The organism is Microbacterium gorillae (genome assembly GCF_050990725.1).
GTDB classification, from domain to species: Bacteria; Actinomycetota; Actinomycetes; order Actinomycetales; family Microbacteriaceae; genus Microbacterium; species Microbacterium gorillae_A.
Map to the genome: position 1 here is coordinate 1 of NZ_CP158844.1, position 113,913 is coordinate 113,913.

At 66.5% G+C, this 113,913-nt stretch carries 103 protein-coding genes, 3 tRNA genes and 1 pseudogene (1 of these 107 only partly in view); 62 read left to right on the plus strand and 45 right to left on the minus strand.

What is annotated here, in order from left to right:
• From dnaA to ABTV68_RS00035, 7 genes are all read left to right on the plus strand, one after another.
• Positions 1-1,404 carry a chromosomal replication initiator protein DnaA gene (gene dnaA / locus ABTV68_RS00005; RefSeq protein WP_433675559.1) on the plus strand — a complete coding sequence of 468 codons (1,404 nt, stop codon included), beginning with the start codon at positions 1-3 and terminating at the stop codon, positions 1,402-1,404.
• Between the two features lie 648 nt (positions 1,405-2,052).
• A complete protein-coding gene (gene dnaN, locus ABTV68_RS00010; RefSeq protein WP_433675560.1) occupies positions 2,053-3,195 on the plus strand; it encodes a DNA polymerase III subunit beta in 1,143 nt (380 codons plus the stop codon).
• Positions 3,196-3,279: 84 nt separating this feature from the next.
• Entirely contained in the window at positions 3,280-4,455 is a 1,176-nt protein-coding gene (gene recF, locus ABTV68_RS00015) for a DNA replication/repair protein RecF (RefSeq protein WP_433675561.1), read from the plus strand.
• Positions 4,448-4,930, plus strand: a complete 483-nt coding sequence (locus ABTV68_RS00020) for a DUF721 domain-containing protein (protein WP_433675562.1) — start codon at positions 4,448-4,450, stop codon at positions 4,928-4,930. Before recF ends, ABTV68_RS00020 begins: the two co-directional genes overlap by 8 nt.
• A gap of 119 nt (positions 4,931-5,049) precedes the next feature.
• Positions 5,050-7,101: a DNA topoisomerase (ATP-hydrolyzing) subunit B gene (gene gyrB, locus ABTV68_RS00025; RefSeq protein WP_433675563.1), complete on the plus strand. Its 2,052-nt coding sequence runs from the start codon at positions 5,050-5,052 to the stop codon at positions 7,099-7,101.
• 56 nt (positions 7,102-7,157) lie between these two features.
• Positions 7,158-9,698, plus strand: coding sequence for a DNA gyrase subunit A (gyrA, locus tag ABTV68_RS00030; protein WP_433675564.1), 2,541 nt, complete (start codon positions 7,158-7,160; stop codon positions 9,696-9,698).
• Positions 9,695-10,096, plus strand: a complete 402-nt coding sequence (locus ABTV68_RS00035; protein WP_433675566.1) for a DUF3566 domain-containing protein — start codon at positions 9,695-9,697, stop codon at positions 10,094-10,096. The genes gyrA and ABTV68_RS00035 overlap by 4 nt, the downstream gene beginning before the upstream one ends.
• A gap of 65 nt (positions 10,097-10,161) precedes the next feature.
• Here the strand turns inward: ABTV68_RS00035 and ABTV68_RS00040 are convergent, their stop codons facing one another.
• Positions 10,162-10,881 carry a VIT1/CCC1 transporter family protein gene (locus ABTV68_RS00040; RefSeq protein WP_433675567.1) on the minus strand — a complete coding sequence of 240 codons (720 nt, stop codon included), beginning with the start codon at positions 10,879-10,881 and terminating at the stop codon, positions 10,162-10,164.
• A gap of 118 nt (positions 10,882-10,999) precedes the next feature.
• Here ABTV68_RS00040 and ABTV68_RS00045 point away from each other — a divergent pair.
• The 6 genes from ABTV68_RS00045 to ABTV68_RS00070 all read left to right on the plus strand — a co-directional run bounded on the left by ABTV68_RS00045 (position 11,000) and on the right by ABTV68_RS00070 (position 13,595).
• Positions 11,000-11,073 (plus strand) — tRNA-Ile (locus tag ABTV68_RS00045).
• Positions 11,074-11,085: 12 nt separating this feature from the next.
• Positions 11,086-11,158: transfer RNA gene (locus ABTV68_RS00050), tRNA-Ala, on the plus strand.
• A 136-nt stretch (positions 11,159-11,294) separates the two neighbouring features.
• Positions 11,295-11,966, plus strand: a complete 672-nt coding sequence (locus ABTV68_RS00055; protein WP_433675568.1) for a HEAT repeat domain-containing protein — start codon at positions 11,295-11,297, stop codon at positions 11,964-11,966.
• Between the two features lie 4 nt (positions 11,967-11,970).
• Positions 11,971-12,960, plus strand: coding sequence for a MerR family transcriptional regulator (locus ABTV68_RS00060; protein ID WP_433675569.1), 990 nt, complete (start codon positions 11,971-11,973; stop codon positions 12,958-12,960).
• Positions 12,961-13,035: 75 nt separating this feature from the next.
• Positions 13,036-13,230, plus strand: a complete 195-nt coding sequence (locus ABTV68_RS00065; protein WP_433675570.1) for a type II toxin-antitoxin system VapB family antitoxin — start codon at positions 13,036-13,038, stop codon at positions 13,228-13,230.
• Positions 13,227-13,595 carry a type II toxin-antitoxin system VapC family toxin gene (locus ABTV68_RS00070; RefSeq protein WP_433675572.1) on the plus strand — a complete coding sequence of 123 codons (369 nt, stop codon included), beginning with the start codon at positions 13,227-13,229 and terminating at the stop codon, positions 13,593-13,595. Before ABTV68_RS00065 ends, ABTV68_RS00070 begins: the two co-directional genes overlap by 4 nt.
• 1 nt (position 13,596) lies before the next feature.
• Here the strand turns inward: ABTV68_RS00070 and ABTV68_RS00075 are convergent, their stop codons facing one another.
• A complete protein-coding gene (locus tag ABTV68_RS00075; protein WP_433675573.1) occupies positions 13,597-14,079 on the minus strand; it encodes an aminoacyl-tRNA deacylase in 483 nt (160 codons plus the stop codon).
• Positions 14,076-14,600 carry a DNA helicase gene (locus ABTV68_RS00080; protein WP_433675575.1) on the minus strand — a complete coding sequence of 175 codons (525 nt, stop codon included), beginning with the start codon at positions 14,598-14,600 and terminating at the stop codon, positions 14,076-14,078. The genes ABTV68_RS00075 and ABTV68_RS00080 overlap by 4 nt, the downstream gene beginning before the upstream one ends.
• Before the next feature lie 114 nt (positions 14,601-14,714).
• Here ABTV68_RS00080 and ABTV68_RS00085 point away from each other — a divergent pair, with 114 nt between their 5' ends.
• The 8 genes from ABTV68_RS00085 to ABTV68_RS00120 all read left to right on the plus strand — a co-directional run bounded on the left by ABTV68_RS00085 (position 14,715) and on the right by ABTV68_RS00120 (position 22,408).
• Entirely contained in the window at positions 14,715-15,272 is a 558-nt protein-coding gene (locus tag ABTV68_RS00085; protein ID WP_231091295.1) for a peptidylprolyl isomerase, read from the plus strand.
• A gap of 5 nt (positions 15,273-15,277) precedes the next feature.
• Positions 15,278-16,180, plus strand: coding sequence for a rhomboid family intramembrane serine protease (locus tag ABTV68_RS00090; RefSeq protein WP_433675576.1), 903 nt, complete (start codon positions 15,278-15,280; stop codon positions 16,178-16,180).
• A gap of 160 nt (positions 16,181-16,340) precedes the next feature.
• Positions 16,341-16,574, plus strand: a complete 234-nt coding sequence (locus ABTV68_RS00095) for a cell division protein CrgA (protein WP_231091293.1) — start codon at positions 16,341-16,343, stop codon at positions 16,572-16,574.
• A 48-nt stretch (positions 16,575-16,622) separates the two neighbouring features.
• Positions 16,623-17,405, plus strand: coding sequence for a class E sortase (locus ABTV68_RS00100; protein ID WP_433675579.1), 783 nt, complete (start codon positions 16,623-16,625; stop codon positions 17,403-17,405).
• On the plus strand, positions 17,405-17,569 hold the full coding sequence (locus ABTV68_RS00105; RefSeq protein ID WP_433675581.1) for a hypothetical protein: 165 nt from the start codon (positions 17,405-17,407) through the stop codon (positions 17,567-17,569). Before ABTV68_RS00100 ends, ABTV68_RS00105 begins: the two co-directional genes overlap by 1 nt.
• Positions 17,547-18,203: an anthranilate synthase component II gene (locus ABTV68_RS00110; protein ID WP_433675583.1), complete on the plus strand. Its 657-nt coding sequence runs from the start codon at positions 17,547-17,549 to the stop codon at positions 18,201-18,203. The genes ABTV68_RS00105 and ABTV68_RS00110 overlap by 23 nt, the downstream gene beginning before the upstream one ends.
• A gap of 63 nt (positions 18,204-18,266) precedes the next feature.
• Positions 18,267-19,544: an MFS transporter gene (locus ABTV68_RS00115; protein WP_433675585.1), complete on the plus strand. Its 1,278-nt coding sequence runs from the start codon at positions 18,267-18,269 to the stop codon at positions 19,542-19,544.
• Entirely contained in the window at positions 19,541-22,408 is a 2,868-nt protein-coding gene (locus tag ABTV68_RS00120) for a family 78 glycoside hydrolase catalytic domain (protein ID WP_433675587.1), read from the plus strand. The genes ABTV68_RS00115 and ABTV68_RS00120 overlap by 4 nt, the downstream gene beginning before the upstream one ends.
• On the opposite strand, the gene ABTV68_RS00125 is transcribed toward ABTV68_RS00120, so the two are convergent.
• The 8 genes from ABTV68_RS00125 to ABTV68_RS00160 form a co-directional block, all read right to left on the minus strand.
• Positions 22,309-22,911 carry a MarR family winged helix-turn-helix transcriptional regulator gene (locus ABTV68_RS00125; RefSeq protein ID WP_433675588.1) on the minus strand — a complete coding sequence of 201 codons (603 nt, stop codon included), beginning with the start codon at positions 22,909-22,911 and terminating at the stop codon, positions 22,309-22,311. The genes ABTV68_RS00120 and ABTV68_RS00125 overlap by 100 nt on opposite strands.
• A 34-nt stretch (positions 22,912-22,945) precedes the next feature.
• A complete protein-coding gene (gene pknB / locus ABTV68_RS00130) occupies positions 22,946-24,547 on the minus strand; it encodes a Stk1 family PASTA domain-containing Ser/Thr kinase (RefSeq protein ID WP_433677663.1) in 1,602 nt (533 codons plus the stop codon).
• A 99-nt stretch (positions 24,548-24,646) separates the two neighbouring features.
• Complete coding sequence (locus ABTV68_RS00135; RefSeq protein WP_433675589.1) at positions 24,647-26,446, minus strand: serine/threonine protein kinase; 1,800 nt, start codon at positions 26,444-26,446, stop codon at positions 24,647-24,649.
• Complete coding sequence (locus ABTV68_RS00140) at positions 26,443-27,897, minus strand: peptidoglycan D,D-transpeptidase FtsI family protein (RefSeq protein WP_433675591.1); 1,455 nt, start codon at positions 27,895-27,897, stop codon at positions 26,443-26,445. Before ABTV68_RS00140 ends, ABTV68_RS00135 begins: the two co-directional genes overlap by 4 nt.
• The gene (locus ABTV68_RS00145; protein ID WP_433675592.1) at positions 27,894-29,309 is read right to left on the minus strand and encodes an FtsW/RodA/SpoVE family cell cycle protein; all 1,416 of its coding nucleotides are present in this window, start codon (positions 29,307-29,309) and stop codon (positions 27,894-27,896) included. The genes ABTV68_RS00140 and ABTV68_RS00145 overlap by 4 nt, the downstream gene beginning before the upstream one ends.
• Entirely contained in the window at positions 29,309-30,544 is a 1,236-nt protein-coding gene (locus ABTV68_RS00150) for a Stp1/IreP family PP2C-type Ser/Thr phosphatase (RefSeq protein ID WP_433675593.1), read from the minus strand. The genes ABTV68_RS00145 and ABTV68_RS00150 overlap by 1 nt, the downstream gene beginning before the upstream one ends.
• A 5-nt stretch (positions 30,545-30,549) precedes the next feature.
• Complete coding sequence (locus tag ABTV68_RS00155) at positions 30,550-31,113, minus strand: FHA domain-containing protein FhaB/FipA (RefSeq protein ID WP_433675594.1); 564 nt, start codon at positions 31,111-31,113, stop codon at positions 30,550-30,552.
• Positions 31,113-31,847, minus strand: a complete 735-nt coding sequence (locus ABTV68_RS00160) for an FhaA domain-containing protein (protein ID WP_433675595.1) — start codon at positions 31,845-31,847, stop codon at positions 31,113-31,115. Before ABTV68_RS00160 ends, ABTV68_RS00155 begins: the two co-directional genes overlap by 1 nt.
• Before the next feature lie 152 nt (positions 31,848-31,999).
• On the opposite strand from ABTV68_RS00160, the gene ABTV68_RS00165 reads away from it, so the two are divergent.
• A tRNA-Leu gene (locus tag ABTV68_RS00165) sits at positions 32,000-32,083 on the plus strand.
• A 160-nt stretch (positions 32,084-32,243) separates the two neighbouring features.
• The gene (locus ABTV68_RS00170; protein ID WP_433675596.1) at positions 32,244-33,098 is read left to right on the plus strand and encodes a hypothetical protein; all 855 of its coding nucleotides are present in this window, start codon (positions 32,244-32,246) and stop codon (positions 33,096-33,098) included.
• Between the two features lie 123 nt (positions 33,099-33,221).
• Here ABTV68_RS00170 and ABTV68_RS00175 read toward each other — a convergent pair whose 3' ends face one another.
• The gene (locus tag ABTV68_RS00175) at positions 33,222-33,803 is read right to left on the minus strand and encodes a hypothetical protein (RefSeq protein ID WP_433675597.1); all 582 of its coding nucleotides are present in this window, start codon (positions 33,801-33,803) and stop codon (positions 33,222-33,224) included.
• A gap of 510 nt (positions 33,804-34,313) precedes the next feature.
• The gene (locus ABTV68_RS00180; protein ID WP_433675598.1) at positions 34,314-35,126 is read right to left on the minus strand and encodes a lipopolysaccharide kinase InaA family protein; all 813 of its coding nucleotides are present in this window, start codon (positions 35,124-35,126) and stop codon (positions 34,314-34,316) included.
• A 268-nt stretch (positions 35,127-35,394) separates the two neighbouring features.
• On the opposite strand from ABTV68_RS00180, the gene ABTV68_RS00185 reads away from it, so the two are divergent.
• The 3 genes from ABTV68_RS00185 (at position 35,395) to ABTV68_RS00195 (ending at position 37,901) form a co-directional block, all read left to right on the plus strand.
• Positions 35,395-35,760 carry a VOC family protein gene (locus tag ABTV68_RS00185; RefSeq protein ID WP_433675599.1) on the plus strand — a complete coding sequence of 122 codons (366 nt, stop codon included), beginning with the start codon at positions 35,395-35,397 and terminating at the stop codon, positions 35,758-35,760.
• 994 nt (positions 35,761-36,754) lie between these two features.
• Positions 36,755-37,294, plus strand: a complete 540-nt coding sequence (locus ABTV68_RS00190; RefSeq protein WP_433675600.1) for a hypothetical protein — start codon at positions 36,755-36,757, stop codon at positions 37,292-37,294.
• A gap of 4 nt (positions 37,295-37,298) precedes the next feature.
• Positions 37,299-37,901 (plus strand): TetR/AcrR family transcriptional regulator, encoded by a 603-nt coding sequence (locus ABTV68_RS00195; RefSeq protein ID WP_433675601.1) that lies wholly within the window; start codon positions 37,299-37,301, stop codon positions 37,899-37,901.
• Positions 37,902-37,943: 42 nt separating this feature from the next.
• On the opposite strand, the gene ABTV68_RS00200 is transcribed toward ABTV68_RS00195, so the two are convergent.
• Positions 37,944-39,185: a ferrochelatase gene (locus ABTV68_RS00200; RefSeq protein WP_433675602.1), complete on the minus strand. Its 1,242-nt coding sequence runs from the start codon at positions 39,183-39,185 to the stop codon at positions 37,944-37,946.
• A 102-nt stretch (positions 39,186-39,287) separates the two neighbouring features.
• Between ABTV68_RS00200 and ABTV68_RS00205 the strand changes: the two genes are divergently transcribed.
• Positions 39,288-40,271 (plus strand): GlxA family transcriptional regulator, encoded by a 984-nt coding sequence (locus tag ABTV68_RS00205; protein WP_433675603.1) that lies wholly within the window; start codon positions 39,288-39,290, stop codon positions 40,269-40,271.
• 86 nt (positions 40,272-40,357) lie between these two features.
• Positions 40,358-41,356, plus strand: coding sequence for a type I glyceraldehyde-3-phosphate dehydrogenase (gap, locus tag ABTV68_RS00210; RefSeq protein WP_433675604.1), 999 nt, complete (start codon positions 40,358-40,360; stop codon positions 41,354-41,356).
• Between the two features lie 45 nt (positions 41,357-41,401).
• On the opposite strand, the gene ABTV68_RS00215 is transcribed toward gap, so the two are convergent.
• The 5 genes from ABTV68_RS00215 to ABTV68_RS00235 all read right to left on the minus strand — a co-directional run bounded on the left by ABTV68_RS00215 (position 41,402) and on the right by ABTV68_RS00235 (position 46,511).
• Positions 41,402-42,247, minus strand: coding sequence for a transglutaminase family protein (locus tag ABTV68_RS00215; protein WP_433675606.1), 846 nt, complete (start codon positions 42,245-42,247; stop codon positions 41,402-41,404).
• A complete protein-coding gene (locus ABTV68_RS00220; protein WP_433675607.1) occupies positions 42,244-43,173 on the minus strand; it encodes an alpha-E domain-containing protein in 930 nt (309 codons plus the stop codon). The genes ABTV68_RS00215 and ABTV68_RS00220 overlap by 4 nt, the downstream gene beginning before the upstream one ends.
• Positions 43,167-44,810 (minus strand): circularly permuted type 2 ATP-grasp protein, encoded by a 1,644-nt coding sequence (locus ABTV68_RS00225; RefSeq protein ID WP_433675608.1) that lies wholly within the window; start codon positions 44,808-44,810, stop codon positions 43,167-43,169. The genes ABTV68_RS00220 and ABTV68_RS00225 overlap by 7 nt, the downstream gene beginning before the upstream one ends.
• Before the next feature lie 90 nt (positions 44,811-44,900).
• The gene (locus ABTV68_RS00230; RefSeq protein WP_433675609.1) at positions 44,901-45,413 is read right to left on the minus strand and encodes a hypothetical protein; all 513 of its coding nucleotides are present in this window, start codon (positions 45,411-45,413) and stop codon (positions 44,901-44,903) included.
• A 129-nt stretch (positions 45,414-45,542) separates the two neighbouring features.
• On the minus strand, positions 45,543-46,511 hold the full coding sequence (locus ABTV68_RS00235; protein ID WP_433675610.1) for a helix-turn-helix transcriptional regulator: 969 nt from the start codon (positions 46,509-46,511) through the stop codon (positions 45,543-45,545).
• Between the two features lie 101 nt (positions 46,512-46,612).
• Between ABTV68_RS00235 and ABTV68_RS00240 the strand changes: the two genes are divergently transcribed.
• Positions 46,613-47,065, plus strand: a complete 453-nt coding sequence (locus ABTV68_RS00240; RefSeq protein ID WP_433675611.1) for a VOC family protein — start codon at positions 46,613-46,615, stop codon at positions 47,063-47,065.
• 135 nt (positions 47,066-47,200) lie between these two features.
• Here ABTV68_RS00240 and ABTV68_RS00245 read toward each other — a convergent pair whose 3' ends face one another.
• A complete protein-coding gene (locus tag ABTV68_RS00245; RefSeq protein WP_433675612.1) occupies positions 47,201-47,767 on the minus strand; it encodes a hypothetical protein in 567 nt (188 codons plus the stop codon).
• Between the two features lie 1,261 nt (positions 47,768-49,028).
• Here ABTV68_RS00245 and ABTV68_RS00250 point away from each other — a divergent pair.
• Positions 49,029-49,394, plus strand: coding sequence for a cupin domain-containing protein (locus tag ABTV68_RS00250; protein WP_433677664.1), 366 nt, complete (start codon positions 49,029-49,031; stop codon positions 49,392-49,394).
• A 2-nt stretch (positions 49,395-49,396) separates the two neighbouring features.
• Here the strand turns inward: ABTV68_RS00250 and ABTV68_RS00255 are convergent, their stop codons facing one another.
• Positions 49,397-50,482, minus strand: a complete 1,086-nt coding sequence (locus tag ABTV68_RS00255; protein ID WP_433675613.1) for a hypothetical protein — start codon at positions 50,480-50,482, stop codon at positions 49,397-49,399.
• Positions 50,482-51,744 (minus strand): ATP-binding protein, encoded by a 1,263-nt coding sequence (locus tag ABTV68_RS00260; RefSeq protein WP_433675614.1) that lies wholly within the window; start codon positions 51,742-51,744, stop codon positions 50,482-50,484. The genes ABTV68_RS00255 and ABTV68_RS00260 overlap by 1 nt, the downstream gene beginning before the upstream one ends.
• A 226-nt stretch (positions 51,745-51,970) precedes the next feature.
• On the opposite strand from ABTV68_RS00260, the gene ABTV68_RS00265 reads away from it, so the two are divergent.
• The 4 genes from ABTV68_RS00265 to ABTV68_RS00280 are packed head-to-tail and all read left to right on the plus strand — an operon-like array spanning position 51,971 to position 54,276.
• Positions 51,971-52,303, plus strand: a complete 333-nt coding sequence (locus ABTV68_RS00265) for a hypothetical protein (protein WP_433675615.1) — start codon at positions 51,971-51,973, stop codon at positions 52,301-52,303.
• A gap of 50 nt (positions 52,304-52,353) precedes the next feature.
• Positions 52,354-53,643 (plus strand): threonine/serine exporter family protein, encoded by a 1,290-nt coding sequence (locus ABTV68_RS00270; RefSeq protein ID WP_433675616.1) that lies wholly within the window; start codon positions 52,354-52,356, stop codon positions 53,641-53,643.
• A 29-nt stretch (positions 53,644-53,672) separates the two neighbouring features.
• Entirely contained in the window at positions 53,673-53,879 is a 207-nt protein-coding gene (locus ABTV68_RS00275; RefSeq protein WP_433675617.1) for a ribbon-helix-helix protein, CopG family, read from the plus strand.
• 25 nt (positions 53,880-53,904) lie between these two features.
• Positions 53,905-54,276, plus strand: coding sequence for a type II toxin-antitoxin system death-on-curing family toxin (locus ABTV68_RS00280; RefSeq protein WP_433675618.1), 372 nt, complete (start codon positions 53,905-53,907; stop codon positions 54,274-54,276).
• Positions 54,277-54,368: 92 nt separating this feature from the next.
• Here the strand turns inward: ABTV68_RS00280 and ABTV68_RS00285 are convergent, their stop codons facing one another.
• The 6 genes from ABTV68_RS00285 to ABTV68_RS00310 are packed head-to-tail and all read right to left on the minus strand — an operon-like array spanning position 54,369 to position 61,441.
• The gene (locus ABTV68_RS00285; protein WP_433675619.1) at positions 54,369-56,390 is read right to left on the minus strand and encodes a hypothetical protein; all 2,022 of its coding nucleotides are present in this window, start codon (positions 56,388-56,390) and stop codon (positions 54,369-54,371) included.
• A 4-nt stretch (positions 56,391-56,394) separates the two neighbouring features.
• Positions 56,395-57,381: a glycoside hydrolase family 130 protein gene (locus ABTV68_RS00290; protein WP_433675620.1), complete on the minus strand. Its 987-nt coding sequence runs from the start codon at positions 57,379-57,381 to the stop codon at positions 56,395-56,397.
• 14 nt (positions 57,382-57,395) lie between these two features.
• Entirely contained in the window at positions 57,396-58,238 is an 843-nt protein-coding gene (locus ABTV68_RS00295) for a carbohydrate ABC transporter permease (protein ID WP_433675621.1), read from the minus strand.
• Positions 58,238-59,134, minus strand: coding sequence for a carbohydrate ABC transporter permease (locus tag ABTV68_RS00300; RefSeq protein WP_433675622.1), 897 nt, complete (start codon positions 59,132-59,134; stop codon positions 58,238-58,240). The genes ABTV68_RS00295 and ABTV68_RS00300 overlap by 1 nt, the downstream gene beginning before the upstream one ends.
• A 4-nt stretch (positions 59,135-59,138) precedes the next feature.
• Positions 59,139-60,410 (minus strand): sugar ABC transporter substrate-binding protein, encoded by a 1,272-nt coding sequence (locus ABTV68_RS00305; protein WP_433675623.1) that lies wholly within the window; start codon positions 60,408-60,410, stop codon positions 59,139-59,141.
• A complete protein-coding gene (locus tag ABTV68_RS00310; protein ID WP_433675624.1) occupies positions 60,407-61,441 on the minus strand; it encodes a LacI family DNA-binding transcriptional regulator in 1,035 nt (344 codons plus the stop codon). Before ABTV68_RS00310 ends, ABTV68_RS00305 begins: the two co-directional genes overlap by 4 nt.
• A 106-nt stretch (positions 61,442-61,547) precedes the next feature.
• Here ABTV68_RS00310 and ABTV68_RS00315 point away from each other — a divergent pair, with 106 nt between their 5' ends.
• From ABTV68_RS00315 to ABTV68_RS00330, 4 genes are all read left to right on the plus strand, one after another.
• A complete protein-coding gene (locus ABTV68_RS00315; protein WP_433675625.1) occupies positions 61,548-62,576 on the plus strand; it encodes a Gfo/Idh/MocA family protein in 1,029 nt (342 codons plus the stop codon).
• Between the two features lie 20 nt (positions 62,577-62,596).
• Entirely contained in the window at positions 62,597-63,787 is a 1,191-nt protein-coding gene (locus tag ABTV68_RS00320; RefSeq protein ID WP_433675626.1) for a hypothetical protein, read from the plus strand.
• A gap of 345 nt (positions 63,788-64,132) precedes the next feature.
• The gene (locus ABTV68_RS00325) at positions 64,133-65,761 is read left to right on the plus strand and encodes an Eco57I restriction-modification methylase domain-containing protein (RefSeq protein WP_433675627.1); all 1,629 of its coding nucleotides are present in this window, start codon (positions 64,133-64,135) and stop codon (positions 65,759-65,761) included.
• Positions 65,730-66,650, plus strand: coding sequence for a XamI family restriction endonuclease (locus ABTV68_RS00330; protein ID WP_433675628.1), 921 nt, complete (start codon positions 65,730-65,732; stop codon positions 66,648-66,650). The genes ABTV68_RS00325 and ABTV68_RS00330 overlap by 32 nt, the downstream gene beginning before the upstream one ends.
• 198 nt (positions 66,651-66,848) lie before the next feature.
• On the opposite strand, the gene ABTV68_RS00335 is transcribed toward ABTV68_RS00330, so the two are convergent.
• Positions 66,849-67,013, minus strand: coding sequence for a hypothetical protein (locus ABTV68_RS00335; RefSeq protein WP_433675629.1), 165 nt, complete (start codon positions 67,011-67,013; stop codon positions 66,849-66,851).
• Between the two features lie 576 nt (positions 67,014-67,589).
• Here ABTV68_RS00335 and ABTV68_RS00340 point away from each other — a divergent pair.
• The gene (locus tag ABTV68_RS00340) at positions 67,590-68,465 is read left to right on the plus strand and encodes a Fic family protein (protein WP_433675630.1); all 876 of its coding nucleotides are present in this window, start codon (positions 67,590-67,592) and stop codon (positions 68,463-68,465) included.
• 31 nt (positions 68,466-68,496) lie between these two features.
• Here ABTV68_RS00340 and ABTV68_RS00345 read toward each other — a convergent pair whose 3' ends face one another.
• The 5 genes from ABTV68_RS00345 to ABTV68_RS00365 all read right to left on the minus strand — a co-directional run bounded on the left by ABTV68_RS00345 (position 68,497) and on the right by ABTV68_RS00365 (position 73,918).
• Positions 68,497-68,988: a hypothetical protein gene (locus ABTV68_RS00345; protein WP_433675631.1), complete on the minus strand. Its 492-nt coding sequence runs from the start codon at positions 68,986-68,988 to the stop codon at positions 68,497-68,499.
• A 114-nt stretch (positions 68,989-69,102) separates the two neighbouring features.
• Positions 69,103-70,746: a glycoside hydrolase family 13 protein gene (locus tag ABTV68_RS00350; protein WP_433675632.1), complete on the minus strand. Its 1,644-nt coding sequence runs from the start codon at positions 70,744-70,746 to the stop codon at positions 69,103-69,105.
• Between the two features lie 87 nt (positions 70,747-70,833).
• Positions 70,834-71,655 (minus strand): carbohydrate ABC transporter permease, encoded by an 822-nt coding sequence (locus tag ABTV68_RS00355; RefSeq protein WP_433677665.1) that lies wholly within the window; start codon positions 71,653-71,655, stop codon positions 70,834-70,836.
• 80 nt (positions 71,656-71,735) lie between these two features.
• Complete coding sequence (locus ABTV68_RS00360; protein WP_231091197.1) at positions 71,736-72,647, minus strand: carbohydrate ABC transporter permease; 912 nt, start codon at positions 72,645-72,647, stop codon at positions 71,736-71,738.
• Complete coding sequence (locus ABTV68_RS00365) at positions 72,644-73,918, minus strand: ABC transporter substrate-binding protein (protein ID WP_433675633.1); 1,275 nt, start codon at positions 73,916-73,918, stop codon at positions 72,644-72,646. Before ABTV68_RS00365 ends, ABTV68_RS00360 begins: the two co-directional genes overlap by 4 nt.
• Positions 73,919-74,062: 144 nt before the next feature.
• Between ABTV68_RS00365 and ABTV68_RS00370 the strand changes: the two genes are divergently transcribed.
• The 4 genes from ABTV68_RS00370 (at position 74,063) to ABTV68_RS00385 (ending at position 79,381) form a co-directional block, all read left to right on the plus strand.
• Positions 74,063-75,271 carry an ROK family protein gene (locus tag ABTV68_RS00370; protein ID WP_433675634.1) on the plus strand — a complete coding sequence of 403 codons (1,209 nt, stop codon included), beginning with the start codon at positions 74,063-74,065 and terminating at the stop codon, positions 75,269-75,271.
• A gap of 661 nt (positions 75,272-75,932) precedes the next feature.
• Positions 75,933-77,195 (plus strand): MFS transporter, encoded by a 1,263-nt coding sequence (locus ABTV68_RS00375; protein ID WP_433675635.1) that lies wholly within the window; start codon positions 75,933-75,935, stop codon positions 77,193-77,195.
• A gap of 372 nt (positions 77,196-77,567) precedes the next feature.
• A complete protein-coding gene (locus tag ABTV68_RS00380) occupies positions 77,568-78,638 on the plus strand; it encodes a Gfo/Idh/MocA family protein (protein ID WP_433675636.1) in 1,071 nt (356 codons plus the stop codon).
• Positions 78,635-79,381 (plus strand): ThuA domain-containing protein, encoded by a 747-nt coding sequence (locus ABTV68_RS00385; RefSeq protein ID WP_433675637.1) that lies wholly within the window; start codon positions 78,635-78,637, stop codon positions 79,379-79,381. Before ABTV68_RS00380 ends, ABTV68_RS00385 begins: the two co-directional genes overlap by 4 nt.
• A gap of 111 nt (positions 79,382-79,492) precedes the next feature.
• Here ABTV68_RS00385 and ABTV68_RS00390 read toward each other — a convergent pair.
• A pseudogene (locus ABTV68_RS00390) lies at positions 79,493-80,640 on the minus strand (SLC13 family permease).
• A 136-nt stretch (positions 80,641-80,776) separates the two neighbouring features.
• The gene (locus ABTV68_RS00395; RefSeq protein ID WP_433675638.1) at positions 80,777-81,562 is read right to left on the minus strand and encodes a TSUP family transporter; all 786 of its coding nucleotides are present in this window, start codon (positions 81,560-81,562) and stop codon (positions 80,777-80,779) included.
• A gap of 87 nt (positions 81,563-81,649) precedes the next feature.
• Here ABTV68_RS00395 and ABTV68_RS00400 point away from each other — a divergent pair, with 87 nt between their 5' ends.
• A complete protein-coding gene (locus tag ABTV68_RS00400; protein WP_433675639.1) occupies positions 81,650-82,417 on the plus strand; it encodes an AraC family transcriptional regulator in 768 nt (255 codons plus the stop codon).
• A gap of 21 nt (positions 82,418-82,438) precedes the next feature.
• On the opposite strand, the gene ABTV68_RS00405 is transcribed toward ABTV68_RS00400, so the two are convergent.
• A complete protein-coding gene (locus ABTV68_RS00405) occupies positions 82,439-84,772 on the minus strand; it encodes a beta-glucosidase family protein (RefSeq protein ID WP_433675640.1) in 2,334 nt (777 codons plus the stop codon).
• A gap of 262 nt (positions 84,773-85,034) precedes the next feature.
• Here ABTV68_RS00405 and ABTV68_RS00410 point away from each other — a divergent pair, with 262 nt between their 5' ends.
• From ABTV68_RS00410 to ABTV68_RS00430, 5 genes are all read left to right on the plus strand, one after another.
• On the plus strand, positions 85,035-85,934 hold the full coding sequence (locus ABTV68_RS00410; RefSeq protein ID WP_433675641.1) for a carbohydrate ABC transporter permease: 900 nt from the start codon (positions 85,035-85,037) through the stop codon (positions 85,932-85,934).
• Positions 85,931-86,824 (plus strand): carbohydrate ABC transporter permease, encoded by an 894-nt coding sequence (locus ABTV68_RS00415; protein WP_433675642.1) that lies wholly within the window; start codon positions 85,931-85,933, stop codon positions 86,822-86,824. The genes ABTV68_RS00410 and ABTV68_RS00415 overlap by 4 nt, the downstream gene beginning before the upstream one ends.
• Positions 86,825-86,888: 64 nt before the next feature.
• Complete coding sequence (locus tag ABTV68_RS00420) at positions 86,889-88,232, plus strand: ABC transporter substrate-binding protein (RefSeq protein WP_433675643.1); 1,344 nt, start codon at positions 86,889-86,891, stop codon at positions 88,230-88,232.
• An 82-nt stretch (positions 88,233-88,314) separates the two neighbouring features.
• A complete protein-coding gene (locus tag ABTV68_RS00425; protein ID WP_433675644.1) occupies positions 88,315-89,832 on the plus strand; it encodes an alpha-N-arabinofuranosidase in 1,518 nt (505 codons plus the stop codon).
• A gap of 119 nt (positions 89,833-89,951) precedes the next feature.
• Positions 89,952-90,971 carry a LacI family DNA-binding transcriptional regulator gene (locus tag ABTV68_RS00430; protein ID WP_433675645.1) on the plus strand — a complete coding sequence of 340 codons (1,020 nt, stop codon included), beginning with the start codon at positions 89,952-89,954 and terminating at the stop codon, positions 90,969-90,971.
• On the opposite strand, the gene ABTV68_RS00435 is transcribed toward ABTV68_RS00430, so the two are convergent.
• Both ABTV68_RS00435 and ABTV68_RS00440 read right to left on the minus strand, forming a co-directional pair.
• On the minus strand, positions 90,968-92,044 hold the full coding sequence (locus ABTV68_RS00435) for a COG1470 family protein (RefSeq protein WP_433675646.1): 1,077 nt from the start codon (positions 92,042-92,044) through the stop codon (positions 90,968-90,970). The genes ABTV68_RS00430 and ABTV68_RS00435 overlap by 4 nt on opposite strands.
• Before the next feature lie 63 nt (positions 92,045-92,107).
• Positions 92,108-94,822, minus strand: a complete 2,715-nt coding sequence (locus tag ABTV68_RS00440) for an alpha/beta hydrolase (RefSeq protein WP_433675647.1) — start codon at positions 94,820-94,822, stop codon at positions 92,108-92,110.
• 151 nt (positions 94,823-94,973) lie between these two features.
• Here ABTV68_RS00440 and ABTV68_RS00445 point away from each other — a divergent pair, with 151 nt between their 5' ends.
• Together ABTV68_RS00445 and ABTV68_RS00450 are read left to right on the plus strand one after the other, a co-directional pair.
• Positions 94,974-95,627 carry a hypothetical protein gene (locus ABTV68_RS00445; RefSeq protein ID WP_433675648.1) on the plus strand — a complete coding sequence of 218 codons (654 nt, stop codon included), beginning with the start codon at positions 94,974-94,976 and terminating at the stop codon, positions 95,625-95,627.
• On the plus strand, positions 95,624-96,610 hold the full coding sequence (locus tag ABTV68_RS00450; protein ID WP_433675649.1) for a hypothetical protein: 987 nt from the start codon (positions 95,624-95,626) through the stop codon (positions 96,608-96,610). Before ABTV68_RS00445 ends, ABTV68_RS00450 begins: the two co-directional genes overlap by 4 nt.
• Positions 96,611-96,841: 231 nt before the next feature.
• On the opposite strand, the gene ABTV68_RS00455 is transcribed toward ABTV68_RS00450, so the two are convergent.
• On the minus strand, positions 96,842-97,750 hold the full coding sequence (locus ABTV68_RS00455) for an SDR family oxidoreductase (protein ID WP_433675650.1): 909 nt from the start codon (positions 97,748-97,750) through the stop codon (positions 96,842-96,844).
• 161 nt (positions 97,751-97,911) lie between these two features.
• Between ABTV68_RS00455 and ABTV68_RS00460 the strand changes: the two genes are divergently transcribed.
• Positions 97,912-98,394 carry a hypothetical protein gene (locus tag ABTV68_RS00460; RefSeq protein WP_433675651.1) on the plus strand — a complete coding sequence of 161 codons (483 nt, stop codon included), beginning with the start codon at positions 97,912-97,914 and terminating at the stop codon, positions 98,392-98,394.
• Positions 98,395-98,437: 43 nt separating this feature from the next.
• Here ABTV68_RS00460 and ABTV68_RS00465 read toward each other — a convergent pair whose 3' ends face one another.
• Entirely contained in the window at positions 98,438-98,620 is a 183-nt protein-coding gene (locus ABTV68_RS00465) for a hypothetical protein (RefSeq protein WP_433675652.1), read from the minus strand.
• A 174-nt stretch (positions 98,621-98,794) separates the two neighbouring features.
• Between ABTV68_RS00465 and ABTV68_RS00470 the strand changes: the two genes are divergently transcribed.
• On the plus strand, positions 98,795-99,277 hold the full coding sequence (locus tag ABTV68_RS00470) for a hypothetical protein (protein ID WP_433675653.1): 483 nt from the start codon (positions 98,795-98,797) through the stop codon (positions 99,275-99,277).
• A 1,691-nt stretch (positions 99,278-100,968) separates the two neighbouring features.
• Complete coding sequence (locus ABTV68_RS00475) at positions 100,969-102,474, plus strand: RHS repeat domain-containing protein (protein ID WP_433675654.1); 1,506 nt, start codon at positions 100,969-100,971, stop codon at positions 102,472-102,474.
• Between the two features lie 718 nt (positions 102,475-103,192).
• Here ABTV68_RS00475 and ABTV68_RS00480 read toward each other — a convergent pair.
• On the minus strand, positions 103,193-103,768 hold the full coding sequence (locus tag ABTV68_RS00480; protein WP_433675655.1) for a TetR/AcrR family transcriptional regulator: 576 nt from the start codon (positions 103,766-103,768) through the stop codon (positions 103,193-103,195).
• 97 nt (positions 103,769-103,865) lie between these two features.
• Between ABTV68_RS00480 and pdhA the strand changes: the two genes are divergently transcribed.
• From pdhA to ABTV68_RS00495, 3 genes are read left to right on the plus strand one after another with little or no spacing between them, the layout of a single operon-like run.
• Positions 103,866-104,945, plus strand: a complete 1,080-nt coding sequence (gene pdhA, locus ABTV68_RS00485) for a pyruvate dehydrogenase (acetyl-transferring) E1 component subunit alpha (protein WP_433675656.1) — start codon at positions 103,866-103,868, stop codon at positions 104,943-104,945.
• Entirely contained in the window at positions 104,942-105,934 is a 993-nt protein-coding gene (locus ABTV68_RS00490) for an alpha-ketoacid dehydrogenase subunit beta (protein WP_433675657.1), read from the plus strand. Before pdhA ends, ABTV68_RS00490 begins: the two co-directional genes overlap by 4 nt.
• A gap of 18 nt (positions 105,935-105,952) precedes the next feature.
• On the plus strand, positions 105,953-107,305 hold the full coding sequence (locus ABTV68_RS00495; RefSeq protein WP_433675658.1) for a dihydrolipoamide acetyltransferase family protein: 1,353 nt from the start codon (positions 105,953-105,955) through the stop codon (positions 107,303-107,305).
• Position 107,306: 1 nt separating this feature from the next.
• Here the strand turns inward: ABTV68_RS00495 and ABTV68_RS00500 are convergent, their stop codons facing one another.
• Positions 107,307-108,233 (minus strand): SDR family oxidoreductase, encoded by a 927-nt coding sequence (locus ABTV68_RS00500; RefSeq protein ID WP_433675659.1) that lies wholly within the window; start codon positions 108,231-108,233, stop codon positions 107,307-107,309.
• A gap of 102 nt (positions 108,234-108,335) precedes the next feature.
• Here ABTV68_RS00500 and ABTV68_RS00505 point away from each other — a divergent pair, with 102 nt between their 5' ends.
• Positions 108,336-109,187 carry a helix-turn-helix transcriptional regulator gene (locus ABTV68_RS00505; protein WP_433675660.1) on the plus strand — a complete coding sequence of 284 codons (852 nt, stop codon included), beginning with the start codon at positions 108,336-108,338 and terminating at the stop codon, positions 109,185-109,187.
• Here the strand turns inward: ABTV68_RS00505 and ABTV68_RS00510 are convergent.
• The gene (locus ABTV68_RS00510) at positions 109,174-109,617 is read right to left on the minus strand and encodes a DUF2871 domain-containing protein (RefSeq protein ID WP_433675661.1); all 444 of its coding nucleotides are present in this window, start codon (positions 109,615-109,617) and stop codon (positions 109,174-109,176) included. The two genes, ABTV68_RS00505 and ABTV68_RS00510, sit on opposite strands and share 14 nt — an antisense overlap.
• A gap of 626 nt (positions 109,618-110,243) precedes the next feature.
• On the opposite strand from ABTV68_RS00510, the gene ABTV68_RS00515 reads away from it, so the two are divergent.
• The 3 genes from ABTV68_RS00515 (at position 110,244) to ABTV68_RS00525 (ending at position 112,453) form a co-directional block, all read left to right on the plus strand.
• Entirely contained in the window at positions 110,244-110,447 is a 204-nt protein-coding gene (locus tag ABTV68_RS00515; RefSeq protein ID WP_404920233.1) for a cold-shock protein, read from the plus strand.
• A 175-nt stretch (positions 110,448-110,622) separates the two neighbouring features.
• Positions 110,623-111,732, plus strand: a complete 1,110-nt coding sequence (locus tag ABTV68_RS00520) for a fatty acid desaturase family protein (RefSeq protein WP_433677666.1) — start codon at positions 110,623-110,625, stop codon at positions 111,730-111,732.
• 148 nt (positions 111,733-111,880) lie between these two features.
• A complete protein-coding gene (locus tag ABTV68_RS00525) occupies positions 111,881-112,453 on the plus strand; it encodes a hypothetical protein (RefSeq protein WP_433675662.1) in 573 nt (190 codons plus the stop codon).
• Here ABTV68_RS00525 and ABTV68_RS00530 read toward each other — a convergent pair.
• Complete coding sequence (locus tag ABTV68_RS00530) at positions 112,435-113,313, minus strand: alkaline phosphatase family protein (protein WP_433675663.1); 879 nt, start codon at positions 113,311-113,313, stop codon at positions 112,435-112,437. The two genes, ABTV68_RS00525 and ABTV68_RS00530, sit on opposite strands and share 19 nt — an antisense overlap.
• Before the next feature lie 468 nt (positions 113,314-113,781).
• Here ABTV68_RS00530 and ABTV68_RS00535 point away from each other — a divergent pair, with 468 nt between their 5' ends.
• On the plus strand, positions 113,782-113,913 hold the start of the coding sequence (locus ABTV68_RS00535; protein WP_433675664.1) for an SdrD B-like domain-containing protein. Its footprint extends 4,485 nt past the window's final position; the window shows 132 of its 4,617 coding nt (coding positions 1-132); it begins with the start codon at positions 113,782-113,784; its stop codon lies off the right edge, out of view.

The following is a 113,913-nucleotide window of genomic DNA, read 5'->3' on the forward strand; positions in this document are numbered from 1 at the left end:
ATGACGCAGCAGGAGATTCCGGACGTACCCGTCTGGCGAGCGGTGCTGGCGCACCTGGACACCGACGAGCGCGTCACTCCTCAGCTACGCGGATTCCTGAACCTCGCTGTGGCGCAGGGAATCATGGGCGGAACGCTCTACCTGGATGTCCCCAACGACCTCACCGCCGTGCAGATCAAGCGCATCCGGGCGTCCATCCTCGAGGCCCTCGCCACCGTGGATGCCCAGCCAGCAGCCAACACGTTCCGCGTGGTGGTCAACCCGGAGCTCGAGAACCTCCCGCTCGCGGCCGCTCCCGATGAGATCGCGCCCGTCATCGAGGCACCGTCCACTCCGGCGCCCTCGCAGGCCGCGGTTCCGTCGTTCACCTCACGCAGCGACACCCGTCTGAACCCGAAGTACACCTTCGACAACTTCGTGATCGGCCAGTCCAACCGCTTCGCTCATGCGGCAGCCGTCGCCGTGGCGGAAGCGCCGGCCAAGGCCTACAACCCGCTCTTCATCTACGGGGACTCCGGCCTCGGCAAGACGCACCTCCTCCACGCGATCGGCGACTATGCGATCAGCATGTACGCCGGCGTCCGAGTGCGATACGTGTCCAGCGAGGAGTTCACGAACGACTTCATCAACTCGATCGCGAACAACCGCGGCGCGGCGTTCCAGGCGCGGTACCGCGACGTCGACATCCTGCTGATCGATGACATCCAGTTCCTGCAGGGACGCGCGGAGACGCAGGAGGCTTTCTTCCACACGTTCAACACCCTGCATGACCACGACAAGCAGGTGGTCATCACCTCCGATGTCGCACCGAAGCTGCTCACCGGGTTCGAAGATCGCATGCGCAGCCGGTTCGAGTGGGGTCTGATCACCGATGTGCAGGCACCCGACCTCGAGACGCGTATCGCGATCCTCCGCAAGAAGGCGCAGAGCGAACGCCTGCAGATTCCCGACGAGGTGCTGGAGTACATCGCCACGGTGGTCTCCTCGAACATCCGGGAACTCGAAGGCGCTCTCATCCGTGTCTCGGCTTTCGCGAGCCTCAACCGGTCGAGCCTCGATATCACGCTGGCTCAGACGGTGCTGCGCGACATCATCGATCAGACCGAGACCAACGTCATCTCGCCGACCGACATCATCAACGCCACCGCGGCGTACTTCAAGCTGAGCGTCGACGACCTCTACGGATCGAGCCGCTCGCAGGCTGTCGCCACGGCACGACAGATCGCGATGTACCTCTGCCGCGAGCGGACGAGTCTGTCGCTGCCCAAGATCGGCCAGCTCTTCGGCGGCCGGGACCACACCACGGTCATGTACGCGTACAAGAAGATCAGCGACCTCATGAAGGAGCGCCGCTCGATCTTCAACCAGGTGAGCGAGATCACCACCCAGCTCGGCCGTCGCTGACGCCTGCGCGACAACGGCTTGCAGCGCAGGTCACGAAGGGCCGCACACCGACGGCGGGCGTCCCTGTCGCTTCGCATTCGCGACCGGTTAACCGAGCTCGAGTTAACCCAGGAGTTAACAGGTTCATCCACAGCGCATCGGGCAGCACTCCACGCCTCAGTGGGCACCAGAGGCCACCTCGCGCCATCACTTTCGCGACCCCGAAAACCGCGCCGGCATGGAAGAAAACGCGCCACGTCGGCATCTCGTCGCGCTCCGGCAACCCTGCGACACGCCACAGAATCCCCATGTGGATAACCTGTGGACAACTTGGGCGATACGGTGGGTGATTGTGAGCGATTTCGGACGGCCTGTGGAGAACTTCCGAGTTAACCCGTTCGCGTCGATCGTTGATTTCCCGGGGCTTTCCACCGCTCTCAACAGGCTCCTCGAGCCGCGATCCCTTGTCTCGACTAGCAAGCGCTGAGTTATCCACAGTCTCCACAGGCGTTAACACTGTTAACCAGATCTCTCTCAATGAAGCCCCGTTCGATCACCTTGGGGATGGTGGGGGAGGAGAGAGGGTCAGGACGCCTTCGGTCATGGACTCCCGAGGCACGGGCACTACCATGGGAAACCCGGGAACCGGGATGAGCAGAGGGAGCGGTCGTGAAGTTCCACGTCAATCGTGATGTCTTCAGCGAAGCTGTGTCGTTCGTGGTGAAGCTGCTGCCGCAGCGCAACCCCCAGCCGATCCTGGCAGGCGTGCTGATCGAGGCCACCGAGTCGGGTCTGTCGCTGTCGGCGTTCGACTACGAGGCTTCGGCTCGCACCACGATCGAGGCCACCGTCGACGAGCCCGGCACGATCCTCGTGCACGGTCGTCTGCTCTCCGACATCGCCAGCCGGCTCCCGAACGCCCCGATCCAGATTGCGGTCGAGGACGACGGGACCATCGTGCTCACCTGTGGCTCCGCGCGGTTCACGCTCGCCGCGATGCCGGTCGCCGAGTACCCCGCTATTCCCGAGGTCACCGGTGAATCGGGTCTCGTTCCGGCAGACGACTTCGCCACCGCCATCGCGCAGGTCGGTTTCGCGGCCTCTCGCGATGACGTCACCCCCGTCCTGACCGGTGTACTGCTCGAGGTCAGCGGCACGCAGCTCAGCCTGGTCGCCACCGACCGCTACCGCGTGGCCGTCCGCGATATCGCGTGGGACGGACAGGCCGCCGACACCAGCGCACTGGTGCCGGCGCGCACCCTGCAGGAGGTCGGCAAGACGTTCTCGCACGGTGACACCATCTCCGTCGCCTTCTCGGGTTCGTCGGATCGCGAGATCATCGCCTTCACCGCAGGCAACAAGACCGTGACGTCGCTGCTCATCAAGGGCAACTTCCCGCCGGTTCGTCGCCTGTTCCCCGAGCAGACCGAGCACTACGCGGTCGTCAACACCGCCGACCTGATGGAGGCCGTGCGTCGCGTGGCCCTCGTGCTGGATCGCTCCGCTCCGCTGCGCTTCACCTTCACGGCCGACGGCGTCACGATGGACGCGTCCGGTAACGAGCAGGCCCGCGCATCCGAGACGGTCGACGCCACGCTCACCGGCGGTGACGATGTCACCCTCGGCCTCAACCCGCAGTACCTGCAGGATGCACTGTCCGCGGTGCGCAGCGAGTTCACCCGCATCACGTTCACCTCGAGCGACAACGCGAACAAGCTGAGCCCCGTGCTCATCACCGCGCAGACGTCGGTGGAGGGTGCCGGCGGCGACAACTTCAAGTACCTGCTGCAGCCGAACCTGCTGCTGCGCTGAGCCGCGATGCTGACGCGCCGGCTCGCTCAGAACGGCGTGACCCGCTCACGCCGTTCTGCGATGGCGCTCGGAGAACGTTGACGCATGTTCGTGGAGCACCTCAGCCTCACTGACTTCCGCAACTACGAGCACGCGGACGTCCCGTTGGCGCCGGGATCGAACGTTTTCGTCGGTCGCAACGGGCAGGGCAAGACGAATCTCGCCGAATCGATCGCCTATCTTGCGACGCTCGGCTCGCATCGTGTGTCCGCGGACGCACCCATGGTGCGAAACGGCAAGGATGCCGCCTTCGTGCGTGCCCGCCTCGCCCACGGTGAGCGTCGGGTCCAGCTCGAACTGCAGCTGAACAAGCAGGGATCCAACCGCGCGCGGATCAACGGATCGCCGGTCAAGCCGGCGGAGCTGCCCCGCTACGCGCACGTCGTGCTCTTCGCGCCGGAGGATCTTCAGATCGTCCGCGGAGAGCCGTCGTCGCGCCGGCGCTTCACAGACCAGCTTCTGATCCAGCGCCGTCCGCGGATGGCGTCGATCATCGCCGACTACGAGCGGGTCGTCCGCCAGCGCAATGCGCTGCTCAAGTCGGCCCGCGCGCGCGGGATCCGCGGGGAGGGCCTGTCGACGCTGGAGGTCTGGGACGAGAAGCTTGTCGCGCTCGGATCTCAGCTGATCGACGCCCGGAGCGCCCTCGCCCAGGAACTCGCCGCGCCGCTCGCCGACGCCTACACGGCCATCGCGGGCGAGAACCACCACCCCGGACTGGGCTGGGCCCTCTCGGTGACCGGCGCACAGCCGGAGGATGACGAGACCTCGGACGAGACCATGGCGGACGGCAGCACGGCTGATCTGTTCCGTGCCGCGCTCGCCGCGAAACGCTCCGCCGAGCTGGATCGTGGTCTGACCCTTGTGGGCCCCCATCGCGACGACCTCCTCCTGCAGGTGCGCGGGCTACCCGTGAAGGGATATGCATCGCACGGCGAATCGTGGTCTGTTGCCCTCGCGCTTCGCCTGGCATCGGCCCAGCTGCTGCGCGAGGAGACCGGAGTGGGGGACCCGGTGCTGATCCTCGACGATGTCTTCGCCGAACTCGACGCGGATCGTCGTCGTCGTCTGGCCGAGCTCGTGGCGGATTACGAACAGGTCATCATCACCTCCGCGGTGGAGGAGGACGTTCCCGTCGGCCTGCGTGCTCGCACGGTTCGGGTGCAGCACGGAACGATCATCGGTATCGACGAAGCGACAGCGGAAGACGCCGATGAGTGACGACGACGTCCCCGAGACGCTGGCCACCTATCTGCGACTGCGTGGATTGAAGGCTCCACAGCGCCGCAAGCGCCGCACCCGCGTCGATCCCGACGATGCGAATGCGCCCTTCATGCCCGGGCGCGACCCGCAGGGACTGGGCGACGCTCTCGCAGCGCTCACGAAGCAGGCCGGCTGGAACGCCCAGCTCGCCCAGGAGGATCTGCTGCTGCAGTGGCCGGAGGTGGCCGGTCCGGACACCGCAGCGCACACCGAAGCCGTCTCCTATGTGAACGGCGTACTCACCGTGCGCTGCGACACCACGGCGTGGACCAAGCAGCTCCAACTGATGCGTTCCCACATCCTCACGCAGATTCAACTTCAGCATCCGGAGGCGGGTGTTCAGAGCATCCGTTTTCTCGGGCCGGACGTCCCCTCGTGGAATTGGGGCCCCAGAACGGCTCCAGGGCGGGGCCCGCGCGATACCTACGGCTGATCCACGTACGATCCCCTTCGCGACGATTCTGAGGGCGCACAGGCGCGTTCAGGGCGCTTCTGAGCCGCTTTCTTGATAGGATGGAAGTTGCCTTTGGAAGATCTGGAGCAACCTGAGCGATGACGTCTGACACCCCTGAAAACCAGCCGGAGAACACGACCGACGCACAGGGGACGAGCGCAACCCCCACCGGCGACTACGGAGCCGATGCGATCCAGATCCTGGAGGGCCTGGAAGCCGTCCGCAAGCGTCCGGGCATGTACATCGGATCCACCGGCCCGCGCGGTCTGCACCACCTCGTCTACGAGATCGTCGACAACTCGGTGGATGAGGCGCTCGCCGGCTTCGCCGACAACATCGACGTGACGATCCTGGCCGATGGCGGCATCCGCGTCATCGACAACGGCCGTGGCATCCCGGTCGACCCGCACGCTTCCGACCCCACCAAGTCCACGGTCGAGGTTGTGCTCACGATCCTGCACGCCGGCGGAAAGTTCGGCGGTGGCGGATACGCCGTCTCCGGTGGTCTGCACGGTGTCGGCTCGTCCGTCGTGAACGCGCTGTCCACGCGCTTCGAAGTGGAGGTGCGACGCCAGGGATACGCGTGGCGCCAGACGTTCAGCAACGGCGGTGTGCCTGAGGGGCCGCTGGCACAGGGCGAGGAGACCGAGGACACCGGAACGCACATCACGTTCTGGCCGGACGCCACGATCTTCACCGAGACCACGGACTTCGACTACGACACGCTGCGCACGCGCTTCCAGCAGATGGCCTTCCTCAACAAGGGCCTGCGCATCGCTCTGCGCGACGAGCGCGAGGACAGCGCCTACGAGAAGGACCTCGGCGACGGCAAGCGGGAGATGGTTCAGCCCACCGACGTCTTCCACTACGAGCGCGGCCTCACCGACTACGTCGAGTACCTCAACCGTGTCCGTAAGGCCGACGTCGTCAACGACGAGATCATCGACTTCGAGTCGGAGAACAGCGAGCGGAAGATCTCCCTCGAGGTGGCCATGCAGTGGACCACGTCCTACACGGAGAACGTCTTCACCTACGCCAACACCATCAACACGCATGAGGGTGGAACGCACGAGGAGGGCTTCCGCGCCGCGCTCACCACTCTGGTGAACCGTTACGCGCGTGCCAACAACCTCCTCAAGGAGAAGGACGACAACCTCACCGGTGAGGACATCCGCGAGGGCCTCACCGCCGTCATCTCCGTGAAGCTCTCCGAGCCGCAGTTCGAGGGCCAGACGAAGACCAAGCTCGGCAACACCGAGGCGAAGGCGTTCGTTCAGAAGGTCGTCGGCGACGAGCTCGGTGACTGGTTCGAGCGCAACCCGGTGCAGGCGAAGAACGTGGTGCGCAAGGCGATCGACGCTGCCTCCGCGCGCCTGGCGGCACGTCGTGCCCGTGAGACCGCGCGCCGCAAGAGCGTGTTCGAGTCGGCCGCGATGCCCGACAAGCTCAAGGACTGCACCAGCAAGGATCCGTCGATCTCGGAGATCTTCCTCGTGGAGGGTGACTCCGCCGGTGGTTCTGCGGTGCAGGGTCGCGACCCGCACACGCAGGCGATCCTTTCGCTGCGCGGCAAGATCCTCAACGTCGAGCGCGCGCGTCTCGACAAGGCGCTCGCGAACCGCGAGGTCCAGGCGATGATCCAGGCCTTCGGCACGGGCATCGGTGAGGACTTCAACATCGACAAGGCGCGGTACCACAAGATCGTGCTGATGGCCGATGCCGATGTCGATGGCCAGCACATCACCACGCTGCTGCTGACGATGCTGTTCCGCTTCATGCGTGGACTGATCGAGGCGGGCTTCGTGTACCTCGCGATGCCGCCGCTGTACCGCCTGAAGTGGACCCAGGGCGAGCACGAGTACGTGTTCAGCGACGAAGAGCGCGACGCGCGCATGGCCGCGGGATACGCCGATGGCCGCAAGCTCCCGAAGGATGCCGGCATCCAGCGCTACAAGGGTCTCGGCGAGATGAACCCGAGCGAGCTGTGGGACACCACCATGAACCACGCCACGCGTACGCTCCGCCAGGTGAGCATCGAGGATGCGGCCGCGGCCGACGAGATCTTCTCGGTGCTGATGGGTGAGGACGTCGAGTCCCGCCGCGACTTCATCCAGCGAAACGCCAAGGACGTCCGCTTCCTGGACATCTGATCCGGAAGCTCCGACGCCTGCCCACGACGCAGAACTGACGAACGAAGAGAACGAACATGACGGACGAGAACGACGCGAACATCGTCGACGGGCACGACCACGGCAAGATCGACCAGGTCGACCTGCAGCTGGAGATGCAGCGCAGCTACCTGGACTATGCGATGGCGGTCATCATCGGTCGCGCGCTGCCGGATGTCCGGGATGGCCTGAAGCCGGTGCACCGGCGCGTGATCTACGCGATGTACGACGGCGGCTACCGGCCCGACAAGAAGTTCTCCAAGTGCGCCCGCGTCGTCGGTGAGGTGATGGGCCAGTACCACCCGCACGGTGACTCGGCCATCTACGACACCCTCGTGCGCCTCGTACAGCCGTGGTCGCTGCGCTACCCGCTGGCGCTGGGGCAGGGCAACTTCGGCTCTCCCGGCAACATGGGTGCCGCCGCTCCGCGATACACCGAGACCAAGATGGCGCCCCTGGCGCTAGAGATGGTCCGGGACATCGAGGAAGACACGGTCGACTTCCAGGACAACTACGACGGCGAGACGCAGGAGCCGACGGTTCTGCCGGCGCGCTTCCCGAACCTGCTGGTCAACGGCTCGGTCGGTATCGCGGTCGGCATGGCCACCAACATCCCGCCGCACAACCTCCGCGAGGTGGCGGCCGGCGCGCAGTGGGTGCTCGCGAACCCGGAAGCTTCGCGCGAGGAGACCCTCGACGCGCTGATGGAGCGCATCCCCGGGCCCGACTTCCCGACCGGCGCGCAGATCCTCGGTACGAAGGGCATCAAGGAGGCGTACCGCACGGGTCGCGGCTCCATCACGATGCGCGCCGTGGTCAACATCGAGGAGATCCAGGGTCGCACCTGCCTCGTGATCACCGAGCTGCCGTACCAGGTGAACCCCGACAACCTCGCGGTGAAGATCGGTGACCTGGCCCGCGAGGGCAAGATCACCGGCATCGCGGACATCCGTGACGAGACCTCGGACCGCACCGGTCAGCGCCTGGTCATCGTGCTCAAGCGCGATGCCGTGGCGAAGGTCGTGCTGAACAACCTCTACAAGCACACCTCGCTGCAGGAGAACTTCGGCGCCAACATGCTGGCGATCGTCGACGGCGTGCCTCGCACGCTGCCGCTGGACGGCTTCATCACGCTGTGGGTGGCGCACCAGGTGGATGTGATCCGTCGTCGCACCGCGTATCGTCTCGCGCAGGCCGAGAAGCGCATGCACATTCTCGACGGCCTCCTCAAGGCGCTCGACGCACTCGATGAGGTCATCGCCCTCATCCGTCGGTCTTCGACGACGGCGGAAGCCAATGAGGGTCTGCAGGCGCTGCTGGACATCGACGAGCTTCAGGCTGATGCCATTCTTCAGCTGCAGCTGCGACGCCTCGCGGCGCTGGAGCGTCAGAAGATCATCGACGAGGCCAACGAGCTGCGTGCGAAGATCGCCGACTACAAGGACATCCTCGCCTCCGACGCCCGCCAGCGCACGATCGTGTCGGACGAGCTCACCGGCATCGTCGACAAGTTCGGCGACGAGCGTCGCACCCACATCCTCCACGGCTACGACGGCGACATGAGCGTCGAGGACCTGATCCCCGAGGAGGAGATGGTCATCACCGTCACCCGCGGCGGGTACATCAAGCGCACGCGCAGCGACAACTACCGTCAGCAGCACCGCGGTGGCAAGGGTGTAAAGGGTGCGCAGCTGCGTGCGGACGACGTGGTGGAGCACTTCTTCGTCACCACCACGCACCACTGGCTCCTGATCTTCACCGACAAGGGCCGGGTCTACCGCACCAAGGCGTACGAGATCCCCGAAGCCGGTCGTGACGCGAAGGGGTCGCACATCGCGAACCTCCTCGCCATGCAGCCGGACGAGCAGATCCGTCAGATCCTGGATCTCCGCGACTACACGTCCGCCGAGTACCTCGTACTCGCCACCCGTCAGGGCCGCATCAAGAAGACGGCACTCAGCGACTACGACACCAACCGCCAGGCCGGCGTGATCGCCATCCGCCTGCGCGAGGACGACGAGGTCGTGTCCGCGCTCGCGGTCAACGGCGATGACGACATCATGCTGATCTCGCGCCACGGCATGTCCGTCCGCTTCACGGCAGACGACGACACGCTCCGCCCGATGGGGCGCACCACGGAGGGCGTCGGTGGGATGAAGTTCCGTGGCGACGACAGCCTGCTGTCCGCCTCCGTTGTCGCACCCGACAGCTTCGTGTTCGTGGTCACCGAAGGCGGCTACGCGAAGCGCACCGCCGTCAGCGAATATCGGGTCCAGGGACGCAACGGACTGGGCATCAAGGTGGCCAAGCTGAACGATGACCGTGGAGATCTTGCGGGCGGCCTGATCGTCGCGGAGGACGACGAGGTTCTCGTGGTTCTTGCCAGTGGCAAGGTGGTACGCTCTGCCGTGGCCGAGGTCCCGGCGAAGGGCCGTGACACCATGGGTGTGGTCTTCGCCCGGCTGGGCAAGGACGATCGGATTCTCGCCATCGCTCGCAACAGCGAGCGGGGTCTCGGCGATGAAGAGGACGAATCGAACACCGAGTCGTCCGAGACGTCCGGAGAGGGTGCTGAATGAGCACGGTAGCTGACAAGCTCGCCAAGAAGTCGAGCAACAAGTCCAGCACGAAGCAGGTGCGCCTGCGGCTGGTCTACGTCGACTTCTGGTCTGCGGTGAAGCTGTCGTTCCTGGCGGCCGTCGCCGTCGCCGTTGTGACCGTCGTGATGTTCTTCCTGATCTACACGGTGGTCTCCACGACCGGTGTGGTGGACACGGTCTCCTCGCTGATCTCCAGCCTGAGCCCGTCGTTCGTCCTGAAGAGCTACCTGGGTCTGCCCCAGGTGATGGCCTTCGGTGCGGTCGTGGCGATCATCAACCTGATCGTGGTGACAGTGCTCGGCGCGATTGCCGCCGCTGTCTACAACCTCGCGGTCAAGGTGACCGGCGGCCTTCTGGTCGGCTTCACCTCCAACTGACACGAACGAAGCGCCCCTTCCCGCCGTGGGTGGGAAGGGGCGCTTCGTCGTTGTGCGGCGGGGGCTCAGAACAGCCCCGTCGTCCCCAGCAGCGTGCCGATGAGCCAGGTGACGAACAACGCCAGCGCGCCGCCGAGCACGAGGCGCAACACCGAGCGACCCGGCGAACTGCCCCCGATGCGCGCTGCGATGGTGCCGGTCGTCGCCAGCGCCACGAGGACCACGGCGAAAGTCACTGGAACCCGCCACTCGACCGGTGTGAGCAGGATCGCCAGGAGCGGCAGCAGGGCGCCGAGCGTGAACGCCAGCGCCGAAGACAGTGCCGCGTGCCAGGGATTGACGAGGTCGTCCTGATCGATGTGGAGTTCCACCTCGAGGTGTGCGGCGAGGGCATCGTGCGCGGTGAGCTCGGTCGCCACCTGGTGCGCTGTCTGGTCCGTGAGTCCGCGATCGCGGTACAGCTGAACGAGCTCGGCGAACTCCTCCTCCGGCATCGTCGCCAGCTCGCGGCGCTCTTTCGCGATGAGCGCCCGTTCGCTGTCGCGCTGGCTGCTGACGGACACGTACTCGCCCAGTGCCATGGAGATCGCGCCGCCGACGAGTCCCGCAACGCCGGCCGTGACCAACGCGCCGGCCTCGGCGGTGGCGCCGGCGACCCCGACCACGATGGTGGCGACGGATACGATCCCATCGTTCGCACCGAGGACTCCCGCACGGAGCCAATTCAGGCGTTGGCTGAGACCGATGTCGTGGGCTTCTCCGGGATGGGGTGTGGGGGTGCTCATGCCATCAGTGAACCGCATGCGCCACGCCCGGGCAACGCGAAACAGCCGGACAAATCCACCCGATTTCGCGTTGCGTCGATCCGTGAGCTAAACTCGTAGGGTTGCCGAGCGCAAGCTCGGGGGTATAGCTCAGGCGGTTAGAGCGCTTCACTGATAATGAAGAGGTCCCAGGTTCAAGTCCTGGTACCCCCACTCCCTCATCTCGGGGCCTTAGCTCAGTTGGTAGAGCGCTTGCTTTGCAAGCAAGATGTCAGGAGTTCGAATCTCCTAGGCTCCACAGTCACGAAGCCCGGTCAGAAACATCTGACCGGGCTTCTGCCGTTCCCACGCAGACCTTCATAACGCGGATATCGGCGTCCTGCTTGACCTTGTCACGATGTCAAGGTGGACAGTGAGTGGGAGGAGGTAGACAGATGAACGACATCACAACCGAGAGTCCCCAGTCCCGACTGCGGCGTGCGCTGTGGGCAGGCGATGCATCCACGCGACTGCAGGCGGCGCTCACGGCAGGAACGAACCCGGACCAGGCCTACATCGACGTCCTCGTGGAGCGTTGCAGCGAGGAACCGGACTTCTTCGTCCGGGACATGCTGACGTGGGCGCTGACACGGCACGACCGCGACCTTACTGTGGACCGACTGCTGCCGGAGCTCGCCTCGGCATCCCCGCTGGCGCGGAGCCAGGCCCTGCACACGCTGTCGAAGATCCGCGACCCGCGGACCTGGCCCGCCATCACAGACGACCTGTTGATGGACGAGGATGCCGAAGTGGCGCGAGCCGCATGGCGCACAGCCGCAGGAGTCGTCCCAACGGGTGAAGAGGAGAACCTCGCCCGGAAGCTCGCGACCCAGTTCGGCCGCGGCGAGCCCGAGACGCAACGGAGTCTCAGCCGCGCCTTCGCCGTATTGGATGAGGCGGTCGAATCGATCGTCGTGGCCGAGACGCACAACGTTGATCCCCTGATCAGCGCGCATGCCATGGCAACGCTCGCGATCATGGCTGACCCTGACACCGGGTTCGAAGCGGCAATTGCGGAAGCCAAGCGTGTGGTGGCTCTGCAATCAGCTCCTGCCGTGGCTGACTAGGGGCATGCTCATCGGTGACGTGGCGCAGCATTCGGGTATCTCCGCTCGAATGCTGCGCCACTATGACCGCATCGGCCTGGTGTCCCCGTCCGGTCGGACATCCGGCGGCTATCGGGAGTACTCGGACGACGACGTGCGTCGTCTGTTCCACGTCGAGAGTCTGCGCTCCCTCGGGCTGAGCCTGGCCCAGGTCGTCGATGTGATCGACGACCGAGACTTCGACCCGGCCGCCATCGTGGAGAAGGTTGCGGAACAGACGCGTCGCCAGATCGTGCAAGCGCAGGAGCTGCTGGTGCGCCTCGAGGAGATCGCGGCGACCGAACCCCGTACCTGGAACGACGTGCTGCGCACCATCAGCCTGGTGCGCAGGCTGGAGACCGCTGATGCGTCCGCTCGTCAGCAACTCGCGCTGCGCGCGGAGCAGATAGATCATCGCGATCTCCCCGTGTTGATCGACGCGATGCTCCGCGAGGAGGGCGAAGACGCGGCGGGAGCCCTGCAGTGGGCGATCGCACGCGCCGGCGACGCCGCCGTCCCGGCGCTGATGGATGCGCTCGCCTCAGACGATCCCGACCGCCGCCGCCGCGCCTTCGACGCCCTGACGAAGATCGACAGCCCCGCAGCGCGGGACGCCGTCGCGGCCTCCGCCACTCACGGGGACGATCGCATCCGCCAACGGGCGATCATCGCGCGAGCCGCACGCGGCGATGTGGACTCGGTGGCCGCGCTGGTTGAGGTGATCCGAACGGGAGAGGACGATGTCGCCGCAGCGGACGCCCTCGCTGACCTGGCCCATCGACACGGCCTCGTCGAGGTCGCTGTCGACGCGCTGACCCGCGCGCTGGCGATCGGGGATGCCGCCGCTCGCCGGCGCCTCGCGGCTGCGCTGGTCCCGTTTCCGCTTGAGATGACGCGGTCGGTCCTCGAATCCCTGGTGAATGACGAAGACCGCGCCACGGCTCTCACCGCCCGATATGTCCTCCAACAGGGCTGATTCGTTCTCAATGGAGGCGAGGTATCATCGAAATGTACATCAAGTGATGCAGATTTCGATGCGGAGGAGGCTCCTGTGCGCACAACCATCACCATCGACGACGAGCTCGTAGCCCGAGCATCCGAGCTCTCCGGCATCCACGAGCGAGGTGCTCTGCTTCGGAGCGGGCTCGAGACATTGATTCGTGTGGAGGCGGCTCGCCGACTCGCTGCGCTGGGAGGGTCCGATCCTCATGCCGAGGCGGGTGCACGGCACCGGGATGTTGCATGATCCTGGTAGACACCTCGGTGTGGATCGATCATCTGCATCGATCTGACGCCGATCTCGTCGCTTTGCTCGAGCGGGATGAGGTCGCGACTCACGCCCTGGTGATCGAGGAGCTGGCTTTGGGACGGATCGCTCAACGCGCGCTGGTGCTGGACATGCTGGAGAGCCTGCGTCGGCTTCCCGAGCTCGACCACGGAGAGCTGAGTGGGCTTGTAGAGCGGTGGGAACTCTGGGGTCGCGGGCTGAGTACGGTTGACGCCCACCTCTTGGGGGCGGTGCTGATCACACCCGGTGCGTCGCTGTGGTCCCGCGATCGACGATTGCTGTCGGCCTGCGCGAAGGTGGGAGCGCCCGTATTCAGCGCCTGAGTCAGCGGATCTCGTCGATCGGCTGGGAGATATCGGCGACGGTGGCGCCGTAGGCGGCGATGAGCGCGTCGGCGTCGACGAACAGGCTGTAGCCGTGCGCGCCGGCACCCATGGCGATGCGGCGGCCGACGATCGACTCGTCGGCGTAGATCGGCCAGTCGGTGGTGCTGCCGATCGGGACGATCGTGCCGCGCTCGTAGCCGGTGGCGGCGAGGGCGAGATCGGGCGACGGGAGCTTGAGCTTGTTCACGCCCACCACGGCGCGCAGCTTCGGCCACGAGATGGCCTTGTCGCCGGGAATCAGGGCGAACAGGTAGGTGTCGTCCGCGCGCTTGACCACGAGGGTCTTGATGATGTCGGCCGGTTGGAGCCCGAGAAGCTCGGCCGCCTCCTCCAGGGATCCGGCCTGTGGCCGCTCACGCACATCGACATCGAGGCCGCGCGCACGCGCGGCCTCGATGACTCGATCAGTGGGCTGTGTCACGCGTCGGGCGCGGACAGCGGGTCGTCGGCGACCCAGAGCTCGTCGTCGGCGCGCAGCGTCTGCCAGGCGGCGTAGAGCACGCCGATCGCGGCAGCGGCACCCAGGATGATGGCGATCACGCCACCGGCGCCCACGCCCTTCTTCTGGGGCTGCACCGGCTCGACGGCACGAGCGAACGCACGCTGAACACCGGTCGTGTTGATGCGGTGGCGGGTGTTGTTGGCCGCGTCCCAGGCCGACAGAGCGGTGCCGATGGCTCCGCCCACGACCGGCACGACACGGTGGTCGACGAAATGACGGCCGGCCTTGACGCCGCGATCCACAACCGGAACCACACGCGACTCGTACGCGTGCTGCACGGTGGGAACGACCTGCTCGCGGCCGAAGTTTCCGAGCTGGCGACTGGCCTCACGGGCGAGTTCGGCGGCGTCGCCTGCGAGGTCCTGCTGGTGGGCCCACAGCTGGTTGGCCGTGTCCTGGAGCTTGCGGAGCTCCTTCTTGCGCTTGCGGCTGAGGTTCATGTGACCCCTCCCTATCAGAACGAACGTCCCCATCTTGCCAGACCAGGCCCGGGAATCGACCCCCTTGACGAGGCTTTCAGCCGGTCTCACGGCCAACTCTGCGAGAATCGGCGTATGGCTCTTCACTCTGCAGTCGCAACCATTCACACCAACCACGGCGACATCGTGGTCAACCTGTTCGGCGACCACGCACCCGTCACTGTCAAGAACTTCATCGGCCTCGCTGACGGCACCGGTGAGTGGACCGACCCCGCCACCGGCAAGCCGGGCGAGGGTCCCCTCTACAAGGACGTCATCTTCCACCGCATCATCCCCAACTTCATGATCCAGGGTGGCGACCCCCTCGGTCAGGGCGTGGGCGGCCCGGGCTACAGCTTCAACGACGAGATCCACCCGGAGCTCGACTTCAGCAAGCCCTACCTGCTGGCCATGGCCAACGCTGGTCTGCGTCGCAACGCCATCACGGGTGCCGTCGAGGGCACCAACGGCTCGCAGTTCTTCATCACCACCGACCCGACCCCGTGGCTCACGGGCAAGCACACCATCTTCGGTGAGGTCGCCGACGACGCGTCGCGCAAGGTCGTGGACGAGATCGGTGCTGTGCGCACCGGTGCCGGCGACCGTCCGGTCGAGCCCGTCGTGATCTCCTCGATCGATATCGCAGCGGTCTGACACACGTGACGTCCGCCGAGGTCACCCGCAACAGGGACAACTTCTGCTACCGCCATCCGGACCGGATGAGCTTCGTGCTGTGCCAGAAGTGCCTGCGTACGATCTGCCCGGAGTGCCAGACGCAGGGCGCCGTCGGCGTCATCTGCCCGGAGTGCATGAAGCAGCAGGCAGCTCAGCGAACCGCGGCGCAGAAGAAGGCGGAACGTCGATGGGGTCGCGGGAGCGGAGCGGTGGTCACCACCGCTGGCTCCCGCGCCCCGCGGGTCACCTACGTGATCATGGCGGCGACGATCGTCATCTCCCTGATCCAGATGATCCCGGGGCCGATCGGAGCCGCGGTCGGCAACGCGCTGACCTTCGTGGGCTACTCCCTCACGCCGGAGCTCGGTGCCGGTGTGCAGCCCTGGCGCGCGCTCACCGTGACGTTGGTGCATGGCAGCTTCCTGCACCTGTTCTTCAACATGCTGTCTCTCTGGATGATGGGACGCATCCTGGAGCCGCTGCTCGGCCGCTGGCGGTTCCTGGCGCTGTACCTGATCTCCGCCCTCGCGGGATCCGTGCTGATGTCGTTCCTCGCCTTCACGACTCCCGTTGTCGGCGCCTCGGGCGCGATCTTCGGAACCTTCGGCGCTCTCATCGTCATCACCCGACGCCTCGGCGGTGACATCACGCAGATCCTCGTGATCGTGGGCATCAACCTGCTGATCGGCTTCATTCCGGGCTTCAATGTGGCGTGGCAGGCGCACCTCGGCGGGTTGATCGGCGGCCTCGCGGTAGGCGCGATCTACGCGGCCACACGACAGCGATCGCAGCGCGGGTTGCAGATCGGCCTGCTCGCCGCGCTGGTCGTACTTCTGTGCGCCTCGGTGTTCCTGCTACCGGTGCTGCATCCGCTCAGCGCCAGCTGACACGCCCGGTCCGAGTCGGGTTGTCCACGGCTCGCCCGGGATTCTACACACGTTCTCCACAAAGTTATCCACAGCCTGGGGATGAAAATCACACCGGTGTGATTTCGGTGATGCGCCGGCTCAGATCGTCAGATCCGGCGTCGCTCGATAGGATGTCGACATGGCACGACGAGGAACGCCGGAAGAGCGCGAGAACGTACACCCCGACGCGACCCCGAACCCGGTGTGGTTCAAGCCGGTCATGATCGGCTTCCTGCTGATCGGTCTCGCGTGGATTCTCGTGTTCTACCTGAGCGACCAGCAGTTCCCCATCCCGGGCATCTATGGCTGGAACCTCGCCATCGGCTTCGGAATCGCGCTCATCGGATTCCTGATGACGATGCGGTGGCGTTGATTCCACCACGTGTGGAATCTTCCCAGAGTGTCTGACTAGGCTCGCGCCGTGACCACCGAGCTTCCCACGCGCCGAAGTGCGCGCGCCCGCAAACGCGGACGCGTCACGGTGACCGGCGTTCTCGGCGAACTGCTGATCACGGGCGGCGTGCTCGTCCTGCTGTTCGTGGTGTGGCAGATGTGGGTCGGCGACATGATCCTCGGCGCCGCGGCGAACCAACAGGCCGACGACGTCAGCAAAACGTGGGCAGAAGAAGCGGCGAACAGCGGCGACCCGCTGCCCACCTCTGACCCCTCGCAGAAGTACAACACGCTGGTCGCAGACCCGCCTCCCATCGAGGAGCCCGGCAGTGGCGATGTGTTCGCCACGCTGCACATCCCGCGGCTGGGTCAGAATGTGCAGATCGCTGAGGGTACGGCCACGTGGGAGAGCCTCGATCTCGGTATGGTCGGCCACTACAAAGACACCGCGATGCCCGGCGACATCGGCAACTTCCCGGTTGCCGGCCACCGTGGCAGCCATGGTGCCCCGTTCATGAACCTGCCGGAGATGCAGGTGGGCGACGCCGTCGTGGTCGAGACCAAGGCCGGCTGGTACACCTACCGCTACCGCAACATGGTCTACGTCACGCCCGACTCAGTGGACGTGCTGGACCCCACTCCCCAGAACACCTCGGTGGAGGCCACCGGTCGTTATCTCACGATGACCACGTGCAGTCCGCGTTACGGCTTCTCGGAGCGTCTCATCGGCTATGCCGTGTTCGAGGCGTTCACCCCGCGCGTCGATGACGGCAAGCAGCCCGCGTCGCTCTATCTCCCGAAGGAGAGCTGATGTACGGCGCTCTGTGGCGTGTGCTTCCCGGACCCTGGTTCGTCAAGCTCTTCATCGTGCTCGTCGTGGCGGCAGCGATCCTCTACGGCCTGTTCTGGTACGCGTTCCCCTGGGTGAGCGCAGAGTTCTTCCCGCCAGCGGATGCCAACACCATCACGCAATAGCGCCTCGCGCATCCTCGTCGTCGACAACCACGACTCCTTCGTCCACACCCTGGTGGGCTATCTCGAAGAGCTCGACGCGCGCGTGGACTTCATCGAGGCGGACGACATCACCAATGCCGTGGCCCGCATCCGCGGCTACGACGGAGTGATGATCTCTCCCGGTCCCGGTCGCCCCGAGGACGCAGGGGCCTCGATCGACGTGGTGCACGCCGCGCTCTCGACAGCTACGCCACTGCTGGGGGTCTGCCTCGGGCATCAGGCCATCGCCGTCGCGCTCGGCGGCACGGTGGGATCTGCGCCCGAGCCGATGCACGGACGGGTGTCGGCGGTCGCTCACGACGGCAGCGGGGTGTTTCGTGGCGTGCGCACGGACGTTCCCGTCGGCAGGTACCACTCGCTGACGGTGGATGAGGGTTCTCTTCCGCCCGAGCTGCGCGTCACCGCACGTGCCGGCGACGTCGTGATGGGGATCGCGCACCGATCGGCGGAGATTCACGGCGTGCAGTTCCACCCGGAGAGCATCCTCACCACCGACGGCTATCTCATGCTGGCGAACTGGCTTGCGCTGACCGGGAACACGACGGCCGTCACGCGCGCGCAGACCCTGACTCCGCATCGCGGATGTAGCGGATGATTGTCCAGAGGACAATCATCCGCTAGTGTTGCGACATCACTCCCGTGCTTCGAAGGAGAAGCGATGTCCGCACGTCCCCTGCACTCTCGTCCCTGGTGGGTCGCCGTCGTCTCCGGCATGGCGTCCTACATCGACTCCGCCGCCATCACCGGCTTCAGCACCTCGATCGTGATCCTGCAGAAGGATCTCGGTCTGGAGCAGTGGCAGGTGGGTGTCGCGGCCGGAGCACTCACGCTGTCCATCGCGTTCGGCGCGTTGATCGGTGGCCGGCTGGGTGACCGCTTCGGGCGTCGGCCCGTGTTCACCGCCACCATGGTGCTGATCCTCGCCGCCGTCGGGGCGCTGCTGCTGGCGCCGTCGTTCGAGATGGTGGTGATCGGCGCTGTGCTGCTGGGGCTCGGTACCGGAGCCGATCTTCCGGTGTCGCTCTCGACCATCGCCGAGGCGGCCACCGAACACAACCGAGGACGACTGCTCGGGTTCTCCAACCTGCTGTGGATCATCGGCATCGTGGTGAACACGGTGCTGGCGAGTGTTGTCGGCGATTGGGGTCGCGCGGGTGCCCAGGTGCTGTTCGCGCACATCGGGGTGGTGGCCGCGCTCGTCCTGCTCGGACGGCTGACGATCCCCGAGTCCGCCACGTGGCGGGAGGCTCGCACGGCCACGCGGGCGGGAAAGGCCAGCGCGGAACGCGCTCGCGTGCGCGATCTGCTCCGTCCGCCCTTCGTGGTCCCGTTCCTCGCGCTTCTCGCCTTCTACGCCCTCACGAATCTGGTCGCGAATACCAGCGGGCAGTTCGGCACCTACATCGTGGTGACCTACGGCGGTGCGACGGTGGGGCAGGCCGCGCTGATCGCGCTGCCGATGGTGCCGGTCGCGGTGCTCGGATACCTGTGGTTCATGAAGATCGCGGACGGCCCGCGTCGATTCCTCTACTTCCAGGTGGGAGCTGTGCTGATGATCGCGTCGAAGCTGCTCGTCGTGATCGCGGGCCTGAACCTCGTGACCTACGCGGTGAGCGCACTGCTCGCGGCCGTGGGCGGCGCGTTCGCCTTCGAGGGGATCATGAAGGTGTGGACGCAGGAGTCCTTCCCCACGCTGCTGAGATCCACCGCCCAGGGCGCGATCATCGCGATCGGTCGGTTCGCCGCGGCAGGGCTTGCGGTGATCACCCCGCTGATCCTCGACGCAAGCGTCACGCTGATGTACGTCCTGCTCACCGTGTTCAACATCGCGGGTCTCGGTTGTGCGTGGCTGGTGTTCCGCCGCCGTCGCACACCGGAGCTCTTCGAGGAGAGCGCTGTCGCCGCCGAGCCGATCACTGCCGAGGAGAGCCGATGATCGCCGTCACGCGGGTAGACATCGAGGCTCCGCGACCCGGGGATCCCACGCCGATCGCCACCCCGCGGATCGGCTGGCGCATCGCCGCGGACACACCGTCATGGCGTCAGGGCGTCGCCGAGGTGGAGTGGACCAGTGCCGGCGCCTCGGAGCGAGCGGTGTTCTCCGGCGATGAACGGCTTCGTCGCCCCTGGCCGTTCACGCCCCTCACGCCTCGACAGCGCGGCATCGTGCGCGTGCGCGTGACGGGCGACGACGGCTCCGTGAGCGACTGGAGTGAGCCTGTTCCGGTTGTCGCGGCGTTCCTCGGCGAGGGCGAATGGCACGCCGCGTGGATCGGTCAGTCGGCACCGGAGATCCACGCACAGCCGGTCCTGCTCCGCCGCGAGTTCACCGTGCACCACGTGACACGCGCCACGCTGTACTCCAGCTCTGTCGGCGTGCACCAGGTGAGCGTGAACGGTGCCGACGTCAACGACCAGCTGTTCGCGCCGGGGTGGACCCCGTACGCCGCACGCACGGTCCACGAGACCACCGACATCACCTCACTGATCCGCGACGGCGACAACTGCGTCCTCATCCGCTTGGCCGGCGCATGGGCCACCGAGCACTTCGGCTTTCGGCAGAACGCTCAGCCGCGCTACGGCGAACAGCCGCGCGTGGCCGCGCAGCTGTTGCTGGAGTTCGCCGACGGAACACGTCGGTGGATCCGCACGAACGACGAGTGGCGCACAACGCGCGGTGCGCTTCGCTCCAGCGGCCTGTACGAGGGAGAGGACTACGACGCGCGCGAGCATCCACGCGACGCCACGGGACGCGGGTGCGAGCAGGCGGGGTACGACGACAGCGGATGGACGCCCGCGCTCGTCCATCCGGACGAACAGATTCCAGGCGCGCGGATCTCGCCCCCCGTTCGCCGTATCGAGGAGCGCGCACCGGTGGCGATGCTCCCCGGATCGAACGGTGCGATCATCCTAGACTTCGGACAGAACCTGGTCGGGCACCTGCGACTGCGCGTGAGGGGTGACGCGGGAACGACCGTGACACTCCGCCACGCCGAGGTGCTGGAGCACGGCGAGCTCGGTGTGCGCCCCTTGCGTCGCGCCACGGCGACCGACCACTACACGCTCGCCGGCGACGGCGTCGAGGAGTGGGAGCCGGAGTTCACCTTCCACGGCTTCCGCTACGCCGAGGTGAGCGGCTGGCCCGGAGAACTCCGGCCGAACGACGTGACCGCGGTGGTGGTGCACAGCGACATGGAGCGAACCGGCTGGTTCCACACTTCTCACCCCCTCCTGCAGCAGTTGCATGACAACGTCGTATGGAGCCTGCGCGGCAACTTCCTGTCCGTCCCCACGGATTGCCCCCAGCGCGACGAACGGCTGGGGTGGACGGGCGACATCCAGGTCTTCGCCCCGACCGCTTCGTTCCTCTACGACGTGCGCGGATTCCTCGATTCGTGGTTGCGGGATCTCGCTCTGGAGCAGGACGAGGACGGTCTCGTTCCGTTCGTGGTTCCCAACGTGATCGGCCTCGCTCGTCCCGCGGCGGCCTGGGGAGACGCCGCCGTGATCGTGCCGGACGTGCTCGAGCGATACTTCGACGACCAGGACACGCTCGCGCGCCAGTATCCCAGCGCGCGGGCCTGGGTCGACCTGTGCCTGCGCTTGGCGGGACCGGGTCGCGTGTGGGAGGGGGACTTCCAGTTCGGCGACTGGCTCGACCCGACGGCGCCACCGGACCGTCCGGGCCAGGCGATGACGGCGACAGGCCTCGTCGCCACGGCCTCCCTCGCCCACTCCACGGCGTTGATCGCTCGCGCGGCCGAGATCCTGGGGCGCGCGGAGGAGGCGGAGCAGTATCGGCGCACCGCGGAGGAGGTCCGGGAGGCCTTCGTCCGCGAGTACGTCACTCCGGCCGGGCGCATGCTGTCCGACACCCCGACCGCCTACGCGCTGGCGCTGGTGTTCGATCTGCTCCCACCGCACTTGCGAGAGCCCGCGGGTCGCCGACTGGCGGACCTGGTGCGCGAGAACGGCTACCGCATCGCGACGGGGTTCGTGGGCACCCCTCTCGTGCTCGATGCCCTCACCTCGACGGGCCACGACGCGCAGGCGGGTCGTCTGCTCCTGCAGACCGGCTGCCCATCCTGGCTCTACCCGGTCACCATGGGCGCCACCACCATCTGGGAGCGGTGGGACTCGATGCTCCCGGATGGCTCGATCAATCCCGGCGACATGACGAGCTTCAACCACTACGCGCTCGGCGCAGTTGCGGACTGGATGCACCGCGAACTCGCGGGGCTTGCTCTGACAGAGGCGGGGCACCGTCGCGTGCGCATCGCTCCGCGCCCGCTCCCGGGCATCGACGATGCGTCGGCGGCGTACGAGAGCCCGTTCGGGCGTATCGAAGCGGGATGGCGACGCGAAGACCAACGTCTCGTGGTGCACGCGATCATCCCCACCGGCGTCGCCGCCGATGTTCACCTCCCCGACGGGAGCGAGCTCTCCGTCGGACCCGGACATCACCGGTGGACGTGCGAGGTCGAGCGCGACACCATGCCGGGTGTGGTGGGACTGGACACGCCCCTGGCCGACGTCATCGATGATCCCGACGCGCTGCGGCTGGTCGAGGAGCTGCTGGAACAGAACCGTCCGGCATCCGTGCGGGCGATGCATGCCGGCACGCGCTGGACATCACGACAGACTCTGGCCGAGGTGGTGTTCCAGTACGCCAGCCCGACCGTGCAGGCGGAGATCGCGCGTCAGCTGGCGGAACTGTCCGCGGAGCGCGTCGGATCCCAGCGGGCTTCGGAGGGCTCCCAGCTGACGCCGGCCACCCGGCGCACGCCACCGTCCATCTGATCGTCGAGGTCGCGGACGAGGCGAACGAGCAGCTCTTCGAACCGCGCCAGATCGGCATCGCTCCATCGGGACACGGCGCCGCCCAGATCATCGTCACTGGCTGCGACGATCCGACTCGCCACGGTTCGTCCCTCGGGGGTCATCCCGATCATGGTCTCGCGACCGTCGTCGGGATTGGGCATACGGCCGACGAGGCCCGCCTCCTCCAGCCGACGGATGACCTTGCTGAGGTTCGAGCGTCCCGTGTGCACGGCATCGGCGAGCTCCGTCGGGCGCGCGAGGCCCCGATACGCGAGCTGATTCATCACCAGGAATGCGAGCATGTCGTCGGCGAGGGGGAAATCACTGCGCTGCAGGAGGTCTTCTCGGCGGGTCATCGATGAAGCCCAGGTGATCATCGCCTGCATCGCGGCACGCGCGTTCAGACCGCCGTCACCGATGACCGATCGGGTGGCACCCGGAACGGATTCCAGGTTGACGGATGCGGACGGCGGGCGGGGCATGGGTTTATTCTCTCCCGGGCGTGATGACCCGCGGTCAGCCCGCGCAGTACGTCAGATCGACCGTGGAGTGAATGTCCACATCGCCGATCTGCACCTGAGAATGGACCGTCCCGCCGGTGCACGACGTGTCCGGAGTCGCGTTCACGGTGAGCTCGAACTCCGGTCCCTCGAGCGTCGCCTGAGCGGCCTCGAGCGACCACCCCTTGTAGTTGACAACGGTGACCTTGCCGGAGGCCACGAGGAGGCGCACGGTGGTTCCCGGTGCGACCTTCTCGCCGACGGCAGGGTCCGAGGAGATGACGGTGCCCTTCGCCCGCGACGGGTCGTTCTGGGCGTTCACCGCGCCGAGCTGCAGGCCGGCGGCCTGGAGGGCCTGCGCGGCGGATGTCTGGTCCACGAGCGCGGGAACCTCGACCGTCTCGGCACCGGTGGACACCACGAGAGTGACCAACGATGCCGGCTCGACGGGGGTTCCCGGGGCGGGGTCCGTTCGTATGACGGAGCCCGCTGCGACATCCTCGCTGGGCTCCTCCGTCTTCTTGTACCGCAGCCCGTTCTCGGTGAGCTCCTGCGTGGCCTGCTCGACCTCCATCGTCACCACGTTCGGCACCAGCAGGCCGGTGGGCGTCGCGGTGGGTGACGGCTTGCCGAAACTGACGGCCCAGAACACGACCGACACGACGAGGACGGCGACAACCGCCACACCCGCCCAGATCCACGCCACGGGCGGGCCCTGCTGGGTCCGCGTCATCGTGGTGTCGGTGGAGAGCTGACGCAGCGACCGTGCGGTCTCGGCGGCGGCGCGTGGGTTGGCGCCGTAGAGCTCGTTGGTGAGGTTCTCCAGGTGACGCTTCGAGGGCGTCCGGCCGTCGGCGGCACCGGCCAGTGCGGCACGGAAGGTCGCAGCATCGGGGTAGCGGCTGTACGGATCCTTCGCCAGCGCGCGCAGGACGACCTCGTCGAGTGCGCGCGGGACGGCGGGATCGACCTCCGAGGGTGCCACGGGGGTCTCACTGACGTGCTGGTAGGCGACGGCCACGGGGGAGTCGCCGCGGAACGGCTGACGACCCGTCAGCAGCTCGTACAGGACGATGCCGGTGGAGTAGAGGTCGGTGCGTGCATCGACGGGCTCACCCTTCGCCTGCTCCGGCGAGAAGTAGGCGGCGGTGCCGATGATGGACGTGGTCTCGGCGACCGTGGAGGAGGAGTCGGACACCGCACGCGCGATGCCGAAGTCCATCACCTTGACGCGGCCGTCTTCAGTGATCATCACGTTGCCGGGCTTGATGTCACGGTGGATGACGCCGGCACGGTGGGAGTACTCCAGCGCCTCGAGAATGCCGTCTACGTAGCGCAGCGCGTCGGACGTGGTGAGTCGTCCCTCCGCGGCGTGCTGCTTCAGGGTGCGACCCGTCACCAGCTCCATCACGATGTACGGGACGGCAGTGCCGTTCTCCGTGTCTTCGCCCGCGTCGAACACGCGCACGATGGACTGATTCGCCATGCGCGACGCGGCCTGGGCCTCCATGCGGAAGCGCGTGCGGAATGTGCTGTCTCGCGCCAGATCCTTGTTCAGGATCTTGACGGCGACGGTTCGTCCGAGCTTGAGGTCGTATCCGCGGTACACGGTGGCCATGCCACCGGTGCCGATGACGTCATCGACGCGGTATCGTCCCGACAGGACACGTGACGGTTCCGACACGGACTACGCCCCCCATATCTGTGTGGGACAAGCTTACTGGTTGCCGCCGTCGTTCCCCGACCCGTTGCCGTTGCCATTCCCGCTGCCCGGGGTGCCCGTGGGAGTCGGGGTGGATGTGGGCGTGGGCTCGGCAGCGGGGGTGATCAGCACCTGCACCTCGGCTGCCGGACTCGTGCGCTCACCACACGTGACCGTGTAGCTGGCGACGGCGGCCTGCGGAGCCATGTCTCCGATCACGACGAGCAGACGCTCGGGGCTCGCGACCTGCTTGGTGGTGGACCCATCGTCTTCGAACGACGCGTTCGTCAGCGTGATCGTGTAGGCAGCGAGAGCTTCATCGGCGGGGCAGGCCTGGTATGCCGGCCAGGTGAGCTCCACCGTGGACTTCGCCTCCGCTTCCTGCACGGCGTTGCCGTTGACGGCGAAGGTGGCCGCCGCGGGTGCCGGAAGCTCAGACTGAGCCGCGTACAGCGTCAGCGTCACGGTTGAGCCCTCTTCGACGTTCCCGCCGGCCGGGGCCATCGAGGCCACGGCACCCACGAGGGACGCATTCGGAGCGGGGGTGGTCCCATCGACGCATTCGCCGACGAGGCCGTGCTGCTCCAGGGTCGCCTTGGCGGCATCGCACGGCTGGTCCAGGATGCTGAGGTCTCCGAGCGCCACGAGCTTCTGCGTGGGCGTCGGGGTGGGCGTGGGCGTCTTGGACGGCGCGGCCGAGCTCGGCGGGGCCGACGTCGTGGCCTTGTCCGCGTCGGTGCTGTTCGGGTTCAGCAGCGCGAAGAGGGTTCCCGCCAGCACGATGAGCAGCAGGGCGATCAGCGCGACCAGCGGCCACGTCCAGGGGCTCCGCTTGCCCTTGGTGGCGGTACCGGCAGGCTGCTGCTCGGTGGCGTCCAGCATGCGGGTCGCCGCGACGGTGTCGCCGAAGAGCAGCTGTGTCGCGTCGTCCTCGGCACCGGACAGAGCTCCCATGCCGGTGGCGATGGCGGGAACGGCCTGAGCCGCTGCTGCCATGTCGCCGCGGCGCAGAGCCGTGGCGGCGCGCGCGACAGCGGCCGAAGAAGCCGGACGCTCCTCCGGCTTCTTGGCGATCATCGCCATCACGAGGTTCTGCACCGGCTGCGCCACGGTAGCGGGCAGCGGCGGCGGGGTGTCGTTGATCTGCGCCATAGCGATCGCCACCTGCGATTCGCCGGTGAACGGACGCTTGCCGGCCAAGCACTCGTACGCCACGATTCCCAGCGAGTAGGTGTCGGTGGCGGGAGAGGCCGGGTGACCCGACGCCTGCTCCGGAGACAGGTACTGCACGGTACCCATCACCTGGCCGGTGGCCGTCAGTGGCACCTGGTCGGCGATGCGGGCGATGCCGAAGTCGGTGATCTTGACGCGACCGTCGGGGGTGATCAGCAAGTTGCCCGGCTTGATGTCGCGGTGCACGAGGCCGGCGGCGTGCGCGGCCTGCAGCGCGGCAGCGGTCTGTGCCACGTAGTCGAGGGTCTTGTCGCTGCTGAGTGCGCCATCGCGCTCCAGGATCGACGAGAGGGCTTCACCCGGGACGAGTTCCATCACGAGGAAGGCGGAGCCGTTCTCCTCGCCGTAGTCGAACACACTGGCGATGCCCTCGTGGTTGACGAGAGCGGCATGACGGGCCTCCGCGCGGAAGCGCTCGAGGAACCCCGGGTCCCCCATGTACTCGTCCTTGAGGATCTTGATCGCGACCGTTCGTCCGATGACGTGATCGGTCGCTTCCCAGACCTCGCCCATGCCGCCGATGGCGATGCGGGACACCAGTTCATACCGTCCACCGAAGGTGACGCCCTGTGTCGGCCTCATTTGTTCAGCACCGCCTCCATGACCTGCTTCGCGATGGGAGCTGCGATGGCATCTCCCGATCCTGACTGCCCCTGACCGCCGCCGTTCTCCACGACGACCGCAACGGCCACTTCCGGGTTCTCCGCCGGAGCGAAGCCCGTGAACCAGAGCGTGAAGGGATCGTCGTCGTTCTGGGCCGTACCGGTCTTACCGCCCACGTCGACTCCGTCTATTCTTGCACCGCCCGCGACGCCATCACTGACATCGGCGACCATCATGCTCTTCAGCGCATCGGCCACTTTCGAGGTGATGGGCTGGGACAGCTGCTGGGGCTCAGTTGCATTATGCACACTAAGGTCCGGCGCCACGATCCCATCCACCATCGTGGGGGTCATCACCACACCGCCGTTGGCGATTCCCGCGGCGACGAGAGCCATCTGCAGCGGCGTGGCACGCAGGTCGGTCTGCCCGAAGCCGGCCATGCCGGTCTGGGGAACGTCGAGGCTCTTCGGGAACACCGATGCGGCCGCCTCGAGCGGAAGCTCGAACGAACGGTTGAAGCCGAAGGCTTCGGCCATCTCACGGATAGCGTCGTCGCCGAGCTCGATCGCGAGCTCCGCCATCGGCACGTTGCAGCTGAGCCGCAGAGCGTCGGCGATCGTGACCGTTTCGCCGGGGCCGCAGGTGCCGCCGCTGGCGTTCATGACCGGATGGTTGGTCTGCGGCAGCGTGAAGCTGGCGGGGTTGGGCAGGGTCGAGGATGCCGTGTACTTGCCCGATGCCAGCGCAGCCGCCGCGACAACGAGTTTGAACGTGGAACCCGGCGGATTCATGTCGCCGCCGATGGCACGGTTGACCAGCGGGTCGGGATCGGCGGCGTTCAGCGCGTCGTAGGTGGCGTTCGCCGCGTCCGTGTCGTGCGTGGCGAGGCTGTTGGTGTCGAAAGTGGGAGAGCTGACCATCGCGAGGATGCGTCCCGTCTTCGGCTCGATCGCGACGACGGCGCCCTGCTGGTCTCCCAGTGCGTCGAAGGCGGCCTTCTGCACCACGGGGTCGAGGGAGAGCGCCACGCTGGATCCGCGGGGTGCCTGACCGGAGATGAGCTGATCGAGACGCTCGAAGAACTGCGATCCACCGCGGCCGGAGAGCTCGCTGTTCATCGCGGCCTCGATTCCGGTCCACGAGCCCAGCGCCGGGTTGTAGTAGCCCGTCACCGGCGCCCACATCGCGGCATCCGTGTAGACGCGCTGGAAGGAGTAGAGGTCGTTCGTCGGAACGGACGACGCGATCACCGAGCCGCTCGCGATGATCGACCCGCGCTGCACTTCGTAGCTGTCGTACTGCGCGCGCTTGTTGTTCGGGTTCTCCGCGAGCGAATCGCTCTGCACACCCTGGATCACCGTCACCGAGCAGAACAGGGTGAGGAACATCGCGAGGATCAGGATCGCCAGTCGGCGCACTTCCTTGGTCATCCGATCACCACCCGGGGTTGGCTGCGTACCGCATCGGAGACCCGCAGCAGCAGACCCACGATGATCCAGTTGGCCACGAGCGAGGACCCGCCCGACGCCAGGAACGGCGTGGTGAGGCCGGTGAGCGGAATCACCCGCGTCACGCCGCCCACCATGATGAACACCTGCAGCGCCAGGGTGAAAGCGAGTCCCGTCGCCAGCAGCTTGCCGAAGTCGTCCTGGCCGGTGAGGCCGATGCGCAGGCCGCGACTGACGAAGACCATGTACAGGCACAGCAGCGCGAACAGACCCACCAATCCCAGCTCTTCACCGAGGCTCGGGATGATGTAGTCGCTCTGCGCGAGCGGGGTGAGGTACGGGCGTCCCTGACCGAGGCCGGTGCCGATGAGTCCGCCCTGGCCGAGTCCGAAAATCCCCTGCACCAGCTGGAAGCTGCCGCTCTCCTGATCGATGACGCTCTGATCGAACGCGTTCAGCCAGTTGTTGAAGCGGTGCCCCACGTAGGGGAGCACGCGGGAGGCGAGGAAGGCGCCGCCTCCGGCGAGCACCAGACCGATCACGACCCAGCTGGTCTTGCCGGTGGCCACGTAGAGCATCGCGACGAACATGCCGAACATGAGCAGACCGGTACCGAGGTCGCGCTGGATGACGATGATGCCCATCGAGATGATCCACAGCACCAGCAGCGGACCGAGCTCTCGCGCTCGCGGCCAGGTCACACCGAGGAAGCGGTGCCCCACGGAGACGAGGCTCTCGCGCGTGCGCACCAGATAACCGGCGAAGAAGATCGCCAGGCAGATCTTGGCGATCTCACCGGGCTGGAAGGAGAAGACGCCGGCGATCGACACCCACACCTGGGCGTTGCCGTCGGCGGCGAGTCCGGGCACGAAAGGCAGCAGGAGCAGCAGGATGCCGGCGAGGCCGAACAGGTACGTGTAGCGGTAGAGCAGACGGTAGTTGCGCAGCAGCAGGATCACGGCGAGCGTGGCCACCAGCGAGATGATCAGCCACACGATCTGCTTGATCGAGTTCTGCTCCCATCCGGGACTCATGTCTCCGGTGCTCAGCCAGTGCAGATCGATGCGATAGATCTCTGCGATGCCGATGCCCGTGAGCAGTGTGGCGATGGGGACCACGAAGGGATCGGCGTTGGGCGCGCGCCAGCGCAGCACCACGTGCAGCACGATCACCAGCAGCGCCGTCGCGCCGAGCAGGCCGAAGTATCCGACGTCGAGGGTGCCGCTGGTGGCCATCTGCACGATGTAGACGGCGGCGGCGCTGATCAGCAGCGCGAACAGCACCAGCACCAGCTCGCGGTTGCGCTGCTTCTTCGGCATGCGGATCTTGCGCAGCGCCTTGATGACGGCGGTGTCGCCGGATGCGGGAGCGTCGCGGGTGAGGGCGTCGGACATCAGTTCCCCTCCGCGTCTTTGCGCAGCCGTTCCACGATGGCCTGCGCATCGGCGAGGGAGCGCGCGCTGATCGTCTTCTCGACGTTGGCGCGCTGGAACTCGGTGAGTTCGGCGAGCAAGATGTTGCTGTCCTCGTAGGTGTGAGACAACGCGATCGGGCCGATTCCCTGTTGTATGCCCTGGTAGATGACCACGGAGTCGTCATCGGCACCCACGTAGTAGCGCGTCTGCGTCCACTCGTACGCCACGAACAGAGCACCCGCGATGGCGATCAGCACGACGACCAGGCCGGCGAACCAGGCGATCCGACGGCGTTTGGCGCGTCGGCGGTCCTCTTCGATGAGTTCCTCGAGGAATTCCGCAGCGGGTTCGAAGTGCGTCGGCTCGTTGGCGGCCTGACGTGCGGTGTGCAGCCAGCCGGGACGTGCGGTGCGCGCCGCGGGGATCTCGATGCCGATGGGATTGGCCGCGGAGCCCACGACGGTGGCCGCGGTGGCGAACGCCGGGTGCTGGCCGCCGACATCGGCGATGACGATGGTGACGTTGTCGGGGGCACCGCCATCCAGGGCCTGCTTGAGTAGAAGATCCGCAGTGCGGCCCGGAGCGTAACCGTGATCCAGCACCTTCTGCATGTGGATCTCGTCCACCACACCGGACAGACCGTCGGAGCACAGCAGCCAGCGATCGCCCTCCTGCGTCTGCATGATGAAGGTGTCGATCTCGGGGTGCGGGTCCTGGTCGCCGAGGACGCGCATGAGGACCGAGCGCCGCGGGTGGTAGCGCGCCTCTTCGGGCGTGATGCGACCGGAGTCCACGAGGCGCTGCACGAAGGTGTGGTCGGTGGTGATCTGGGTGAGGACGCCCTCGCGGTACAGGTAGATGCGCGAGTCGCCGATGTGTGCGATGACGGCGTTGTCGTCGACCATGAGGATCGCGTCCACCGTGGTGCCCATGCCGGTGAGCTCCGGGCGTCGCCGCGTCATGTCGATGAGGTCGCCGGCTGCCTCGGTGATGGCGTCGCGGAGGTCGTTCTCCGCGTCACGAGTGCTGGCGTGGGCCGTGTCGAGAGCCTGCAGTCGGCTGATGGCGAGGGCGGAGGCCACGTCACCACCCGCGTGACCACCCATGCCATCGGCGACGACGAACAGGTTGGACCCGGCATAGCCGGAGTCCTGGTTGTTCGATCGGACCTTCCCGGTGTGGGAGATCGCGACGGCGGAGCCCTGGAAGACCATCGCCCTTACTTCCTCAATTCGAACGTCGTCGCGCCCACCTTGACGGGGGCGCCGACGCGGATCGGGACGGGTGAGGCGACGCGATCGCCGTCATGCCACGTTCCGTTGGTCGAATCGAGGTCTTGGATCATCCACTGATCGCCCCAGAGAACGAGGCGAGCGTGGTGGGAGGAGGTGTAGTCGTCGCGGATCACGAGCCCGGACTCGCGCGACCGGCCGATGGTGAGGGGCTGATTGCCCAGCGGGATCTCGAGCCCGGTCTTGGGACCGGACGTGATCACGATGCGGGAGACGGTGGACGTCGTCGCCGGTTCCGTCGCGGGCGATGACGACGGCCGCGGCGTGCGCACCGGTTCGACGGGTGCGGTGCGATCGTTCGACGGAGTCACCGGTGCGGGGACTGCTTGCGCCGGACGCGGGGGAGTGTCGACCCCTTCCGTGCCGTCGGGGAGCTTGCGCGCTCGCACACCGAACAAGTCGGAGCGCAGCGAATAGACCACGCCGAAGACGAAGAACCACAGCAGCACCAGGAAGCCGATGCGCAGCAGCAGAAGTGTGAGGTCGGTCATCAGCTGAACTCCCTCGCGTCGAAGATGCGCGTGGCATCGTCCCGGGCCGCGGGGCGCGCGGGGCGGGACTGCTGCGCGACGACGCGGAACACGATGCGGGTCTTGCCGATCGTGATGGTCGAATCGGGCTCCAGCGCGCTGGAGGAGAACTTGACGCCGTTGAGCTTGGAGCCGTTGGTGGATCCGAGGTCGCGCACCATGCCGCGCGTGCCGTCCCACAGGATCTCCACGTGCTTGCGCGACGTGTTGGGGTCGGCGATGGTGATGTCCGCATCGCTGCCGCGGCCGATCACCGTACGCGCCTTGGTGAGAGCGTGTCGCTGGCCGTCGATGTCGACCACCGCGCGCCAGGAGACGGAAGCTGCCTGTGCCGACTCGGATTCGATGCTCACCGTGCCCGTGGGAGTCGCGGAGTCGGCGACGATCGTGATCGACAGCGGACCCGCGAACGAGTACCCCTGCTGCTTCGCGTGTTTGCGGACGATCTGCTCGAGCTCCGTGGTGAGCGTGCCGCCGTAGTTCGACATCTTCGACTCATCGGCCGGCGACAGCAGCACGGTGAACGTGTTGGGGGCGAGGATGCGATCCCGACTCACGACGGCCGCGTTCGTGTCCAGTTCCCGACGCAGCGCGGAGGCGATCTCGACCGGCTGGATGCCGCTGCGGAAGGTGCGCGCGAAGGCGCCGTTGACGGCGCGTTCCAGGCCCTTCTCGAAGCTGTCCAGCAGTCCCACGTCTCTCCTCCGGCAGGGGTACGGCAGGCGTGCCGTACTGGGCCATGCTAGACGGTGAGGCTGGGACCGGCTGGGAATTCGGGTCACGATGGTCATGAGCACGTCCCGAACCGTGCTAATCTCATGGAGTGCTTCCGAAGCGATTCGGATGCGCGCGAGTGGCGGAATAGGCAGACGCGCTGGCTTCAGGTGCCAGTGCCCGAAAGGGCGTGGGGGTTCAACTCCCCCCTCGCGCACAGACACCCCCGGTCCTGTGGACCGGGGGTTCTTGCGTTGTACCGGGGTCATGGTTCCACGGGGCTTAGACCCGGGTTATCGGCCAAAAAGAGTGGATGGGTTCGGGCGTGTTAGTGCTCGCCGATCCAGCCGAGTGAGACCCGAGGGTATTCTGCGACGGTGAACTATCTGGGTGCACTTGGTGCTGAGGGCCCTGAAGACCTGGCAGGCGCACACCAGGCACTCATCAGCGCGCGCGGCTGGTACGAGACGCTTGAGCCGCTGCCGGCACCGCTGCCTGGATCGATGCTCGCGATAGAGGACACGCACACAGCGCGCGTGCCCCTTTCCACACAGGTGCGCAGCGCGTGGGCGCGAGCTTATGACGCGCTGGGCGGTTTCGTTGACATGAGTACCGTGGCCGACGGCATGTATGTGGCTCGACCGTTTGCGCACCACGCCCTGATTCGCATGGCATGTGAGGCCACAGCGCTTGGACTCTGGCTGCTACGACCCGAACGCAAGTTCCGCCGCGTCTACCGCTCCCTGTGCTTGGAGTACACGCATGCGGGCGATGTTCTCGGGCTGTCACGCACGCTCACTGGCGCCGCCACTCACAACACGGACGAGCACGACGAGATAGTGGTGCGACTCAACGAGCTGATGAACACTGTGTCGCAGCTTCGTGAAACGAAGTTGCAGGCCATTCCGCGATGGAGTGACATACTTCGGGACATATCGCCAACGGTGCCGGCGGGGGCAGGACACGGCGCAGATTCGCCGCTTGTTATTTGGAAGACATCGTCCGCCTTCTTGCATGGATCAGAGACGACCGTGAGGCTACTGTCCGAGATTGAGATGTTGACCCCATACGAAGGTGACCTGAAGCTCGCGTCGGCTCAGCTGAGACCGTCATGGCGGCTGTTGGCAAGTTACTACCAGATGTGCGTTGAGCTGCTTCTGGATCTGTCGATCCGCTACCTCACGTTGGGCACAACCGACTACAGCGGGAAGGACTTGTCTGAGCAGAAATGATTGAGGTGCTCGCAGCATCCCACAGGATGGCCCGCTCCGGCCCCGAGTTTCAGGGGATCGATGCCGGTGAATTGCCCACTCTCGCTATCGCCCGTGGACTCGACGCGAGGATGGCGATCCTCCTCACCCCTTGACGTCGAACTCCTCGTCGTGGAGTAGGCCCGACCTGTCCCACACGTAAGGAAGCCCGGCGAACACGGAGCGCGGCCGGCGGCCCAGGTAGGTTCGCAGCATCCGTTCGTTGCTTGACAAGCACTCTTCGTTCTCCCATACCCGTCGAGCGCCGACAGTGCTCGGCTGGATATACGCGCCTGCTGCATTCGCGAGGATGCGTTCCGCGCCGGAGATGCGTGCCCACATTAACGCGCGGTTCCGAGCACCGTCCTCGTCCCACCCGCCGCTCGAAGCGTTCTGTTGATGACAAGCAGTGAGAACGAGATACCGACAATTGAGTTTCAGATCAGAGAACAGAATGTTCGCTGTCCTGCTGGTAATGCCAAGCCTCGGTATCTTGCTCCTCAGGCTCCAGCGCCAGCCGTGCATGCCGAGGACGAGAAGGTCTGTCTTGACCGCGGCTTCTTCCACGAAGCGCTTGGGTGAGCGCGTGTAGAAAACATCCTCGAGGTCACACGGAAAACCTCGAGGCGTTGACATGAAAGGATCCGGCGTCGGGCCGAGGTTCACGCCCACGAATCTGCGTTGCATGTCAGCAGATTAGCGAAGGATGCGTACCGTTAGGGGTCTAACAGGAATGGTGCCCAGGTAGCGATCGCTGTGAGAAATGCAGATACTAGCTCAAGCTCATCAAAAGAACTCAGAAAGCGCATCGTCACAAGATGGGAGGGGACGTTCTGAGTGCCAGGGATGGTCCGCGATCCTCTGCGAATGAGCCAGATGGCCCATGTTCATCTAGGAGCCCGATTCCGTGCCAGACCTCGTAGCAGTGATTAACGAAGCTGGGATCCGCCTCCTTTGACATCATCACGACCCCGAGTGACCGGATCCTTTCTCGACCTCGTCGACGCCGACATGCTCCCGGGAGCCCCAAAGTTCGCGTTGATCGTGCCGTCGAGATACATCAGCGCATCGCCCAAGCCGACGGGACCCAATCGTTCGCTCATCAGTCCGTACTCGACGCGGCGGACTCGATGCCACTAACGCGGTGGCCACCGTCTGAGTTCCCAGGGGCGGCTGCTCGCGCTCCGGTCCTGCGACTCAGGACATCACCCAAGCCTTCCGCTCCTGGGCTGGAAGTAGCAGCGCTTCCGCGAGTTCGCGCGCGTAGGGGTCGTCCCACTCGTGCGGGTCGATTCGGCTCTGCGCGATGGCGTCGAGTCGGTCGGTGCGCTCGGCTGCTTCGGGATAGCGAACCGGAACCGTTCTCGTGAGGGCGACGAAGGCACTGGCGAGCAGCGCGTACCAGTCGCCCGCCGCAGTGCGCGTCGCGCGGCCGGTCTGCAGGACGGATGAGGCGTACTCGGGCGCGAAGTAGTGGATCAGTCCGCCGCCATAGGAGATTCCGGGGGACCCGGCCATGCCGAAGTCGATGAACAGTGCCGCGTCGTCCGCGAATCGGATGTGTGTGGGCTGGAGATCACCGTGGATCCAGCCGGCCTCGTGGATTCGGTCGAGTTCGTGGGCGACGAGTCGGAGGTCTGCGCGTCTGTGCGCGATGTCGAGCGATGGGCCCTCGGACCATCGAGTCCCGAGGCTTGCGGCATCTACCCAATGCAGGCAGATGGTCACGACGTCTCCCTCGGACGAGAAGCCACTGATGCGGTCCGCGTACCCGCCGCCGAGAGCCCTCAACGCGGCGAACTCGGCTTCAACCTCCTGGGGACCACCCTCTCCCGACACCTTGAGGATGTGTCGCGATTCGTCACTGTAGGTGAGGAGAAGGACGTAGCCCGCCCGCACCGACAGGACTCGCACGGCGGGTGCGTCAGAGCGGGGGAGCGAGCGCGCGACGCAGTTCTCCTCCTTCTCGGTGAAGGTCGGCCACTCCGCGGGAGGCAGTTGGGAACTCATTCGAAGGCCCTTCCAGTTCGGTTGCGGTGGCGGCGTTATCGGCCTCCCGCATCCGGTCCACAGTTTGACACCGCAGAACGGTCGTCACCATCGTCCCAGCGTGAGGGGACGTCGAACGCGATCCGGAACGAGTGGTGGACAGTGCTTCTAAACAGCGCAGCGAGCGAGCCGAAGGCGTGTCAGAGCCAGGGCAGTCCACATCGCGCAACGTTTTGAGTACACGCGTGCTAATATGGTCCGCGTCCCGGCCAGTGACAGGAGATTCTCTATGCCTCGTATCGGTCGTGCGGTTGTGCCCGTATCGGACCTCGATGTCGCGATCAACTGGTACCGCGAACTCCTGGACTTCGAGGTCGTGTTCGACAGTGAGATCTTTCCCGGGTTCCGCTCGGTGCACGTGAGCCCCGGTCGGACCGCAGAAGCCGGGGTGTGGCTCTTCCCGGCGGACGGGGCGGGCTCTGCGTCACACCCCGCTGTTGTGCTTTACAGCGACGATCTTGATGGGGACGTCAGTCGGCTCCTGCGTGGGCGCGCCGACATCGAAAGTCCTCTGTCCGGCGAAGAGGGATCACGCTCCATCCAACTGCGTGACCCCTTCGGCAACGTCCTCATCATCGCTGATACGCCGCGATAGGCCACGCTCGATGGCGACGACGTGGTCTCGAAGGCTCGGTCGTCAGCACGGGCGGGGACTCGCGTGCGGATACAACAAGACGGCCTGCTCGCATGTGGCAGGGATCCTGCCCTCCGTCACCGTCCTGTGGATCTAGCAACATGGTTCGTCTGCGCCTGAGATAAATGTGCGGGAAAGTGCGTCACGATCGAGCTCTGAAGGGATGCCCTAGCTAAGGGGGAGTGGACCACGTACTTTTGTGCATAGTGCATTCGCCGGTCCTTCATTCGAGTTCATCCGACTGCAACGACTCATATGGAGCAACAGTAAAGACAGCCGAAACGTGGGGCGGTCGCGCCCTGCGGCGCCTCGGGGAGCCTCCGACGAGGAGATCGCGACGGGCACGAGCGGGCCGGCGGACGTCCGCACGGCACGGCTCCGCAGGCGTCGGCGCGCTCACGGTCCGGTGTTCCCCTTCCGGTGGCACGGTGCAGCCGTTCGCCTATCGTGCCGGTCGCTCTGTGCGAACCGCACGATAACGGGCGAGCATCGGATGGGTGGCGTATGAGAGCAGAAGAGACGGATGCGGACCTGCTGGAGCACGTGCGCGCGGGCCGGACAGAAGCATTTGCCGCGCTGTGGAGCCGTCACGCGGGTGCCGCACTGTCGGCGCGACGCAGTTCTCCTCCTTCTCGGTGAAGGTCGGCCACTCCGCGGGAGGCAGTTGGGAACTCATTCGAAGGCCCTTCCAGTTCGGTTGCGGTGGCGGCGTCATCGGCCTCCCGCATCCGGTCCACAGTTTGACACCGCAGAACGGCCGTCACCATCGTCCCAGCGTGAGGGGACGTCGAACGCGATCCGGAACGAGTGGTGGACAGTGCTCCTAAACAGCGCAGCGAGCGAGCCGAAGGCGTGTCAGAGCCAGGGCAGTCCACATCGCGCAACGTTTTGAGTACACGCGTGCTAATTAAACAGGTACACTCGTACTCACAAACGGTGTGTGGAGGGGGAAGTCATGGTTCTCGGGTTGATCATCGCGTGTGAGGTGGCCTTCTGGGTCGCCGTGTTCGGGGGACTCCTGGCGCGGTATGTCGCGCATCGTCCCCGGCTGGGCATCGTGCTGTTGTTCCTCGCCCCGGTCGTCGACGTCGTGCTGCTGGCACTCGTGACCGTCGACCTACTCGGCGGCGGGACGGCGTCGTGGCATCACGGACTCGCGGCGCTGTACATCGGCATCTCGATCGCTTACGGGCATCGGATGATCGCGTGGGCGGATGCGAAGTTCGCCACGCGCTTCCAGGGTGCGCCTCCTCGACCCAAGCTCACCGGGGCGGCCTACACGATCGCGTGCTGGAAGGACGCCGGTCGCACCCTGCTGGCGGTGGGGATCGCCGCCGCCATCCTCGGTGGGCTGATCCTCATCGTGGGGGCTCCCGAGCGGACAGAAGAGCTGGGCGGCTTCTTCCCGCTGCTGGGGGTCATCCTCGGAATCGACGTACTCTGGGCGGTGAGCTACACGATCTGGCCGAAGCAGTCGGCACCGGTGAAGGGATGACGCGATGCCTCGCCTGATCGATCACGACGAACGCAATCGTGTCATCGCGGCAGCGGCGATGCGCGTGCTGGTCGACAAGGGACTCGGCGCACTCTCGGTGCGAAATGTGGCCGCCGAAGCGGGCATTGCCGCCGCCTCGCTTCGGCGGGCGTTTCCTGCCCAAGAGAATCTGCGGAAGTTCTGCTTCGACGCGATCCGCCAGGCGGTGGCGGACCGAATCGGCGCCCTGGAGGGGGAAGGGCTCCCGTTCGTCCTCGCGCTGCTTCGCGAGTTCCTGCCCCTGGACCAGGTCCGACGGGGTGAACTCATCGCCCAACTCCAGCTGGGAACACTGGCGCTCACCGATGTCTCGCTGCGGGACAGTGCGAGCGAGCTCAACCGCGAGGTGCGGGGGGTCTGCGCCGCGGCGATCGCCGAGCTCGTGCGTACTGAGGTAGCCGTCTCGACAGTCGATCCCGAGGATGAAGCGGACCGGTTGCACGCTCTGCTCGACGGCCTCGCGATTCACCTGCTCTGGGAGTCGCGCGCGGATGCGGAAGGGTTCGCCCTGCGGATTCTGGAGCGGCACCTCCGCTCTCTCGGGCCAGACGCGGCAGATCGCGACTGAGGGGCCGACCACACAAAGTGGTCGGCCCCTCAGGGACAAACGTCAGGGCGCCAGCCCCGCAATGGCCGGCTTGAATCCGAGTCGCCGGTTCTCGCAGCACCCCGGACGACACACATCGAACCAGGGTCCGATCGACGTGGTGTTCTTGCGCTGCTCCACGGGGCGTCCCTCGAGACGCTCCTGAACCAGATCGACGAGAGCACCGACGAACGCCGGATGCACGCCCGGCGTGGGGGTGCGCGTCACCCACAGGCCCCGGTTCTCCGCAGTCTCCGTCGCCTCCTCATCAAGGTCCCACATGACCTCCATGTGGTCGCTGACGAAACCGAGCGGGACGATGATGACCGCGGTGCGATCCGTCAGAGCCTCAATCGCGTCGTTGATGTCGGGCTCGAGCCACGGCTGCGACGGAGGGCCAGACCGGGACTGGTAGACCAGTTGCCAGGCGAGATCCGGATCAACGCGGGCGATGATCTCCCGCGCGGCCGCGAGATGCTGGGCCGCATATCCACCGCCGTAGGCGTCCCCGAACAGCGATGCTCCGGAGAGTTCCGCGTCCAGCGTCGGGATGCTGTGCGTGGCGAACAGCACCTCGATGGACCCTCGATCGTTCCCGGCCGAGACGGCCTCGCCCACGGCGGCCTCGAGACCTTCGACGAAGGGGGCGATGAAACCGGGGTGCGAGAAGAACTGGCGGACCTTGTCGATCCGCAGCTCCTTCTGGAGTCCGGACGCTTCGAGCGCGTCGGCCCAGTCCTCGCGGTACTGACGGCACGACGAGTACGACGAGTACGCACTCGTGGGAATCGCCAGGAGGTTACGAGCCCCGTTGGCGGCCGCTTCCTGCAGTGCCTCGTCCAGGTACGGCGACCAGTTCCGGTTGCCCCAGTAGACGGGGATGTTCACTCCCGCCTCCTGCAGCGCGCTGGTCAACGCGGCGAGCAGTCGCCGATTCTGATCGTTGATCGGGCTCACGCCGTTGAAGTGGCGGTAGTGGTGCGCGACCTCTTCCAGGCGCTCGTCGGGGATGCCGCGACCCCGCGTCACATTCCGGAGGAAGGGCAGCACGTCCTCCTGGCCCTCCGGACCGCCGAAGCCCGACAGCAGGATGCCGTCGTAGGCGAACGGTTCGGTCGTGTGCTCTGGGCCGTCGGCGGTCGCGGACGTCGCACTGGGCACCCGAGCCCCGGGATCGCAGTGCACGCCCGTGGCCGGCTCGGGCTTGCGTTCGCGTCGCACCGCGGCGCCCGGATCGGCGACGGATGGCTCGTGATCTTCGCTCATGGCTTTCCTCCGATGAAGTTCCCGCGCCATCATATCCCTTCATCTGATGAAGCTCGTGCACGCTGCTTCCGTGATGCCGGCGACGTCCGTGATGATGGGCATATGACCCACCGCGTTGCCGTGCTCGTGCTCGAAGGCGCCAAGCCCCTCGACGTCGGCATCCCCTCACAGGTGTTCGCGCACCGAGCGAGCATGCCGTACGAGGTGCGCGTGTGCGGAGCGGAGCCGGGGCTCGTCACCGGCGGCGACGGCCTGTCGTACCACGTGGCCGAGGGGCTGGATGCGCTGGAGCGCGCCGACACGATCTTCGTCCCCGGTTATCGTGAACCCGCGAGCACTGAACCCCCGGCCGCTGTCGTCGCCGCGCTGCGTGCTGCACACGACCGCGGGGCCCGCCTCGCCGCGATCTCCACCGGCGCGTTTGCGCTCGCGGCCACGGGACTGCTCGACGGGCGACGAGCGACGACGCACTGGCACTACACCCGCGCCCTCGCCGAGCGGCACCCGCTCATCGACGTCGATGAGAACGTGCTCTTCATCGACGAGGGAGACGTGCTGACGTCCGCGGGGGCCGCATCGGGCATCGATCTCTGCCTGCATCTCGTCCGCCGCGACCATGGCGTCGGGCTGTCGAATCACGTCGCCCGACGACTCGTGGCCGCGCCGTATCGCAGCGGGGGACAGGCGCAGTACGTGCCGCGCAGCGTGCCGGAGCCCCTCGGCGACCTCTTCGCCGACACCCGCGAGTGGGCGCTCGGTCGCCTCGCCGAATCGCTCACGCTCGCCGATCTGGCGCGCAACGCGAACGTCTCGGAGCGCACCTTCTCACGTCGTTTCGTGGAGGACACCGGCTACACCCCGATGCAGTGGGTGCTGCGGGCACGCATCGACCTGGCGCGCGAGCTTCTGGAGCGCTCGGATCTCGGCGTCGAGCAGATCGCCCATCGTGTGGGCCTCGGGACCAGCGCGAACCTGCGGCTGCACTTCCATCGCATCCTCGGCACCTCGCCCACGGAGTACCGACACACATTCTCGAACGCGACGGTGGCGGGATCCTCATCATCGGTGGCAAGCGACGTGGCGTGATCCTTGCGCATGCTGTCCTGACAGCCACTGGCAGGCCCCGATGCTCCGGTTGACCATGGAAGGCGGAACGGGAACGAAAGGACATCATGACCCGCATCGCCATCAACGGCTTCGGCCGTATCGGTCGCAACACCCTGCGCGCTCTGCTGGAGCGCGGTACCGACCTCGAGGTCGTCGCCGTCAACGATCTGACCGCGCCCGACGCCCTCGCCCAGCTCCTGCGCTTCGACAGTTCCCTTGGCCGCCTGGGCCGTCCGGTCGAGGTCGACGGTGACGCCCTGATCGTCGACGGCCACCGCATTCAGGTGCTCGCCGAGCGCGACCCCGAGAACCTGCCCTGGGGCGAACTGGGTGTCGAGGTGGTGCTGGAAGCCACAGGACGCTTCACCTCCGCGGAGGCCGCCGGCGCCCACCTGCGCGCGGGAGCGAAGCGTGTGCTCGTGAGCGCTCCCTCCGACGGTGCCGACGTCACCCTCGCCTATGGCGTGAACACCGAGGCATACGACGCAGCCGCCCACACCATCGTCTCCAACGCCTCCTGCACCACCAACGCCCTGGCGCCGCTCGCGAAGGTGCTCGACGATCTGGCCGGCATCGAGCACGGCTTCATGACGACGGTGCACGCCTACACCCAGGAGCAGAACCTCCAGGACGGCCCGCACCGCGACCCGCGTCGTGCTCGCGCCGCCGGGGTCAACATCGTGCCGACCACCACCGGCGCCGCGAAGGCGATCGGTCTCGTGCTGCCCGGCCTCGACGGCAAGCTGTCGGGCGACTCCATCCGCGTGCCCGTGCCGGTCGGGTCGATCGTGGAGCTCAACACCACCGTCTCGCGCGAGGTCACGCGCGACGAGGTGCTCGTCGCCTACCGTGCAGCGGCGGAGGGACCGCTGGCGGGCATCCTCGAGTACTCGGAGGACCCGCTGGTTTCGAGCGACATCACGGGCCAGCCGGCGTCGTCGATCTTCGACTCCGCGCTCACCCGGGTGGATGGGAAGCATGTCAAGGTGGTCGCCTGGTACGACAACGAGTGGGGCTTCTCCAACCGCGTGGTCGACACGCTCCTGCTGCTCACGCAGTCCTGATCCCGGGAATCGGGGTGCCCGCTGAAACAGCGGGCACCCCGATTGTCACTCCAGCCGCGTGATGTCCACCGTGACGAACATGTCCGATGCTCCGGACCCGGCATACACACCGCGGAGCGGGGTGATGTCCGCGTAGTCGCGGCCGACTCCGACGAAGACGTGAGATGGTCCGATCTCCACCAGGTTGGTCGGATCGTACCCACGCCAGGCGCCCGAGAACCACTCCACCCAGGCATGAGATTCGCCCGCCACGGTCACACCGATCTGCGGGTCTGCTTCCGGGTGCAGGTAGCCGGACACGTAGCGCGCCGGAACGCCGGCCGCCCGCAGCATGCCCAGCGTGACATGCGCGATGTCCTGGCACACTCCCGCCCGCGCCGGCCACGCGTCGCGGGCGGTGGAGTTGACGCCCGTCACGCCCCGGCGATAGGTCATCGCCTCACCGACGATCTTGCAGAGGGCACGCGCCGCATCGTCGACGTCTACGTGCTCTGTGCGGATCGTGGTGGCGATTTCCCGCATCTGCTCGTCGGGCTCGGTGGCGTTCGTCTGAATCAGCATCTCCGCCACGTCGAGCGACGTCGATACGGACTCGGCGAGGTGCTCCCAGTCGAGTCGGGGGCCATCGGCGACGATCGTGCGCGTCTCCACGATGCTCGTGGCCACCACGGAGAGCTGCTGGTGCGGGGTGAGCACCTCGAACGCCGTCACCGGCGTTCCCCAGTAGTCGTTGTACGTGTTCGGATGCGTGGCGGGGCTCGTGTCGACGCGCGCCTGGAGCACGAGCTGGCGGTCCTGTGTGCGCGGCAGCATGCGGGCTTCGTTGTACGACGCCGTCGCGGGGGACGCGTATTGGAACCCGGTCCGATGCACGATCTTCAGCCTGGTCATAGCGTCTCCTCGGTCCAGACGGGCGCGGCCATCGATGGAAAGTACTGATCCTGCACGGCGTTGCTGATCGTCGACACGCTCTCCTGCACCTGGTGCATACTGCTCTCCAGCAGCAGGACGAGGTCGGTCACCGAGCGATACTCCAGGTCCGAACGCAGTCGCCCGATCGCCCGCCCGACCGCATCGGGAGGCGACAGCGGTGAGCTCTGGCCGATCTGGCGCAGGCATTCCTCCGCGCGGATGACGCTGGACAGCACGGACCGCGGGAAGTGGCGATCAACGAGCAGGAACTCCGTCGCCGACCTTGCCGTGGGCATGGACCGATGCACTCGCAGATGCGCGTCGTACGCGTCACAACTGCGCAGCAGGGTCATCCAGTTGATCGCGCTGTCATCCGCGGTCCGGGCGGCGGAGACCAGGAGCCGAGCCGTCATATCGGCCGCCTCCAGAGCACGACCCAGGGCGAAGAAGTGCCAGGCTTCATCGCGACTCATCGATGTCTCCGCGACCCCGTACGTCAACGCCGCGCGCTCGCGCACCCACTGGAAGAAGGAGTGCGAGCGCTCGAACTCGACACGCAGGGGCAGCCGAGCGTTCGTCGTGTTGAGAACCTCCCAGAAGTCCTGAGAGATGACCTCGCGCGCCCGACGAGCATTCTCTCGCGCTGCAGACAGGGAGTGCGCGACCGAGATCGCCCTCGTCCGATCCGTGGCCAGGACCCGGAGGGCGTCGCCGCGTCGCGGGTTGCTTCCCGCCGCGTCGGGCACGCCCATCACGGCCAGCACCGTGCGGCACACCGACTCCTCGTCCGCCCACGGGTCCTCGAGGAGAAGCTGCAGATGGACATCGAGGATGCGCGCGGTGCCGTCGGCGCGCTCGACGTAGCGACCGATCCAGAACAGGCCCTCGGCGATGCGACTCAGCACGATGCCTCCTGTTGTTGTTGCTGCTGTTGCTGCTGTTGCTGCTGTTGCTGCTGCTGGTCGTCGAAGGGCGGGACGGGCAGCGGCGCGGGCTCAGGGGCGGAGAACTCGATGACGGGCGGAACGACCGTGCGCGACGGACCCGTCGTCACGGATGCGCGGGGCACCTCCGGATCCTCCAGTACCCACGTGTCCTTCGACCCGCCCCCCTGACTCGAGTTGACCACCAGCTGCCCCTCGGGCAGGGCGACACGGGTGAGACCACCGGGCAGCACCCAGATCTGCTCTCCATCGTTGACCGCGAACGGGCGAAGGTCGGCATGCCGTGGTCGGAATCCATCGTCCACCAGGGTCGGGATGGTGGAGAGTTGGACCACCGGCTGTGCGATCCAGCCGCGCGGGTCCGCGGCCAGCGTCTGACGCGCCGCGTCGAGCTCCGCACGCGATGCCGCGGGCCCCATGATCAGTCCCTTGCCCCCCGATCCGTCCACCGGCTTGACCACGAGCTCGTCGAGTCGATCCAGCACCTCGGCGAGCGCCTCCGGATCCTCCAGGCGCCAGGTGTCGACGTTCGGCAGGATCGGGTCCTCGTGCAGGTAGTAGCGGATCAGATCCGGGACATAGGTGTAGACGAGCTTGTCGTCCGCGACGCCGTTGCCGATGGCGTTCGCGATGGTCACGTTGCCCAGCCGAGCGGCGTTCATGATGCCGGCGGCACCGAGCATCGAGTCGGGACGGAACTGCTGCGGGTCGAGGAACTCGTCATCCACGCGGCGATAGATCACATCGACACGGCGAGGACCCGCCGTCGTGTGCATCCAGACGCGACCGCCGGAGCAGAACAGATCCCGCCCTTCGACCAGCTCGACCCCCATCAGCCGGGCCAGCAGCGTGTGCTCGTAGTACGCCGAATTGAAGACGCCGGGCGTCAGCACCACGATCGTCGGGTCATCGGCACCCTGCGGCGCGGCGGCTCGGAGAGCCCCCAGCAGCCGGTTCGGGTAGTCCACCACCGGCAGCACCCGCATGTCCTCGAACATCTCGGGCAGCATCTGCGCCAGTGCGCGTCGATTCGCCAGCACGTAGCTCACTCCGCTGGGCACACGGACGTTGTCCTCGAGCACGCGCCAGGATCCCGATTCATCTCGGATCACATCGATGCCCGCCACCTGGATCCGCACCCCGTTCGCGGCGACGATGCCCGCCGCCTGTCGGTGGAAGTGGCTGGACGACGCGATGAGTCGTGCCGGCAGCACACCGTCGGATACACAACGCCGCGCGCCGTAGATGTCGTCGAGGAACGCCTCCAGTGCCCGCACACGCTGCGCGACGCCGAGGTCCACCTCTCGCCATTCGCTGGGTCCGATGACTCGCGGAACCACGTCGAGAGGGAACGGTCGTTCCTCGCCCGCGAAGTCGAAGGTCACGCCCTGCGACAGGTACGCCCCGGCGAGAGCCTCCACTCGTCCGCGCAGATCCTCCGCAGACATCTGACTGAGCGCGCGGTGGATCGTGCGGTACGGATCGCGCGTGGACAGCGGGGTTCCCGCGGCGTTGCCGTCGAACATCTCGTCCCACGGCGAACGTGAGTGAGATCGCTGAGACGGTCGACTCCAATAGCCGGCGAAGGACGTTTCCATGGATGGACCATTCCACGCTGACGTTTCGCGCCCATTACGGCCACAAGTCGGCGGCGCGACGGCCCGGGGCTCAGTGTGTCGACACCGCGATCAGCGCAGTCCGTCTATGCAGGTGCTTCCGTCGCGCACTTCCCACCAGAGCTCGTACTCGGTGCCCTGTGCCGTATCGACCGTCCACGCCGGGAACTCGATGTACTCGTCCATCGCGAGAGCCCAGGTCGCGTCCGCCCGCGTCGACTGCGGGTCGTCTGCGGGCAACTCGTCCTGCGTCGTCCAGGATTCGGCGGGGTGGGTCTTGGCCCACTCGTACATCAGCTGCCCCGTCTGCGACCAGTCGCGAGCATTCATGTTGTCGGCGACGGCGGACGGCATGGGCGCGCGGTCGGACGTTCGATAGTCGTACGTGCAGGAGTACGTCTTTCCGTCATCGCCGACGTAGCTGAGGGGAATCGTCACGTTCGTGGCGAGCCAGGGTCGCTGGCCGATGATGACGACCGCCGCGATGACGGCGACAGCGATGACGCTCGCGATGGCCGCGATCAGCCACCACAGACGACGGGGTCGGCGCGCTTGTTCAACGGGCGAGGGAAGCGACTGGGTCACGAGCGGCTCCTTTCCGGTGCAGCGCTCTCATTCCATGGTGCACCCGCGGGGGCGTCCTGCGCCAATCCTGCGGCAACCGTGGCTGGGAGATGGAAAACGCCTCTGCGGAGAGGCTTGGAGAAGCGTTTTTCAGCTCCCCACGACCCCGACCGATGCGTCACCGTAGCGGGTGGCGAGCAGGGTGAACGCGGCGGCGAGTTCGGGGGGACCGACGACCTGCATCGGCGCGTCGAATCGGCCGAAGGAGGCGGCGAGAGCCGTCCAGGACCATGCACCCGCCTCCAGCGAGCAGTGCTCGTCATCCAGGGCCGTGACGATCCCGTCTCGCGCAAACGGGGCGACCTCCCGGGCCGGCAGCTCGAGGATGGCGGTGCCGCGACAGGGCCACTCATTCACGGTCGAGCCCTTGAACCGTGCCGCAACGAACTCGGCTGCGTCGCCGCCGGGTACCGCTCGCGGCGTGAAGCGCGGGCCGTTCGTTGTTCGCGGCTGGATGCGGTCCACCCGATACAGGCGCCAGTCGTCGCGTTCGAGATCCCAGCCCAGCAGGTACCAGCGCCCGTCGGAGGCGACGAGCTGCACCGGCTCCGCGCGGCGAGGTGGTCGATCCACCGCCTCGCCGCTCGTGGACAGGTAGTCGAATCGCAGCACTTCGCGAGCGTGGATGGCGCGTGAGATCGCTTCGAGCACGCCGGGTTCCGCGCTCGCATCGGCGTGGCGAAGCGTTGTCACCTCGATGGCGTCGAGGCGATGCCGTAATGGCGATGGCATCACCTGACGAATCGTGGCCAGCGCGCGGCTGGCGGCCTCGTCCACGCCGGCGCCCGCGGCGGGAACGGTCTGCAGTGCGATGCCGATCGCCACCGTCTGGTCCTCATCGAAGAGCAGCGGCGGCAGCTCGCTCCCGGCGGCGAGTCGATAGCCGCCGTCCGGACCCATCGTGGCGTCGATGCGGTAGCCCATCTCCCGGAGGCGATCCACATCACGGCGAACGGTGCGTGGGCTGGTCTCGAGTCGTTCGGCGAGAACCGGACCCGGCCAGTCGCGATGAGTCTGCAGCAGCGACAGGAGCGCGAGCAGTCGCGAGGTCGTGGTCATGGTTCGACAGTATTCGCGATGTAGGACAAAAGCTGACCTATACGACCGTGAGAGTGAGTTCTGCGGGTCGATACGGGCTCGCAGAACACGCAGGAGCAGACATGAGCATTCAGACCACCACCCACCTCAACTTCCGCGGAGATGCACGCGCGGCGCTGGAGTTCTATCAGTCCGTCTTCGGTGGCCATCTCGTCATGAACACATATGCCGATTTCGGCATGCCCGCCGAGATCCCGGGAGCGGACCGCGTGGTATTCGGCCTGGTGGCCGCACCGAACGGCTTCCGCGTGATGGGCTACGACGTGCCCGGTGCAACGGAGCACGGAGTTGTCGGCGGCGGATCCACGCGTCGGGAGAACAACACGACCGTCACCGATCAGGCACTGTTCGTCTCGATCGGATCGGACACGCTGGGCGAGCTCCAGGAGTACTGGAGCGCGCTCGCAGACGGAGCCAGCATCGTTGAGACGCTGGCCGCATCGGCATGGAGCAGCGGATTCGGGATGCTCACGGACCGCTTCGGTGTCACCTGGAGCTTCACCGTCAGCGCCTAGGTTCGGCGCGGCCGGAGGCCCTTCGTCTCGCTGGCGCTCAAGATCCGCGAAGCGAGACGAAGGGCAGCAAACTCAGCGCACGTCCCCAGGCCCTTCGTCTCGCTAACGCTCGCTCAGGAACCGGGAGCGACGCGACTAGCCCACCATGAGGCCGGTGCCGATGGTGGTGGCGAGGGCGCAGCCGTTGTTGTAGATCGCCTCGATCGTCCCCGAGTAGCTGATCCAGCGCCAGGTTCCGGGGATCGCCTGAACCGTGGCGCCGTCAGGAAGCGGTCCTTGAAGGCCGAAAAGATACTCCGCGGCGGCTTGGCCCCCGGAGGTCTCCACGTTCGTGCGCGTGAAGTCGAAGGTTTGACCCGTCTGCTGCACGTCGTAGGTTTCGGTGATGTTCGATGCCACGCCGAGGGCGTTGAACTCGATGAGCTGATTGCCGGACGAGTCGAAGACGCCGTAGTCGGATGCCTCGACGGCGTTTGTGATGAGTGTCATTGACGTTGCGTGGTCGGCGAGGAAGTCTGCGACGACAGGATCGAACAGGTAGCCGCTGCCGAGATCATCGAACACGTAGTACGAGAAGCTCCAGTCGGCCGGGGCTTCGAGGACCGGGACGAACGACATGTCGAACGTCCACGTGGTTTGAGCGCCATCAGCGAGGGCGACATTCTCCAGGCCGGCCTTCAGCGTTGCGATGACCGTCGTCACATCACCCTCGCGGACCGTTTCGTAGTCGAAGTACTCGCTGTCCGGAGTGACGATCAGTGGCGCCTCGCCACACAGGGGAAGCGATGTGGGGGCCTCGGGGGAGACGAAGGTGATCGTCGGTGTCGGTGTCGGTGTCGGTGTCGGTGTCGGTGTCGGTGTCGGTGTCGGTGTCGGTGTGGGCGTGGGCGTGGGCGTGGCTGACGGTGTGGGTGTGGGCGTGGCTGACGGTGTTGGCGTCGGTGTCGGTGTGGGTGTGGGCGTGGGCGTGGCTGACGGTGTCGGCGTGGGTGTTGGCGTCGGTGTCGGTGTTGGCGTTTGCGTTGGGCTGGGTGTCAGCGTCGGCGTGGCTGTCGGTGTGGGCGTCGGCGTGGCCGTTGGTGTCGGCGTCGAAGTCGATGTTGGCGTCGGGCTTGCCGTGGGCGTCGGGCTTGCCGTGGGCGTCGGGCTTGCCGTGGGCGTCGGGCTTGCCGTGGGCGTCGGGCTTGCGGTCGGCGTCGAAGTTGGTGTTGGCGTCGGTGTCGACGTGGGCGTCGGGCTTGCCGTGGGCGTCGGGCTTGCCGTGGGCGTCGGGCTTGCCGTGGGCGTCGGGCTTGCCGTGGGCGTCGGGCTTGCCGTGGGCGTCGACGTGGCAGTGGCTGTGGGCGTCGGGGTGTGTGTCGGCGTCGGAGTAACGGTGGCTGTCGGCGTGGCCGTCGGTGTCGGGGCAGCCGTGGATGTCGGGCTCGGCGTGGCCGTCGGTGTCGGGGCGCCCGTCGGAGTCGGCGTTGGTGACGTGGTGGGCACCGGGGTGGGTGCCGGTGCCGAGGGGCGGCAGTCACTTGTCGCCGCCTGTGCGGGCGTGGGGGCCGCGAGCGGCGCGAGCGCGATCAGAGCGATCACACCGAAGATCCCGAGTACGGTTCCGGCGCGCTTGCGTTCCCTGTCTCGTCGCGTGAGGAGCGCCACTCCGGCGAGCACGACCAAGGCGCCTGCGGCGATGAGAGGCCAGCTGGGCGCGGACCCGGTGGCGGCGAGACAGTCAGCGAAGCTCATGGCCACTCCCAGGTGTAACGGTCGATACCCGGGTGCTGATCGTCGACCGACGACGCGCACGCCCAGGCGCTGTTGCAGCGGAGCCCGAGAACCGGAACTCTCCCTGCTCCGACCGGACCACTGGCTCGGACAGTACCCGGCGGTCCCGGGCGTGTCAATCGTTGGCGACGCAGAGAGTCGCGTCCACCGACTCCGGATCGGGAGCACGGCGCGGGCTAGGCTTCGACACATGACGGACGACGTTCGCAACCTGCACGAGGCTCTGGCCACGATCGCTGCTCACTGGCAGCCGCATCGGCTGGTCAGCGTGAACGACTACGACGTGAAGGTCGTGAAGCTGCAGGGTGAGTTCGTGTGGCACACGCATCCCGACACTGACGAGCTGTTCCTCGTGGTCAGCGGTCAGCTGATCATTCAGCTCCGTGACCGCGATGTAGTGCTGGGGCCGAACGACGTGTTCGTGGTGCCGCGGGGAGTCGAGCACTGCCCGAAGGCGGACGAGGAGGTCCAGGCGCTCCTCTTCGAGCCGAAGGGGACGGTGAACACCGGAGACGCCGGGGGAGACCTGACCTCTGAGTTGCGAGAGCTCGCCTGACGTCAGCCGCCGGACGCGCTCGGCTTATCGTCGCTGCGATCATCCAGACCGAGCTCGAGGATTCCGAAGAGGTAGATCACCGCACCGATCAGGGAGAGCGCGCCGGCCACGATGATCCATCCGGGTTGCGCGGTCGCCAGCGCGAGGAGCTCGGGGACGGTGACCATCGTCGTGAACGTGATCCCGCGCCACCGCCACGAGCTGCCCGCGGCCAGCTCCCGAATCTGCGGCAGGACGCCGGGGCGCAGCAGAGGGAGGATGCCGATGACGGATGCCCCCAGCGTCGTCACGAGTCCAGCCGTCGCGCACAGCCGAGCGGCGACATCGGCGCCAGCGGTGGCCCACAGCACTGGCAGCAGGATGCAGGTGATGAGGAGCGTCGACAGGAGAATCAGCCCGACGATCGCGCCAGGGATGAACGCGACGAAGAGTCGGATGTACAGGGCGATGTCGGGGGTCATGGGGGCGCGAAGCGCAATGTCTCGAGCCTGAAGTGCAGCGTCGACGAAACGCCATCGCATGACGGCGGCCGCCAGGACGGCGCGATCCATCTCGGGACTGTCCACGAACTGCGATCGGAGCCCTAGCAGGATCGCCACGCCCCTCCGCTTCGAGCCGTACAGCGCTTCGATAGCCGCCTCGGCTGCGGTGACGGCGTTCAGCGTCTCCGGGTCGCCGTTCGCCAGTTCGCGGGCGGTTGAGATGCTCTGCTTCGCCTGTTTCATTTCTCGGGTGGCGGCGAGCATTTCCGCCAGAGTGAGGTGCGACCGGGGCGCATCCGGCTGGAGCTCGACATACTCACGCGCGAACTCCAGCGCCTCGGGGCGTCGTCCCGGCAGGTCTCTCAACAGCGAGGCCAGGGCACCCGCAGCCCCGGCGCGCGACGCAGGGTCAGCGTGGGCGGCGCGCAGGCACTGCTCGCGTTCGGCGGGATCCGCACCTTCCGCCTCGAGCACTTCGGCGAGCAGGAGCAGCACGTCCCCGCGACCGGGGCTCTCCTCCAGCGCGCCGACCAGCAGGCGCCGCGCCCCCGCGACGTCGCGAGCCTCCAGAAAGAGCGCGGCCCGCTCGATCACGGTATCCGTCATCAGCTCGGATGCCGCGCGATGTAGTCGCGCAGTTGACCGAACGTCCCGTCATCGACCCCGAACTGGAGCAGCGGGGCGATCTCGCGGAACCACTGACGCGTGGACGGTGTGATCGAGGCGGCCGCGGCCAGCAGCGATCCGGTGGTGAGCGGCTGCGGCGTCCCGGCCTGCAGCGACGCGAGGAAGGCCTGTTGCACCGCCGTCTCAACGGCATACGCGACGTCGGCGCCTGAGTACCCCTCGGTCTGGTTCACCACGGCCATGACGTCCGTATCTGGCGCGACGAACTTGCCGGCGAGCTGCTGGTGCACGATGGCCCACCGAGCCGGGGGATCGGGAGGGAGAACGACGATCGATCGATCGAGGCGCCCCGGCCGTCGGAACGCGGGGTCGATGTCCCACGGGCGGTTGGTGGCCGCCAGCACATACACGCCGTCATTCGCGGATCCGACGCCATCGAACTCCTCCAGCAGCTGCGTCACCATCATGCGCAGGGTCTGGGCCGCGGAACTTCCGGAGTGGCGCTTTCCACCGAGCGCGTCGAACTCGTCGAAGAAGATCACGCACGGTGCCGAGGCGCGGGCCTGAGCGAAGAGCGCGGCGATGGCCTTCTCGGTCTGGCCCCAGTACTCGCCGACGAGCTGAGCCAGCGTCGCGTGGATGAAACCGGCACCCAGCTCGCCCGCGACAGCGCGCGCGAGAAACGTCTTGCCGCAGCCGGGAGGGCCGAACATGAGCAGGCTTCCGCCCGCCTTCTGCCCGAACATCGAGGCGAGTTCTGGATTGCGCATCGGTGCGAAGAACGCCGCATCCAGATGAGCCTTCACGTCGGTGAGCCCGGCGACGTTCGCCAGGGTCACCGTGGATCGTTCGACGTCCCACACGGGTCGCTCATTCGCCTGGTCCGTGGCGCGAATGGGCGGGCGAGTGTCACGATCGGCGGATGGCGAGTCGGGCAGAGCTGCGGTAGCGGGTGTTGTCGGCGGCATCGGTGGAGTCGGTGGCATCAGGGGGGTCGCGGGGGCCGGCGGCGGTGATGCGTTGCGCGATCGTCGCAGAATCTCCGCCGCGATGCGTGCCCGCAGCAGGTTCACCGATTCCGGCGCGACGCCCAGGTTCAGAGCCGCGTCGACCTCGTTCGCGGCGCGCCGTGGGTCGACCGTGAGCAGCAGTTCGGCGAAGTCGAGTCGAAGCGATGCGTTCGACGGGTCGGCCTCGACCGCCCCCTCGATGACAGCGAGAAACTCGTTCGAATCGTCCATATGTCCCCCGGCGATGACTCTCACGACATGCTCTCATGCTCCCCCGACACTCCAACACTCTCGGCTCGCAGATCACCCCGAGGCGGGTGGATCTGATCCTGCGCGGAGAATTTCCCCCGTTACGCGTCATAGTCGGGCCGTTTCCGCGTCTCATCTGATGCACGCCACATATGAGCGTGCCGTTCGCCCGTGGGGACGAGGCGAACGTCACTCTGGGGGAGGCTTCATGTCTGACACGTCACTTCTGGTGTCGCTGAACGAGTTCAGCGCACTCATCACCACCGTCGGCGTCGTGGTGGGACTGCTCGGGGCGCTGGGGATGCTCGCGCTGTTCGTTCTCGGACAGGCCGAGCTCAGCCTGCTGCCGCTGGGGCTCTGGCTGGTCGGATCGCTCGCCTGCGTGCCCGGAATCGCGGCCGGCGACGCCACACCGCTGCTGCTGGTGTTCGGGACCGGGATCCTGGCCATCATCGCGGGGGTGGCGGTGGACACGCTGCGCCGTCGTGCTCGCCAGCGGCGATCATCGGTCTGGTTCTGGAACCACGAGGGCAGCTGGTGACGCGTCGGCTGGGTGAGTGAACGCGGCTGGCGGATCTACCATTTCAGGTGATGTCCGCTTCTGCCCCCGTTCCCGCTGACGTCGCCCTCGGCGACCTCGGCGCCCTTCTGCTGGACGCGGGGGTATCCGTCACCGACGTCCGCGGCACGCTGGAGCGCGTGCGCGAGGTCACGGCGCCCCGCACCGACCTGACGTTCGCGGTCTTCCCGGAGCACGTGTTCGTGAGTCGACCGGGTGTACCCGGGGCTACGACGATCGCGGCCGGCAGCGGGCCGGGACTCACCTTCCGACAGACTGCGCACGCGTCGCAGCTGGCCCGCCGGCTGGAGAGCGGACAGGTGGCACTGGATCAGGTGCCCGATCACGTGGCTCGGATCCGTGCCCTGCAGCGACGACACCCGGCGCTGCAGATGGCCCTCGGCGGCGCGCTGCTGGCCGCAGGGCTGGCGGTGCTGTTCCGCTGTCCGTGGTGGGCTGTTCTCCTTGCGCTCTTCGTCGGGGCGTTGGTCGCAACCATCGCCATCGTCACCGAACGCGTGCGTGCGGCCTCCGCCATCGTGCCGTTCGTGGCGTCGCTGATCTCCACCCTCATCGTGGGAGTGGTTGCCGCCGGGCTCGACTTCGGTGCCGTACCGCTCTTCGCCGTCTGTGCGCCGGTGGCGCTTCTGGTCCCGGGGGCGCTGATCACCAACGCGCTGCTGGAGCTCACCTCCGCCGACATCGTGACGGGAGCATCGCGACTGGTCTACGGGCTGATCGTGCTGGCCTTCATGGCGGCCGGGATCTATCTCGGCGCTGCGCTCACCGGACTGAGCGTGGACCCGGCGTCGGCCGCCCTCGTGGGGGAGACGTCGCTGGTCACCGGACACAGCGGCTGGGAGTCCGTGCCGCCCCTGGCGTGGAGCTGGATCGGCGTGGTGGTGCTCGCCATCGGAATCGGCCTCAGCTTCGGCTCGGGCTTCCGCCTGACGATCGCGACCGTCATCGTCATGAGCTGCACCTACGGCGCACTGATGCTGTTGAGTCCGTTCACGGGCAGCACTATCGCCACCGGCGTGACGGCCGGACTGCTGTTCATCGCGGCGCGCGTGCTGGAGCGCGTGACCCTCGCCGTCCCCGCCACGGTGTCGTTCCAGCCGGCGTTCCTGCTGCTCGTTCCTGGCACGGTGGGCCTCGTCGCCCTCGCGTCCTTCGATGCCACCGCGCTCGCAGCCGCCCCGATGATCTTCATCAGCCTCTGCATCGGCACGAAGGTGGGCGCTCTCATCGCCGACGCACTGCGGATCACGCGCCCCGTTCCGGTCACCACGGCGACCGGTTCGATCCACGTGATCCGCTGATGTGGCGCACGCAGTAGTACCATTCTGGTATGGCAATGACTGTGCGACTTCCTGAAGATCTCGATGCCAAGCTCACCGAGATCGCCCGCGAGCGTCACACTTCCAAGCACGCGTTGCTCATCGAAGCCGCCGAGCGCTTTGCGTCGACAGAATCGAAGACGGCCCGAGTTCTGCGCCTCGCGGACGACATCGGCGAACGCTACGCCGACGTGATCGAGCGCCTCGCAGACGCCTGATGATCGAGTACCTCGCAGACGCCTGATGATCGAGTACCTCGAACCCGAGCAGGCCGTCGCTGTCATTGCCCGACTGGGGCTGCATGTTCGAGACGAGGGCCTCCTCTTCTCCGCGCTGGCGCGTCCATCGGCCAGCATGTTCGGAGCGGATGCTTACCCAAGCATCGAAGAGAAGGCGGCCGCGCTGCTCAGCTCACTGAGTCAAAACCACTCCCTGTTTGACGGCAACAAACGTGTCTCGCTCGTTCTTACGTTCGTGTTCCTAGAGCTGAACGGGTACGAGGTTCTCTTCCCTGACGACGTAGCTTTCGACATGGTGCTGGCCGCCGCACAGCGCGAGCGAGACGTGCGTTCGCTGGCCGTCCTCATCGCACAGCACATTCGTCTGCAGGCTTGAGCGGCGCACAGCTTTCACAGTCCACACGTGGCTCGAATCCGGTGCCGGAAAGGAGCCACGGCGCACGATGGAGTGCCTGCGACGCGAGGGCGTCACCCGAGGGTGATGGAGAACCCGGTGCCGCGGACCCGCACGGCGCCGCTGGCGGCCGCCTGGCCGCGCTGCGAGCCGTCGGCCTCGTAAGCGCGGCCCGAGCCCGGCGCCAGCGGCGCGACGCGAACATCGGAGTCCGTGCCGTTGGCGTACAGCACCGCGGATCCGGTCGTGGTGGCGTACACGGCGGTGACCACACGCGGCTGGATGACGAGCGCGTTCAGCCGCACGTCACCGGTACTCGTGCAGCGCACGGTCACGGGCCCCTCCGGCAGGTTCCCGCCGAGCAGCTGCGGCACGAGCATCCCGTCCGCCTCGGTGAGACCTCGGTCCCCGGTGCCGCCCGCCGCGGTGCGTGAGGTCCACACCCGGCGCGAACCGGAGAACACCTCCCACACCGCGTCGCCGGCATCGGCGGCCTGACGCCAGACGAGTCCGTGCAGGATGCCGCCCGGTTCCGTCACGTCGAACTCCACGGATTCGCCAGCCGGGACACGGACGTAGGCACCTCCGGAGAGGTTGCCCTCCCCGGTCCAGGCGCCGCCCTCCGGACGCACGACCTCGCATCCGGCGGAGAGGCGCGCTCCCGCGGCATCGATTGATCGCAGTCCACGGAGGGAGCGCAGGCCCGTGATGGAGGTCGCGATGGCGGCGATGTCGGGATTCGCGTCGAGCAGCTGCATCGCCAGCAGGCCGTGAATCGTGGACTCCGCGCCGGAGTTGCGGTTCACCCGCCCGTCGGTCTCCACGCCGTCGAATGTGACGCCGGTGGCGGGGTCGTAGACCGCGACACCCGCGGTGTTCGCCCCGAAGAACCACCCGGCGATCAGCCCCGCGAGAACGCGAAGACCCTCGCCACCCGCTGACGCCGCCTGCACCGCGCCGGCGAGACGACCGTGCGCTCCGTAGGCGATCTGAGCTTCCGCAGGAAGCGGTGCCCACGCGTTGTGGGGTCCGCCCGACGCGAGCACCTGCGGCGTGAATCGGCCGGCGTCGGTGACGGACGCCGCGGCCCAGTCGCGCCGGCCCAGCACGGATCCGGCTCGACCGAGCGCCTCCGGTGCCGCAGCGCCCCAGGCATGCCAGAACCCGAGCGATCCGGTCCACGGCAGCACCGCACCGAACGGCCACCCCTGAGCCGGATCCGTTGCCATCGCCGCAATGCCCTCCGCGTACGTCTGCAGCGCTCGACGGCTGGCGGCATCGCCGGCCTCGGCCGCGGCGGCGAGTCCGAGCACGGCCTCCGCCGTCGCATCGGCACCGCCCGCGATGAGCCACGCGGGAAGATCGCGACCATCGCTGCGCACCCACTGCCCCGCACGTCCCAGCGACTCGCGACCAAGTGCGTCCAGGCACAGGTGCAGTCGGTCGAGCAGGAACGCGGCGAACGCGGGATCCTCGCGGCGGAAGGCGGCGTATCCCTCGCCGAACGCCCACACGGTACGTGCCAGCCAATACGACTCGGCCGAGTCGGAGGGGTCGGGCAGCTCGACCGGAATGGCGCTGGGAGTCAGCGTCCCGTCCTCCTGCTGCCACAGCACCACGCGTCCCGCGTTCTCACCCGTGACGGTCTGCAGGTACGCGAGAGAGCGCAGCACGTCACGCGCATCCTCGCGGCTCTGGGTGTCACCTGTCGTCCGCCAGTCGCGCAGGAACACGACGGCCGCGCGTGCGATGTCATCGGCGTTGTACGCGCCCTGACTCCAGTACCCGGTTGCGGCGTCGCGGGTCCCGCCACCGACCGGTCGATACCCGCCCGCACCGTCGGTATCTGCGTAGGTCCACGGTGCGCGCACCACGGGCCGCGCATCGATCTCGTACGTGGTGTGTGCGGCGCTCGCCGTGACGGGCACATCGGCGAGGAGGAATCGCAGGTGCGCGAGGTTGGTCAGCCTGCGGCCAGACCCGGCGGCGGCAGGTCGCGCCGCACCGGTCGTCTGCGCCACGGCGACATCGGGGAACAGGGCGAGCGCCGAAGCGCCGGCCGCCAGCGCGAGGAAGGTGCGGCGCGTGGTCTTCATGTCCTCACTCCTCCCCGTCCGCGGACCGCAGCGCCGCGCCCCACGGCTGTGCGGGGTCATGGATGGCGACGGCGAGCGTCGTGTCCGACTGTCCGTAGTACGCGAACCACTTTCCGTGGAACTTCACCAGGCCCTCCACGAACGTGACGTTCGAGACCAGGCCGTGCAGGTCCTCGAACGTCTGCGGGCGCAGCCACGGCTCCTGCATGCGCGCGATGACCTTCGTCGGCTCATCGGGATTGATGGCGATCTGACCGCAGCGGTAGTCCACGTCCACCGTGCCGTCGTCGTGGACGGTTCGCGTCGCGCCGTTGGTGAGCATGACGAGCAGGCCGTTGTCGGTGACCACCGGGGAGGTGCCGATCTCGACGAGTGCCTCGTCCCAGGTCCCCGGCGTCGGGGAGTACATCGGCTCTGTATCCGGGGTACCGGGCGTCCAGCGGATGAGATCGTCGCTGGTGGCCCAATAGATGGCACCCTCGCCGAAGTACATCCACCACTTCCCGTGCATCCGCTGCGGCACGATGACGCCCGCCTTGGACCAGTTGAAGCCACGAGGATCGGTGGTCTTGAAGGTGTCGAAGTCCTCGAACAGCGGTCCGTGCTTGGTCCAGGTACGCAGATCCGTCGACGTCGCCAGGCACAGTTGCGCGCTGTGACGATCCCAGCCCGTGTACGTGAGGTAGTACGTCCCCTCGATGAGGGCGATGCGGGGGTCCTCGCAGCCGTATCGCTCGTAGTCCTCCGATGGCGAGAGGATCGGCGCATCCTCGCGTTCGAAGGTGACGCCGTCGCGGGAGCGGGCGATGCCGATGTGCGAGACGATGTCGTCGGCGTGCGCGCGGTAGAGGAGGATGACCTCGTCTCCGTCGACGAGGGCCGCCGGGTTGTAGAGATTGGCCGACTCCCAGCTGTCGCCGCGCGGACGCAGGATGGGGTTGCCCTCATACGGCGTGAACGGGCCGAGGGGGAAGGACGCTCCGGTGAACATGATGGCCTTTCTGGCTAGCCCTTGACGGCTGCGCCGAGGTCGGTGGCGGTGAAGAAGCGCTGGAACACGACGAACAGGATCACCACGGGGAAGGCCAGCGCGGTGGCGCCGGCGAGGATCGCGCCGTTGGGGTTCGCCGTGGACTGCGCCACGTTGGAGATGTAGTTGGCGAGAGACACCGCGAGGGGCTGCATCGTCGAATCCTTCGTGATGAGGAAGGGCCAGAGGAACTCGTTCCACGGACCGATGAAGGTGACGAGCACCACCGTCACCAGCACGGGCCGGATCAGGGGCAGGGCGACGGAGGTGAGCAGGCGGATCTCCCCGGCGCCGTCGATGCGGGCGGCCTCGAAGATCTCCCCGGGCAGCGCCTTGAAGAACTGCGTGAAGATGAACACCGCCGTCGTGTTGATGAGAAACGGCAGGATCATGCCCAGATACGAGTCGCCCAGACCGTAGTTGCGGGTGATCTGCACGTACAGCGGGATCATCAGCAGCTGGAACGGCACCATCTGCACCAGCAGCATCAGCACCCAGATCACCCCGCGACCGCGGAAATCCAGGCGTGCGATCGCGTAACCGGCGAGCAGACCGAACACCACCGTGCCGAGCAGCACGCCCGCGGTGAAGATCAGCGAGTTCAGCAGCGACCCGGCGAGATCGATGCGCGAGTCGATCGCGACGAAGTTGTCGACCGTCCACCCGGTGGTGGGGATCAGCGAGCTGGGCGAGTTCGTCGGGTTCTTCTGGAAGGCGCCGACGAGCATGAAGTAGAACGGAAAGGCGAATCCGATGGCGGCGATCGTGAGCAGAATCGTGCTCACGAGGCGCGGCAGCGAACGGCGTCGACGGGTCATCATCGCTCCCTGGTGGCTCGGTTGGCGGCCAGCGACAGCAGACCGACGAGGACGACGAGGATCATGCCGATCGCCGCTGCGGTGTCGGGATTCTGCTGCTGGATGCCCAGCTGATAGATGAGAAGCACGGGTGTGGTGGAGGCGCCGTCCGGGCCGCCGCCGTTGGTGAGCAGATAGGGCTCGGTGAACAGGTTCGCTCCGGTGATGATCGACAGGATCAGCACGAGAGTGGTCGCGCTGCGCACTCCCGGAACGGTGACGTTCCAGAACCGGGAGAACACGCCGGCCCCGTCGGTCTCGGCCGACTCGTACAGCTCCTTGGGAACGTTCTGTAGCGCCGCGAGGTAGAGCAGGATGTAGAAGCCGAGCTGCTTCCAAGTCACATAGAGAGCGATCATCGGCATCGCAAGCCCGCTGTTGACCAGCCAGGACGGATCCGGAGCGAGCGGTCCGAGAATCGTGTTGATGAGGCCGTCGCCCGAGAACAGCAGCATCCACACACCCACCAGCGAAACGCTCGCCGTGAGGTAGGGGACGTAGAAGGCCACGCGGTAGGCGGAGACCCAGCGGATGCCGGTGTTCAGCGCGGCGGCCAGCACGAGGGCGAGCACAGCGGTCAACGGGACGTTGATCACCAGGAACACCAGCGTGTTGCGGAAGGAGTCGAGCACGCGGGAATCCGTGAGCACGGTGACGAAGTTGTCGAATCCCACGAACGGGCGATCCACTTCGATGCCCGGAGCGGTGAAGAAGTAGTCGTGGAAGGCGATGTAGATCGCGAATCCGAGGGGATACGCGAAGATCGCGAGCACGAAGACGAAGTACGGCAGCGCGAACAGGCCGCCGATGGGCTGCGCACCCAGCAGGCGGGTGCGCAGCCGTCGGTTCTCGGTCATGGCGTCACTCGGCGACGAGCTTGTCGATTTCCGACGCAGCGCTGCTGAGGAACTCGTCGATCGTCGTCTTTCCGAAGATCACCGCGGCCGAGTAGTCATCACGGAAGGCCTGCCAGGCTTCGACGGAGTTCGCGATGCTGGGGACGTCCGCCACGTTCTCGACCTGCTTCGCGAACGCGACGTAGTTCGGGTTCTTCGTGAAGTAGTCGGCGTAGGTGTTCGCGAGGTCGGTGCGCATCGGCATCTGGCCGGTGAGCTCCAGCAGCTGGCCGTCACTGTCGACGCTCGTGGAGAACTTCAGGAACTCCCATGCCGTGCCCTGGTTCTCGCAGGCCGAGAACATCGACACGCTCTTCGAGTCGGCGAAGGTCGTCGGGTTCGCGCGGCCGTCGCTGGTGGGCACCGGCATGAAGCCGACATCGACGGTGTCGGCGTAGGACGGGATCGCCCATGGGCCGGCGAGCTGCATCGCCGTGGTTCCGGCCGACATCGCGTCGTCGGTGGACGCCTCGTTCGGTGCCAGCTTCTCGTCGTAGATCGTCTTCCAGAACTCAGCCACCTGTCGGCCGGCGTCGGAGTCGAAGGTCGCCTTCCCGTCTTCGACGAGCAGCGTGCCGTCGGTCTGGGCCAGGTACAGGGGATAGAAGTCGAACCAGGGCTGGTAGAACTCGCTGGTGGGGGCGGGCCAGATCGCGCTCTTGACCCCCGAGGCAACCAGCGACTTCGCACCGGCCAGGAACGAGTCGTACGTGTCCATCTCGGGGTTCTCGGGATCGATTCCGGCCGCCTGGAACAGCGTCTTGTTGTACATCACCATGACTGGGTTCGACTTCCACGGCAGCTGGTAGTAGTCGCCATCGGTGGCGTAGGCGTCGACGTTCCCACCGCGAGAGGTGATGTAGTCGCTGCCATCAGCAATCTTGCTGAGGTCGACGAGTCCACCCTGCTTGACCCATCCGGAGACGGCCGCGGGGGCGATGTTGTAGACGAGGCACGGGGCGGTGCCCGCGGTGATCGCGGCGGTGATGGCCTCCTCTGACGAGGAGCCGGCGGGGATCTCCTGTGCGGTGACCTTCTCATCGGGGTGTTCCGCGTTCCACGCCTCCACGACGGCCTTGCCCCAGGCGAGCTCCTGCTCGTTGTTGGACAGCCAGACCTTGATGGGTCCGGTCTTGTCGGCGGAGCCGGCGGTGTTGCCGCCGCCACCTCCGGCGGAGCATCCGGTGGCGGTGAGCGCGACGATGCCGATGGCGGCTGCTGCGGTGATTCTCTTCATGGTGTCCTCCTTGACACGGTCGGTGCAGTGTTCTGGGTGTTGCTGGTGCTTTCGCGGAAGTGCACGACGTTGCAGTCGACGACCTCCGTGCGCGGCTCCGCACCGAGGATGTCGGCGCGGAGAAGTCGGGCGGCCGCCCGGCCTCGGGCAGCGGGGTCCGAGGAGACGCTGGTGAGCGCCGGGGTGAGATGGGCGGAGAGGTTGTCGTCGTCGAAGCCGGAGATCGCGAGGTCGGCGGGGATGCTGAGCCCCTGGGCGCGCGCATAGGAGAGGCCCGCGATGGCCATCGTGTCGTTGGCGTACACGATGGCGGTGGGGCGATCCGGGAGCGCGAGCAGGTCTGCGGTGAGGGCGCGACCACTCGCGGCCGTGAAGTCTCCCTCGCGAAGCAGTCGATCGTCGCCGCCGACCGCGTCGAGGTACGCCTCGGCGCGCGCCCGGGAGTGGACGTAGGGGAGTGGTCCGGACACGTGCGCGATGCGCTCGTGACCGGCTTCGCGCAACTGGGCGATGATGTCGCGAATGGGCGTGGCATCATCCGTGCGCACGCAGGAGAAGGGGTGCGGCCCGTCGTACGCACCCACGAGGACCGTCGGGAGTTCGAGGTCGTCGAGGAAGGGCACGCGCCAGTCGTCATCGCGCAGGTCGAGCAGGATGGCGCCGTCGGCGCGTCCATGAGACAGGGAGCGGTAGGCCCGCTCCTCGGCCTCGCGGTCCGGGACCACCTGCAGGATCAGGGCCGTCTCCGTCTCGGAGAGCACCGACTCGACTCCCGCGATGAACGCGGGGAAGAACGAGTCGTTCGCAATGACCTCGGGATCGCGGGCGAGCACGACGGCGACCGCGTTGGCCCGTCGGTTGGCGAGCGCCCGCGCGCTCTGGCTGGGCACCCAGCCGAGCTTCTCGGCGGCGGCGAGCACCTTCGCCCTCGTCTCCTCCGAAATGGGCCGATTGCCGCTGAGCGCGTGGGAAACCGTCGCCTTGGCGACTCCGGCCTCGCGCGCTACGTCTGCGATCGTCGTGCGGCTCATGCCACCTCCTCGTGGGACCGTTTGAACCGGTTTGATGAGTGTAAACCGGTTTGATTCACGAAGTCAACGGGGTTGACGTCGGGGCATCACGTGGGATCGTGGAGGCGTGACCCTACCGTCCGCGCGCCTCATCAATCCGTCCGCCGTTCCTGCGCTGCAGTGGGGGGTGATCGGGACCGGCTGGATCGCCGGCTACTTCGTGGACGCCCTGCACGGACATACCGGTCAGCGGGTGACGGTCGTCGCCGCTCGCGACGCGGAGCGGACCGGGGTCTTCGCCGCGTCGCACGGGATCGAGCGCGTGCTGACCCCGCCGGAGGCGCTGTTCGACCTCGCCGACATCGACGTGGTCTACATCGCCACCCCGCACGCCTCCCATCGCGATCTCGCGCTGCGGGCGATCGCCGCGGGAAAGCATGTGCTGGTGGAGAAGCCGTTCGCGATGACCGCGGCGGAGTCGGCGGAGATCGCGGCGGCCTCGCGCGCCGCCGGGGTGATGGCGATGGAGGCGATGTGGACCCGGTATCTGCCGCAGAGCGATGTGCTCCGTCAGCTCATCGCGGCGGGTGAGCTGGGGGAGATCAACCAGGTGGTCGCGGACTTCGGATCCGCCGCCACCTACGATCCGACCAGTCGGCTCTGGGACCCCGCGCAGGGCGGCGGGGCGCTGCTCGACATCGGCGTCTATCCGATCTCCTTCGCCTCCTCGATCCTCGGGACTCCGGAGCGGGTGCAGGCATCCGGACTGGTCACCGCGGACGGAGTGGATCTGCGCGCCACCGCGCTGCTCACGTCGGCGGGCGGCGCGGCGGATGCCGTCGTGTCCACGTCGCTGCTGGCTCGAACGCCGGCAGCGGCAATGGTGGTCGGCTCCCTCGCTCGCGTGAACGTGCTGCCGGCGTTCTTCGCGCCGTCCGGTCTGCGGGTCACCCGCGGCGAGCAGACGGAGGAGTGGATCGATGACCGCTTCTCGCAGCGCTACGACGCGCTCGGCTATCAGGCCACTGCGCTCGCGGCCTACGTCGGCGAAGGGCGCATCGAGTCGCCGCTGCATCCGCTCGACGAGGTGACGGCTGTGCTGCGCACGGTGGAGGAGATCCGCGATCAGCTCACGGTGACCTCGCTGCCGTCGTAGGCCCGTGTCAGGATCGACACATGGGTCAGGGGGACAAGACCGCCAAGCGGGGCGTCAGCGCACTCGGCGCCTGGGGCATCGTCGCTCTGGTCGGCGTGGGCATCTGGGCGGTGTTCTTCGGCATTCCGGCCGGTATCCAGACCCTGAAGACACCGCCGATCTCCGAGGACTTCGGTCTCGAGGACGCTGTCGTGGCGCTGCGCCTCGACGCCGATGATCGGTCGTATCTGGTGCTGGTCAACGAGGCCGGAGACACGCGGTCCGTGCAGGTGGACGAGCGCGGGTTCGAGGACTCGCGCCTGGTGTGGACCGAGAACGGGCTGAGTACTGGTGGGCCGCGCGACGAGTACATCCTCGACGCCGACGGCCTCCGGTCCTTCCCGCTCGACATCGCCAGCGACTCGTCGTCGGAGCGCGCTCGCGTCGCCACCAGCGAGGGGTTCGCGGTGCTGACCGGATCCGCAGAGGGCGCGCAGCTCGCGTTCGTCGACGTCGAAGCGGGTCAGCTCACCGAGCGTGATGCCGGCTACACGAGTGCGAGTCTGACGAGTTGCAACGGCGAGGCCGTGCTGGTGTCCGGCGACCACGGCGTCCGCACCGTGACAGGTGAGACCGAGGATCTGAGCGGCACCTCTCCCTTCACCGGCGTCGGCAGCGTCACCTGCGCGGGCGATCGCCTCTACGGCTGGGGCGAGTTCGTCGACGCGGAAGACCACACCACTCAGACTCTTCAGATCTGGGACCGCGCTACCGGTGAGCGTCGAGAGGTCGAGATTCGCTATCCGAGGGAGCTGTTCGCCTGGATGTCGGGAACCCCGTTCGTCTGGGAGGGTCGGCTGTACTGGGCCGGAGGGAGCACGCTGTGGTCGGTCCCTGTCGGCCCCGAGCTCGGCGAGTCCGTCACCGCGACGGAAACGGTGGATCTCGGTGGGTTCCTCAATGACTTCGACGTGGAGATCATCTCGGGCACGGGCGAGGGCGTCCTCGCCGCAGCCGGGGGACGCGTTTACGGGGTTGCCACGGATGAGACGTTCATCAATCCCCGTCGCGGAAGCGCCTACGACCGGCTGGACCGCATGACGATCTTCGGCGCGGACGCGACTGCGGGCGATCGTCGCATCGAACTGGAGCTGCGCGGCATCGACTTCTCGAAGCGGGACCTCCACGTCCATGCCATCGCGGTGAACCCGCAGTGGGCGGCCGAGCGCTGAAGTTCGCAACGCATGCTCGTCGGTCAGGCGTCAGATCCCTGTCTGGTAGAGTCGACGTTATAGCGTCGACTCTACCAGGAGCCACATGTCGGAGTCAGTAGTTCGTAGGCGCCCCCGTGGCGAACTCAAAAATGCGATTCGTCAGTATCTCGCGGATCTCGGATCACCCGCATCAGTCAGCGAGATCACGGCGGGAGTTCGCGACGTCGTGGGCGAGGCTGCGGCTTCGTCCTACCGCAGCGCGCTGCAGGACGAACGGTACTTCGAGCGCGTACAACGTGGTGTGTTTCGTCTTCGTGAATGAGGTGATCGCTGGTGTCCGTGGTTGCTGAGAGGATGTCGAACATGTATTCGGTCGAGAACCTTGACGAGCTTGCACAGCTCTGTTTTGCACTCGGCGCTGCGTCAGTGGGGACGCTGGACAAAAGCGAGCGAGCACTCATGATCGCAAGCCCAACGCGGCTGCCAAGCCAGCAGGTTGAAATTGTTCGACAGGCGATCCTGAAGGGCGAGGATCCACTCGGCGAGGCCTATATTTCACTACGGTCGCCACAAGAGCGCCGACCGTTGGGGCAGACGTACACTCCTCGCGCGGTCGTTGAAGCGATGATCTCGTGGGCTGAGGATCAAGGAGTGCCCTCGCGCATTGTCGATCCTGGTGTGGGCTCCGGTCGTTACCTCCTGGCCGCTGCCCGGGCTTTTCCTGAAGCGGAATTGGTTGGCGCGGATATCGATCCGATCGCCACGCTGATGCTGCGCGCGGCTCTTGCTGTCACGAAACTTGGCTCGAGAGCTCGAGTCATTCTTGGCGACTATCGTTCCATGTCTCTGCCTGATATCGACGGCCGGACGCTATTTATCGGCAATCCTCCATATGTGCGTCATCATCAGATTGACCCTGCGTGGAAGGCCTGGCTACTTGCGACTGCGAAGAAACATGGTTTCAAGGCGAGTGCTCTCGCTGGCCTTCATGTGCACTTCTTTCTAGCCACAGCCGAACATGGGCGTCCCGGCGATCTTGGTGCCTTCATTACGAGCGCAGAATGGCTGGACGTCAACTATGGCAGTCTTGTACGTGAACTTCTGCTTGACGGGCTGGGGGGGCAGGCACTTCACATTCTTGATCCTAGCGCGGCTCCATTCGCCGATGCTACGACCACGGGCGCAATTACCTGCTTTTCAATCGGGGGGAAGCCGGAGTCAATTCGTGTGCGACAAGTCGGTGAGGTCGCTGATCTCGGCCGTCTGAACCAAGGGCACGCGATATCTCGGCAGCGCCTCGCGGAAGCAAATCGTTGGTCGGTTCTTACTCGCGTCACTCCGAAGCTACGTGAAGGCTATGTCGAGCTCGGCGAGCTGTGTCGCGTGCATCGCGGAACGGTCACCGGCGCGAACAAGGTGTGGGTACATCGTGATGGTGGCATCGATCTTCCGGATCGCGTACTTTTCGCATCAGTGACAAAGGCTCGAGAACTTTTCGGTGCCGGAGATCGTCTTCGGGCGTTCGACGGTTTGAAGCGGGTCATTGATTTGCCGGTCGATCTTGGCGATTTCGATCCTGACGAACGTCGCCAAATTGACCGATTCCTTCGTGTGGCTGAGAGTCAGAACGTGCAAGACGGTTATGTAGCCGCCAATCGCAAGGCGTGGTGGAGTGTTGGGCTACGTGCGCCTGCGCCGGTGCTCGCGACCTACATGGCTCGTCGTCCGCCCGCTTTTGTGCGGAACGACGTGGGCGCTCGACACATCAACATCGCACACGGCCTGTACCCGCGTGAGGAGATGTCCGCCTTGACGCTCGACAATCTTGCTGCTCACCTGCGCTCTGCCGTTACTCTAAGTCAAGGGCGCACGTACGCTGGCGGGCTCACTAAGTTTGAGCCCAGAGAGATGGAGCGTCTGCCCGTCCCGAGCTTAGAGTCGCTGATCGAAGGAGATGTCCATGCCCCAGGTGCCGCCGCCCCGCTGGAGTGAAGAGCAGTTCGCCGTCGAGGCGAACGAGGCGATCGATTATTTCCGTCAGACTCGCCTCGTTGAACCTTTGGAAATTTACCTTGACTACTTTGACCAATACCGTGGTGCGACGGAAGAGATCATTGAGGAGACGGTTGATCTCGCAGAGCTGCGCGTTCAGGCCGCGGAACTGCTGACTAGCGCCGACAACCTTACGATTGTGCGGTACCTAGCGGGCCCTCCGGTTAGTGAGGACGATCTCAAAGTAATTTCTGAGACAGACAGTCTTGCGAAGGGAAGGATCATGCATGATCCATCTATCGCCGAGAGAGTTGTTGACACAGTCATGATCGGTCTAGATCGTCGACGCTTCCCGTGGGTGCACGAAGATCGCGATCCGTCCAGCGCCGAGCGTGAGAGTGCTGTGATCGGTACAGCGGCTCTAATTGCCAACCAAAAGATGCAAACGGCCCGCCGTAATCAGGCGAAGAAGGAACAAGAGGGTGCGGTCGCAGAGGTTTTGGACGAGCATCGGTTCACTCAGGTTAGTACGCGTGCCATCCAGAATATCTCCCACTTCCCAGAGCCGGGTGAATATTGCCGTGAGAGCTACTTTGGCGGTCGAAAGGCGGATCTCATTGTCCGGCTTTGGGATGGTCGTGTCATGCCCATTGAATGCAAGGTCAGCAACTCTTCTACAAATAGCGTCAAGCGTCTGAATAACGACGCTGCGGCGAAAGCAAAGACGTGGCTGGATGTGTTTGGCACTGCCACGGTAGTCCCTGCCGCTGTGCTTTCGGGAGTGTTCAAGGTTCACAACTTGAGGGACGCGCAGGCCAGCGGTCTCACAATATTTTGGGCCCATCGCCTAGACGAAATGATCAGCTTCATCGAACGGTCGCGACCGTAATGTCTGCGTCTGCGCGATAGCAGCGGGAACGGGACCTGAGGAATCTGGAGGATTTCTACTGTGTGAAGTAGGCGGGTTCGGCCAGCGTCCCTCATCTGCACGACATGCTCGACACCGAACCTGAAACGCCACTGCCTCCGCGCGATCCACGAAGCCGTGAGATTCGGATCAGGCGATTCGTCGAACGCTGAGTTGCGCTCAGCCGAGGTCGTCGGGGTTCACCGTCCGGATGTTCCGCGCCCTGATCACCGCACGGAATCCGTAACCGACCGCCGTGGCGCTCGCCGCGATCGGCATCGCGATGATCGCGACCTGCCAGAGCGCGCTCCCGAGGGAGTCTGGGTGAGTGAACCACCCGGTCACGACCCCGCCGCTCTCGGCCCGCACGAGAGTGACCTGCTCGCCGACGCAGCGGGGGACTGCACCCTTCGAGGTTCGAGAAGGTCCGGCTCATGACGGGCGGCGGGTTCTCCGACTCGTAGACGACCTCGCACATCGCCCGGACCGAGTGTCCGCGCCATCCGCACTGGGCGTTCCCACCTGTATCGGTCCGCTCGATAGCCACGACCTGCTCCTCGGGCAGCCCCTGTGTCTGCGCCCACACCGGAACCAGGTGGAACGCAGCGACGCCCCGTACATCACGAAGCCGCCGATGCCGACGAGCCACGGGCGCTCTCGCAACCACGCCATCCTGCGCCGACACCCCTCACGTATTTTCCCCCGATCCAGGGTGATTCTATGCCGACGACGCAGCGACGGGAGACGCCGCCGGCTCATGTGGTGCACGCGATGTGGTGATGTGGTTCAACGCTTGGCGTCGAGGGCGAAGACGTCTCGGTCGGGTCGTCAGGATGACTGCGAACTTCGCTGAGATGAGTATCCGTGAATTCTGAGTGATTGTCGCTATTATTCACGATAAGTGGGGGCAATGGGGTCGTGATGATCAATCGAGCAACCTGGGAACGGCTGGATGCCGTCATCGAGGAGTATCAGCGCACGGCCGCACGCCATCCTGAGGCGCTGGCCCAGATTGCGTTGGCTGAACTTGCAGAGTCCGTCCAGCAGTCGAACGCGATCGAGAACTCGACTCTGACGCTGGACGACACGGAGCGGATCCTCTCGGGGACAATGCCGGCGGGCCGCCGCCAGCTCCGAGAAGTGTACGAGGCGAAGAATCTGGCGGCTGTCACTGAGGACATGCTCTCCAGCGGGGACGACCTCTCTCTCGCGCTGATTCTCCGCTGGCATGGGATGCTGCTCGCCGGCATCCGCGACGATGTCGCCGGTCGGTTCCGACGCGGCGATGAGTGGGTGCGGGTCGGCAGCCATCTCGGGGCCAACCCGGCGTTCGTCGCTGACCTGGTGACCGAAGCTCTGGCCCGATTCCAGGCGGATCGTTCGATGCGACCGCTTGAGCTCATCGCGTGGTTTCACTGCGAGTTCGAGACCGTCCACCCGTTCGTGGACGGGAACGGGCGGATCGGTCGGGTTCTGATCAACAAGCAGCTTCAGGACATCGGCTGGCCACCTGTCATCGTCCGGGCGCGCAATCGGCAGCTTGATTACTATCCACAGCTGGAGGAGTACTCCAAGACGGGCTCCCATCACGGCATGACCCGTCTGCTTGTGCTTCTCGTGCTCGAGTCCTTGCACAAACGCATCACCCTCGTCACGAGTCGCCGGGTCATCGCCCTCGCGGATTGGGCTCGGGCTTGCGGGGTCAGCGGCGCATCGGCAACGAATAAGGCGAGGCGACAGACGATTCCCGCCTTCCGACTGCGGGATCGGTGGATGATCGATGCGGACTTCGGCTGACGCAGCTCATCTGTCCGAGCGCTGGGCGCGTCTACGCGATCTCGTCGCGCTCCACGATTCGCCGTTCGCGCGAACGGCTGAGGGCACGGACGCCGTAGCCGACGGCCGTGGCAGCTGCGGCGATGGGCACCGACACGACCGCCACCTCCCACAGCGCGCCCCACAGCGAATCGGGGTGGTCGAACCACACGGTCGTGGTGCCTTCCTTCTCGGATCGAACGATCGTCAGGTGCTCGCCGATGGCGTGGGGGCTGCACCCCTCGAGGTTCGAGAACGTCCGGCTGGCACCCGGCGGAGGGTTGTCCGATTCGTAGACCACCTCGTAAAGCGGACGGATCGATCGTCCGCGGCGACCGCAGGCGGCGCTGTCGCCGGTATCGGTGCGCTCGATCACCGTGACCTGCTCCTCGGGCAGCCCCTGGGTCTGCACCCATGCCGGGATCTGCTGGAACCCGGCGATGGTCCCGAACATCACGAGGCAGCCGACGCCGACGATCCAGGGGCGCTCCCGCAGCCACGCCATCCTGCGTCGATACCCCTCAAGCATGGTCCCCCCGATCAGCGCGATTCTATGCCGAACAGGCCGAAACGCTAGCGGCTCCGCGCGATGCACGGAGCCGCTGGCGTGAGATTCCGATCAGGCGATCCACACCGTGGCATCGACGGGGACCGCGCCATCGACAAGCGGCGCGGTGGCGAGCACGACGTTCTCGCCGTCCAGGGGGAAGGGCTCACCACCGAAGACCGTGATGACCTCCCACCCGTTCGGGCGACGGAAGCGCAGCACGTCGTCGCGACCCGTCTCTATCCACTCGAGCTGCTCGTCGGTCTGGAGCCGGTGCCGCAGCTCCAACGCCTTCCGGTACAGGCTCAGCGTCGAGTCGGGATCAGTGTCCTCCACGGCGACGGCGTAGTCGGCGAACCACGCGGGCTGCGGCAGGTGTGCGCCGTTGGTGCCGAACCCGAAGGACGAGCCCTCCGTGGTCCACGGGAGCGGAACGCGGCACCCGTCGCGACCGAGGCGGTCGTACGCGGAGCCGCGGAAGAAGCCCGGATCCTGGCGCTGCTCGGGCGCGATCTCCGCCACCTCGTGCAGCCCGAGCTCCTCGCCGTGGTACAGGTACGCGCTGCCCGGAAGGGCGAGCATGAGCATCGTCGCGGCCCGCGCGCGACGGATGCCGCCCTCGCGGTCCAGCCATTCGGCGGGGCCACCCGCCTCGACCCACTCGGTGCCCTGCTTGACGGCGCGACCGTTCAGCGGCGCCAGTCCGTAGCGCGTGGCGTGACGGGTGACGTCGTGGTTGGACAGCACCCACGTGGTGGACGATCCGGTCGCGACCGCCTGAGCGAGGTTGTCGGTGATGATCCGACGGAAGGCGGGTGCGTCGAAGTCGGCCACCAGCAGATCGAAGTTGAACGACTGGCCCAGGCTGTCCGGGTGAGCGTACTTCGCGCGACGCTCGGGAGTGCTGACCCAGGCCTCGGCCACGGCCGTGCGCGGCGGGTCGTAGGAGTTGAACACCGCGCGCCACTCGGCGTACACCTCGTGCACGTCGTCCCGGTCGATGAGCGGGTGCGTGCCGTCCTGCGGCATCGCGTCCAGCTCCGCCTGCGAGGGCAGCGGCTCGCTGAGGTCCTTCGTGAGCATGTGCGCCACGTCGATGCGGAAGCCGTCCACCCCGCGGTCCGACCAGAACCGCAGGGTCTTCAGGAAGTCGGCGCGCACCTCGGGATTGTCCCAGTTGAGGTCCGGCTGCTCGACGGCGAAGTGATGGAAGTACCACTGGCCGTCTTCGACGCGCTCCCAAGCCGATCCGCCGAACACGGACTGCCAGTCCGCGGGCGGCAGCTCGCCGTTCTCCCCGCGACCCTCGCGGAAGATGTATCGCTCGCGCGCGGCCGATCCGCGACCAGCGGCGAGGGCCTCCTGGAACCACTCGTGCTGGTCTGAGGTGTGGTTGGGGACGATGTCCACGACCACCTTGATGTCGCGCCCGTGCAGGGCCGCGACCATCTCGTCGAAGTCGTCCAGAGTCCCGAGCCGCGGGTCGACGTTGCGATAGTCCGCCACGTCGTAGCCGCCGTCGGCGAGCTCCGACGGGTAGAACGGGCTCAGCCACACCGCGTCGATGCCGAGCGATTTCAGATAGTCAGCGCGGGAGACGATGCCGGGGATGTCGCCGATGCCATCGCCGGTGGCGTCGGCGAAGCTGCGGGGGTAGATCTGGTAGACGGCGGCCTGACGCCACCAGGGGGCGGTGGGGGGTGTGGTGTCGGACATGGGTGCTTTCTCGGTTGTGCTCCGGGGGAGGGAGCGCGGACAGGAACGCGGGTGATCCGATCGGAATCGGACCACCCGCGCGCAGGATCAGCCCTTGACGGCTCCCTGCGTGACGCCCTCCATCACCCAGCGCTGGGTGAAGAGGTACGCCACGATGGCGGGGGCCATCGCCATCAGGTACGAGGCGAAGGACACGTTGTAGTTGTTGCTGAACTGGTTCTGGAACAGGTTCTGCCGCACCGGAAGCGTCTGCAGCGCTGGGTCGGAGATGATCAGCGACGGCATCATGAAGTCGTTCCACGCGTAGAGGAAGGCGAAGATTCCGACCGTGGCGCTCATCGGTGCCAGCAGCGGGAAGATCAGTCGCCAGAACGTCTGCCACGTGGACGCGCCGTCGATGCGCGCCGCCTCCTCCAGCTCCATCGGAATCGAGCGGAGGAACGCCGTGAACAGCAGCACGCTGAAGCTCAGCTGGAACATCGTCGCGAGGATCAGCACGCCGAGCGGGTTGTCCAGGTGCACGAGGCCCGTGAGCTGGATCTGCGGCAGAGCGACCACGGGGAACGGGATGAACATCGCGGCCAGCAGGTAGAAGAACGACCAACGGAACAGACGCTTGTCCCAGTTGCGCACGATCGCGTACGACGCGAACGCGGACAGCAGGATCGTGAGCACCACGGTGCCGGCGGTGACGAACATGGAGACCGCCGCGCCGACCGGGAACTTCGTGAGATTCCACGCCTCCACGAAGCCGTCGATCGAGAACGGTGCGGGCAGCGAGAACGCGTTGCCGTCCACGGCCTGCGCGCTGGTCTTGAACGCCATCGACACAGTGACGTACAGCGGCAGCAGCACGGTGACCGCGCACAGGATGAGGATGATCGTCCCCGACCAGTTGACGCGTTCCATCGCCACGCGGGGCGACTTGCCGGGCTTGCCGCCCAGCACGATCGTGCTGGTGCTGGGTGCGGGTGCGGATTGAATAGCCATCAGAGTGCGTTCCTTCCGCGCGTCAGCGACAGCTGGAGGAGGGAGATGAGGATGGCCACGACGAAGAAGATCGTCGCGTTGGCCATCTGGTAGGCGTAGTCGCCGCCGTTGAAGCCGGTGATGATCGTCATCGCAACGCTGCGCGTGGACGTTCCGGGTCCGCCGTCGGTGAGGCCCTTGATGATGTCGTAGGCGTTGAGGAAGCCCTTGAATCCGAGGATGAAGTTGATCACCACGTAGCCCGCCACCAGCGGGACCGTGATGCGGGTGAGCTGCTGGAACTTGCTGGCACCGTCGATGTCGGCCGCCTCGTACACGTCGCCGGGCACGGAGAGCAGGCCGGCGATGTAGATGAGCAGCGTTCCCGGGATCGCCTGCCAGGCGGTGACGATCACGATCGCGACCCACGCGAAGTCGGGGCTGGAGAGGATGCTCGTCTGCAGCCACTCGATCCCGGTCGCCTCGCCGAAGGCTGGCAGCGAGTTCGAGAACAGGAACTTGAAGACGTAGGAGATGATGATGCCGGAGATCACCATCGGGATCACGAAGATCGTGCGCAGGCCCGTCTTGAAGCGGATGCGGGAGGTGAGTCCCACCGCCAGTAGGAAGGCCAGCACGTTCACCACGATCACGGTGGCGATGGAGAAGCCGAACGTGAAGAGGTAGCTCTGCACGATGGCCGGGTCGCCGAACGCCGCGATGTAGTTGGTGAGCCCGTTGAAGCTCCAGTCGCCGATCCCGATGGAGTCGGTGAAGCTGAAGAAGATGCCCATGACGCCCGGGACCGTGATGGCCAGGGTGAACAGAATGATGCTGGGCAGCAGGAACAGGTAGTAGATCGGCTCGACGCGGCGCGTGGAGCGCGGCGGCTTGGTCTTGCCCGCCGTGACGATGGTGGACGTCGTTGTCATTGCTCCGTCTCCTTCTTCGCAGGTGCGCGGAAGGCCAGTCGCGCCCAGTCGGCGTCGAGCGTGCTCAGCGTGTTCTTGATGCTGCCGCCCAGCGCGATGGTCTGCGCGTAGTTCATGACAGGGATGGTCTTGGGAACCAGCACGGATGCGCCCTGGTAGACCTTGCCCTCATCCACGTAGGGGATCATCCCCTCGATGCGCGGGTCCGACGGCGGGGCCGCGGTCTTCGTCGGTGTGAAGCCGAGCTGAGACTCGTTGTACGCCTCGATGATCTCGGGCTGGAACAGGTACTCCAGGAAGTCCCGTGCCGCATCCTTGTGGTTCGATCCCTCGGGGATCATCGCGGCGAGGTCGAGGTTGACGCGTACGGCGAGGTCGTCGGGGTCGTCGGTCATCGGGAGCGGGAAGGTGCCGAAGTTGCCGTCCGGCGCGGTCTTCGCGATCTCGCTGAACGCCCACGGACCCTGCAGGTACATGGCCGCCTTGCCCTCGGCCATGGCCGTGTTGCCGTCGTTGTAGCCGCGGCTGCGGGCATCGGCGTTGATATAGGTGTTCAGCAGCTGCTGCATCTTGTCCATCGGCTCGGCGAAGTCTTTCGAGAAGGACACCTCCGAGTCCGGACCCACGTCAGCACCCTCGGCGGCGAGGTCGTTGTAGAAGTCGACCACGTTGAGCGAGCCGCCCACCGCGTAGTCGAACCAGCCCTGACCCACCGTCCAAGCGTCGGCGGAGGCGAGCGTGGCGTAGAACGGGTCGATGCCCGCGGCCTGGAGTTTTTCGCACGCGGCGATCAGCTCGTCCCAGGTGGTGGGGACGTCGATGCCGTTGGCGTCGAAGATGTCCTTGTTGTAGATCACGGAGGCGGCCATCACCGAGTAGGGCAGCGCGCTCTGACGTCCGGCGCAGACCCCGTACTGGTCCAGCAGCGACTGGTACGTGTCGGTCATCTGCGATGCGGCTGTCGTCTCACTGAGGTCGCTGAGCGTGCAGCGGTCGATGAAGCGGGCGATCTCCATGTTGTAGTTGGCCAGCATGAGATCCGGCGGGTTGCCACGCACGAAGCTCGCCGAGACCACGTCCACACCGGAGGTGTCGATGACGACCTCCACCTTGTCCTGCGAGGCGTTGTAGTCGTTGACCACCTGGGTCATGAACTCGATCGCCTCACGCTTGCTGAATGTGAAGCGGATCGTCTCCGTCCCATCGCTCGAGCACCCGGCGAGCAGCGCTGCGCTCACCCCGATACTCACCCCCGCAGCGATCGCGCGCATCGCGCGTCTTCTGCTTCCTGTCACCGTCGTCTCCGTCCGCTTCTTCGCGCCCGTTCGGGGCAGAACCTTCGGATATTAGATTTACTAGCGAAATCAATATCTGGAAGGCATCATGACAGAACGATCCCGGAGAGGTCAAGACCCGTGAACCCCCTTGCCATTGCACCCTCGCGCCCGGCGCGCCTCGACTCCGTCCTGGCGTTCGCCTGGGATTCGGGTGAGTTCACCGCGTCTGACGCGATGGCCGCCACCGGTCTCACTCGATCCACCACCATCGAGGCACTGGATGAACTGGTGGACCTTGGCCTCCTCGTAGAACTGCCCAACGCGCGCGAGGTGGGTGAGTACAGCAAGGGTCGTCCCGCTCGCCGCTTCAGCCTGGCCGGGGATGCCGCCGTGCTGGTGGGGGTGGACGCCGGCGAACGGCACATCACCGTGCGCGTTGCTGACCTGCGCTCGCAGCCGCTGTCGACGCTGTCGATCGAGGTGGACTCCGACACGGATGCGGCGGATGTGCGTTCACGGCTGGTGGTGGACGCGATCGAGACCGCGCTGGAGGAGGCGAACCGGTCCCGCGGCGATGTGCTGTCGCTGTGCATCGGAGTTCCGGCGCCCGTGGGGGTGGACGGACGTTCGCCGCGGCACCCGCAGAACTACTGGGCACGCACCAACCCGGGCTTCGTCGATGCGGTGAACTGGGCCCCGATCGTGCGGATCGACAACGACGCCTCGCTCGCCGCTGTCGCGGAAGGGTCCGTCGGTGGCGCGGTCGGAAGCGACAATTACATCGCGCTGCTGGCCGGCGGTCGCCTCGGTGCGGGCGTCGTGGTGGATGGTCGGCTGCTGCGGGGCACGCACGGCGGCGTGGGCGAGATGGTCGCCTTCGACAACGTCGTCGGCGTCGGCGGCTCGGACGGCATCGGAACGAGGCTCACGCGCTGGGCGACCAACGCTCGTGCACACGACGAGTACGCCGCGGATGCGCCGCTCGCGCAGCTGGCCGTGGAGGACCTCACTGGTCGCACCATCCTCGACCTCGCGGCTGCCGGGGACCCCGATGCCGTGGCGCTCGTCGAGCGAGCGGGGGTCGTGCTGTCGCGGATCGTCAGCGTCATGGCGGGGATGTTCGATCCGTCGCACTTCGTGGTGTCCGGTGCCATCTCGGCCGGTATCGCGCCCGTCGTCGAGGCGGCGCGTCAGCACCTGCCGAAGGACATGCACCTGCCGGCACCCGAGCTGGTGATCTCGCCGCTCGGCGGCGATGTCGTGGTGCTCGGCGCGCTCGCGGCCGCGTCGACGGCTGCGCGCGACCGCGTGCTCGACGTCTGGGTCGAGCGCACTCCCGTCGGCTGACTCGTCTCGTTCCGCGTTGCCACTCCGGCCGCGTCACCGGATGGAAGCCAGCACCGGGTTTCGCAACTGACGCCATCGACCGGACGCGATCCCCACGGATCTCTCCATCTCGGCTGCGCTGCTACAACCAGTCCGCTCGCCGGCGGTGTCTATGCCGGCCCGCAGAGCCGCGGAGGACGGGCCTATTGGGGCACCGATATGACCTGTTGTCAGGTGGTAGCGCGTGGTTCACTGGAATGACCGGGAGGTGCCCTAATGACTGGGTTGGATGCGGTTGCTACATGGCCTGAGTTGTTTGTGAGGCTTGACGACACGCAGCGTGTATCCGGCCACCAGACCTTCGCGATGGACTACCTCGCGGATAGGAGCCGTGATCGTGCTGCCGTGGTTTGGTTGCTGAGTCTGAAGCTCGGTAGCGTCGACTGCGCTGCGTACCTTTCGCGCGGCGCGAGTTGCAGCTCCGTGTAATGCCAGCTCGGATGACGGACGCTTGGGAAGCGGATCTCGACCCCCAGACGAGTAACCCGGGGACGTGGCAGGGCGCGCTGCGTCATCTGCACGGTGAGCGACATCCCCAGCGGAGATCGAGGAGCATCTGGATCTCCTGGGCAAGAGGGCGAGAGGGCGAGTCCTACCCGCCCCTTCTCAGGAGGACTGAGCGGTGGTGAGGGGTCGGGAGAGCCTCCCCGACGAGATGGGGCGATATATCGCTGGAACCTTCCTCAGCTCGGTAGGTACCGCGACTTTTCGGTCGATCGTTCCGATCCTTGCTGTTACGACGCTGAGTGTGGGTGCCGACGCCGTCGGAGTTCTCAATGCGCTGAGCATGATTGGTATGACGCTGCTCGGCATACCAATTGGCGTTTTCGCTGATCGGTTTAGCACACGGCGCATGATGATCTTCGCTGATCTGGCTAGAGCGCTCTTACTACTTCTCGTAGCCGTCCTTGGGATCAGCGGCAGGCTCTCCATCGTTGTGCTGGGCATCGTGTGCGTGTGCGTCGGCATCGCGGAAGTCTTCTTCACGACTGCGAATTCTGCTCGCGTGCCTTCGCTTGTGGAAGATCGGCAGCTTCCGCTGGCGTTTGGCAGGTTGAAAGCTGCATCGACTACGGGCGAAGTCGCGTCGCCGGGTGTTGCGGCAGTGATGCTCGGCGTCGTGGTCGCGCCCGCTGTGGCTGCAGTGGCTGCCGTGGCGTATCTGGGATCAGCGGCGTTGTTTGCCAAACCGACCGGGAAACTAGGGAACAAACAGGCATCGCGTCGGAGTCGGCGTACGTTGTTCTCGGAGGCTTTGGAGGGACTGAGATACTCCCTCGGAAACCCCGTCCTTCGTGCACTCCTGCTGTCTGGCATGGCGGCGTCAACAGGGGCGATGTTCATGAACGCATTCAATGTTGTGTACCTCGCCAACGTCGTTGGATTGAGTACGGCATTGATTGCCCTCGTTACCACAGTCCAAGGCGTGGGCGGCCTCGTCGGAGCGCTCGTTGCGCCGCGCCTCATCGCGCGGCGGGGCGAAGCGACAACCAAGATCGCCGCTAGCGCGGCGGCTGCTCTCCCCTGTCTGGGCTACTTCGCGGCGCCCTCTCTGGGCGCGGACGGTATCTGGGCGATCGTCATCGCGTGCGCTGGCGGGGGCTTCGTCGCTGTTATTGCCGGAGTGGCAGGAGCATCCGTCCCTGCACGCGTCGCCCCCCGAGCGATGCTCGGAAGGGTGATCGCTTGCAACCGCACGTTTGCTCTCGGGATCATGCCGTTTGCGAGCATCGCAGGCGGATTAGTGGTCAGTCAGTGGGGATATGAAGTGGGCTTGATCAGTGTCATTCTGTTCGCTCTCGCGTCGAGCCTGCTTTTGGCCCTCTCACCGTTCCGCAGGTGGACTTCAGTCCGCCCGGGACGCGAGGGGGATGAAGACGAATGACGGGGCGTGAGGAAGTACTTGGTCCGACGCGCCGATACCGAAGTCGAGGTCATACTGACGAAGCCCTGACCTCCTCCGCGCGGCACTCGGTGCCGCGCTGGCAGACCGTCCACCCTTCTTCGTCAGCTGAGATGTTTCTGCCCAGTCGTCTACGTGTGAGGTTCGTCCAGCCGCAACACAACGGGTTGGCAAGCGGATCGACGTTCCCGCGTTGAAGGTAGGGCGCGGCGTGCCATGAACGGGCGGCGGATCGATCGTATCGATTCGATTCAGGGTTGACGGGTGCCGGTGTGGAGTGGTTGAGTAGACGCAATCGGCGTTGATTTGCAATCCGAATCTAATGGGACAGCGCCGTCGAAGAGAAGGAACATTGTGACCACGGATCTGAAGGTCGGCGTGATCGGCCTGGGCTGGGCGGGCCAGCAGCACTTGGATGCGTACAGCACCATTGACGGCGTCGAGATCGTCGCGGTGGCGGCGATGGAGCAGGATCTGCTTGCCGCGGCGGCGGAGAAGTACGCGGTGGCGAACACGTTCGCGCGCTGGGAGGACCTGCTCGAACTCGAGGGGCTGGACGCCATCAGCGTCGCGGTCCCGAACTTCCTGCACGCGCCCATCGCGATCGCGGCACTGGAGCGGGGGATCCATGTGCTGAGCGAGAAGCCGATCGCGCGCAATGGCGAGGAAGGCCAGCAGATGGTCGACGCTGCCCGTGCCGCTGGTCGCGTGCTCGACGTGGCGTTCAACCACCGCCGTCGCGGCGACATCCAGGCGCTGAAGGGGGCGATCGACCGCGGCGAAGTGGGACGTCCGTACTTCGCGAAGGCAGCGTGGCTGCGCCGCCAGGGCATCCCGATGCTGGGCAGCTGGTTCACGAACCCCGCGCTCGCGGGTGGCGGTCCGCTCGCCGACATCGGCGTGCACGTCCTCGATTACGCCCTCGACCTGCTGGGCGAGCCGGAGGTGCTGGCGGTCTCGGCGAGCACGTACTCCGAGCTCGGCCCGCGCGGCCTCGGCGGCAACGCGCAGTACAGCGCCGCCGCCACCGACCACGCGTTCGGCGTGGAGGACTTCGCCACGGCGTTCCTGCGTCTCGAAGGTGGTGCCACCCTGCTCATCGAGGCGGGTTGGGCCAGCTATCGCAACCCGGACGACGAGATGAACTTTCTCGTCTACGGCACGGACGGCGGTGCCGAGCTGCGTGTAGCGGGGGATCCCAGCGAGCTGCGGATCTTCCGCGACAACGGGGCCGAGAACGCCGACTACTCGCCCGAGGTGGGCGAGAGCGGAATGCACCTCGGCGTGGTGACCGACTTCGTCGCCGCGGTTCGCGCCGGTGAAGCCGAGTGGGCACGCCACGACGGTTCGCTCGCTCTGAAGCGCACGCGAATCATCGATGCCTGCTACGCGTCGGCGCGCGAGGGTCGGGAGGTCCAGCTGTGACCCGCACGGAGAAGCTCAACATCCTGGTCTGGAACGAGGGTGTGCACGAGGCGCGCAACGAACCGGCCACCATGGCGGAGATGTACCCCGAGGGCATGCACGGCGCGATCGCCGCCGGTCTGCGGGCGCACTATCCAAACGCCGACATCTCGACGGCCACGCTGGTCGACCCTGAGCACGGACTCTCCGAGGAGACGCTGGCGCGCACCGACGTGTTGCTGTGGTGGGGGCACATCGCCCACGACGAGGTCAGCGACGAGATCGTCGCGCGCGTGCAGCGTCACGTGCTCGGTGGCATGGGGCTGATCGTGCTGCACTCTGGCCACTTCTCGAAGATCTTCATCCGCCTGCTCGGCACAACGTGCTCGCTGAAGTGGCGCAACGAGGCCGAGCGCGAACTGGTGTGGACCGTCAAGCCTTCGCACCCCATCGCGGCGGGTGTCGAGAGCCCCCTCATCATCCCCGAGCAGGAGATGTACGGCGAACTGTTCGACATCCCCGACCCGGACGACCTGATCTTCATCAGCTCGTTCACCGGCGGCGAGGTGTTCCGCTCGGGCGTGACCTTCACACGCGGTAAGGGCCGGATCTTCTACTTCAGCCCCGGTGATCAGGAGTACCCGGTGTATCACCAGCCGCAGATCCACCAGGTTCTGGCCAACGGCGTCGGCTGGGCCGCGCAGCCCGCGCTGCATCGGGCGGAGCCGAGCGTGGCCAACGCGGCGCGCGACTGGTACGTCTGAGCCGGCACTGCTGTCCTGAACTGCTGTTCTGAAACGAGGGGAATGTCGCCAACGACGGGCGGAATCACGTGTTCCGCCCTCGTTCGGCGGCATTCCCCTCTTTTCGTGCGTTCACCACAGAGCCAGCGGAACCACGGCGCACGCGACCACGAGCGGCCCGGCCACACAGCCGAGAAGGATGTAACGACGCCAGGGCACTGCCACGCCCAGGCTCGCGAGGCGCGAGTGCCACAGCAGCGTTGCGAGGGACGCCCACGGCGTGATCAGAGGTCCCGCTCCCACCCCGATGAGCAGGGCGGCGAGCCGCGCGGGTGAGCCGGCGGTCGCTCCAGGGCGAGGTAGGCGGGGAGATTGTTGATCAGGTTCGCGCCGAGCATCCCGACTCCCGCGACCTGCCAGAGCGACAGCAGATCGTCTCCGTTGCCGACCACCGAAGCCAGCAACGCGGCCGATCCCAGTCGTTCGAGCACCGCCACCGCGAGGAACAGCCCCGAAGCGAACACCACCAGCTGCCACGGTACGAGCTTCCACGTCAGCGTTCGCGGAGCACGTCGGACGAACACCAGCACCAGCACGATCGCGGCGACAAGCGCGGGCAGCCAGGGTGGCAGCACGACCAGCAGCGGCATCATCACGATGAGGACGATGCCGCTGATCAGGAACAGGGTCGGGTCGCCGGCCAGGACCGGGGGCGCCGGTTCGAACCGCCCCCGTAGCTCGCGTCGGCTCAGCAACCACAGGATCGCGACGGTGACGATCACCGCGATCAGCGCCGACCGGATCATCAACGTCACGAAGGTGACCGCGTCCCCGCCGTCCAGCGTGTGGGCGGCGAGCAGGTTGGTGAGGTTGGACACCGGGAGGAACAGCGACGCGGTGTTCGCGAGCCACACCGTGACGAACGCGAAGGGGAGCGGGCGCAGACCGTTCGCGCGAGCCACGGTGATAACGACCGGAGTGAGCAGCACGGCCGTCGTGTCGAGCGACAGGAAGGCGGTCACCACCACGGCGAGGGCTACCACCAGCAGCCACAGCATGATCACGCGGCCGCGAGCCCACCGGGCGAGGCGGGAGGCCAGCGCATCGAACACTCCGGCGATGGCGGCGAGCTCCGCGACAATCGTGACCGCGACCACGAACAGCAGAATCGGCCACACCCGGTCGGCCACCGCCAGCGCATCGGTCGCGGGGAGCACGCCCGCGGCGATCGCGCCGCCTCCGGCGACGAGCAGCACGACACCGACGAGGGCAAGGATCACAAGGATCACAAGGATCAATCATGAACCCTGGACTCGCTGTCGCGAAATGAGGAGAATGTCGCCAACCGAGGACCGAACCACGGTTTCAGACCTCTTTCGGCGACATGCTCCTCGTTTCGCAACACCGAGCGTCGACTCAGAGCACGCGCGGAAGCATCGCGGCCGCGGCCGCGACCAGGAGCGCCAGATAGGTCCAGGCGTGGACCCGGTCGGGAATGCGTGGCGGGCGGCGCCGCAGCAGGATGATCGTCGGGATCGCCCCGAGGAGCAGGAGCGCGGCAGCACTCGCGTCCACGGCCCCGACCATCAGCATCCCGTCCGGCAGGGCGGCGGCGTTCGCGGTGAGGAAGACGACCATCGCGGGAACGCTCACCGCGAGAGTCAGCGGATTCGCCAGCGCTGTGGCGAGGCTCATCGCAAGCCCTGACCTGCGCAGGAGAGGGACCGTCATCACGCTGCCGCCGACACCGAGGAAGGCGGCGATCGTGCCGATCGGAAACCCGAGCACATCGGGGATCGCGCGGGCTCGCCGATCCGTCGACGCGGCAGGACGGAGGAAGCCTGGTCGGACGAGCACATCGATGATGGTCACCGCCAGGTACACGACGAACCCGACCGACGCGATGCGGGCGGGGAGGTGCAGTGCTGCGGCGGCGCCCGCGGCCCCACCGGCACCGAGCAGCACAAGCAGCGGCCCGCGCCCCCGCAGTCGGCCGAGCACATCCCGCGGTGTTGCGAGGGTTGCGACGGCGGCGCCGGTGACCATCACCACCGCTGACGTCGCCACGGCTACGCGCCCGGCGTCTCCGCCAGCGGCGAGCTCCACCCACATGATGACCGGCACGGTGACGAACCCTCCGCCGAAGCCGAAGAGCACCGTGGTGAGACCGGTGAGAACGCCGATGAGGAGAAGGAGAAGCATCACTGAACCCAGTACACCGGGGTCCCGATCGTCTGGCATTCGAATGACGGGCAGGAACATGTGAGTTTCAGCCCCTATGCTCGAGGCGTGCGTAACGTGTCGCTCCCCGCGGTCGATCACCTCTCGGTGCCGGTGCTGCCGATCGCGACCGACTACCCGCCGGGACATCTGCTGGACTGGCATGAGCACCGTCGCGCGCAGTTCCTGTATGCGGCCACAGGAACGATGCTGGTGGAGACCGACGATGGGGCCTGGACCGTGCCCGGCGAACGCGGCGTCCTCATCCCGCCGCGCACCCGGCATCGCGTGAGGATGCTCGACGTGCAGACATCCAGTCTCTACATCGAGCCGTCGGCGGTCCCGTGGTGGCCGGCTTCGTGTCGCGTGGTGGGGGTCGGCCCGATGCTGCGTGAGCTTCTGCTGGCAGCCTCCGACCTGCCCGCAGGCTATGCACCGGAAGGCAGGGACGGGGCCCTCATTGATCTCATCCTGCATGAGCTCGCGGCGCTTCCCGAGACGCCGCTGCATGTTCCGCTTCCGGTGCACGCGCCGTTCGCCGCGCTGTGCCGAGCCTTCGTCGCGGACCCCGATGCGGCGGTCACCAACGCCGTCTGGGCCCGTCGCGTCGGGATGAGCGAGCGCGCGCTCACGCGGCGCTTCGTGGCTGAGACCGGGATGAGCCCTGCCGCCTGGCGCACCCGCGCACTCCTGCTGGCCTCGATTCCGATGCTGCGTCATCGCAGCGTCTCGCAGGTGGCGACCGATCTCGGCTACGCGTCACCGTCGGCGTTCTCGGTGGCGTTCGCTCGTGAGTTCGCCGCGACTCCGTCGAGCCTGAGCGCCCGCCGCTCCTGAAGTGAGACGGGCGCTCGCCCGTCATCGCGCTGCGGCGGCGTGCTCTTCGGCGGACAGCTGCTCGACGCCCGTGGTGAGGACGGGGGTCAGCACTTCACGTACCGGACCGGCCAGCCGCACGGTGGCCGTCACGGGTCGATCGGCCACGGAAAACCCTGCGGACAGGACGATCTCGCCCGGCTCCACGATCCGCTTCCGCGCCAGCCCGGTGAACGAGAAGCGATCCGCGTGCACCGTGAACGTCACGCGTGTCCGCTCGCCGGCCTCCAATGCAACCCGCGCGTAACCGATCAGCTGCTGCACCGGTCGCGTCACCTGCGCCACGGGGTCTGCGCTGTACAACTGCACGACGGTCTCGCCCGCGCGGTCGCCGGTGTTGGTCACCTCCGTCGTCACGACGACGGTTCCATCCGTCGCGATCTCGGCTTGATCCAGCGCCAACTCACCGAGCTCGAACGTCGTGTACGACAGCCCGTGTCCGAACGGGAACGCCGGAGCGATGGACAGATTGCTGATCCGGTCGCCGTCCTGACCCAGGGGCGGAGCGAGGTAGGTGTGCGGTAGCGCCGTCGGCTCTGCGGGAACCTGCACCGGGAGGTGTCCGCTGGGATTCACCTCGCCCGAGAGTACACGCGCCAGTGCGCCCGCTCCCTCGACGCCCGGCATGAACGCCTGCACGATGGCGGCCGCGCGCCCGACGAAACTGCCGATCGCGTATGGCCGACCCGACAACACCAGCAGCACCACCGGAACGCCGGTCTCCAGCACCGCATCGACGAGCGCGCGCTGATCGCCAGGAAGCTCCAGCGACGGCGCGTCCGATCCCTCTCCCGAGGTTCCCTTGCCGAACATGCCGGCGTGATCGCCCACCACCACGACGGCGACCTCCGCGGCCGCAGCGCTGTCGACCGCTCGTGCCAGCTCCGCGGGATCGTGCGGCGTCTGCAGCGGCACGCCGCGCTCCACCGTCACCTCGGCATCAGGGAACACCTCGCGCAGCGCCTCCGGAAGTGGCTGCGCACTGAGCCCGAGCCCGAACTCGCGGTGTCGGGAGAGCACGTGCACCGGGAAGGAGTACGCACCCATCAGTGCACTGGCGTCGTCCGCGCACGGCCCGATCACCGCGATGCGCGATGTCTGTCGCGGCAGCGGGAGCAGCGCCGTCGGGTTGTCGAGCAGGATCACCGACTTCTCCGCCAGTTCGCGCGCGATGCGACGGTTCTCCGGGCTGTCGAGGTCGTAGTCCGTCGGATCCGCGGGCGTCCATCCCTCGTCCAGCAGCCCGAGCTCGATCTTCTGCCGCATCACGCGGCGCAGCGCCGTGTCGATGTCCTCCGCCGTGCGCTCGGGCGCAGGGTCGTCCGTCGCGAGTTCGAGGTACGCGGAGATGTCGGGCAGCTCCACATCGATTCCGGCGTGCAGCGCCAGCCGCCCGGCATCGGACATCGTGGCGGCCACGCCGTGCTTGGACTTCAGGAACGCGATGGCCCAGTAGTCGGCGACGACCGTGCCCTCGAAGCCCCACTCGCCGCGCAACAGGTCGGTGAGCAGCCAGCGGTCCGCCGCCGACGGCACCCGATCCGTCTCCGTGTAGGAGTTCATCACGCTGCGTGCTCCCGCCTCACGAACCGCCATCTCGAACGGCGGAAGGACCAGGTCGCGCAGCTCCCGCTCGCCCATCGACACCGGCGCGTGGTTGCGGCCGCCGCGCGAGCTGGCATGGCCCGCGAAGTGCTTGAGCGTGGCGATGATGCCCGCGCGCTGCAGCCCGGAGACATAGGCGGAGGCGAGCGTCGCCACCACGTACGGGTCCTCGCCCATCGTCTCCTCGACCCGCCCCCAGCGGTAGTCCGTGACCACGTCGAGCACGGGGGACAGGCCCTGATGCACGCCCACTGCGGCGAGATCGCGACCGATCGCGTTCGCCATCTCGTCCACGAGCTGCGGGGAGAACGTCGCTGCCCACGCCAGCGCGGTGGGGTAGACCGTGGCGCCGAGCGTGGTGAAGCCGGTGAGGCACTCCTCGTGCACGATCGCCGGAATCCCCGGGCGCGTGTTCTCGAGCAGATGGCGCTGCGATTCCTGCACCCGGGCCATGCCCTCGCGGGCGGTCACCGGTGCCGTGCCGAACACGCGGGTCAGCTGTCCGATGCCGTGGCGCGTCACACGCTCGAAGGGCGATCGGCCCTCGGAGAACACGTCCTGCATCGGCGCGATGATGTCGTCCGAGGTGCGCTGGTCGGCCCAGAATCCGCCGAGCTGTGCCGCCTTCTCCTCGGCACTGAGTGCGGCGATCACCGCCTCGATCCTGGATTCGATATCGACCGCGGGGTCGCGCCAGATCTCGCCTGTCATGGGTTCTCTCCGTCTGTCTTTCTTCCCCGATCAATCACGATGACTTGCGCGATGGGGAAGATCGTGGATACTGATATGCAACGTTGTAAATATCTATGGCGGAACAGCATCGTTCTGTCAAGGAGGATTGCGATCCCGGTCCCACAAGGGCGGTGCATCCGCAATCGACACGCTCGACGACTCACCGCGAATACGAGTCGTCGGGGCATCACTTCAAGGAAGAAAGTGCCATGACCGATCGAGCCCGAGGAACTTCCCGCGCATGAAGAAGTTGCTCTACAACCAGCGTCTCGCGCCCTATCTGTTCATCCTGCCGTTCCTGCTGACGCTGCTGGTGTTCTGGCTGATTCCGGTTGCGCGCTCCGTGATCATGAGCTTCCAGGAGGTGCTCTACGGCGAGGCGACGTTCATCGGCACCGCCAACTACGACCGCCTGTGGAAGGACCAGGTGTTCTGGAAGGCGATGTTCAACAGCCTCCGGTACATGGTGCTGACGCTCATCCTGCTGGTGCCGATCCCGATGATCCTCGCGGCCATCATCAACGCGAAGATCGGCAGCGCACGCATCAAAAACTTCTTCAAGTCGTCGCTGTTCGTCCCCGCGCTCACCTCGGTCGTGGTGGCCGGCATCGTGTTCCGCCTGATGTTCGCCGAGACGGACTCCGGCCTCATGAACCAGATCGCCGAGTTCTTCGGCTTCGGCCCGGTGCGCTGGCTCCGCGAGGACCTCACCGGACTCGGGGCGCTGCTGCTACTCGCGCTCTGGCGCTGGGCCGGCGTGAACACGATGTACTTCCTCGCCGGCATGCAGGCGATCCCGACCGAGTACTACGAGGCGGCATCGATCGACGGGGCGAGCAAGATCCAGCAGTTCTTCAACGTCACCCTCCCGGGCCTCAAGCCCACCATCGTCTACGTCACCACCATCAGCGTGTACGGCGGTCTGGCGATGTTCCTGGAGAGCTTCATGCTCTACGCCGGCAACAACTCGCCGAACAACCAGGGCCTCACCATCGTGGGTTACCTCTACCGCAAGGGAATCCAGGAGAACGATCTCGGCTTCGCCTCCGCCGTGGGTGTGGTGCTGCTCGTCCTGGTGCTGGCGATCAACCTCACCCAGCTCACCGCCACGGGAACGTTCAAGAAGGAGTCCACACGATGAGCCGGTCGACCCTCACCGAACGCGAGACGGCCGCGATCCCCGCATCACGGCGCCCGCCACTGAGCCGCCGCGCTGTCGGCCTCATCCAGAGTGCGTTCCTCATCGTCATCGCACTGGTCTCGCTCGTGCCCGTGCTGGCGATCTTCATCGGCACGTTCCAGGACGGCAACGACGTCATCCGCAACGGGATCTCCTTCGCGATCGACTTCTCCACGTTGAGCTTCGACAACTACACGATGCTCTTCACGGACTCGGGCCTGTACTTCCAGTGGTTCTGGAACAGCCTGGTCCTCACGATCGTGCAGGTGGTGGGAACGCTGCTGGTGAGCTCGTTCGTCGCCTACGGGTTCGCGATGTACGAGTTCCGCGGCAAGAGCTTCGGCTTCATCCTGGTGATCATCCTGATGACCATCCCGTTCGAGATGCTCATGCTGCCGCTGTACGTGCAGGTGAACGACTTCGGTGCCGCGGACCAGTACTGGATCGTGGTGCTGCCCTTCCTGGCACAGGCGGTGACGATCTTCTTCTTCCGTCAGTACTTCCTGGGCATCCCGAAGGAGATCCTCGAAGCCGGGCGGGTGGACGGGGTATCCGAGTTCGGCATCTTCTTCCGCCTCATCATCCCGATCGCCAAGCCCGCATTCGCGGCGATGGCGATCCTCAACGCCATGACGATCTGGAACAACTTCCTCTGGCCGTTGCTGGTGCTGCGCTCGCCCGACAAGTTCGTTCTGCCCATCGGACTCAACACATTGCTCACGCCCTATGGCAATAACTATGAGCTGCTCATCATCGGGTCGTTCTTCTCGCTGATTCCGATCCTCATTCTCTTCCTCGCATTCCAGCGCTTCTTCGTTGAAGGCATGACCGCCGGAGCCGTCAAGGGCTGAATGCTCTTCCCCTCTTTATCGACCCTCCCTTGCAGTACCCCCAAACACAGTCAGGAGCATCACCATGCGCATTCGAAAGATCGTGACGGCGGCCGTCGTCGCCGGCGTCGCCGTCGGAGTCCTCTCCGGTTGCGGTGCCGGCAGCAATCCCAGCGACGGCGGCGACGATGCCGCAGCGGGCGGCGCCACCAAGCTGGACATGTGGGTGTTCGCCGAGCTCCATGGCCAGGTCTACGAGGAGATGGCCGAGAAGTGGAACGAGGAGAACCCCGACAAGGCCGTCGACCTCAACATCACCGTCTACCCGTACCAGGACATGCACGACAAGCTGTTGCTTGCCGCGAACTCGGGGCAGGGGCTTCCTGACCTGGCCGACATCGAGGTCGGCAAGTTCCGCAACTTCCTCAAGGGCGCGACCCCTCCGCTCGCCGACCTCACCGAGGCCGCTGAGCCGTATGTCGACGACATCGTCAAGGCCCGTCTCGACCTCTACAGCCGCGATGGCAAGATCTACGGCTACCCGACGCACGTGGGTGCGTTCGTGGCCTTCTACAACACCGAGCTGCTCGAGGCCGCAGGCATCGACTACACCACCATCAAGACCTGGGACGACTTCGCGAAGGCCGGTGCCACCTACAACTCATCGACCGGCAAGGCCTTCAGCGTCGCGAGCACGGGTGTCTACTTCACCGAGCCGCTGGCCATCGCGCAGAACGGCGGCCAGCTGTTCGCCGATGACGGACTGGGCAACGTGGACGTCAACAACCCCGTGGTGGTCGAGACCATGGAGATGTTCCAGGACATGAAGGAGGCCGGCGCGCTCTCCACGATCCCCGGCGGCAGCCCCGACAACGAGGAAGCCTACGGCGCGATCAACAACGGCGACTTCGCGGCGATCGTCTACCCCGCCTGGTACACGTCCCGTTTCGTGGACTACATGCCCGACCTCGACGGCAAGATCGCCATCGCTCCGGCTCCTCAGGTTCCCGGCTCTGACGTGCTCACCATCGGTGGCGGCGGAACCGGCACCACGGTGATGGAGAAGAGCGAGCACAAGGAGCTCGCGATGGAGTTCCTCGCCTACGCGAAGCTGTCGCACGAAGCCAACGTGGCGGTGTGGGAGGTGCTCGGCTTCGACCCGGTCAACATGTCCGTCTGGGAGGACGAGGCTGTCACCCACAACCCCGACAACAAGTTCAACAAGTACTTCCAGACGAACCTGTTCGACGTCCTGAACTCCGTGAAGTCGGGTATCGGTCACTTCAAGTCCTTCGCCAACGAGAACCTGCCGAAGGTGGACAACCAGTTCCGCACCGTGACGCTCAACGAGATCTACGAGAACGGCACGCCGGCCAAGGATGCGCTGGATCAGGCGCAGTCCGATCTGAAGAACGAGCTGGGTCAGTAACTCCAGCCACTCCGAGGTGCGGGTGGGCGACGCTTCGTCCGCCCGCACCTTCTTATCTCCCCATGAAGGAATGAAACACGCCATGCTCACCGCTTCTCTCACCATCGACCCGGCATTCGTCGTCGGCCCCGTTCGTCGTCGCACGTTCGGCGCTTTCGTCGAGCATCTGGGTCGGAGTGTGTACACGGGCATCCACGACCCCGACCACCCCCGTGCCGACGCGGACGGCTTCCGTGAGGACGTGATCGAGCTGACCCGCGAGCTCGGCGTCTCCACCGTGCGCTACCCCGGCGGCAACTTCGTCTCGGGCTATCGCTGGGAGGACGGGATCGGTCCGGTGGCGGATCGTCCGCCGCGCCTGGACCTGGCGTGGCACTCCCTGGAGCCCAACACGGTGGGGGTCGACGAGTTCATGCGCTGGGCGGCGAAGGCCGGTGTCGAGCCGATGATGGCGGTGAACCTCGGCACCCGTGGCGTGCAGGAGGCGCTGGATCTGCTTGAGTACTGCAATGTGCCGGCCGGGGCCGCGTGGGCGGAGCAGCGTCGCGCGAACGGCACCCCCGAGCCGCATCGGATCCGCATGTGGTGCCTGGGGAACGAGATGGACGGGCCCTGGCAGATCGGCCACAAGACGGCCGAGGAGTACGGTCGCCTGGCGGCGGAGACCGCGCGCGCGATGCGCATGGTGGACCCGGGGCTGGAGCTGGTGGTGTGTGGATCCTCCGGTTCGGCGATCCCGACCTTCGGCGAGTGGGAGCGTGTCGTCCTCACCGAGACCTACGAGCACGTCGACTACATCTCCGCGCACGCCTACTACTGGGAGGAGGACGGCGACCTCGCCTCCTTCCTGGCCAGCGCGGTCGACATGGATCACTTCATCGACTCGGTGACGGCCACCGCCGACGCCGTGCGTGCGGCGGGCAAGCACACCAAGACCATCAACATCTCCTTCGACGAGTGGAACGTCTGGTACCAGCACCGCGCGGAATCGCAGCCGCCGACCGGTGACGACTGGCCGATCGCCCCCGTGCTGCTGGAGGACCGGTACAACGTCGCGGATGCCGTCGTGGTGGGCGGGCTGCTGATCTCGCTGCTGCGCCACAGCGACCGTGTGCACTCCGCTTCGCTGGCGCAGCTGGTCAACGTGATCGCCCCGATCATGACGGAGCCCGGTGGACGGTCTTGGAAGCAGACCACGTTCCATCCGTTCGCCCTCACGTCGCGCTTCGCGCAGGGCGACGTCCTGCGTCTGGCCGTGGAGTCGCCGCGGATCACGACGGCGAAGTTCGGCGAGGTCGATGCGATCGACGCAGTCGCCACCCACGACCCGGAGACGGGGGAGGTGGTGATCCTCGCGGTGAACCGGTCCACCACGGAGGAGCTGTCGATCGAGGCTCGCGTCGGCGGATTCGGGCAGCTCCGCATCGCCGAGGCGCTCACGCTGTCGAACCCCGATCACACGTGGAGCGCGACCGCGGACGACGACACGTCGGTGCTGCCGCGGGAGAACGCCACGGCGACCGTTGACGACGGCCGGCTGCGTGCGGTGCTCCCGCCCGTGTCGTGGTCGATCATCCGACTCATCCCCGCTGCCGCCTGAGCGTGCGGCCGTGGGGTCCATCACCGGGCCCCACGGCCGGCTGCGGGGCGGCCCGCGCGGCGAGGATAGAGTGAGTGGACGCTCGGAGACGCGTGGGGAGTGAATCGATGGAGCCGACAATGCACGACGTCGCACGTCTGGCTGGAGTGTCGATCAAGACGGTCTCGAACGTCATCAACGACTACCCGCACGTGCGACAGCAGATGCGCGATCGCGTGCGCGCCGCCATCGACGAGCTGGGCTACCGTCCGAATCTGTCTGCCCGCGGCCTTCGATCGGGGCGCACGGGGGTCATCGGACTCGCCGTTCCGGCCCTGAGCGAGAACTACTTCGCCGAGCTCGCGGACGCCGTCATCCGCGCCGCCGACACCCATGGCCTCGGCGTCGTGGTGGAGCAGACCAGCGGGGATCGCGACCGGGAGCTGCAGGTGATCGCGGGTGGTCGCCTCCGCCTCACCGACGGTCTGCTGTTCAGCCCGCAGGCGCTGGGTCAGGCCGACGCCGAAGCTCTGAACACCGGCTTCCCGCTGGTGCTGCTCGGTGAGCGCATCTTCGACGGTCCCACCGACCACGTCACCATGAACAACGTCGCCTCCGCGCGCGCAGCCGTGGAGCACCTGCTGGAGATCGGGCGTCGGCGCATCGCGATCGTCGGAGCCGAGGCGGATCCCACCATCGACACCAGCTCGGCGACGCTGCGCGTGGCCGGCTACGAGGAGGCGCTCGCGGCCGCGGGGGTCGATCTCGACCCGGACCTGGTGCGCATCGCCCCGCACTGGAACCGCACAGCGGGTGTGCTCGCGGTGCGCGAACTCATCGCATCGGGCGTACCCTTCGATGCCGTGTTCGCGCTCAACGACGCGCTGGGGCTGGGCGCCCTGCGCGCCCTCGGCGAGGCAGGCCTGCGCGTTCCCGAGGATGTCGCCGTCATCGGATTCGACAACATCGACGAGGGGCGCTTCTCCATGCCGTCGATGTCCAGCGTCGACGCGGGCAGCAAGCAGATCGCGCGCGACGCCGTCGCCCTCCTCATCGAGCGGATCGAGGAGAAGGGCGAGCGGCGTGCGCCGCGAACGCTGCAGCCGGGCTTTGAGATCGTGCGACGCGAATCCACCGGCTTCCCGGTGACCGCGGTCTAAACGGGGACGACGTCGCGGTCGGCCGTGCGAGCGGCAGCCACGGCCGCGTCGATCGCGGCCTGCACACGCGCGGCCGAGCGCTTGCGCTGCCGACGGATCAGCCACCAGGTCAGGAGCACGAGCAGCAGCGCGGCGAGATACACCCATGGCGGTGTCCAGACGGTGACGTCGGTGGTGCTGGCGTGGAGCGGCACCTCGATCTCGTCGGTGCCCACCGGCTGCGGCTGCAGGGTGATCTCACCGAAGCCGAGAACGAGCGGCCAGAGGGGAAGCGTTGCTTCGGCGCGCGCGGATTGGCCGGGCAGGATCTCCCTGCCCTCGGCGATCTCGGCCGTGACCGGAAGCACACCGAACGGTCCCGACAGCATCACGGTGCTCGACGCGGCCAGCCGGACGTTGCCTCGGTTTGCGATGTCGAACGAGACGGTGGCCGTGCCGGGAGCGAGCGGATTCGCGGAGGTCTCGTAGCGGACCTCCACGTTCTCGGCGGCGAGCGCAGCCGCGATGTCGCCGGTGACGCGCAGGTGCACGCGCACACCGACGCGCGTGGACAGGTGCACCTGGGTCTGGGAGTCCGCGAGCAGCTCGGCCACGATTCCCGCCGGATGGTCGCCCGGGGTCGCATCCGCGGGGACCGCGATGCGGACCGGGATGATGACCGCGGCTCCGGCAGCGAGATCGATCGTGAATCCGCCGCCGGTGCGCGGCTGAGCCTGCGCGACCTCGCCGAACGTGATCCAGGAGCCGCCGTCCTTCGGCGCCTGGTCACCGGGTAAGAGGTCGAAGCTGCCGCTGTCGGTGACGACGCCGTCGCTCGCGTACACCGCGAAGCGGGCGGGGGAGGCGCCGTGATTGGTTAGGGCGAGGTGCTCGTCGACGGTCGCTCCCGGATCGACGCGCTGGCGCAGGGAGACGCGACCGTCAGCGACCTCGGCCGACGCGGGTTGCAGGGACCAAGTGGTGCCCGCGGGCTGATCGGCGGCTGCATCATCGGCGGTGGCGGGTGAGGCGCCGAACAGCAGCCCCAGGCCGACGAGGAGAACGGTGATCGCGGTGGCGATGCGTGTGGTCATGGAAACCCCCGGCGCGGCCGACCGGTGAAGGAACCGGTCGGCCGCGCGTTGTCGGGTTCCGGGTCAGTCGACCGGGAACAGGGATACGGACAGGACGCTGGAGTACTGCCCCGGCTGAATGTCGACCGGAACCTCCAGACTCAGGTCGGCGGCGAGGGTCGCCTGACCGAACCGCCCTGCGGCGTTCGCGCTGGCCAGCTCGCCCGGGGCGGCGAGACCGAGCCCGCCGTCGAGGATCGTCTGGACCTGAGCACCCGCGGTCAGACCGTCGCGCGGCGTGAGCACGCGCGGAGTCCAGCCGAGGTGTCCCGCGTCGATCGTGCGACCGGCGGAGGTGAACGCCTGGGCCTGAGCTGCCACACTCCAGCCGCCGAGGCCAGCCTGCTGCGCCGTGCGCGAGTCCGTCACCGCCACCTCGGGCAGTGCACCGGTGAGACGCAGGCGATCGCCGGCGTTCTGCGGCTCCGACAGCGCCACACCGTCGCCGAAGTCGGCCACGGTCAGTGCCAGCACGCCGTTCTCGCCCTCCGCGATGGATGCCGTCACGGGGATACCGGAGGTGGTGTCCGCCTTGAACAGCTTGGGGACGAAGTCGATCAGCGCCTTCTGCCAGACGTCCCAGCTGTGGGGGCCGGGGATCGGCGGGTTGAACTCGTGCACGATGCCGCGCGACTCCATGGCGCTCACCAGGCTGAGGGTGTTCTGGTAGGTGAAGTCCTGCATGTCGCCCGTGTAGATGGACAGCAGCTTCGTGCCGGCGTTGATCGCCGCCACGTCGGCGCTCGCGGGCGGCGAGCTGAAGGCCGAGAAGCCGCCGATGTAGGCGAACTGGCCGGGCTTCGCCCACAGCGTGCCGAGCGCGTGCCCGGAGCCCATCGACAGTCCGGCGAGGCCGCGCTGTGCCGGGTCGGCGCTCACGTTGTAGGCGGCGAGCGAGGCCGGAACGATCGCGTCGGTGATCTCCTTGGTGAAGTCGACGCCGTTGCCGTTGGACATCACCACGACCATCGGCACGATGCTGCCGCGGGCGTAGTGGTTGTCCAGGATCTGGGCCGCACGACCCACCTGGATCCAGTCGCTCCACGTCTGGCCGCTGCCGTGCTGCAGGTACAGCACGGGGTAGGGCTCGGCGCGATCCGCGTCGTACCCCGGCGGGGTCCACACGTAGGCGGAGCGGCTCTGCGCGTTGGCCGTGCTGGTGTAGGTCATGGTGGTGACCTCACCACGCTGCTCCGGGGCCACGTCGCGCGTGAACTGCGCGCGCAGCGTGTCGCCCTCCACGTAGAAGGTGCTCCAGTTCGGCTCGGAGTTGACCACCGTGGGGTTGCCGGTGTCCTTGCGGTCCACGCGGTCTCCGGTGAGGCGGTAGTAGTACGAGCCGCCCTCGAGGCCACCCACGGTGAGTCGCCAGCGGTCGCCCTCGCGGACCATCGGGATGCGCAGCCAGCCGCCCGACGGGCCCCAGTTCGCCCACACGTTCACGTTCTTCGCCGTTGCGAACTCGGTGGTCTCGAACGTGACCACGCCGTTGTCCTCGATCCACGGGGTAGGGGTGGTCCCCGGTGCGGGCAGCGAGTGCGCTTCGGTCAGGGCGAGGTGTCCTTCGCTCATTCCGTGGTCGTCGGTCTGGGTGAACACGCGCCCCGCGAAGTCGTGCAGTGCGCGCTGCCAGGTCTCCCAGATGTCGCCCGATGCCGGGTCGGAACCGTCGGACTCGAACTCCACGCCCGCGGCAACGAGCTTCGTCGCGAGGGCGACGTTCTGGTTGTACGAGCGATCCGTGACGTTGCCGGTGTACAGGCGCAGCAGGTCGGTGCCTGCATTGATCTGCGCCGCGCGGGAGGCGCTGATGCTCGTCAGGAGGCTTCCGGAGAAGGAGCCGACCTTCGAGAACGTGCCCGGATCGGTCACCATCAGATTGAGCGCCTGCGTGGCACCGCGTCCGATACCGGCGATCGCCCGGTCAGCGGCCTCGGTGGAGGCGTTGAACTCCTCCTGAACCGCGGGAACCAGGCTGTCGAGAACCTCGGTGCGCACGTCCGACGATGTTCCGTCGCCCATCACGACGATCATCGGCTCGGCCTGCTGCTCGACGGTGAGGTTGTCGAGGATCTGAGCGGCGCGACCCACCTCGGTCCACTCGCTGTATGCCTGACCGCTGTCCTGGAGCAGGTACAACACGGGGTACGGCTCGGCGCGGTCGGGGTCGTAGCCCGGCGGCGTCCACACCTGCGCGGAGCGCTCGCCGTTCTGCACCACGCTGTCGTACGTGAACGTGCTCAGCTCGCCGCCGGCCGGGACATCGGCCTGCCATGCCGCCGATGCGCCCTCGACGAAGAACGTGCTCCACGTGGGTTGCGCCGTGACCGTCTGCGGGGTGTCGGGGTTGCGGAATCCCACCTCGGTCTCACTGCCGGCGATGGTGGCCTCGTACTGGAAGTAGTACTGGCCGGGCTCCAGCGGGCCGATGTTCGCGACCCAGTTGTTGCCGCTGCGATCCAGGTTGAGCAGCGACATCTCGTGTCCGGGCCCGAAGTTGCCCTCCACTCTCACCGTGGCGGGAGCCGTGCCCACGGCGGCCAGAACGGCGCTGTTGGGCACGGTGAAGCGGTGCACACCGTCCGCGGGCTGCGAGATCCACGGATCGGTGGTGCCACCGGTGTCGGCGAGCGCGGGTTGGGCGACGAGTATCGCCCCCGAGCTCACCGCCGCCACGGTGAGAGCAGCCGCGAGTCGTCGCCTCCGCTGCGGAGGCGCGACATGTCTGCGAGTTTTCATCAACGTTGATTCCTCTCGTTCCTCAGAATTTACAACGTAGTAAATTCGGCACTCACAGAATGGCCGCGTCGACGCCCGGTGTCAAGGGTCGATCTGGATTCGTGGTTTGCGCATCGTTTGTATCCCGGCTCGCGAGAAGGAGGCGCGGGGCATGCTGTTGCCGAGCGCGCCGGGGGAGTACCGTGCTTTCACGGACGCTCTGGGGGCGGTCGGTGGTCGGGATCTCGGGGATGAGGCGCTGGCGATGGATTACATCAGAGAGGTGCGCACGCCGGGCTTTCGCATGGCCAACGCGCTTATCATGCTCGGCTTCTCCCTCGTGTTGCTGTTGGGATCATTCCTCGCAGGGCAGGTCGCCTTCTTCGGTCCGTTGTGCTCCGTGGGGCTGATCTACGTTGGCACGCTCGCTCGTGGTCGAGCTCCGCTGGTTCGGCGGGCGAAGAAGTGGTGCGCGGCTCACGATGCCGCGTTCGTGACCGCGGCGATCGGGTGCCAGGTGATCTCGAATGGCGATGGTGTGCAATACGACCATGGGTGGCTGACGATAGAGGGTGCCAGGCTGATGTACATTCCGGACGGGTGGGCTCCCGAGGGGCCGACCGTCATCTCATTGCCGGGTGATCTGCCTCTCTCGGCCGTAGTCGATCGCGGATCCAACATGGCCCACGCGACCTGCATCCGTTACACCGTGGGCGAGGGCGAGAAGGAGGTGCGGGTTTACCCGATCCCTCGCACCGGCAATTACCTTCGTGATGTCTCGCACAAAGAGCTCGACATGATTCTCGCCGCATTGGCGCAGTCGTGAACGCGACCGGGGCGGAATCGACGCCCGTTGAGAAGCCCCGCCGCCGCGCGTGGCCCGCGATCCTGGACCCGCGGAAGAACGTGCACCTGAACGTCTTCCTTCGGCTCGCCGCTGCGTGGCTGTGCCTGCTGGGAAGTGGCGTCATCCTCTACCGGTTGCTGTTCTTCCCGCCTGATGATCGGTTCTCCCTGGCGTGGTCAGACAATCCGTTCACGCCGGAGCTCCTCGTGACGGCCGTCGCCTTCGGCCCCGCGGCCTTCGCGGCCCTCGCTGCGCTCAGCGGTCCTCGGCGTCTCCTGGTGCAGATGCTCGCGATCGCCATGGTGAGTGTCGGCTTCGCCCTGTTGGCCGGGTCGATGCTGTTCGTGCCCGGGGATGCGCCGCGCGGTACGTTCGTCGTGATCGAGACGGCGGTCATCGCGCTCGTGTACTCAACGGCCCTGCTGGCGCGCCGCGATCTCTGGCGACGAAACGCGCCCGACGAGCGACCAACGTTCCAACCGACGGAAAGCGGCGGCCGGACAGCCAGAGGTTTGTCCCGAAAGCGCGCTGTCGCGTGGACCGCGGTGGGAGGAGTCCTGGTCGTGATCGTGACGGGAGTGTGGTGGCTTTCTGCGCGATGGCAGTTCTATGAGGCTGAGGGGCTGAATCTTCCCGCGATGTACGGGGCGGAGGCCGGCCAGGAAGTGGCTGCTGGCGGCTCGCAGATTCGCCTGTACGCGGACCACACCGCGCAGCTGCATCAGGTTTCCGTCGGGGATGTGAGCACCACGAGTGACGGGCGGCCTTGTCTCGCCTCCGCGACCACGCCAGATTCGACGAAGGCGGCAGCATGGGAGTACGTCGCGACGGACACCATTGTTGTGCACTCGACGAAGGGCGACATCGTCCTGATCGCGCGCTGGGTTCGACTCGCGAATCTCGAGTGGGACGTTCTGCGGACTCCGCTGTGTGAGTCCGGCGCAATCCAGTGGACCAGATAGAGACCTGGACATCTCGCAAAGCATGTTCAGTGTGCACCGCCGCGAGTGGCCTTGTCACGCGCAGACACAACCCGCGAGACTTCCGCCTGTGGGCGAGAATCGCCGCGTTGCGTGGATTGTCGCCCACAGACGGAAGTCTCGCGGGGTATGGGGTGGCCCTGGGGTGACTACCGTGGGGTCATCGCACTGACACCGGCCCGGGCTGAGCGTCTGGCCATTCCGTCAGGCCCCCTACCCGCGCCCGCGGAGATCGGCGAACCCGAACCGACCGGCGTCGGGCAGAGCGGCGCGGATGGCGGCGGTGTCGAATCTTCCGACGGGGGCGAGATCGTCGGGGAGCTCGTCCGCCGGAGGCGCCGCATCCACCACGCCTTCGGCGAGCATCATGGCCTGCGCCTTCGCGAGCAGTGGCACGCGCATCGTCCACTCGGCGAGCTGCGCGAGGACGTAGTGGAAGACGATCGGGGCGGGTATCACCCACACGCGCCGTCCAACGGTGGCGGTGACGCGTCGGACGGCATCGCTCAGCATCAGGGTCTCGCCACCTCGTACCGCGACGGTGCTGCGCGTGAGCCGACCATCGATGGCCGCGACGGCCACATCGACCAGTTCCTCCACCGCGATCGGGGCGATCGGCTTCTCGTGCCAACCGACCGACGCGAACAGCGGCAGGGTCTGCACCGTGCGGCTGAGGTGATCCACCAGGTGATCACCACGGCCGTAGATCATGCCGGCCTTCAGGATCGTGTAGTCCAGCCCGGAGGCACGGATGAGCTCTTCGGCCTCCCACTTCGACTGGTGATATCCGGATCGCGTCCCCGGCCGGGCGCGGAGGAAGCTCAGCAGGATCACCTTCCGCACTCCGGCACGCTGCGCTGCCTCGATCACCGCGGCGGTTCCCTCGACGTGCACGCGCTGGAACGTCTGCGTACCGATCTCGCGGTTGATGCCCGCAAAGTGCGCGACCACATCACACCCCTCGAACGCGCGCGTGAGGGAGTCGATATCGGTGACGTCCACGCCGTTGCGACGCGACGCCAGGACGACACGGTCCTCTGGGTAGCGATTCGCGAGGTGCCGACCGACGAAGCCGGTACCTCCGGTGATCGCGATACGAGGTACGTGCGCGGAACTGAACATGTTCGAAAGTGTAGATCCTGAGGCGACCGTCGGCAAGGGCACGGGTGGGAAGCCGGGACGCGGTCAAATCCTCCGTGACTCACGTCCGCTGACTCAGGCGCTGGTTGCGCGGCGGCATGATTGCATTGCCGATGCTGGGGCGGGCGGGGTACCTTCCGTACATGGCGATGGGGCGTGAATCATCGGGGAGGCTTCGGCCACTGGTGCTGTGGTGCGTCTCCGGCGCGCTTGCGCTGATCGTCGTGTCGGCAGTGGCGATGCCGCTCGAAGATCCGACGTGGCCCGCACGAGTCGTTGCGGGCTTCACGAATGGGGACACTTCTCTGTGGCAGTTTGCGCTGATGGCACTGTGCATCATGGTCGTCGCCACCGCAGGGGTTTTCGTCCTGAGCCGTCGGGTGACGAGCGTGCCTCTGATTCGCATCGCCCACGCCACCGCGTTCCTTGCGGGCGCTTTCGCCGTCACAGCCTGGTGCGCGCGACTGTGGATCACGGGTCGAGAGACCTATGAATCTCCGACCGGGTGGATCATGCTGATCCTCGCCGTTGTGATGCTTCTTGCTTCCCTGCTGATAGGAGCGGGGATCGTTGCTCTTGTCGTCGCCGGCATGGCGAGGCGACGCGCGGCGAGCTTCCCCGCATAGCCGCTTTCCTGGTGCGTGGGCCCCATGGTCCTTTTGTGTGGCCCTATGCGGACTCGCGCGCGGGGAGAGCTTCCTCGGCACCCGTGACGTCGGCGACGTCGTAGAAGGCCCTAGGCAGTCCCGAACCCACCGCAGCGAAGAAGTCCAAACCGTTGTTTGCATACACGAGGAGAACTCGTGCACCAGGCAGACCGCTCGCCGGTCCCTGTTCAACGCCGAAGGTCACGTCGAGGTGCCTGCCATCGCTGACGCAGATCGCTCCGCCCGCGCGTCACGCATGATGCGGACACGAAACCAGCTCGGAACCATCTCGCGACCGGGATGCTCGCTCCTCAGGGGGTTGCGATGCATAATTGAACGTGTTCAAATTGGTCCCGCGATCTGACAGATTGGATGGTTGATGATGGCCCGCAGTGACGTGCGACGAGAGAGTTGGCAGTTTGTCCCGACGCTGTGCATCTGCCTCGGTGTCGGATTCTCTGTCTCCCTCGTGTGGTCCGCCACGTTCGTGCAGTTCGATCTCGTGCCATTCGCAGAAATGATGAACCGGACCGTTCCGCAGGTTTGGAACGAAAGCTGGATGTCGATCTTCCTGGGCGTGCTCGTGGGATCGGCAATTCCATCGCTGAGTGTGGCATCGCTGCTCGTGGGGAAGAACAGGCAGCGGGTTCGGTATTTGCTGGGCGTCACAGCTGCATCTAACTTCGTGCCGGCGATCGTTCCTGCTTACCTTGCTGCTGGGCTGGGTGGTGGTGGGAACGGTGCGGCTTGGTTTGGCCTGCTCGCCTGGTTCGGGGCGGTGGGCATGTTCTTATCGCTGTATCCGTGGCGTCCCAAAACCGGGACCGCCCACGGTGAGACCCGGGTCGATCGAGCGGTCTGACGTTCGGTGCGCGAGCGATCTTAAAGCGGGAGCGCCGAGGCCGGATAACGGGGGGATCTGCGAGGACGGGGCTTCCGGCGGAAGCCGTTTGAGGGGTAGCTTTCCTCACAGTTGATCTCGTCGCATCGAACGAGACGCGAATCTCGCCGGGGAGGGGACATGTCAGTCGGTCTCCATCGGCAGATTCTCAGCAGAGGGTTGACACGGGTGCTCGCGGTGGCCCTCATCAGCGCCCTCGCTGCCCTGTCGTTGACGAGTTGTTGGATGCCCGGTGCGCCTATTGAAACGCGAGGATCGCTCAATGCGGATGATGGGATGGTGTCCGTGGCCTGGTGTGGGCCCGAGGAGCGGTGGGAGCACCTCGAGGCTTGGTATTCATCGACGATTACGCACGGGAGTAGGTCCACGCGCATAGAGGAGGGAGAATTCGAAATTGGCGGCGATTCCCCTCCCCTCGATCTTGAGAAAACGGCGTCGAGCAATGTCGTAATTCGGAGCGAACCTATTGACCGGATGAATGTGAATACTGTCACCGTGGCTTTGGAAAAAAACACCTTCGCATCGACCGACGGGTCGTCGAATAGAATCTTCGTCTTCGCTTTTGAGCCTGGCCAGCTCGCGGAATGGCCGCACGGAAAGTGGGTGACTTCTGGTTACGAATGGCGCGACAGTCCGTGTGGCTGAACAGGGAAGCTCACAGTTTGCGTCGTCGAGGGGCGGCCGCGGTTCTCGCGGTTTGCGTCAGTGCACTCCTCACATCTTGCTTTCCTTTCGGTGCGCCTCTGGAGAACAGAGGATTCATAACCGTTAATGAAGACCACGATGTGCTGCTCGTTTGGTGTGGTGCGAATACTGCTTGGAACTCGCTGAGCGGGGTTTACGTGACCGCAACTTCGAACCACGGTGAGATCTTCCTCGAAGCAAAAGGGGAGTTTGTGGCGAGTCAAGATTCGCCGTTCAATTTGGGTGAACTACCTTCGTCGATGGTCGTGTCTCGCTCCGAGAGGATTCCGCTGTCAACGGCGGCCGGTCTGACCGTAGGCATATCTTCTCGAGTGGGACAGTCCGTCAAGGCCCTGAGTACCCTTGACTTCGAATTCGAGAAGGGAATGCTCGAAGACTGGCCCCGTGGTATGTGGCTTCAATCAGGAGGTGGTCTTCGAAGCGCTGCGTGTAGGTGAAAAGCAAGTGGCTCTTGAGGTACCGGATGGTGCAGCGGATCAAGGTTCGCAATTTCACCTCTCCGAGGGTCAAAGCGGTTCTTCGGAGGCGGAGCGTAGCCGGGGGCTATGGTGCTCCAGAGGCGGCGGCAGGAACTTTCGCCCTCTTAACGGGGGCATCCTGGCTACTTGTACCGCGAGAATACCGGGACGCGCGTCCCAGAATCGATTGGTGAGCATGGCGTTCCGGCTACCGCCCGCCCCGTTTCGCATCGTGGGGGTGGTCCTCAACGTTCTCTTCTCGGCTATGCTTCTCGCTTTCTCGATCTGGAAGCCTGCGTACCTGCCATGGGGAATCGCGTGGCTCTTCGCTATTCCTGCGGTGATTTGGCTCAACGTCCCTTTGGCCCGGAGGGCCCGACGATGGTGCGCCGAGGAATCTGCAGTTCTTGTCTCGTTGGTGTCGAAGGTGAAGGTGAACGAGCGAGGGAAGACTGAGGAATACGGGCATGGTTGGGTGGTGTCGCGCCGATGTGGAACGACTACACCTACAACTCGCTGAACGGCAACCGGACTGGTCTGACTTATCACTCGGCAACGGGAACGGCATCGACGGTCTCGTACACGTATCCGACGGCGACGTCGGCGCGTCCGCATGCGGTGACGACGGTGGCGGGTCCGGTTGACCTCGGCGCGGGGACGTATGGTTACGACGCTGCGGGCAACATGACGTCGGCGCCTGGGCAGACGATCACGTTCGATGATGTCGGCAAGGTGACGAAGGTGGTTGCCGGGTCGGTGACCGTCAGCAACATCTACGACGCGTCCGGGAATCTGCTGTTGCGAACCAGTTCGGGCTCCGAGGGATCGTCGTTGTACGTCGGTGACACGGTGCTGAGTCAAGCGAAGGGGTCGAGCGTGGTGGCGGGGTTCCGGACGTATGTGGGTCCCGAGGGTAAGCCGGTCGCGCAGCGTTCGGCGAAGACGGGAACCGCAGGGACGGTGTTCACGTGGCTGTTCAGCAACCATGATGGGACCGTGGACACGCAGACGGTGGCGAAGACGGGTGCGACGACGCGTTCGTATCGGGATCCGTTTGGCGTGCCCATCGGTGGCTCCACCGGCGTGTGGGCAAACGGCAACGGGTTCTTGAACAAGCCGGTGGTGGGTTCGACGAAGCTGACCACGATCGGTGCCCGTACCTACGCGGCGGTGATCGGCAAGTTCATCAGCGTGGACCCCGTCACGGACGCTCGACGGCCACAACAGAACACTGGCTATGCGTACTCCGGGAACAACCCGATCACATTCAGTGACCCGACAGGGTTGATCTTGGACGAGGGGTGCGGCGGGTGGCACGTCAAATGCGGTGCCAGCGCAAGCACGCCCTCTGCGCCCGTCAGGGTTGGCGGAGAACTACCTGCCCCAAACTCCGATGGGAACTGGTGTGGAGTCGGCGACTGGAGTTGCCGAGTCAACCACGCCATGAGCCAACGGGGAAAGACCCCAGCCGAGGCCGGCGTACCCTGCCAAGGCCGGCACTGTGCAGGTATGCGCATCGGATTGCGGCTCTGGGAGCGCGACTACTACTCATACGAGTACTCCCATGTTATTCATGCACCGTTTGCCACGCCTGAAGGTGCAATGAACACATTCAAGAACTTTCCGAAGAGTATTTTTCCATTCCAGATAGGGGGTTGCGACACATTTTCGACGGGCGATGTCTGCACTCTGTATCCCGGGACTCCCAAGTTCCCGCCGCCAGTTCCCGCTGACAACGTGGGGATAGTAGGGGTGAATGTGACAGATACCAGCGTGAAGTTCACCGTGCTCGAATGGGGGTACTTCGACGGGCCAGGCTCTACAATCGATTTCAGCACCAGCCGAAACTCTCAGGGTGATCTTCTGCTGACGCAATCTGCTGTCGCGTATCACGCAAACGGGCTTCTGGCCTTCTTCATTAAGGAGAGGCACGCCTCGGAAAAGCCGTGGCAGCAACAGGCGCAGAATCTGGAATGGTTGCTCAATGGTCCGTAAGAAGGGATCTCTGGGCGTGTGGGCTGCGATCCCCGTATTTCTAACGTGCTTGGGGGGTGGAGTTTTCTCATCTCTCGTGTGGTCCTTGGCCTTCGTTGGGGTGGAGTTGGTTCCATCTGCTTCAAGCTCAAATCTTACTGCGAGCGAGATTTGGAGAGAGAGTTGGATGCCAATATTCTTATTTGCAGCAATCGGATCGTGCGTGCCCAGCGTTAGCATTGCTGCGTTCTTAGCTGGCAAACACAAGTCTCGTCTAAGACTTGCTGCTCGCGTCGTTGGTGCCTGCAACCTCGTTCCGTCTCTTGTGCCAGCGTTTACAATGGCCGGCTTAAGCGGAGATTTGCGTGATGTTGCATGGTGGATGCTGTTAGCAACATTTGGGGCCATAGTCATGTTTCTCTTGCTCTACCCCTGGAATCGAACGGAGAGCCGGACGGACAGTATGCCAGGGTGATGAGGTGGCGGGTTCACGCTTGCGTTGAGTGTTCTTACAATGCGCTGGGCGCGCTCATGTTCTGGTATCGGGCGCAGTGGTCTACGGGAGGTCCGGCCGGTGCGGCGATCACTGGTGGCTTCGGGCGGGCGGTCAAATGCATGGCCGGGGGTGGCTACGAGGTGGCTTCGGGGGTGGGTGTAGTGCCGCCGTTGACTTCAACTACTCACGGAGCCCGCCCTCGTCGTCCACACCGACGCATTAGGTCTGCCCTGCCATCGGATCTCAGCTGACTCTAAGTCGCGCGAGGGCGGCGGCGGCGACGGCCGCTGCGTCCGAAGGTGAGGGCGCAGGCGTGAGCCCGAGGAGCCGGCGGCGATGCGGCTCGCCGAGTAGAAGCGAGAACAGCGCCTCAGCCAGCGCCGGATCCGACACGTGCTGCCGAAGTGCGGCGATGTAGCTCTCCGGCCCATCGCGATAGAACTGCGCGCCTAACTCCGGGAACTCCCGTGCCGACGCGATCACCAGCCGATGCAACGCGATCGCCTCATCCGAGTGCAGGATCTCCACGATGCTCGTGGCGAGCTCCTGAAGACTCCCCGCTCCGGGATGCGTGAGGGCGCGATCACGCAAGCGCTCCACGGCGGCCAGGAAGATCTCGGCGCGCGTGGCGAAGTGGCCGTAGATGGTGCGCTTCGTGACGTGAGCCTCTTCGCGGATGTCGTCGAAGGTGACCCCACCGAAGCCGTTCTCAATGAACAGCTTGACTGCGGCGTCGAGGATTTCGTCGCGGCGCTGCACGCGCTCCGCCTCCGTGGGGCGGCCGCGCTTACGAGCGGGCGCCGCGTCGTCGGTCGCCATCGATCTCCCTTCGCCGAGCTCCATCCTATAATGAAACGTAATTCGTATCATTTATCGTGTTCGCACCCGAACCGATGCCGGGCGAGAAGGAGATCCCATGCCCCCGACCAAGAGGCGAGCCGCCAAACCGGCCGAGGCTCCAGAGCTGCTTGCGCTGTACCGCCAGATGGTGGGTATCCGGCGCTTCGAGGAGCGTGCCGCCCGCGCCTACACCGAGGCCCGCGTTGGCGGCTACTGCCACCTCAACCTCGGCGAGGAGGCCACGGTCGTCGGGCTGATGAGCGCTCTGCGCACCGACGACTACGTCTTCACCAACTATCGCGAGCACGGCTATGCCCTCGCACGCGGCATCGCGCCCGAGCGACTCATGGCCGAGCTCTACGGCCGCAGCGACGGAGTGTCGAAGGGCTGGGGCGGGTCGATGCACATGTTCGATGCGGAAGCCCGATTCATGGGCGGATACGGCATCGTGGGCGGCCAGGTCCCGCTCGCCACCGGTGCCGCACTCGCCATCGACTACCGCGGCGGCAGCGAAGCGGTGGTGTGCCTGATGGGGGACGGGACCACCAACATCGGCGCCTTCCACGAGTCGCTCAACATCGCCGCCCTGTGGAACCTGCCCGTCGTCTACGTGGTGGTGAACAACGGACTGGGCATGGGCACCACGGTGGAGATGTCCTCCGCCGAACCCGAGCTGCACCGGCGTGCGTCGTCGTACCGCATGGCGTCCGCCTGCGTCGACGGCAACGATCCGATCGCCGTGCGTGATGCCGCTCGCATCGCACTCGACAGCGCTCGCGTGGGCAAGCCCTACCTGCTGGAGACCCGATCCGGCCGCCTGAAAGGACACTCCGTGGTGGACCCCGCCCGCTACAGGTCGCAGGAGGAGATCGCCGCCGTGCGCGATGCCGATCCCATCGCCGCGTTCGCGCTGCACCTGCGGGATGCCGGCGTCCTCACCGACGACCTCGTGGCGGAGATCGATGCTGCGGCGCTCGCCGCTGCCACAGCGGCCGCGGACTTCGCCGAGGCCAGTGCGCACCCCGACATCGCGTCTCTCTTTGACTACACCTACGCGACGCCGGTGCCCAACGACTCCCGTCGGCTCCCGGGCCAGGCGCTGTTCCCCGCGGCCCCGAGACCCGCGGCTCGCGAGGCCGAGGCGGTGAACGCATGAGCGTCATGAGCTACCGCCAGGCCCTGCACGACGCCCTCCGCTCGGAGATGCTGCGCGACGATGACGTCTTCCTCATCGGCGAGGAGATCGGCCGATTCGAGGGGCCGTACAAGATCACCGCGGGCATGCTCGACGAGTTCGGCCCGAAGCGCGTGCGCGACACCCCCATCGCGGAAGAGGGCTTCACCGGCGCCGCGATCGGTGCCGCGATGCTCGGACTGCGCCCCGTGGTGGAGATCATGACCATCAACTTCTCCCTGCTCGCGCTCGATCAGATCGTCAACCACGCCGCCAAGATCTACGGCATGTTCGGTGGTCAGGTGAGCGTCCCTCTTGTGATCCGCACGCCCGGCGGCGGTGGGCAGCAGCTCGGCGCCACGCACTCGCAGAACATCGAGCTCTACTACGCGTTCGTTCCCGGCATGAAGGTGGTCGCGCCCGCCACGCCCGCTGATGCGAAGGCGCTCATGCTCGCCGCCATCCGTGACGACGACCCCGTGCTGGTGCTGGAGAACCTCGCGCTCTACAACACCACTGGTGACGTGCCCGACGACATCGAGCCGGCCGAGATCGGTCGCGCCGCCATCACTCGCCCCGGTGCGGACATCACCGTGATCGCGTACTCCCGCATGGCCGTCGTCGCCCTGCAGGCTGCCGAGGAGCTCGCCGCCGAGGGGATCGACGTGGAGGTGGTGGACCTGCGCAGCCTCCGCCCCCTGGATCGGGACACCATCATCGACTCGGTCCGTCGCACCTCCTGCGCTGTGGTGCTGGAAGACGACTGGCTCACGTATGGGATCGGCGCCGAGATCGCCGCGACCATCTCCGACGGTGCGTTCGACTGGCTCGACGCCCCCGTCCGTCGCGTGGCCATGGCCGAAGTGCCCATGCCTTACGCGAAGTCCCTGGAGCTCGCCGCGCTCCCGTCGCTGGAAGACGCGAAGACCGCGATCCGCGAAACCCTCGACGCCGTCGCCCGGCGCCGCTGAAGAGTCGAAGGAACAGCAATGATGATCGACATCCTGATGCCCCGCCTGTCCGACACAATGACGGAAGGGGCGATCGCGGCCTGGCTGAAGCAGCCGGGCGACACCGTCGCGCCCGGCGACCTGCTCGTCGAGATCGAGACCGACAAGGCCCTCATGGAGCAGGAGGCGTACGACGCCGGCGTGCTCGCGGAGATCCTCGTGCCGGTGGGGGAGAACGTTCCGATCGGCACCACCATCGCGCGACTCGATGACGGCAGCGGCGACGTGCCGGCGCCGGCAGGCGCGGCACCGGGGGTCGCCTCGTCCGTGGGAGCCGTGCCGGTGCCGGATCAGGGCGCAACGGCGACAGCAGACGCGTCGCCGTTGGATACGGATACGAGTCCCGCCGCGGCCGACAGCGTGGGACGTTCCTCGTCCATGCCCGGATCCCTCGCGACTCAGTCGGGAGGTGAGACGCACCCGACTCCTGTGCCCGCCGATGACCTCGCCCCCGCGCGTCTTTTCGCGACGCCTCTCGTCCGGCGACTCGCGCGTGAACGCGGTATCGACCTGGACGCCGTCGCCGGATCCGGTCCGGGCGGCCGGGTCGTCCGCGCGGATCTCGACGAGCTCCCCGTGGCCCCAGCCGCGCCGGCCTCGAGCGCCCCGGCTGCCCTCGCCCCGGACGCCCGCGAGCCCGAAGCCGTCCCGTTCGACGCGATCCGCGAGCAGATCGCGTCGCGACTCACGACCAGCGCCACCACCACGCCCACCTTCACCGTGACCGCCACGGCCGACGTGACCGATCTGCTGACGTTGCGCGCCGACCTCAACGCGCAGCGAACGACGGACGCCCCGCGCGTGAGCGTGAACGACCTGCTCGTGCGGGCGACCGCGCTCGCGCTGCGCGCGCACCCCGGCGTGAACGCGTCGTACGCGAGCGAGGGTCGCGGCGCCACGCTGGTACACGGCCGCGTCCACATCGGCATCGCCGTCGCCTCACCCGCGGGGCTGGTGGTTCCGGTGATCCGCGACGCCGATCGGCTCGCGGTCTCCCGCATCGCAGCGACATCCTCCGCCCTGGTCGCGAAGGCCGCGGAGCGGCGCCTCACCACGACCGACATGGCCGACGGCACGTTCACCATCAGCAATCTCGGGATGTACGGCATCGATCAGTTCGACGCGATCATCAACCCGCCCCAGGGTGCGATCCTCGCCGTCGGTGCCGCACGTGACGAGCTCGCCCTGAACGACGACGGCACCGTGGTCACCCGCCGCACGATGCGGCTGACGCTGACCGCCGACCATCGGATCATCGACGGCGCGCTCGCGGCCGCCTTCCTGTCGACTCTCACCGACGTGCTGCGGCGCCCGCTCGCCGTGCTCGCCTGAGTCAGCGGGGGAGCGGCGCGCCGATCAGCCCTTCTGACACCTCCCACATGCGCTCGGCATCGGCGGTGCTGCGCAGCGGGCGATAGAGGGCCTGCTCCGCGGGCATGCCACCCACGTGTCCGATGCCGCGCGGACCGTAGAGAAGGCCGCCGCGGCCCGAGGTGGCGGCCAGGAGCGCGGGAAGTGCCGCCGTCTCCGGCGTTCCCACGACCAGTCCGCGCGCCGAGGCCCAGCGGATGACGCGAACCTCCAGGGTGTCCGTCGTGCGCCCGAGTTCGGGTCGCGCCGACAGCAGACTCGTGGGCGCGACGCCCGGGTGAGACAGGTTGCTCGTGATTCCCCAGCCGGCTTGGATGCTGCGGCGGTTCAGCTCCAGGCCGAACAGCCCCAGTGCGATCTTCGACTGCCGATACGCCCGCATGCCGTCGTAGGAGCGCGTGCTGTTCAGGTCGTCCCACATGATCGGTCCGCGACTCGCGGCGACGCTCACCTGGGAGGTGACGCGTGCCTTGCCGTCGCGCAGCAGCGGGAACAGATGGGCCACCAGCGCGACGTGACCCAGGTGATTCGTGCCCAGCTGCAGCTCGAACCCGTCGGCTGTGGTCTGGCGCTCGGGCGGCGTCATGACCCCCGCGTTGTTGATCAGGAGGTGGATCGGCTCGCCCCGCTCCTGCATCACCGCGCCGAAGGCGGCGACCGACGACAGGTCGGACAGATCGAGACGTTCGATGCGCACGCGCGCGTCCGGAGCGGCATCCCGAATCGTGCCGAGCGCCGCCTCACCCTTCGCCGGGTTTCGGACCGGCAGGACGATGTCAGCGCCAGCCTGGGCGAGCCGCTTCGCGATGCGGAGGCCGATTCCGTCGCTGGCGCCGGTGATCACCGCGCGCTGGTTGGTGAGGTCCGGCAGGTCGAAGTTCGTGTTCATGTCCTCAGCCTGCGTCGCCGCCCGCTCGCTATCCAGGACTTCCCAGGTCGTGGATACGGACCGCCGGGAGTGCGAGGATCATGCTGATCGAGGGGAGACGCCATGGCGGTGGATCGAACGGCCCTGGCCGACTTCCTGCGCATGCGGCGCGGTTCGCTGCAGCCGGAGGACGTGGGGCTGGCGCGAGGATCGCGTCGTCGCACCGAGGGTCTGCGTCGCGAGGAAGTCGCCGGGCTCAGCCATATGTCGCCCGACTACTACGCGCGACTGGAGCGGGGCGACGGGCCGATCCCGTCGGAGCAGATGCTCGCCGCCATCGCGCTGGGGCTGCACCTCAGCGTCGACGAACGGGATCATCTGTTCCGGCTCGCGGGGCACCAGCCGCCCGCGCGCGGCAGCGACAGCGAACATGTCAGCCCCGGCATGCTGCGGATTCTGGACCGACTGACCGATACGCCGGCCGAGGTGGTCACCGAACTCGGGGAGACCCTGCGGCAGACGCCGCTCGGTGTCGCGCTCACGGGGGACGCCACCCTGCTTCGCGGATCGGAGCGCAGCATCGGCTTCCGGTGGTTCAGCGATCCCGGCAGCCGGGCGCTCTACGACCCGAGCGAGCACGAGTTCCTGTCGCGGCTGTGGGTGTCGGGGTTGCGCGGGGTGATCGCGCGCCGCGGTTCCGAATCTCGTGCCGCGCAGTACGCGCGCATTCTGCGTGAGACGAGCGAGGAGTTCCGGGTCATCTGGGAGCGTCAAGAGGTGGGGCTGCAGCCACGCGCCGTCAAGCGATTCCGGCATCCCGAGCTGGGAGCCCTGGATCTCACGTGCCAGACGCTGCTCGATCCCGAGCAGTCCCATGCCCTGCTGGTGTACACGGCCGCGCCGGGATCGGAGAGTCAGGAGAAGCTGCGCCTGCTCAGTACGCTCGCGCCGCGCACCCCGCTCACGGTCGTGTGACGACAGCCGTCGTCGCGAGGTCCCGCTTCACCGCTCGGCGCAGCGCGACGAAGAACACGATGAGCCCGGCCGTCAGCAGGATGTGGCCGATGCCGGCGATCCCCGCGATCATGCCGCCGGCGTCGAGCCCGAGCACCGTGAGACTTCCGTGCCAGATGAGCATCGCAGACGTGAGGACCACGCCCGCGTTGTAGAGCCAGAAGAACCAGCCGAACAGCTTCGGGCTGCGGGAGATTCCGAACACCTTCTCGATCACGAGCGCGATGAGCAGCACGATGAAGCCGAGCGTCAGCAGGTGCGTATGTGCGAGCCCCAGCTGGGTGGCTCCGCCCTCGGGGAAGTCGTTCGCCTTCGTGAACTCGCGGTAGAACAGCCCGGAAGCCAAGCCGAGGATCAGGTAGCTGAAGGCAGCGGTAAGCAGTTTCGTCATGGCACGTCCTGTCTGGCGGTGAGCGGGGGAGACCGAGAGCCACTTCACCAGAACGCCGTCTCGACGGCATCGGGAACAATGCTGAAGTCCGCCTCATCATTTCGGATGAGGGTCAGCGCGAACCGCCCGGCATGCTATAGTTGATTTTTCAGGCAACTGAGGTCGCGTTTCTCCCCCGAAATCCTTCGGACCGGCTTCCGGGCTTGTTCCTCCTGGCAGATCATCATCTGCCTCGCGTCACCAGAGTCGGTGCACGCCCCTTCACTTTTGATTGGCTGTTCTTCATCACTTTCCCTGCATTTCCTCCTCCGCCGACGTCTGCCCAGCTGGTGTGGCGTCAGGCCGATCACGACGTTCACGTCGCCACGCTGAACGGCGAATTCGCCGGATTCGTGGCCGAAGACGCCGGACGATTCGTCGCGCACGACGCTCACGCCGTGCCGGTCGCGCACACCGCCACACTCGACGAGGCGCGCGACATCCTCGACACCGCACACGCTCTCGCGTCCGCGGCGTCCACCCCACCGGTGAGCGCGCATGCGCGCCTCACCCGCACAGCTCCGCGGCGGCATCGTCGCGGTTACGGGGATCGCACACGCGGTCCCAAGCACAGAAGGAATGACGTTATGGCCACTGGCACCGTCAAATGGTTCAACTCCGACAAGGGCTTCGGCTTCATCGCTCCCGATGACGGCTCGGCCGACCTGTTCGCGCACTTCAGCGCGATCTCCGGCAACGGCTACCGCAGCCTCGAGGAGAACCAGAAGGTGGAATTCGACGCCGAGCGCGGCCCCAAGGGCATGCAGGCAGCGAACATCCAGGTTCTCTGAATCTTGAAGTGAAGAGGAGGGTGCGAGTATTCGCACCCTCCTCTTGTCATCTTCGGATGTCGTATTCAGCCGGCGGCATGCACCGCCGCGTAGCGTTGGGCAGAAGTGGTCGGCACACGCCGCGCGCTTCCGCATCCAGTCGCGCGCCCGGGCTGCTCAGAGAATCGACGCCTCCATCTCTTCCATCACCGCCGACTCTGTCAGCACCCTCGGACCCGTCCGCCAGACCTACGCACGCAGCGAAGACTTCCCTCCGATCGCCCGCGCTTACACCGAGCTCGCGCAGGTTGTGCGCGAGACGGGTCTCCTGCGTCGCAGCCGGTGGTTCTATGCGCTCACCGCGCTCGCCATCGCCGTCGGCTTCGGTGGTGCGATCGCCGGCTTCATCCTGCTCGGCGACAGCTGGTTCCAGCTGCTGATCGCCGCCGCCCTGGGCATCCTGTTCACACAGGTCGCCTTCCTCGCGCATGAGGCCGGGCACCGCCAGATCCTCAGCACGGGCCCGGCGAACGACCGTCTGGCCAGCGTGCTGGCTGCCGTGGTCGGCATGAGCTACTCCTGGTGGAACAGCAAGCACAGCCGGCACCACGCCAACCCCAACCGCGTGAGCAAGGATCCGGACATCGAGGTCGACACCATCTCGTTCCTCGAGGCGGACGCCGCGGAAGCGCGGGGGCTGCGCCGCTGGATCACGGTACGACAGGGGTGGCTGTTCTTCCCACTGCTGACGCTGGAGGGTCTGAACTTGCACTACCAGAGCCTGCGTCACCTGCTCTCTCGCGGTCCGATCACGAATCGCTGGTCGGAACTCGGCATGATCGTCGCGCGATTCGCGCTGGTATTTGTTCCTGTCTTCCTGCTGCTGCCGATCGGGATGGCGTTCGCCTTCGTCGGCGTGATGCTCGCGGTGTTCGGCGTGTACATGGGGGCGTCGTTCGCCCCGAACCACAAGGGCATGCCGGTGATCGCCCCCGACGCCAAGCTCGACTTCTTCTCCAAGCAGGTGCGCACCTCGCGCAACATCCGCGGCGGGTGGTGGGCCACCATCCTCATGGGCGGCCTCAACTACCAGATCGAGCACCACCTGTTCCCGAGCATGGCCCGCCCGCAGCTGGCTCGCACGCGTGAGATCGTGCGCGAATACTGCGCGAAGCACAGCGTCCCCTACGCGGAGACGTCGCTGTGGCGCTCGTACGCCATCGTCATCGACTACCTCAACACGGTGGGGCTTGCGGCCCGGGACCCGTTCGACTGCCCGATGGTGCGACAGTACCGCCGCGTCTGACGGGCGTCCTGCTGTCGCGAAACGAGGAGATTGTCGCGAACGGAGGACGAAAGCCCGACGTCGGTGACGAGCTCGGCGAATTCTCCTCGATTCGTGTCGCGATCAACACCCACGCATCGACATCCCCTTCATGCGAGAGCATTGCTGCGTGAGGGCTTCGACACGCGATCGGGTGGCGACGGTGATCTCCGAGATCGGAGGGCCGTCGCCGCTGCTGCTCGTGGGCCTGCTGGAGGTGGGGCTGCCCACCGGGGCTGTCCTGCCGACACTCATCTCAGTGTTCACCATGGCTGTTGCACCCTATGGCGCGACCATCTGGCTCGCGCGCGCCGGCAAGGTGGACGGCCGGTTCGTCGCGGACCGGAGCCAGCGGATGCCCATCCTGCTCGCGACGCTCGTCGTGGTCATCGCAGGTGCCGTCGCGGTGGTGCTCCTGCAAGCTCCGAGCAGCCTGGTCCGACTGTCCGTCGCCGCCGTGGCTGCGCTGATGATCGTGATGGTCATCACGCTGCGCTGGAAGATCTCCATCCACGCCACCATCGCGGCCTTCTTCGCCGGCCTGCAGGTCGCGCTCTTCGGTCCCATCGGCTTGATCGCGATGCTGATCCCGCTTCTCGTGGTGTGGGCGCGCTATCGCCTGCGCGCGCACACTGCGGGGCAGCTCATCGCCGGTCTCGCGCTCGGCGCTGCACTCGCGTTGAGTTACGCCCTGCTCGGCTGAGGCGAGGTGCTCGTCGCAGCCCACGATCGACCGTCGAGGCCGAGGGGCACGGGGACGCCCAGCGCATAGAGGGCATGAACGCCGATGTCAGCCTGCGACGCCCCGGCGGCGGAGCTCGCGTCAATGCCGGGACCGGACGCCGCGATCCACGCGGTGCGTTCGGCATCGCTGTCGCCACCGTGATGCCCCCCGTCGCGGTGGCCATGATCGGTCACCACGATGATCGTCCAGTCCTCGTCTGCGCGCTGCGGCCGCGCTTCGATGGCGGCCCGGAGGACACCCACCTGTTCGTCGGCGCGCTCGATCGCCTCGCGGTAGCGGACGGTGACACCTTCGGCGTGCGCCACCATGTCGGGAAGGAGAAGGTAGGCGAATACGGCGGCGTGGTCTCGCGAGAGCAGTTCGCGTGCCGTTCGTGATGTCACAGCGTCGTCCATCACCGCGATCGCGGCGAGGGCCGCATCGTCGGTGCCGTCTTCGACGCCGGTCGGCAATTCGGGCCGGAACCCGCCGGGGGCGAACACGGGTCCTCCGGCGGCGTCGCTGACAAGGGGCGCCCATGCCGCGGCGGCGAACGTCGTAGCAGCCGGATCGTGAGCCCGGATGCGGGAGAGGAAGTCCGGATACTCGTCCAGGTGATGACCGCGCAGGTCGTTGTCATCGATGCCGTGGCGATCGCGATGCACACCCGAGGCGATACTCGCCCAGACCGGAGCCGAGATCGTGGGATTGCGGTCGTCCACGCGGACGTCTGCCCGGAACCCGGCATCACCGATCGCGTCGATGTGGGGAACGTGGGCGCTTCGCAGCACATCAGCACGGACGCCGTCGATGCCGATCACCAGAACATGCCGCGTCATCGTGCTCCTCGCTTCACTGCGGCCGTCCTTCGCCGCCCGTTCAGACTATGGCTGAGCGGGCGGGGGGAGCCGCCTGACCCACGACCTTTTCCGGCATTGGACGATCGCCGGAGCTATGACCCCAATACTGGGGTCATTTGATTGAACGTTGCGGATCGTTACTCAAAACGAGGGCGTTTTGGGTGCTTGTGACCGGTCCGTCGCTCATCGCAGGCACATCGACGCCGTCCAGCGATATCTCAGGGGTTTCTCACGTCGCACAGATGTGAAAACGCTCTCCGTGATGGTCACCCGTGGCCGCAACAGGCCGGTCAGGGGCCCTTCCTCGGCCCTTCCCGCCCCTTCGTCAAGCCGCTAGATTCGAGAAGCTGGCCTATCCCCAGGACCAGCTGCCCGCGCGCCCGGGTTCCCCGTCAGGCGCGGTGCACTCTGCGTGCGCGGAGACGCGCAATCGAACAGGAGTGATCTGTGAAGAGGCTCATCGCAGGAGGTGCGGTCGGTGCTTTGGCCGCAACCCTGCTGACCGTGGGGGGAGTGAGCCCAGCCGCTGTCGCAGCGACCGGTGACGGCACCATCTCCGTCACGGTGGTGCAGGACAAC

What these genes read in the sequence shown, in the direction of transcription:
- ABTV68_RS00410 (WP_433675641.1), top strand. Translation starts at nt 85,035, where the DNA reads ATGAAGAAGTTGCTCTACAACCAGCGTCTCGCGCCCTATCTGTTCATC.
- gyrB (WP_433675563.1), top strand. Translation starts at nt 5,050, where the DNA reads ATGACGTCTGACACCCCTGAAAACCAGCCGGAGAACACGACCGACGCA.
- ABTV68_RS00460 (WP_433675651.1), top strand. Translation starts at nt 97,912, where the DNA reads ATGGCGATGGGGCGTGAATCATCGGGGAGGCTTCGGCCACTGGTGCTG.
- ABTV68_RS00285 (WP_433675619.1), bottom strand. Translation starts at nt 56,390, where the DNA reads ATGAAGACCACGCGCCGCACCTTCCTCGCGCTGGCGGCCGGCGCTTCG.
- ABTV68_RS00085 (WP_231091295.1), top strand. Translation starts at nt 14,715, where the DNA reads ATGGCTCTTCACTCTGCAGTCGCAACCATTCACACCAACCACGGCGAC.
- ABTV68_RS00345 (WP_433675631.1), bottom strand. Translation starts at nt 68,988, where the DNA reads ATGGCGTGGCTGCGGGAGCGCCCCTGGATCGTCGGCGTCGGCTGCCTC.
- ABTV68_RS00240 (WP_433675611.1), top strand. Translation starts at nt 46,613, where the DNA reads ATGAGCATTCAGACCACCACCCACCTCAACTTCCGCGGAGATGCACGC.
- ABTV68_RS00505 (WP_433675660.1), top strand. Translation starts at nt 108,336, where the DNA reads ATGGCGGTGGATCGAACGGCCCTGGCCGACTTCCTGCGCATGCGGCGC.
- ABTV68_RS00405 (WP_433675640.1), bottom strand. Translation starts at nt 84,772, where the DNA reads ATGACAGGCGAGATCTGGCGCGACCCCGCGGTCGATATCGAATCCAGG.
- ABTV68_RS00470 (WP_433675653.1), top strand. Translation starts at nt 98,795, where the DNA reads ATGATGGCCCGCAGTGACGTGCGACGAGAGAGTTGGCAGTTTGTCCCG.
- ABTV68_RS00105 (WP_433675581.1), top strand. Translation starts at nt 17,405, where the DNA reads ATGTACGGCGCTCTGTGGCGTGTGCTTCCCGGACCCTGGTTCGTCAAG.
- ABTV68_RS00480 (WP_433675655.1), bottom strand. Translation starts at nt 103,768, where the DNA reads ATGGCGACCGACGACGCGGCGCCCGCTCGTAAGCGCGGCCGCCCCACG.
- ABTV68_RS00495 (WP_433675658.1), top strand. Translation starts at nt 105,953, where the DNA reads ATGATGATCGACATCCTGATGCCCCGCCTGTCCGACACAATGACGGAA.
- ABTV68_RS00205 (WP_433675603.1), top strand. Translation starts at nt 39,288, where the DNA reads ATGACCCACCGCGTTGCCGTGCTCGTGCTCGAAGGCGCCAAGCCCCTC.
- ABTV68_RS00475 (WP_433675654.1), top strand. Translation starts at nt 100,969, where the DNA reads ATGTGGAACGACTACACCTACAACTCGCTGAACGGCAACCGGACTGGT.
- ABTV68_RS00415 (WP_433675642.1), top strand. Translation starts at nt 85,931, where the DNA reads ATGAGCCGGTCGACCCTCACCGAACGCGAGACGGCCGCGATCCCCGCA.
- ABTV68_RS00110 (WP_433675583.1), top strand. Translation starts at nt 17,547, where the DNA reads ATGCCAACACCATCACGCAATAGCGCCTCGCGCATCCTCGTCGTCGAC.
- ABTV68_RS00295 (WP_433675621.1), bottom strand. Translation starts at nt 58,238, where the DNA reads ATGACCCGTCGACGCCGTTCGCTGCCGCGCCTCGTGAGCACGATTCTG.
- ABTV68_RS00115 (WP_433675585.1), top strand. Translation starts at nt 18,267, where the DNA reads ATGTCCGCACGTCCCCTGCACTCTCGTCCCTGGTGGGTCGCCGTCGTC.
- ABTV68_RS00155 (WP_433675594.1), bottom strand. Translation starts at nt 31,113, where the DNA reads ATGACCGACCTCACACTTCTGCTGCTGCGCATCGGCTTCCTGGTGCTG.
- pdhA (WP_433675656.1), top strand. Translation starts at nt 103,866, where the DNA reads ATGCCCCCGACCAAGAGGCGAGCCGCCAAACCGGCCGAGGCTCCAGAG.
- ABTV68_RS00195 (WP_433675601.1), top strand. Translation starts at nt 37,299, where the DNA reads ATGCCTCGCCTGATCGATCACGACGAACGCAATCGTGTCATCGCGGCA.
- ABTV68_RS00490 (WP_433675657.1), top strand. Translation starts at nt 104,942, where the DNA reads ATGAGCGTCATGAGCTACCGCCAGGCCCTGCACGACGCCCTCCGCTCG.
- ABTV68_RS00280 (WP_433675618.1), top strand. Translation starts at nt 53,905, where the DNA reads ATGATCGAGTACCTCGAACCCGAGCAGGCCGTCGCTGTCATTGCCCGA.
- recF (WP_433675561.1), top strand. Translation starts at nt 3,280, where the DNA reads ATGTTCGTGGAGCACCTCAGCCTCACTGACTTCCGCAACTACGAGCAC.
- ABTV68_RS00440 (WP_433675647.1), bottom strand. Translation starts at nt 94,822, where the DNA reads ATGAAAACTCGCAGACATGTCGCGCCTCCGCAGCGGAGGCGACGACTC.
- ABTV68_RS00445 (WP_433675648.1), top strand. Translation starts at nt 94,974, where the DNA reads ATGCTGTTGCCGAGCGCGCCGGGGGAGTACCGTGCTTTCACGGACGCT.
- ABTV68_RS00190 (WP_433675600.1), top strand. Translation starts at nt 36,755, where the DNA reads ATGGTTCTCGGGTTGATCATCGCGTGTGAGGTGGCCTTCTGGGTCGCC.
- gyrA (WP_433675564.1), top strand. Translation starts at nt 7,158, where the DNA reads ATGACGGACGAGAACGACGCGAACATCGTCGACGGGCACGACCACGGC.
- ABTV68_RS00260 (WP_433675614.1), bottom strand. Translation starts at nt 51,744, where the DNA reads ATGGACGATTCGAACGAGTTTCTCGCTGTCATCGAGGGGGCGGTCGAG.
- ABTV68_RS00250 (WP_433677664.1), top strand. Translation starts at nt 49,029, where the DNA reads ATGACGGACGACGTTCGCAACCTGCACGAGGCTCTGGCCACGATCGCT.
- ABTV68_RS00140 (WP_433675591.1), bottom strand. Translation starts at nt 27,897, where the DNA reads ATGACCAAGGAAGTGCGCCGACTGGCGATCCTGATCCTCGCGATGTTC.
- ABTV68_RS00310 (WP_433675624.1), bottom strand. Translation starts at nt 61,441, where the DNA reads ATGAGCCGCACGACGATCGCAGACGTAGCGCGCGAGGCCGGAGTCGCC.
- ABTV68_RS00430 (WP_433675645.1), top strand. Translation starts at nt 89,952, where the DNA reads ATGCACGACGTCGCACGTCTGGCTGGAGTGTCGATCAAGACGGTCTCG.
- ABTV68_RS00455 (WP_433675650.1), bottom strand. Translation starts at nt 97,750, where the DNA reads ATGTTCAGTTCCGCGCACGTACCTCGTATCGCGATCACCGGAGGTACC.
- ABTV68_RS00435 (WP_433675646.1), bottom strand. Translation starts at nt 92,044, where the DNA reads ATGACCACACGCATCGCCACCGCGATCACCGTTCTCCTCGTCGGCCTG.
- ABTV68_RS00035 (WP_433675566.1), top strand. Translation starts at nt 9,695, where the DNA reads ATGAGCACGGTAGCTGACAAGCTCGCCAAGAAGTCGAGCAACAAGTCC.
- ABTV68_RS00120 (WP_433675587.1), top strand. Translation starts at nt 19,541, where the DNA reads ATGATCGCCGTCACGCGGGTAGACATCGAGGCTCCGCGACCCGGGGAT.
- ABTV68_RS00360 (WP_231091197.1), bottom strand. Translation starts at nt 72,647, where the DNA reads ATGACAACGACGTCCACCATCGTCACGGCGGGCAAGACCAAGCCGCCG.
- ABTV68_RS00020 (WP_433675562.1), top strand. Translation starts at nt 4,448, where the DNA reads ATGAGTGACGACGACGTCCCCGAGACGCTGGCCACCTATCTGCGACTG.
- ABTV68_RS00255 (WP_433675613.1), bottom strand. Translation starts at nt 50,482, where the DNA reads ATGACGGATACCGTGATCGAGCGGGCCGCGCTCTTTCTGGAGGCTCGC.
- pknB (WP_433677663.1), bottom strand. Translation starts at nt 24,547, where the DNA reads ATGGCCACCGTGTACCGCGGATACGACCTCAAGCTCGGACGAACCGTC.
- ABTV68_RS00070 (WP_433675572.1), top strand. Translation starts at nt 13,227, where the DNA reads ATGATCCTGGTAGACACCTCGGTGTGGATCGATCATCTGCATCGATCT.
- ABTV68_RS00125 (WP_433675588.1), bottom strand. Translation starts at nt 22,911, where the DNA reads ATGCCCCGCCCGCCGTCCGCATCCGTCAACCTGGAATCCGTTCCGGGT.
- ABTV68_RS00425 (WP_433675644.1), top strand. Translation starts at nt 88,315, where the DNA reads ATGCTCACCGCTTCTCTCACCATCGACCCGGCATTCGTCGTCGGCCCC.
- ABTV68_RS00225 (WP_433675608.1), bottom strand. Translation starts at nt 44,810, where the DNA reads ATGGAAACGTCCTTCGCCGGCTATTGGAGTCGACCGTCTCAGCGATCT.
- ABTV68_RS00145 (WP_433675592.1), bottom strand. Translation starts at nt 29,309, where the DNA reads ATGTCCGACGCCCTCACCCGCGACGCTCCCGCATCCGGCGACACCGCC.
- ABTV68_RS00330 (WP_433675628.1), top strand. Translation starts at nt 65,730, where the DNA reads ATGCCCCAGGTGCCGCCGCCCCGCTGGAGTGAAGAGCAGTTCGCCGTC.
- ABTV68_RS00135 (WP_433675589.1), bottom strand. Translation starts at nt 26,446, where the DNA reads ATGAGGCCGACACAGGGCGTCACCTTCGGTGGACGGTATGAACTGGTG.
- ABTV68_RS00515 (WP_404920233.1), top strand. Translation starts at nt 110,244, where the DNA reads ATGGCCACTGGCACCGTCAAATGGTTCAACTCCGACAAGGGCTTCGGC.
- dnaA (WP_433675559.1), top strand. Translation starts at nt 1, where the DNA reads ATGACGCAGCAGGAGATTCCGGACGTACCCGTCTGGCGAGCGGTGCTG.
- ABTV68_RS00300 (WP_433675622.1), bottom strand. Translation starts at nt 59,134, where the DNA reads ATGACCGAGAACCGACGGCTGCGCACCCGCCTGCTGGGTGCGCAGCCC.
- ABTV68_RS00510 (WP_433675661.1), bottom strand. Translation starts at nt 109,617, where the DNA reads ATGACGAAACTGCTTACCGCTGCCTTCAGCTACCTGATCCTCGGCTTG.
- ABTV68_RS00180 (WP_433675598.1), bottom strand. Translation starts at nt 35,126, where the DNA reads ATGAGTTCCCAACTGCCTCCCGCGGAGTGGCCGACCTTCACCGAGAAG.
- ABTV68_RS00200 (WP_433675602.1), bottom strand. Translation starts at nt 39,185, where the DNA reads ATGAGCGAAGATCACGAGCCATCCGTCGCCGATCCGGGCGCCGCGGTG.
- ABTV68_RS00530 (WP_433675663.1), bottom strand. Translation starts at nt 113,313, where the DNA reads ATGACGCGGCATGTTCTGGTGATCGGCATCGACGGCGTCCGTGCTGAT.
- ABTV68_RS00305 (WP_433675623.1), bottom strand. Translation starts at nt 60,410, where the DNA reads ATGAAGAGAATCACCGCAGCAGCCGCCATCGGCATCGTCGCGCTCACC.
- ABTV68_RS00500 (WP_433675659.1), bottom strand. Translation starts at nt 108,233, where the DNA reads ATGAACACGAACTTCGACCTGCCGGACCTCACCAACCAGCGCGCGGTG.
- ABTV68_RS00275 (WP_433675617.1), top strand. Translation starts at nt 53,673, where the DNA reads ATGGCAATGACTGTGCGACTTCCTGAAGATCTCGATGCCAAGCTCACC.
- ABTV68_RS00150 (WP_433675593.1), bottom strand. Translation starts at nt 30,544, where the DNA reads ATGGTCTTCCAGGGCTCCGCCGTCGCGATCTCCCACACCGGGAAGGTC.
- ABTV68_RS00340 (WP_433675630.1), top strand. Translation starts at nt 67,590, where the DNA reads ATGATCAATCGAGCAACCTGGGAACGGCTGGATGCCGTCATCGAGGAG.
- ABTV68_RS00355 (WP_433677665.1), bottom strand. Translation starts at nt 71,655, where the DNA reads ATGGAACGCGTCAACTGGTCGGGGACGATCATCCTCATCCTGTGCGCG.
- ABTV68_RS00290 (WP_433675620.1), bottom strand. Translation starts at nt 57,381, where the DNA reads ATGTTCACCGGAGCGTCCTTCCCCCTCGGCCCGTTCACGCCGTATGAG.
- ABTV68_RS00185 (WP_433675599.1), top strand. Translation starts at nt 35,395, where the DNA reads ATGCCTCGTATCGGTCGTGCGGTTGTGCCCGTATCGGACCTCGATGTC.
- ABTV68_RS00395 (WP_433675638.1), bottom strand. Translation starts at nt 81,562, where the DNA reads ATGCTTCTCCTTCTCCTCATCGGCGTTCTCACCGGTCTCACCACGGTG.
- ABTV68_RS00265 (WP_433675615.1), top strand. Translation starts at nt 51,971, where the DNA reads ATGTCTGACACGTCACTTCTGGTGTCGCTGAACGAGTTCAGCGCACTC.
- ABTV68_RS00420 (WP_433675643.1), top strand. Translation starts at nt 86,889, where the DNA reads ATGCGCATTCGAAAGATCGTGACGGCGGCCGTCGTCGCCGGCGTCGCC.
- ABTV68_RS00325 (WP_433675627.1), top strand. Translation starts at nt 64,133, where the DNA reads ATGTATTCGGTCGAGAACCTTGACGAGCTTGCACAGCTCTGTTTTGCA.
- ABTV68_RS00365 (WP_433675633.1), bottom strand. Translation starts at nt 73,918, where the DNA reads ATGCGCGCGATCGCTGCGGGGGTGAGTATCGGGGTGAGCGCAGCGCTG.
- ABTV68_RS00060 (WP_433675569.1), top strand. Translation starts at nt 11,971, where the DNA reads ATGCTCATCGGTGACGTGGCGCAGCATTCGGGTATCTCCGCTCGAATG.
- ABTV68_RS00215 (WP_433675606.1), bottom strand. Translation starts at nt 42,247, where the DNA reads ATGACCAGGCTGAAGATCGTGCATCGGACCGGGTTCCAATACGCGTCC.
- gap (WP_433675604.1), top strand. Translation starts at nt 40,358, where the DNA reads ATGACCCGCATCGCCATCAACGGCTTCGGCCGTATCGGTCGCAACACC.
- ABTV68_RS00235 (WP_433675610.1), bottom strand. Translation starts at nt 46,511, where the DNA reads ATGACCACGACCTCGCGACTGCTCGCGCTCCTGTCGCTGCTGCAGACT.
- ABTV68_RS00055 (WP_433675568.1), top strand. Translation starts at nt 11,295, where the DNA reads ATGAACGACATCACAACCGAGAGTCCCCAGTCCCGACTGCGGCGTGCG.
- ABTV68_RS00040 (WP_433675567.1), bottom strand. Translation starts at nt 10,881, where the DNA reads ATGAGCACCCCCACACCCCATCCCGGAGAAGCCCACGACATCGGTCTC.
- ABTV68_RS00270 (WP_433675616.1), top strand. Translation starts at nt 52,354, where the DNA reads ATGTCCGCTTCTGCCCCCGTTCCCGCTGACGTCGCCCTCGGCGACCTC.
- ABTV68_RS00320 (WP_433675626.1), top strand. Translation starts at nt 62,597, where the DNA reads ATGGGTCAGGGGGACAAGACCGCCAAGCGGGGCGTCAGCGCACTCGGC.
- ABTV68_RS00080 (WP_433675575.1), bottom strand. Translation starts at nt 14,600, where the DNA reads ATGAACCTCAGCCGCAAGCGCAAGAAGGAGCTCCGCAAGCTCCAGGAC.
- ABTV68_RS00095 (WP_231091293.1), top strand. Translation starts at nt 16,341, where the DNA reads ATGGCACGACGAGGAACGCCGGAAGAGCGCGAGAACGTACACCCCGAC.
- ABTV68_RS00350 (WP_433675632.1), bottom strand. Translation starts at nt 70,746, where the DNA reads ATGTCCGACACCACACCCCCCACCGCCCCCTGGTGGCGTCAGGCCGCC.
- ABTV68_RS00175 (WP_433675597.1), bottom strand. Translation starts at nt 33,803, where the DNA reads ATGCAACGCAGATTCGTGGGCGTGAACCTCGGCCCGACGCCGGATCCT.